The organism is Blochmannia endosymbiont of Camponotus sp. (assembly GCF_023586085.1).
Lineage (GTDB): Bacteria > Pseudomonadota > Gammaproteobacteria > Enterobacterales > Enterobacteriaceae > Blochmanniella.
On record NZ_CP097757.1, the window covers coordinates 288,356 to 403,698 of the forward strand.

Below are 115,343 nucleotides of genomic sequence, written 5' to 3' on the forward strand. Positions count from 1 at the left end.
AGTTTTAATAAGCGAAATATTTAGGTTTCATTGCTCAATTATCACTTTAAATTAATGTTTTTATAATTTTTAGAGGTGACAAATAGAGTATAAAATAAAATCAAAGGTGTTATCTTGTGTTTATGTCTTTAAGAATTTGAAAAATTAATTCAATGTTACATACTGAAATAGAGTTATTTTAGAAAATATGATGATCGAATTAGTGTACGGTATACATGCTGTAAAATCTGTTTTAGATAATAATTCAAAACAGATTTTATCTGTGTATATTATACAGAAATCTAGAGATTTGCGTTTAAAATCATTAATTGATCAATTAAAACAATGTAAAATTAATATTAAAAAATGTGATCGTCAGAAATTAGATATTAAATCGCAAGGAGGATTACATCAAGGCATTGTTGCTGAAATAGTTCAAAAGTATTGTATGAAAGAAAATGATTTGTCTAGTTTTTTAATAAAATGTAAAACTATGCCATTATTAGTGATATTAGATGGCATTACTGACCCACGTAATTTGGGTGCATGTTTACGATCTGCAGATGCAGCCGGAGCGCATATAGTTATTGCGCCCCGTAATCGATCAGCTCGTTTAAATGGGACAGTTAGAAAAGTAGCTAGTGGTTCTGTAGAGAATATACCTTTTATGCAAGTAACTAATTTGATTAGGACATTGCAATTACTTCAAGAGAATAATATTTGGATTGTTGGTACTATAATGCAATCTAAACGTCTTATTTTTAATACTGAATTAATTAAACCATTAGCTTTCGTAATGGGTTCTGAAGGAAAAGGTATTCGTCGTTTGACTCAAAAATATTGCGATGAATTAATTACTATTCCAATGTTAGGAGCTGCTACATCATTGAATGTTTCAGTGGCTACAGGAATATGTTTGTTTGAAGCGTTAAGACAACGCGGGAAGTATAAATAGTAATGGTTTAATATATATGTGTTTTAACTATATAATTATCATATGGATATATATTATTATTTAAGATATGTGGTTTTAATCATAAAAGGTTAACAATTTATATATAATTTTTGTTTATATAAAATTGCATAGAATAAAATATAACTGTCCTATTATTTTTTAAGAATGTTATTAATTAAATGAATAAAAATATTTTAGAATGGAAGGAATAAAGCATGCGTCATTATGAAATAGTTTTTATGGTTAATCCTGACTGCAGTGAACAAATATCTAGTATAATTAATAATTATACAGAAATAATTATAAATTCTAAAGGAAAAATTAATCGTATTGAAAACTGGGGACGTCGTCAATTAGCTTATCCAATTAATAAATTTAGTAAAGCTTATTATATATTACTGAATATAGAGGTATCGCAAAATATTATGAAAGAATTAAATAATGCTTTTCGTTTTAATAATCTTATCATACGCAGTATGATCATGCGAACTAAATGTGCAATATCTGATCCCTCTCCTATGATGAAGAGGAAAGAAGAAAATCAAGAGCGCCGTGTTAGTAACACGTAGTAAAGTATTAAAATATATATTTTAATACAAAAAATAAGTTAAACGTTTTATTTAAAAATATGTTAAAAATTATATTTATTTAATAAAATGTTCATGAATTTTTAGTAATCAATAACAATTAAAACTATAGAAACACGTTATTATATACTGCATTGGATAAATATAATGTTATATTAATTTAATTAAATATAGAAGAATGTATAATTAAATATGGAGTTAATTATGGGGCGATTTGTACGTCATCGTAAGTTTTGTAGGTTTACGGCAGAAAAGTGTATTAGTATTGATTATAAAGATCTTGTTACAATACAACATTCTATTATAGAAAGCGGAAAGATTATTCCAAGCAGAATTACTGGAACGAGAGCAAAATACCAAAGACAATTAGCTCGTGCCATCAAGAGAGCACGTTATTTGTCTTTGTTACCGTATACTGATCATCATTAATCATTCAGAATTCATGTAGATTAATGTGATTTTGGTATCAAAAAATTGGGATAACAATGAAAATTATTTTGATTGATGATGTTGATAAGCTTGGAACTATGGGATCAGAAATTACAGTGAAATCGGGTTATGCTCGTAATTTTTTGATACCAAAATATAAAGCAATGCCGGCTACAAAAGATAATATCGCAATATTTAAAGCAAAACAACTTGAGTTGAAAAATAAAGCAATAGAAATGCAGACTAAAGCTGAACTTTGTGCAGAAACCATTAACAAATTAAAGAGTATTACTATTACAGCTAGATCAGGGGTGGAAGGAAAATTATTTGGTTCTATAGGTTCTCGCGACATTGCTGACGCAATTACAACAGCTTCTGGGTTAAAAGTTTTTAAATCTCAGATTAGGTTGCCTAATCATAATGTATTGAGAAGTACTGGCACGTATAATATAAATATACATATTTATAATGATGTTTTTGCTAGAATAGACGTTGTTATTGTCAGTCAGATTACAAAGAATAAGTGATTATGAATGATGCAAACAAATTTTGTTATATATATATTTATTCTAAAAATATATATAACAAAATTTGTGTATCTTTTATTTTGATTAAAAATTGTTGTATGTGTAATTATTCATGATTAAACGTAGTTTCTTTCTATAAATAGATTATTAATATGTATTTATGATTTATATTATGGCGTGTATAAAAGGTTATCAGGAAATGTATTATGCTATTTCATTATGGAATGATTGAAAAAGTAAGTTATATTGCTCGTGCAGCTGGAGCAGAAATCATGAAGATTTATAATGGGAATTCAAAGTTAGATGCGTACAAAAAGTTAGATAAATCCCCTGTAACTAATGCTGATTTGCTCTCTCATAAGATTATCATGTGTTCATTACGAAGTTTGACACCTGAAATTCCAGTGTTATCTGAAGAGGATATTACTGAATGGCAAGCATGTAGAGATGGAAGTTGTTTTTGGTTGATAGATCCTTTAGATGGAACAAAAGAGTTTTTATTACGAAACGGTGCATTCACTGTGAATATAGCCTTCATAGAATACGGTCAACCTATTATGGGAGTAGTGTATGTCCCCGCGTATGATCTGCTATACGCAGCAGATAATGGAAAGGTATGGAAGATTAATTATAGAAGAGAACGTATAAATATTGCAGTTCGCACATCTAGTTATCCAATGATAGTGATGAGTCGTAATGATGTCAATTATGATCAACATCATTTATATAATTATTTAAAAAAATTTAAAAATTATAAAATTATTAATATTGGCTCATCGTTTAAATTTTGTTTAATAGCAGAAGGTAGCGTACATTTCTATCCGAGGTTTTCTTGTACTAAAATTTGGGATACAGCTGCTGGGCATGTTATCGCTAAAGCAGCTGGTGCTATAATTAATGATTGGGAAGGAAATTCTTTACATTATAGAAATATAAATCGATCTTTTTTAAATCCAGGTTTTCAAGTTTCATCATATTAATTTGTATTGTATGTCTGTATTTTTACTGTCTATATAAATTGATATAGATATATATAATGTTTGTTAGTATTTAAATTTTAATTTTTGATATTATTTAGAAGAGTTATTACTATAAAATAATAGTGATTTTCTAAGAAGAACGGAATACTGAGTTTTGCGTATTAATTATCAGCAATAATCATATGTTATAGAAAAAATAAATGAATATATATGTATGTATACTTAATAGATATAAAATGAAATAAGGTGTTTTACAAGGGTGTTTCATAAATAAAAATTATATTTGTTAACATAATATTTTATTGTTTCATCTAGAAATTTAATATATTCCAGGATTTAATACATGCTCAAGGAACTTAAAAAATATATGATGCTGAGATCATGTTTGATAGTTTATTTTTTTATACCATTGATATGTAATAGTGATATTAATATAATAATAGAAGGGCTAGATGGTGAATTAAATTACAATGTACGTAAGAAATTATCTGGTATTAATACTGACTGCAAGTATGTAGATATAGATTTTAAAAAAAAATAGACAACGCAGTTAGAGCTGGGTTACGTCCATTAGGTTATTATAATCCAACGTTGATTTTTTCTTCATTTAAATCTTACAATAAACAATCTGATCTACTAGTCATTAAAATTGAACCTGGGTCTCCAATTATGATTACTGAGGTAAATATTGTTATACATGGAGATGGTAGAAAAGATCATGATTATCAGCAAATGATAAAAGATAGCAAATCTTTTATTGGAACAAGATTAAAACATAGTGACTATGAACAATTGAAAAATAAACTTTATAATTTAGCTTTATTTAAAGGATATTTTGATGCTACATTCCAAAATAGTCAACTTATTGTTATACCTTCACTTTATCGAAGTATTTGGAACATAGATTTTTATAGTGGACAACGTTATTTTGTCGAAAAAATTAAATTTCATGGGAGTCAGATTAAAGAAGATTATTTAAAAAATATATCTAATATACATTCAGGAGAATATTATAATGCAGCGTCTGTTATGGAATTAAATCGCCGATTCTCTTCTACTAATTGGTTTGAATCAGTATCGATTTCTTCAGATTATATACGTTGTCAACAAAAAAAAAAATTAATATTAGATGTTTTGTTTTATCCTTGCTCTAAAAACAGTTTTGAAACTGGATCTGGTTACAGTATGGAAACAGGTCCACGCACTAAAATAATTTGGAAAAAACCGTGGATTAATTCATATGGACACAGTTTAGAAAATAATTTTAGTTTGTCTACTTCAGAACAAGTTATTGATTTAAGTTATAAGATTCCACTTCTTCGTAACCCATTGGAACAATATTATTTATTACAGGGAGGGTTAATACATGAAGATACACATAATATTCAGTCTAGCATTATAACTATAAATATGGCTCGTTATTGGAATTGTTCCCACAAGTGGCAACGCGCAATTAATATACATTGGTATCTTAATCATCATAATAATAATCATATTACTAAAGATATAATGTTAATTTATCCAGGAATAAGTATACATCGTATTCGTAAGCGCGGGGAAGTAATGCCGTATTGGGGGGATAGTCAGCGTTATTCAATCAATATATCTAATAATTGTTGGAAATCAGATATTAATTTTGTTGCTGTGCAGGCTCAAAATATTTGGATTCGAACAGTATTAAAAAAACATCGCATTTTAGTTCGTGGGAATCTAAGTTGGATAGATACTAATAATTTCTTATTTATTAATTCAATGTTACGTTTTTTTTCTAGTACAGATAGTGGCATTCGTGGATATAAATATTTAGATCCTTATGATAACTCTAAATGTTATACAAATGTTGCTGCTAAATTGATTACTACTACATTTGAATATCAATATAATTTGATTAGTAAATGGTGGGGAGTTATTTTTATGGATGTAGGAGAGATTACTAATAATATTAAATGGAATAATTTCAGATCTGGTATGGGTATTGGAGTACGTTGGCAATTTCCGGTAGGTCTTATAAAATTAGATCTGGCAACTCCATTAATACATAGAGGGAAAATAAATCATCAGTTTTTATATTTATATGTTAATTTAGGACCAGATTTATGATTTTTATAAAGAAAATCTATTTGATTTTCTTATTATGGATAGCAACAATATGTGGAGTTTTTATGTTTTTGTTAGGTACTAATACTGGAACATATCTAACTCTTACAGGAATTTCCTATTATATCCCCGGGTTAACATTTGATTCTGTTTCTGGTACTTGGGGTAATTTTAATATAACCCATATAGTCTATAAAACGTCGATAGGTATAATTGATATTGATCAATGTAATATTTTATTAAATCTAAAATATATATGGAATAAGCAGATATATATTGATCATCTTTTTTTGAAAAATGTTTTTATAAAAATAAAAAAAGCAGATACTGACAACCAAGAAAATGAGAGATATAAAAAAATAAAAATAGAAAATATTTTTTCTTTTCCGTTTCCTATAATACTAAAAAAAATGGTATTGAATAATATTCATATTATTTCAAATAATATTATATTTAAATTAAAAACATTGGATACTGGGTTAACATTTCAAGATAATTTATTAACGGTTTTACCCGTATGTATCAAAGGAGCAGTTTTAAATGTTTCTAATGTAAATATGTCAAATATAAAAACTAATATAATAAACATATATAAATATAGTAGCCAATTGGATGTAAAGTGTTTACTTAAATCATTATCTAGTAAATTATTAATGGAATTGTCTTCTTTTAAGATTCCTGTAAATTTAATTCTAAAAGATGTAGAAGGAGAGAATGTTTATATTTTCGATAATTATCGTAATTATTATACTATTAATCATTTTTATTTTCGGACATATTTACATGATCAGGCGGCAAATTTAAAATTAAATATTAAATTACCATATGGGTATTTTAATGCGATAGGAAATGTAATATTTAAGGAATATTATCCAATAAATATTACGGCCAATTATATTGTGTATGATGCTTCCAGCGCCAATAACTCTTCTGATAAGATAAAAAATCAGAATATAAATAAAATAAAATTAATTCTCACTGGAGAATTATACAATGACATATGTCTTCGTTGTGATTTTTTAGGTGTTGTTTCTACAGTACACGTATTATTAAAAATTAATATGATGCAATTTGGTATACCTATAGGCATATCTATAGTTGGTAGAAAAATACCGCTTTCTTTTTTAGGAATAGATGATTATTTAATAGAAGATATTAATTTATGTTTAAACGGTAAAATACAAAGTTATTGTATTCAAATAACATTACAATTAAGTAGTATCAAATTTTCAGCAGCACATATCATCATGAACGCTCGAGGAAATATTAACAGTTGTACTATTTCTAAATTAAAAGCAACAATGTCAGACGGATATTTTAATATGCAAGGAGTTATTAATTGGACTAATATGATTAGTTGGAATAGTGTATTTTTATTAAATAAAGTTAGTTTTTTTCAAAAATGGTTTAAAAATCCAATCAAATTGTCAGGAAATATCGTTACTCAAGGACGTTTACATTCCAATGCTTGGGATATTAGAGTATCTGATTTAAATCTTAAAGGAAGTATAGCAGATAGTAATATCTCATGTACAGGTGCGTTCTATAGTAACTCATTTGGTGAATGGAAAATCCCGGCATTATTAATAAAATGGGGACCTAATTCGTTAGAAATACAGGGAGACTTAAAAAAAGATTCTGTTTTAAATGCTACACTTGCAGCACCAGATTGCAATGTAGTTGCGCTTGGATTAAGTGGTAGTGTATATGGAAAATTTAAATTATATGGACCTATTAAATATCTTAGATTATTATCAAATATTGATATATTTTCTTTGAATTGGAGAGAGAAGAATCTTAATATTAATAAGATAATGATCAAGAGCGATATTTATCGTGATAATATGATGCAAAGTAAATTTTTTTTACAAACAGATAAAATGCGGTGTGGATTTTTGTCGTTACGTCAAATAATAATGCAAGGACAAGGAAATATTAAACAACATTATTTACATTTAACAGCCTGTGATGATAAGTTGTCTGGAGAAATAAAATTTTGTGGGAATCTGGATTTTTTAAATAAAACTTGGTATAGCAGAATTAATAAAACTAGCATTATGACTACAATAGGAACATGGAAATTAATGCAAGATATCGTTCTCACTTATCAACATTCAACACAAAAAATTATTTTTGATTCGCATTATTGGGAAATTATTAATTATACAATTCCTATTTCTAATGTTTTAAAAACAAATATTTTAAATAAAATAGATGGTTTGCTTAAAAGTTTTAATGTAGTTTCTTTAAAAATTTTATTGCCAGAATTAATAAATATACATACTGTTCGTATATATCTATCGAACTGTTCTTGGATAGTAGGAGAACGATTGCCTAAGGGTACAATTTTGTTTTCAGGAAAACAATGCAATATTAAATCTTCTATTGAAGATAGAGAAATAAATTCAATTAAAATAAATAAAGTCACCGTAAGAATTATATTAATGCCAGTTACTTCATATTGTACATGGTTCATAAATTTTGGTAATTACGATCAAAATTATGGATCGTTTAAAATAACCGAATTGCATAATACATCTAAAATAACGGGCAATATACAGATTAAAAATACCTCATTATTTCCTTTTTGTCGTTCATTAATTTCATTAAGGGAACCTATAGATGGATTGTTGAATTTAAATATTAATTTTTATGGATTCGCACGTCACCTAAAAATTTACGGTTCTGCTCAACTACAAAATTTTAATATTAATAAACCTGATACACCGTTTTTTGTAAAAAATGGTCAATTATTTATAAGATTTTTTGGGGATTATGCTACAGTAAATGGAACAATGAATACAGATAATGGAAGTAAGTTAAACTTAAATGGCGATATTGCTAATTTTAATTTTATTCGTAATATCCGTGCATTTTTCAGAATATGGGGAAACCAAATTAATTTTTGCATTTCTCCAAAAATAAAGATGAAAATCTCTCCTAATATTACTTGTATGATGACTACGGAAAAAATTCATTTGAGAGGAAATATAGAAATTCCTTGGGCTCATATTGAAGTTAAAGAACCCTCAAGAAATATAGTTAGAGCGTCTGCAGAAGAAATTTTATTAGATAATAATTTTGAACCTATTTTAGATAAATCTAAAAATTTATGTATTTCTATTTATTCTAATATTACTGTGTCTCTTGGTAATGATGTGAATTTTAATGGATTGGGCTTATGCACTAAATTAAAAGGTAACTTAGAAATTGGATGTAATAGAAATAATTTACTTTTAACAGGGCGTATTGATATGCTGTCTGGTTATTTTCAAGCATATGGACAAAATTTGATGATAAAAAAAGGGCACCTACTATTTTCTGGATCAATAAATCAACCATATCTTGATATTGAAGCAATCTGTAATTCATCTAATATTAGCAATAGAAATATAGTTGGTATACGAATTACTGGTATTTTTGATCAACCAAAATTAGAAGTTTTCTCTACTTCTTCGTTATTTCCTCCACAAGAAATAGTATCTTATTTATTGGGTGATAATAGAAATTTTATACTTTTTAATACGGATGCAAGTATAATAACATCTTTTTTAATTGGAGCAAGTGTCAAAAATAGTGAGCAGTTTTTTAACAAAATAGGAAAAATATTTGGTGTACAAGATTTAGCATTAAATACTCAAGATATCATTGGAACCACGCCGTTAGTTGCGATAAGTGGATATATAGCTCCTGGTTTACAAATTAAATATGGAATAAGTATTTTTGATTTATTGACGACAATAACCGTACGTTATTGTTTATGTTCACAATTGTATTTAGAAGCAGCATCTGGAAGCAATCAAGCGCTTGACTTATTATATAAATTTGATTTTTGATGATTTTAACTTATATATCCTCAAGATTTAATTAAAAATTGCATGATAGAAATATAAAAATTATGTGATCTTTTTAAAACGTTCAAAAGCCTTTAAAATTTCTGTTTTAGCAGCATTGTTGTTTTCCCAGTTTTTTATTTTAACCCATTTTCCAGAGTCTAAATCTTTGTAATTTTTGAAAAAATGATTTATTTGATTACGCAGTAAACTTGGTAAATCATTTATATCTTGTATTAATGAATACTGTTCTGATATTTTACTACGAGGTACTGCAATTATTTTAGCGTCGTTACCAGATTCATCTATCATGTTGAGCATACCTATAGGTCGGCAATGTATTACGCAACCTGATTGTAAAGGATATGGAGTAGGAACCAACACATCTACTGGATCGCCATCTAATGATAAAGTCTGATTGATGTAGCCATAATTACAAGGGTAAAACATAGGTGTTAATAAAAAACGATCAACGAATATTGTTCCTGTTTTTTTATCAATTTCATATTTAATTGGATAAGAATTAGCCGGGATTTCAATAATAACATATATATCTTCTGGAATATTTTTTCCAGCTGGGATTTGGTTTAAATACATGTACGGTTGCCTTATATCTGCAAGTGATTAATTTTAGTAAATAACAATATGTATTGTTATTTATGTTTTATTTTTAATATGTTCACCAATATTATATTGTTTTACTTATCGTAGTGATAATCATATATCATATGTTATTAAAAAACAGTATTTCACATTACTTTTGGAGAATAATTATCACTTAATATTCTTATATATCTAATTCTTGAATATTAATTATATTTGTTATTCTAAAAATAATAACTAATGAATCCGTTGAATTATATAAGTAGCTAAACTTGCTAATGCTTTTCGATAAGGAGAAATGGGTAAAATATTAAGACAAGAAATGGCTTTTTTAATTTCTATTTCAGCACATTTTCGAGTGTATTCTAATGATCCGTATTGACGCATTGTATCTAGAATTATACCTAATAAATGACGATTATTGCCTTGTTTAATGGCATGACATATAAGCGATGCTTGTTTTGGGGTACTATGATGGATAGCATGTAGTAGAGGAAGAGTAGGTTTTCCTTCATTTAAATCATTTCCAATATTTTTTCCAAATATTGTTTCTGGAGCAGAATAATCTAATAAATCATCAATTAATTGAAAAGCAGTGCCTACATATCGTCCGTAATTACGCAATGCTTTTTCTTGATAAATATCAGCATTAGCTAAAATGGCAGATGATTGAGAAGCTACTTCAAATAAACGAGCAGTTTTACTATAAACAATTTTCATATAACTATCTATGGTAATACTTGGATCATTACAATTTGTTAATTGTAATATTTCTCCTTTTGCAATTATATTAACAGCGTCTGCCATCAATGACAATATTCGTAAAGATTCTAATTCTGTCATCATTTGGAATGCTCGTGTATATATAAAATCACCTACTAACACGCTAGCAGCATTTCCAAAAATCACATTAGTAGTAATTTTACCGCGTCTCATATGTGATTTATCTACTACATCATCATGTAATAAAGTGGCAGTATGAATAAATTCTATTAATGTAGCAATAATGACATGTTGTGTTTTATTATAGTGTAAGGCTCTTGCAGTTAACAAGGTAATCATTGGTCGAATTCGTTTTCCCCCACTATTAATAATATATTGAATAAGTTCGTTGATTAAAGTAATTTCAGATGCTAATCGCACGCGAATTTCTGCATTTACATCTATCATATCTTGTTCAGTCAATTTGGATATTTGAGTGATATTCATTGATATTATTGTAACTATTAAGTGTCAAGTAATATGTATATATATATGAAGTTAACGGGTATCATATATAGATATTCCATAAATAATACATATGGTAATTTTTTATTATTATTATTAATTATTATTAATAATAATTATTTACTATTGTGGTTGAGAAACATTCTTTTTTAATGTATAAGAACATACATAGAAATAATATCAGATTATAAACGAGAGATGGATCATTATTTATGTATGCGGTTTTTCAAATTGGTAGTAAACAGTATCGTGTTACTGCAGGTCAAATAATTAATGTAGAAAAGATTGATGTTAATGTTGGTAATCAAGTTGAATTTAATCAAATATTGCTTATTAAATGTAATGATTGCCTTCAAATAGGGTATCCTTTCGTAAAAGAAGGAAAAGTGATAGCGGAAATTGTAGAGCAAAATATCGATCGAAAGATAGAGATTATTAAATTTCGTCGTCGTAAACATTTTCGTAAATTCCAAGGACATCGTCAGTGTTTTACAAAAATAAAAATAACAAGCATAAACAGTGATAATTTAAATAATCAAGAAATAAGGAATAAAAATGGCACATAAAAAAGCTGGGGGCTCTACTCGTAATGGTCGGGATTCACATAGTAAGCGTTTAGGAATTAAACGTTTTGGAGGAGAATTTGTGTCTTCAGGTACTATTATTGTACGCCAACGTGGTAATACGTTTCATCCAGGAAAACATGTAGGCTGCGGAAGAGATTATACTCTCTTTGCTTTAAAGACTGGGAAAGTTTTGTTTGAAAAAAAGGGAGTGTCTAGTCGTAGGTTTATTAGTATTATTGCTAACGAATAAAGTAGTGTGATTTTAGTGATGTTATATTTGTATTAAATTTTAATTTGATCTAAATAAATTAGTTTAGCATGAAGTTTTAGTTATATTTTATAGCTAAAGTCACAGTTGTATTAGCGCTGATGTCTCTGTAATACAGACTTTTAGATAGATTAAAATTAAAAATAATCCTAAATATAGGCATAAATTTTTATAGAAAAGTAATAATATACCATGGTATACATGATAGATATGGTGAATATTAAAATCTGTGATGTTGAATAATTTATAGTTTATAAGATTAATTAAAAATAAATTTACGTTAATATTTGATTTGGTTGTACATATATTATCGATTATATTTATTAGGATTATAGTAATTTTTGATACTTTCAGACTGTCTGTAGTGATAATTTTATTACATTGTAAAAATGGTGCATTTGCAACATATAAAATGGAAAATACTGGAAATATGATTTAACAATATGAAATAGAATTAATTATTTTATAAATTTATATTAAATTTATTGAATGAGAGGTTATATCTACATGCTTCCTAAGATTTAGGCGATATGTATAGAGGTATATTATGAGATTTATTGATATGACTGACATTACAGTTGTTGCTGGAAATGGAGGACGTGGTTGCGTTAGTTTTAAAAAAACAAGAAAGGGAGGCTCTTTTTTAAAAAAACCTAATGGTAGTAATGGAGGAGACGGAGGTAATGTTTGGTTATTAGCAGATCCTAATATAAACACTTTAAATTATTTTCATTTTCATCATATTTTTAAAGCTGGGAATGGACAATGTGGCCGTAGTCGAGGTTGTACTGGTAAAAGAGGCAAAGATATTTTTATAAAAGTTCCATGCGGAACTAGAGTGAGTGATAAAAAAACAAATAAATTATTAGGAGAAATTGACAGTCATAAAAAATGTTTAATGGTAGCTAAGGGAGGCCGTCATGGCTTTGGGAATGGACATTTTAAGTATTTTCTACGACACAAAAAACTTTGTAGCACACATGGGGAGACGGGAGAATTTCAACACTTGAATTTAGAATTACTTCTGATAGCGGACGTCGGAATACTTGGATTACCTAATTCCGGAAAATCTAGTTTTATACGTGTAGTATCATCAGCGAAACCAAAAGTAGCAGATTATCCATTTACTACATTAGTACCGTATTTAGGCGTAGTACAGATTAATGATTATGATAGATTTGTTATTGCAGATATTCCTGGTATTATTAAAGGAGCTTCTAATGGTTCAGGATTAGGAATGAGGTTTTTAAAGCATCTAGAACATTGCCAAATATTATTGCATTTTATTGATATTGCGCCTTTGGATAATTCTGATCCGTTAGAAAATATTATTACTATTAGACATGAGTTAAATAACTACAATAAAAAATTGATTTGCAAACCGTGTTGGCTAATATTTAATAAAATAGATTTATTAGAGCAATATGTAGTAGAAAAAAAGATTAAATATATCATTAGTTCTTTACAGTGGAAAGGCCGTTATTATTCTATATCTTCGACACATAATACGAATATATCATTGTTGTGCGATAGCATCATGAAGTTTATTATTTATCACGGTAAAAATTAAGAATAAATTTCTATAATATATATGTAAGATAATGCAATAAAGTAGTCGGATTAATGTGATTTTGTTTATATTTTAAAATAATAAACTGAATATACTATTGGATGTAAAATGTTTATACCATAGTATTTTATCTGTATGATGTTTCGTTATAGAGAGTGATGTTCTTTATAATATTAAATATCTGTATTAGAGAATACATTTTAATTAAATTGTATTATATGATTTATAATGTAAACATTATATACAGATAAGAATTTATTTTTTGAAAACATATGTAATATGATGAAGGTAAGCCATGAAGTATGTACCGATGACTTTACGTGGAGCTGAAAGATTGAGAAAAGAATTGGATTATTTAAAAAATATTCGTCGTCCAGAAATTATAAGAAATATTTCTGAAGCACGTGAGCATGGTGATTTAAAAGAAAATTCTGAATATAATGCTGCCCGTGAGCAACAGGGTTTTTGTGAAGGGCGCATTCAAGAAATAGAATCTAAGCTTTCTCATGCGCATATTATAGATGTCACAAAATTAATTACTAACAATAAAATAGTTTTTGGAGCTACAGTTAATATTGAAAATTTAGATACAGCACATAGACGAACATATAGTATTGTAGGGGATGATGAAGCAAACCTTAAAGAAAATACGGTTTCTATTAATTCTCCTATTGCTAGAGGTTTAATCGGTCATAAAGCAGGAGATGTTATTGAGATTGATACTCCAACAGGGAAGATAAAATACAAAATAATTCAGATTAAATATTATTGAAATAATATGCTGTAAAAATTACGTTTTTTCTAAAAAATTTTACAAAATAGTGATTTTATAATTGAAAAGTTTAAATTTTATTTATTATATAATTTATATTAATTAATATTATAGTTAAAGTATATGATGTAGTGATGTTATTGATAAGATTTATTGTTTTTAGTTTTTGTATTCTTTGGGGTATTTATTAATTTATATTTCAAGATTTATTTTGATCTGTATATTTTTGTAATGTTTAACACGGTATTTAGATTAGATATATAGTTAAAAGATTAATTAATTTTTATATAAAAATTTTAATTTTCATTTAAGTAAGATTAAAAAATATTAGTTATCCTTATTTTATCAATATTATTTATGCAAAATATTTAAGAAATAACCTAATATGGTAAATAAAAAACGTTCTGTATATTCTTCAAGGTGGTTACAAAAATATTGTAAGGATCGATATGTGATAGAAGCACGAAAACTAAAACTGCGATCACGGTCTTGGTTTAAATTAGATGCAATAAATCATATGGATATGTTAATTGCTTCCGGAATGACAGTAATAGATTTAGGGTCAGCGCCTGGCGGATGGGCGACGTATGTAAAAAATAAAATAGGTAATACAGGACGCGTTATAGCGTGTGATGTATTACCTATGCGTAAAATTTCTGGGGTAGATTTTTTACAAGGAGATTGCTCTGATCCTAATGTTTTTAAAATATTGCGTGAATGGATAGGACAGAAAAAGGTTCATGTTGTTCTATCTGATATGTCTCCCAATATAACCGGTATCTCAATAATTGATGTGAACCAATCTATATATCTTGGAAATGTAGCATTAAATATATGTCGTGATATCTTAATGTATGGAGGAGATTTTTTAGTGAAAGTTTTTCAGGGCAAGGGGTGGGATAAATACATGTATGATGTGCGCTCTTTATTTAACATAGTGAAAATCCGTAAACCAGATGCTTCTAGGTCTCATTCTCGTGAAGTCTATATTGTAGCGAAAAAACGTAAAATATAATTGACATATTATGTAACATGTCAAAACTATTCAAATTTTGTTGTAATGCAATGCGAGGTTAATCTTTTGAGTGATATGGCTAAAAACCTAGGTCTCTGGTTGGTTATTGCGATAGTTTTTATGTCTTTGTTCCAGAGTTTCGGGCCTAGCGACTCGGGTAGTCGTAAATTGGATTATTCTACTTTTATGTACGATTTAAACCAAGATCAAGTTAAAGAAGCTCGTATTAACGGTCGTGAAATTGTTGTTATAAAAAAGGATAGTAATCGCTATACCACTTATATCCCAGTAAATGATCCAAAATTGCTTGATATTCTTTTAACCAAAAAAGTAAAAGTTGTTGGAGAACCTCCAGAAGAACCTAGTTTAATTACATCTATTTTTATTTCTTGGTTTCCAATGCTATTATTAATTGGGGTATGGGTTTTCTTTATGCGTCAAATGCAAGGAGGTGGCAAGGGCGCAATGTCTTTTGGAAAAAGTAAAGCACGTATGTTAACTGAGGATCAAATTAAGACTACCTTTGCGGATGTAGCAGGATGTGATGAGGCAAAAGAAGAGGTAAAAGAATTAGTAGATTATTTGCGTGAACCTAGTAGATTTCAAAAATTAGGCGGAAAAATTCCAAAAGGAGTATTAATGGTAGGCCCTCCTGGTACTGGGAAAACGCTTTTAGCAAAAGCAATTGCTGGAGAAGCAAAAGTTCCATTTTTCACTATTTCAGGTTCTGATTTTGTAGAAATGTTTGTTGGTGTTGGAGCATCTCGTGTGCGGGACATGTTTGAACAAGCCAAGAAAGCTGCACCATGCATTATCTTCATCGATGAAATTGATGCAGTTGGTCGTCAAAGAGGAGCAGGATTAGGGGGAGGACATGATGAACGAGAACAAACTTTAAATCAGATGTTAGTAGAGATGGATGGATTTGAAGGAAATGAAGGAATTATTGTCATAGCTGCCACTAATCGTCCAGATGTACTGGACCCAGCCTTATTGAGGCCGGGTCGATTTGATCGTCAAGTAGTCGTGGGATTACCAGACATTAGAGGTAGAGAGCAAATATTAAAAGTACACATTAATCACGTACCATTATCATCGGATGTAGACATATTAGTAATTGCTAGGGGAACACCTGGATTTTCAGGGGCTGATTTAGCTAATCTTGTGAATGAAGCAGCATTATTTGCAGCTCGTGAAAATAAGAATATGGTATCAATGGCGGAATTTGAAAAAGCTAAAGACAAGATTGTAATGGGTGCTGAGCGTCGTTCTATGGTGATGACAGAAGCTCAAAAAGAATCCACAGCTTATCATGAGGCTGGCCATGCTATAATCGGCAGATTGGTTCCAGAGCATGATCCAGTGCATAAAGTTACTATAATTCCTAGGGGGCGCGCTTTAGGTGTAACATTTTTTTTACCAGAGGGTGATGCAATTAGTACAAGTCGACAAAAATTAGAGAGTCAAATTTCTACGTTATATGGAGGTAGACTTGCAGAAGAGATAATTTATGGTCCAAATAAAATATCTACTGGCGCATCTAATGATATTAAGGTCGCCACTTCTATCGCTCGGAACATGGTAACTCAATGGGGATTTTCTGAAAAACTTGGTCCGTTATTGTATGCAGAGGAAGAGGGAGAGATATTTCTTGGACGTTCAGTAGCTAAAGCAAAGCATATGTCTGATGAAACTGCTCGCATTATTGATCAGGAAATTAAATTTTTGATTGAAAAAAATTATGTTCGTGCTCACAATCTTTTAATTGAAAATGTAGACATCCTTCATTCTATGAAAGATGCATTAATAAAATATGAAACAATCAATGCGTCTCAGATAAATGATTTGATGAATAGAAAATCAATTGAACCTCCATCTGGATGGGAACATGGTTCGTCTGATACAAGTAACGATAAGAATGATTCTTCTTGTATTTCTTCAGTAAAAGTACCAAAATCAGTAAACAGAGAATCTTATAATGATAATTCTGATACTGCATTATAATAATATTGTGGTAATTTACATGAAAAAATAAATATCCGCCATTTTATAAAAAAATATTTTCTATTTTATAGAAACAAAATAATATATAGATTAATTTAAAACAATATATTAGGGATGTATGTGAATTTATGAATTTGGCTGTGAATAAATATAATTTAAATTTTTCTGAAGTTCAAATTATGGGTATTTTGAATGTTACTCCTGATTCCTTTTTTGATGGAGGAAATTATTATACTCTTTCTAAAGCGATTGATCATGCATTTCATATGATTTCTAATGGTGCCACTTTAATTGATGTGGGCGGAGAATCAACACGACCTGGAGCCGATATTATAAGTGACGAAGAAGAAGCAGAACGTGTTATACCTGTAGTACGCGCTATAGCACAACGTTTTGATACTTGTATTTCGATAAATACATCATCAGCATTAATAATACGTGAAAGTGCGGCTATTGGTGCTCATTTAATTAATGATGTACGTTCTCTCACTACCAAAGGATCTATGCAAGCTGCAGTACATTGTAAGCTATCAGTATGTTTAATGCATATGCAAGGCAAACCTAGGACAATGCAAAATTTTCCGAAATATTCTAATATCTTAGCCGAAGTAAGTGAATATTTTTCTCAACAAATATCTCGCTTTGAATCGGCTGGTATTACCAGAGATAAAATATTACTCGATCCTGGTTTTGGTTTTGGAAAGAATTTAGTACATAATTATCAACTCTTAGCTAATTTGAAATATTTTCATCGTTTTGGTTTACCTTTATTAGTTGGTATATCACGTAAATCGATGCTTAGCCTTAGTGACAATCAACGTAATCCTAAAAACAGGTTAATAGGTAGTATTGCCTGTGCAGTAATTTCAGCTATACAAGGCGCACGAATTATTCGTGTACATGATGTCAAAAAAACGGCAGAAGCATTACAAGTAGTTAAAACTATGTTTCAACATGCAAAAAAGTAAGGAAGCCTAATATGAAGCGCCTCAAATACTTTGGTACCGATGGTATTAGAGGTAGAGTTGGGAGTGCTCCAATCACTCCAAATTTTGTTTTGAAGCTTGGTTGGGCTGCAGGCAAGGTATTGAGTCGTTATAGTAAAAGTAGATCTAATCAAATTATTATTGGAAAAGATACTCGTATTTCTGGGTATATGTTAGAATCAGCATTAGAATCTGGACTAGCTGCTGCTGGTTTGTCTGCAGCATTAACTGGTCCTATGCCTACTCCAGCAATTGCATATTTAACTCGCGCTTTTAGGGCTGAGGCTGGTATTGTAATTTCTGCTTCGCATAATCCTTTTTATGATAATGGTATTAAGTTTTTTTCTATTAAGGGTACCAAATTAGATAGCGAAGTAGAGCGTTCTATAGAGATAGAATTAAATAAATCTTTAACATGCGTTGATCCAAAAGAACTAGGAAAAGCTAATCGTATTGTTGACGCAGCTGGTCGTTATATAGAATTTTGTAAAGGAACTTTTCCAGCTCATCTTAGTTTGAGAAAATTAAAAATAGTTGTAGATTGTGCTAATGGAGCTACTTACCAAATAGCTCCAAGTGTATTTCGTGAGTTAGGCGCGAAAGTGGTTACTATTGCGTGTCGTCCAAATGGAGTAAATATTAATAAAGAATGTGGTGCTACAAATATTCAGCAACTACGTGCTCAGGTATTGGCAAAAAAGGCAGATTTAGGCATCGCTTATGATGGAGATGGCGATAGAGTAATTATGGTTGATCACTTTGGAAATAAAGTAGATGGTGATCAAATGTTATATATTATCGCCCGAGAAAAATTGTATCGTAATAAGCAACTAACAGGAGGTATAGTAGGCACTCTTATGAGTAATATGGGACTCGTTTCGGCATTAAAACAGTTAAATATTCCTTTTATACGTGCTGGTATCGGTGATCGTTGTGTGCTTGCAATGTTAAAAAAAAAAGGTTGGCATATAGGAGGGGAGAATTCAGGACATATTGTACTCTTAGATAAAACTACTACAGGAGATGGTATTATTGTTGCTCTTCAAATATTGTCTGCAATGGTAAATAATTGCGTAAGTTTATATGAATTATGCAATGACATGTGTTTGTTCCCCCAAATTTTAGTTAATGTATATTGTTCTGGTACTGATAGCCCTTTAGAATCTGATTTAGTTAAAAAAGAGGCTAAAGCAGTAGCAGAGGAATTATCTGAACAAGGACGTGTGTTATTACGTAAGTCCGGCACTGAACCATATATTCGTATTATGGTGGAAGGAAAACGTTATGATAAAATATTGTATTTAGCTAATAGAATTGCCTCTGTAATAAGATCGCAAATGAAATAAATACGATGACAGTTAAATTTAACATTTGTGCTATATATCATGTACTATTAATTGTAGTAAGTTGTTTAACTTATACTACTTTATATGAAGGAAATTAATATAAGTATAAAATTAAGAGCATAGCTATTATTTAATTGTGATAATTTATGTTTATGTAAGGATAATATAACGTTATGTATCAAACTTTTTTAGTTATATTTGTAATAATAGCGGTAGCTTTAATCGTATTGATTATGTTTCAACAAAATAAAGGTAACGATTCTGGAGGAATGTTTAGTAATCGATCTTTAAATGATATGCTAAGTTCAGGAGGTTTTAGTGATGGCATAACTCGTTTAATAGTAATTTTAGCTATATTGTTTTTTGTACTTAGTTTGTTATTAGGAAACATGAATAGCAAACAAAATCAAAAACATATTCAAAATAGTGCACGAAATAGTCAATTCTAATATTAAATTAAAATTTATTTAAACATTAGTTTCATGGAAAACGCAATATATCGTAATATATCAGACAAATGTATTTATTCATGTATGGTAAAAACAAGTATATATGTAGACATGTATAATTAGTAATCAATGTAAATAATAGTGATATTAATATATTATTTTGATGATGATATTTGCATCAATACCGAGGTGGTGAAACAGGTAGACACGCTACTTTGAGGTGGTAGTTTCTCTTTTTTGAGATTGCGGGTTCGAATCCCGTCCTCGGTATTGCTTTGTAATATAAATAATTTGATTTTTTAGAGTTGTATGGTGTATAATTATATCGTTTTGGTATTGACGCGGGGTGGAGCAGTATGGTAGCTCGTCGGGCTCATAACCCGAAGGTCGTTGGTTCAAATCCGACCCCCGCAACCTCATTAAATACAGTATGCGATTCGATATAAGTATTGTATTAAAAAATAAAAAATAATGAAAATATGTTCATGTTTTTATTTAAAAGCCATCAATTGTTTAATTGGTTTGTCAGTAACCAATTAACATCTAGAAAGTCTTGATGGATTTATTCCGATACTAGTAATATTTAGTATCTAACAAGTAGATTGCTAATTATTTTATATGAAAATTTGTCAAGATTCATTAGTTTCATAATATTAAACAGAATTTTGTTATACGTGCTATAAGGTTGTCTGATATACAGCAGGAGGCTGGATTGGCGCTTGTCTACTTAATCATGATTGTTATAAAAATTTAAGTTGGTAACCGAGGTAATTTTGTGTTTTGAATAAAAATGACTAAAAGATTTTTATATTTAAAAAATTTACTTAAATCAAGTGATAACTTAGTAGTTATTAAGAATAGATTTTTGAGATAACTAAGATGAATAAAGAGATTTTGGCTGTAGTAGAAGCAGTTTCTAATGAAAAGGCTGTACCTCAGGAAAAAATTTTTGAAGCGTTAGAGATTGCATTAGCCGCTGCTACAAGAAAAAAATATGAACAAGATATTGAAGTGCGCGTTGTGATTGATCGTAAGTCAGGTCAGATAAACACGTTTAGGAGATGGGTTGTAGTAGAACAAGTTACTCAACCCACTAGGGAAATTACATTAGATGCTGCTCGGTTTGAAAATCCAAAAATTAAAATTTATGATTATATTGAAGATGTTATTGAATCTGTTAGTTTTGATCGTATTACAACACAAACTGCAAAACAGGTTATTGTCCAAAAAGTACGTGAAGCTGAACGAGCAATTATTATAGAACAGTTTTTAAGTCGTCAAGGTGACATTGTGACGGGCATAGTAAAAAAAATTAATAGAGATAGCATTAATATAGATTTAGGAAATAATGCTGAAGGAATTATTAATAAAGAAGAGATGCTGCCGCGTGAAAATTTTAGATTAGGAGATAGAATTCGTGGTATTCTGTACTTAGTAAGACCAGATTTTAAGGGTCCTCAATTGTTTATAAGTCGAACCAGAACTGAAATGTTGGTTGAATTGTTTCGCATTGAAGTACCTGAAATTGGAGAAGAATTAATTACGATTAAAACTGCCGCTCGAGATCCTGGTTCACGAGCAAAAATTGCTGTCAAAACAAATGATAAGCGTATTGATCCAATAGGCGCTTGTGTGGGTATGAGGGGAGCACGTGTTCAGGCTATTTCTAGTGAATTAGGAGGAGAACGCGTAGATGTCGTATTATGGGATGATAACCCTGTGCAGTTTGTTATTAATGCTATGTCCCCTGCTGACGTCGCATCCATTGTTATAGATGAAGATAAGCATACAATGGATATTTCAGTAGAAGAATCTAATTTAGCTCAAGCTATCGGACGAAATGGACAAAATATTCGTCTAGTATCTCAATTAAGTGGTTGGGAATTAAATATTATGACTGTAGATGAGTTAGAGAAAAAGCGTCAGATTGAAATATGTGCTGTTACCAATATTTTTGTGAACACCTTAAATATTAGTGAACAATCTGCTAAAATTTTAATTGATTCAGGATTTTCTTCACTTGAAGAATTAGCGTATGTACCTATAACAGAACTGTTATCGATAAAAAAAATTGATACTAAAACAGTGGAGGCAATTAGGAACCGTGCGAAAAATGCTTTAAAAAATTTTTCTATTACACATAACCAAGACGTTAAAGACAATAATAATACTGTTATTATTAATCCTATTATGGAATTGTTGAGATTGTCTAATATTGAATATGAATTGGCATTAAAATTAATCAAACGTGGTATCTCTACATTAGAAGATTTAGCTGAACAAGACATATCGATTCTGTCCGGCATCGAAGGGGTAACCAAAGAAAAAGTTGGAGAATTAATTATGGAAGCTCGCAATATTTGTTGGTTTAATAATGATAGTAAACATTAATGTTATTAATGTAATAATTAAGGAACGCCATGATAAATAGCACCATACAATCATTTGCTATGGAAATGAAGACGTCGGTAAATCAATTAATACAATGGTTTTCATATTTTGGCATTTTTAAAACAGAAAAAGATATTATAACTCAAATAGAAAAAGAAATTTTGTTTAAATATATGAATGATAATAAAAAAGGATTATCTAATAAATTAACATTGAAACGAAAAACACGTAGCACTTTGAGTGTATCTGGTATTGGCGGTAAAAGTAAACAAGTGCACATAGAGATACGCAAGAAACTTACATACATACAATATACTACTTTACAAGAACCAGAGTGTATTGACTTAAAAAATAAAATGGTATCTAATGTTACTCATGAGTTGGCTGATGTAACTAAAGAAAATAAATTAGTAAATAAAAAAGTAGATAATACTATAAATCCGTTTTTTTTAACGCAAAATTCTAAAAAAAATCATCGTTATTCTGAATCAGTAAGATGTAAAGAAAAAGTGATAGGAAAAGTGTATTCTCGTAAAGTTGAAGGAAAATATTTACAAGAAAAAAATACAACACAATTAATTAAAAATAAATCTGAAGATAATTGGAATGTTGAAAATGAAAAAGTAATTTGTCCTAATTTAGAAAATAATCATAACAGTGGCAAATTGTATTGTATGCCTTCATTAATAGAAAAGAATAACAATCAAAAATTAGAAAATGAACGACGTAATCGCTCTCGTACGCGTACGCGGAATCGAAGTGGAGGAAAATTAACTAAACAACAGCAACATAAAAGAAGCAACAATCATCATCTATATGCGATTATGTCTGATGAATTTGGTAAAGAAGAAGAGTTGTATGTTTCAAATCGAATAAGTAAAAATAAGCGCAAACAAAGTGTATTACTACAGAGTTTCAATAAGCCTGTTCAAGTAATTAATCGTGATATTATTATTGGAGAAACTATAAGTGTAGCTGAATTAGCTAACAAAATGTCAATAAAAAGCTCGTGTGTTATTAAAGTGATGATGCAATTGGGAATCATGGCAACTATTAACCAAATTCTTGATCAAGAAACGGCTCAATTAGTAGCGGAAGAGATGGGACATAAAGTCATTTTGCGCCATGACAACGAACTAGAAGAGTTAATTATGAATGATCGTATTAATAGTTGTGCTATGACCGAAAATAGGGCTCCGATAGTTACTGTTATGGGCCATGTAGATCATGGAAAAACTTCTCTTCTTGATTATATTCGTTCGACTAAGATAGCATCTTCTGAAATAGGAGGTATTACTCAAACTATAGGCGCATATAATGTAAATACTGATAATGGAATGATTACTTTCATCGATACTCCTGGGCATGCGGCGTTTACAGCTATGCGTGCTCGTGGCATTCAGTTAACGGACATTGTAGTTTTAGTAGTAGCTGCTGATGATGGGGTTATGCCTCAAACTATTGAAGCAATACAGCATATTCAAGCTGCTAACGTTCCCGTAGTAGTAGCAATAAATAAAATTGATAAATCAGAAGCAAATCCTGAACGAATAAAAAATGATCTAAATAATCATGGTCTTATTCCAGAAGATTGGGGGGGCGATACGCAGTTTATAAATGTTTCTGCTGTTTCAGGTGATGGAGTAGATAGTTTGTTGGATGCTATTTTATTACAGGCAGAGATATTAGAATTAAAAGCAATGCGCTGCGGTATGGCAAGTGCTACGGTTATTGAGTCTTTTTTAGATAAAGGACGTGGTCCTGTAGTTTCCGTTTTAGTTCGTGAAGGTACACTAAAATGTGGTGATATAATTTTATGTGGAACAGAGTATGGGCGTGTGCGTGCTATGCGCAACGAATTTGGTTCTGATATTACTTCAGCAGGACCATCCACCCCGGTTGAATTATTGGGTTTGTCAGGAATACCTGATGCTGGAGAAATGGTTATTGTGGTTCGGGATGAAAAAAAAGCACGAGAAGTAGCGATATATCGTCAAAGCAAATCTCGAGAAATAAAATTGGCTCGTCAAAAAGAACCTAATATAGCAAATATCTTTGCTAATATTAAGAGTACTACCAGCGGTAGTACTCCTGAATTGAATTTAATCATCAAATCTGATACACAAGGTTCTTCTGAGGCGATTCGTGAATCTGTAGCAAATTTATCAACTAATAATATAATAGTAAAGATTTTATCTTCGTCTATCGGTGGTATTACTGAAACTGATATCGCATTAGCAGTAGCTTATAATGCAGTTGTTTTGGGGTTTAATGTTAGAGCAGATCTTTCTGCAAAACGTATAATTGAATTAGATCAAATAGATGTACGTTATTATTCAGTGATTTATGATTTAATAAATGAAGTAAAACAAATGATGCACGGTATGCTGGTTCCACGATACAAACATGAGAGTATTGGTTTAGCAAAGGTACAGAATGTGTTTCGTTCTCCAAAATATGGGAATATTGCCGGTTGTATAGTTGTTGAGGGGATGATAAAATGCCACAAAAAGATTAGGATTATACGGGATAACATAGTTACTTATGAAGGCGAATTGGAGTCATTACGTCGTTTTAAAGATGACGTTCATGAAGTACGAAGTGGGGTAGAATGTGGTATTAGTATAAAAAATTATAATGATATTCATTCTGGAGATATGATTGAAGTATTTGATACTATAAAGATGCCTCATATATAACCTTAAATAGGATATACTTGATTATTGAACCCTTATTTAATTCAGAGTAAGGGGAGACTTATATTTTAACGTTAAGTGTAGTTATTTTATAAAAGGTAAAGGAAATGTATATTCAGCATCAAAATAGCTACTACCGCACTCAGCGTGTTTCTCAAGAAATACATAAAAATGTTTCTATTATTTTGCAACATAAAATCAATGATATCCGTATAGGTAGACCTACTGTTTCAGGAGTGCAAGTATCTAGAGATTTAAAAAACGCTAATATTTTCGTTACTTTTATTGATAAAGATAGTCTAGAAGAAATAAATTCTGCTATTGTAATATTACAACGTGCCTCACGTTTTATTCGTTTTTTACTGGCTAATACTATGTGTTTACGTATCACTCCCATTTTGTTATTTAAATATGATTCTTCATTAAGTGAAGGAGCAAGGGTATATGATTTAATTACTACCGTTACAAAAAAGATGGAAGTAAAGAAATTAAGTTAAATATATTAGGGTTATTAGTGAATAGATACAATAACAGATTAATTAGAGATATTAATGGTGTTCTATTGTTAGATAAGCCTAAGGGGATATCTTCTAGTTCGTTATTAAACAAAATCAATAAATTCTTTTGTGCAAATAAAATAGGACATGCTGGAACTTTAGACCCTTTGGCTACAGGAATGCTTCCTGTCTGTTTTGGAAAGGCAACTAAATTTGCTAAATATTTGTTGAATTGTGACAAAAGATATAAAGTAATAGCTCAATTGGGAGCAAGTACCAATACTTTTGATTCAGATGGAATAATTGTTCGTGTTGCATCTGTACAACTAAATAATACTAAACTAAAACAATGTTTAGAATCTTTTAAAGGAGTAAAAAATCAGATTCCTCCTATGTTTTCATCATTAAAATATCGTGGACTGCCTTTATATAAATATGCTAGAAAGGGAATAACTGTTCCTAGAAAACCTAGGATAGTGCATATATATAATCTAAGTCTTCTTAAAAAGACAGAAAATATTATCGAGTTAGATGTTAGTTGCTCTAAAGGAACTTACATTAGGAGTATGATAAATGATATTGGGGAAGCCTTAGGTTGTGGAGCACACGTCGTAGCATTGCGTCGTTTATCAGTTGGAAAATATATCTCCTCTTCTATGATAAATATAAAAACCCTGGAAACTATTTTTTATAATGATTCTTTTGACGATTTAGAAGCTTTTTGTAAGTTAGATGAATTATTAATACCAATGCATTCGATTGCGCTTGAACGCACTAAATATAGTTAATAATAAGTGAAATTATAGAGTATACGTTATTACTAAATTAAATTAAGAATACAATATGTAGAATATAATTTTAATTATTATTCCATTAGATAATACACATATAAATATTACTGTATTACTTGTACTGTGTATAAAGAAGCGGATCAGAATAATAATTTAAATCCGTAATAGTTATGTATTATGCACAAGAAGTTGTGTTTTGCTGTTATTTAATTTATTTATTTTTTAATGAGATGGGCGGTTAAAATAGAACATTGAATATTAATTCAAAGTTTTATTTGACTTCAGTTTAAAATATAATTTATCTTTATACATAGGTTTCTAAAAATAGAAGGTGTTTTGCATGTCTTGGAGTGCTAAAAGGAAAATAGAAATAATTTCTACATTTGGTCATGATCTGAAAGATACTGGTTCTACTGAGGTACAAGTTGCCTTATTAACTAAACGTATTGATTATTTGAAGAATCATTTTTTAAAACATAAGAAAGATCATCATAGTCGCCGTGGATTACTTAAAATGGTTGCTCATCGACGGAGATTGTTGAAATATTTAAAGGAAAATCACGTATTACGTTATACCAATTTAATAAAAAATTTAGGATTACGTCATTAGCATAAATTTACAAATTAAATTAACATCATAATGTATTTATATACTTACTATTTTAAAGTTAAAAAGTCAAATGAAGAGTATTTGTTAATAAATCATAGATGATTAATTCGATACATAAAAAATTATATTTTAAATATAAGGGATATTGTTTTGTTAAATCCGATTATTCATAAATTTAGATATGGAAAACATACTGTAATTTTAGACATTGGAACTGTAGCTCGTCAGGCTAATGCTGCAGTCATGGTTAGTATGAGTGATACTACAGTACTTGTTACTGTAGTTAGTTCTAATCAAGTAAAATTAGAACAAGATTTTTTTCCTCTTGTTGTAAATTATCAAGAACGCACATATGCTGCTGGAAAATTTCCAGGAGGCTTCTTTCGCAGGGAAGGCCGCCCAAGTGAAAATGAAACGTTAACATCTCGTTTGATCGATCGTCCTATTCGGCCATTATTTCCCAAAGGATTTACTAATGATGTACAAGTAGTTGCTACAGTTATGTCAGTGAATCCGCAGGTGGATCCAGATATCGTAGCCATAATAGGAGCCTCTGCTGCGTTAAGTTTATCTGATATTCCATTTTTGGGACCAATTGGAGCAGCTAGAGTTGGTTATATTAAAAATAAATACGTACTAAACCCAACAACGACGGAGTTATCTAATAGTAAGTTGGATTTGGTTATTTCAGGTACTAAATCTAATATTTTGATGGTGGAATCGGAATCATGTTTACTAAGTGAAAAAGAAATATTAGATGCTATTATATTTGGACACGAACAACAACAAACAGTGATTTACAATATTAATAAATTAGTTCAAAAATCTGGAAAATCTAAATTTTCTTGGAAAGAAAAAGAAATTAACATGCCTTTAAAAACATATGTATCTGAATTATACGAGTCTCGTTCTAAAGATATATATTGTTTTTTTGATAAACAGGAGCGTCATGCTCAAGTTGATAGCATAAAGAAAGATATAATAAAGACTGTTCTTAATAGTAGTTATAATAGTAATGTCGTTATAGATGAAAAGGAAATAATGTATCTTTTGAATTACCTAGAAACACAATCGATTCGTTATCGTATTCTGTCAAATAAATTGCGTGTGGATGGACGTTCAAAAGATGTAATTCGTGAAATAGATATAAAAACGGGTATACTACCTCGTACTCATGGATCAGCATTATTTACTAGAGGCGACACTCAAGCATTAGTAACTGTTACACTTGGTACAGAACGTGATGCACAGAATATTGATGGACTAATTGGAGCTCGTATTGATAGATTTTTATTGCATTATAATTTTCCGCCATATTGTGTTGGAGAAATAGGAATTATGAGCGCCCCAAAAAGAAGAGAAATTGGGCATGGACGATTAGCAAAGCGTGGAATGTTAGCGGTTATGCCTAATTCTAACGAATTTCCTTATACAATACGTGTAGTGTCGGAAATTACTGAATCTAATGGATCATCTTCCATGGCGTCTATTTGCGGAACATCTCTGGCATTAATGGATGCCGGAGTGCCGATTAAAGAATCAGTTGCCGGTGTTGCTATGGGATTAATTAAAGAAGGAAACGATTTTGTGGTATTATCCGATATTGTAAGTGATGAAGATCATATTGGAGACATGGATTTTAAAATATCTGGTAGTCGTCAGGGCATTACGGCATTGCAAATGGACATTAAAACAGATGGAATTACTTATGATATTATAAATATTGCATTAGAAAAAGCAAAACATGCGAGATTTCAAATACTAGATCTTATGGATAAAATTATTAAGGTTCCTAAAAAAGAAATTTCAAAATTTGCACCAAGAATATATAGTATCAAAGTTAATCCAGGTAAGATTAAAGATGTTATAGGGAAAGGAGGATCTGTTATTCGTTCATTGACTGAAGAAACTAATACTATTATTGATATTGAAGATGATGGAACCATCAGAATAGTTTCTTTAGATTATGATAAAGCAAAACAAGCTATTCGAAGAATTAACGATATTACTGCAAATGTTGAAATAGGAGCGATTTATACTGGAAAAGTTACGCATATTGTTGAATTTGGAGCGTTCGTAACGATTTTATCTGGAAAAGAAGGATTAGTACATATTTCTCAGATTTCTGAAAGAAGAATAAATAAAGTGACTGATTGTTTAAAATTAGGACAAGAAGTATTAGTAAAAGTATTAGAAATAGATCGTCAAGGGCGAATTCGTTTAAGTATGAAGGGAATAACAGCAGTGTAAATTCTCATTATAGTACAATGAGAATTGTTATTTGGTTATTGTACAATATGTATATATATTAATATGTGGTTTATAGTGATCTACGTAGATTGACGATTATTTATTTATCTGAAGCGTGTTGTATTGTGATTTATAGTAATGTAATTATATTTGAAATTGTTTGATATAAATAAAGAAATATATAGTGTAATAACATATTTATAGGAACAAAATTTATAATTATTATCAGTAAATAGAGATTCACAAATGAATAGGTACACAATGGAGAGATTTGTGCGCTACAAAGATAAATATATACATTCAAAAAAGTAAATAAAATTTGAATCCTATTAGGCTAGATTAACATACAATAATAATCTATACATTATTATTGTATGTAGGTGGTTATTTAATAATTTTTTAAGAATCGATATTTTTTCATTAAGGTAGGTTTGTATTCGTTTAATGTAGTTTTCATAAATATTATGCGGGTTTTTAATTGTAATTTGCTGAAATTCATATATATGACACAATAATATTATTCTTTGAACGATTTTAATCCATATGTACGAGTATTTCTACATTAAGAAATATTATTTTTTAAAAATTTTTATATTAAACTTATATAGTTCATTGGTTTGTTAAATGTGGAGTAATTACAGATGTCAAAAACAGCAGATTCTTTTATGGATTTAGGATTAAATCATCATATAATTAATGTCTTACATGATATTGGGTATAAAAAACCTTTACCTATTCAAACTCAGTGTATTCCATATTTATTGGCTGGATATGATGTATTAGGAATGGCGCATACAGGTAGCGGAAAAACCGCGGCATTTGTGTTGCCATTGCTACATAATATCGATATCAATGATTCTTTTTCTCAAGGATTGATTGTGACACCTACTCGAGAATTGGCAATTCAGATTGGAAGAGTGTGTTCTGATTTTACAAGATATATGAATAAAATAAATATCGTGACTTTATACGGAGGACAAAGCTATGACATTCAATTACGTGCTTTGAATAAGAAGCCTCATATTATTGTCAGTACTCCAGGTAGGTTAATAGATCATTTAAACCGTGGTACTGCTGATTTATCTAAATTAAAAACTTTAGTGATAGATGAGGCTGATGAGATGCTACGTATGGGGTTTATTGAAGATGTTGAGCGTATTATTAAAAATGTTCCGATTAAACGACAAACAGCGCTATTTTCTGCTACTTTGCCTATGGGTATTCGCCGCATAAGTTATAGATTTATGCATAACCCAAAAGAAGTGTATATTCATACTAATACAAATATGTGCGCTGATATTAAACAAAGTTATTGGTTAGTGCGTGGAATAGCTAAACATGAAGCATTAATGCGATTTTTAGAAACAGAAGATTTTGAAGCAGCCATTGTTTTTGTTCGTACTAAATGTGCAACATTGGAAATTTCTGAAATTTTAGAAAAATTTGGTTATAATAGCGCGGCTTTAAACGGAGATATGAATCAAGCAATACGACATCAAACGTTAGATCGATTAAGACACGGAAGTTTGGAAATTCTTATAGCTACTGATGTTGCTGCACGCGGATTAGATGTTCATCGTATTAGTTTAGTAATAAATTATGATATACCAATCAATTCTGATGCTTACATACATCGTATAGGAAGAACTGGTAGAGCGGGACGCGTCGGGAAATCTTTATTGTTTGTAGAATATAAAGAATATCGTCTATTACGTAATATTGAACGTAAAATAAATTTAAATATTACAGAAGTTCGACATCCTACTATTAAAGATTTACTTGCTTGCCGTTTGGCTAAATTTGCTAATAAAATAGAATGTCAATTAAATACTAATAATGATTTAGATATATATCGATCATTATTACCGCAAATAAGACCTAAGCAAGGTTTAACAATAGAAAATTTAGCAGCTGTTTTATTGAAAATAGCACAGGGAAATCGTCCGTTAGTATTACCTCCAGATCCAATTATTAAAAATAAATCAAACTATAAAATATACATAAAAAATAATTATAAAAATAACTGTCGTATTAATAATAGAGCTTTGAAAACTAGGTTAAAACCTAGGAAAATATCTTCTGAAAATATGGATATTTATCATATATCAGTAGGACGTAACGATGGAGTGAAAATCCGTCATATAATTGGAATGCTTTCAAATAAAATTGATAACATTCGTTATTATGAAATAGGTAATATTAAATTATTTCCTTTTTATTCTATTATTGAACTAAATAAAGGACTGTCTAATAATAAGATATTAACTCAGTTATCTCATGCACGAATTTTAAATAAACCAATAAATATGAAATTATTAGGAAGCACGTCTTTGCGTAATAGTACGTATCATAATCAAAATTTTTCTGAAAATGTATATGTATCCGATAAGGTGATATAAAAAATTAAATTAGTTAAATATATAATTACTGTTTTAGCGCTAATTATTTATATTAGTTATATTGATACTACTACATTTAGTATGAGTGAGTATGTGGATTAACAACGAAGATAGACAAAATAATTTTATTCTACAGCAATTAGGTATTACACTGTGGAAATTACGATATCCCGTAGTTTTAAATAATAATAATCAGATTAAATTATGCAAATGTCTTCGTTTATTATTAATATCATCAGATTCTCCAATATCATTGAATGACCTTTTTATTAAAGATGTTATACGTGCTACGCAGTTTAATCCTAAAGAAGTATATGCATTAACTAATAGTCAAATTAATCACTTGATTATTCCGTCAGGATTTTCTTGTCACTGTTGGTGGATCGGTACTGAAGTATCAAAAAATTTCCATGGCATGTGTTTAAATACTCCATCATTGCCAATATTAAAATCTAATGTTAAAGCTAAGCGTGATTTGTGGCGACAAATTAGTTGCATTAAATTTAATATTTAAATTGTTTAGAAATATTAAATTATAAACAAAAAGGAATGAATTGTATTATTATAATAATAAATATTTCTTTATATTTTGAATTTTTGAAAACGTATTTATAAATACTCTATACATTTATTTGAAGCTATTAATATAGAAATTAATTCATAACATATGAGTCAATGTAATTTATATAGACAGATAAAAGTTTATCGAACGATTGAAGCTAATTCCGAAAGGAGTGAGAAATTATTTTTAGTAGTATATCAATAGTAATTATTTAATTAATTAAATCGATATTTAATGATATAAATTATAAAATTTCAATATTTCATTTTTTGAAGTATATATAAGATTATTTATAAATATATTAGTACTTAATAAATTTTTAATCTTTACTAATTTTATTTTTTATTTTATTGACATTCATATAATAATATGAACGTCTCTCAAAATTATTTTTTAAATATAACAATATATTTTATGTTAATAAACAATATTATTTTTGTTATTGTTTTATTAGAAGATATTATTTTATCCCATATTTAATATGATAAATATTCAAGTATATGAATATATAAACATTACTCAATTTGAGTCTATTTTATAAATAATACATCTTTGATGAATATATGTATATTTATAATGGTGAAGCTATTTGTGTATATAGATTTAAAATATACATTTTAATTTTTAATTAAAACAAATCCTTTGATTTTTAGCAATGTTTATTATGCCTAAATAATAATCGGTTATTTTATCACAAAGTTTTATTATAGATAGTATTTATATTAAGTGATATAATGATATAATTGATTATAATGTGTGCTTATTCTAATTTTTAACTATTTATTATAATGATTATCCATAAAAATACGGTAAATAATATGAACAAATATTCAGGGATTTTTCATATTTAATTTTTATTAATAAAGGTTCGAGATATTAGAAATCATATTTAGGAGACAAAACATGCGAGTATTGAAATTTGGTGGAACTTCGCTTTCTAATGCAAATCAATTTATTCATGTCGCCAATATTATTGAAAAAAATGCTCAAGAAGAACAAATAGCAGTAGTATTATCAGCACCTGCAATGATTACTAATCATCTAGTATCCATTATCGATCACACATTAAATGGTAGTTCTATTTTAGAATATATTCACAATATAGAAATTATTTTTAATACTTTATTAAAAGATATAAATCAAATTCAACCAGGATTTAGTCATATAGCTCTACATGCTATATTAGAAAAAGAGTTCGTTCATTTAAAAAATTTATTACATGGAATTTCATTATTAAAATTTTGTCCAGACAATGTAAATGCTAGTATTATTTGTTTAGGAGAAAAATTATCTATTATCTTAATGGAAGGTTTATTAATAGCAAGAAAGCTCCAAATAACTGTTATTAATCCAGTGGATAATCTTGTAGCACAAGGAAGAGGATATCTTGCTTCTATGGTCAATATTGAAGAATCTGCACGACGTATTCAAAACATACCTATTTCTCATTCAAATATTATATTAATGGCTGGATTTACTGCAGGTAATGATCAAGGAGAATTAGTTGCTTTAGGTCGGAATGGTTCTGATTATTCAGCTGCAATTTTAGCGGCTTGCTTAGGAGCCAATCGTTGTGAAATTTGGACAGATGTAGATGGCATTTATACATGTGATCCGCATCAAGTACCAAATGCAAAATTATTACATTCATTATCTTATCAAGAGGCCATGGAGCTTTCTTATTTTGGGGCTAAAATTTTACATCCCCGCACTATCGTTCCAATTGCTCAATTCCATATACCTTGTTTAATAAAAAATGTTTTTAAGCCTAATGCTCCTGGAACATTAATTGGGGCAATTAATAATGATTCAACTAATATGGTCAAAGGCATTACATATCTAAATGATATGGTAATGTTAAATGTTTCTGGGCCAGGAATGAAAGGTATGATTGGTATGGCTGCTCGTGTATTTTCAGCAATGTCTAAAGCCATATGTTCAGTAGTATTAATTACTCAATCATCCTCTGAATATAGCATAAGTTTTTGTGTACCTTATCAAGAATTATCAAAAGCTTGTACTTCATTGAATGACGAGTTTAATTTGGAGTTAAAAAATGGCCTTTTAGAACCAATAGATGTAATACAAGATCTTGCGATTATTTCAGTTGTCGGCGATGGCATGCGTACTCAATTAGGTTTATCTAACAAATTATTTGGTGCATTAGCTCGTGCTAATATTAATATTATTGCAATTGCCCAAGGGTCTTCAGAGCGTTCTATTTCGGTAGTTGTAAAAAATAAGGTTACTGCTATTGGAATTAGGGTGGCTCATCAAATGTTGTTTAGTATTGATCAATTAATAGAAGTATTTATTATTGGATCTGGAGGTGTTGGTACTGCTTTAATAGAACAAATCAGACGTCAGAGACATTGGTTAAAAAATAAACACATTGATTTACGAGTATGTGGAATTACTAATTCACGAGTGATGTATATCAACATAAATGGAATTGATTTAAATCATTGGAAATTATCACTTAAAAAAGCACATGAATCTTGTGATTTGAGTAAATTAATAGATGTTATAAAAGAAAATCATTTGTTAAATCCAGTTATTGTTGATTGTACTAGCAGTGTTGATGTTGCTGATCATTATGTAAATTTTTTGTTAAATGGTTGTCATGTAATTGCTCCAAATAAGAAAGCTAATACTGGATCTATGAAACGTTATAGAACGCTGAGAAAGGCTATGATAACATCACGAAGAAAATTTTTGTACGATACTAATGTAGGGGCTGGATTACCAGTTATAGAAAATTTGCAAAAATTATTGAATGCTGGAGATGAACTAATAAGCTTTTCAGGTATTCTATCCGGATCTTTATCTTTTATTTTTGGAAAATTAGATGAGGGACTATCGTTATCTTCTGCAACTTTGTTAGCTAAGAAGAAAGGTTATACTGAACCAGATCCTAGAGATGATCTTTCTGGTATAGATGTTGCTAGAAAATTATTAATTTTAGCTCGAGAAGTTGGATATGAATTAGAGTTAGAGGATGTTCAAATTGATCCAGTAATACCACATGATTTCATGAGCGAACATAATACGGATAGTTTTTTTGAAAAATTATATTTGTTAGATGATATTTTTTTGAGCAAATCTAAGAAAGCATATGAATTAGGACATGTATTACGTTATGTTGGAAATATACAAAAAGGACAATGTCGTGTACAAATTGAGTCTATTGACAATAATCATCCATTATTTAAAGTAAAAGATGGAGAAAATGCTCTTGCATTCTTTACACGGTATTATCAACCGTTGCCATTGGTATTACGCGGGTATGGCGCAGGAAATGATGTTACGGCAGCAGGAGTATTTGCAGATTTATTACGTACTTTATCATAAAAATAGTAAGGGACATGTAGATATGGTTAGAGTTTATGCTCCAGCATCTATCGGTAATATTGGGGTAGGGTTCGATACGTTAGGTATGGCAATTACTCCGATAAATGATAGTTTATTTGGAGATTGTGTAAGTATTGAGGATTCTAATATTTTTAGTTTAAAAAATACAGGATGTTTTCATAATCAATTACCAACACAATTGGAAGAAAATATTATATTTCAATGTTGGGAGAGATTTTGTAAAACTTTAGGAGAAACATATCCTTTAAGTATTAAGTTAGAAAAAAATATTCCCGTTTCTTCTGGTTTGGGTTCTAGCGCTTGTTCTATAGTAGCTGTGTTAGTAGCAATGAATTATCATTACGGATCTCCACTTAATAAAGATCAGTTGCTTGAATTAATGGGGGAAATGGAAGGAAAAATTTCTGGTTCAATTCATTTTGATAATGTATCGCCTTGTTTTTTGGGAGGTATGCGTTTAATTTTAAAAAATTGTAACATTGTTAACCAAGAAGTTCCTAGTTTTAGTAATTGGTTATGGGTTTTAGCATATCCAGGGGTGAAAATATCCACTGCGATATCTCGATCAATATTACCAAATAAATATAATCGCGAAGATTGCGTTAATCACAGTCAGTATTTGTCTGGGTTTGTTCATGCTTGTCATACTCAACAAGAATCTTTAGCAATTGGATGCATGAAAGATATTATCGCAGAACCTTATCGATCGAGATTATTTCCAGTAAAGTTATCTTATATACGTCATAATATTATGAAAAAAGGTGCTATATCTTGTGGTATTTCAGGATCTGGTCCAACAATTTTTGTATTATGTAATACTTACGATGTAATAGAAGATATTTCTGATTGGCTATCACGGTTTTATTTGCAAAACGATTCAGGTTTTGTTCGAATTTGTTCCCTCGATAAGCGCGGAGCACGGATTATGGTAGAATAGCTAATGAAATTATATAACATTAAACAACATGACGAACAAGTCACATTTTGTCAAGCTCTTATACAAGGACTAGGAAAAGATCAAGGATTGTTTTTTCCGATAGATCTTCCAAAGTTTTCCGTACTTGAAATTAATTCTATGTTAGAAATGAATTTCATAGAACGTAGTGCGCATATTTTATCTACGTACATTGGCTCTGAGTTATCAAAAAATACTATATTAAGTTGTGTTCAGAATGCTTTTAATTTTCCAGTACCATTAGTATTTGTAAAAAACAACATTGCTATTTTAGAACTTTTTCATGGACCAACTTTAGCTTTTAAAGATTTTGGAAGTCGATTGATGGCACAAATGTTAAATAAAGTTAATCATAGATTCAATAAGCCTATGGTTATTCTTACAGCCACGTCTGGAGATACAGGAGCAGCTGTAGCTCATGCTTTTGTTAATTTGAGTAATATACACGTCATTATTTTATATCCTAAAGGGAAAATTAGTGTATTGCAAGAAAGATTATTTTGTACTTTAGGAGGTAATATTTATACTATATCAGTAGATGGAGATTTTGATTCATGTCAATTTTTAGTAAAAAAAGCTTTTGAAGATAATATATTACGACAGATTTTAGATTTAAATTCTGCTAATTCTATTAATATTAGTCGTTTATTAGCTCAACTTTGTTATTATTTTGAAGGAATATCGCAATTACCATATCAAATGCACAATAAATTAGTTATTGCAGTTCCTAGTGGGAACTTTGGAAATTTGACTGCAGGTCTATTAGCGCAATCTTGTGGGTTACCAGTGAAAAAGTTTATTGCTGCTACTAATGTTAATGATACTGTGCCCAGATTTTTGCAAAATGGTAATTGGGAGCCTCATCCTACTGTTTCAACGTTTTCTAATGCAATGGATGTAAGTTGCCCAAATAATTGGCCTAGAATAGAAGAATTATTTCGTCGAGAAAATAGATCTATTAAAGAATTAAAATATGGTTGTGTCAATGATATACTTACCGAAAAAACGGTTCAAGAAATTTCAGATTTAGGATATCTTTCTGAACCCCATACTGCTGTAGCGTATCGATTGTTGTCTGATCAATTAGATTCTGATGAATTTGGGATTTGTCTTGGTACTGCTCATCCTGTTAAATTTAAAGAGTTAGTAGAATGTTTTTTGAGAAAAAAAATACAAGTGGTATTACCTGTTTCATTAAAAGAACGTATGAGATTACCTATTTTATCATATGAAATACCTAAATGTTTTTCTTCGTTACGCAATCTAATTTTAAAAATAGTATCTTAAGTGTTAAATGTAAACTATATTTATCGTTATTAAAAATTTTTAATATATTTATATGTGCATACATTCAATTGGTGTATTCAATAACAAATACTGAATCAATTTAAGTTGAAATTATATAAATATATTTTTTATTATAGACGTATAATATATATAGATACGTAACAAGATGAAAATTTTATGAAAATAATGGATATAAATTAAATACTATTATAATAATAGTCTATATTCTGTTATTAGAATAGGTGTATTTTTGCGATTTTGTTAGTAATACATTTATAAAATAATAATTAAATTAGAATTTGTATGATGTTTTTGAAAAGTTTTGAAAACAAACTTATTTTAAGGTTGAAAAGTACAGTTTTGACCGCATATCAGGTGCATAGTGTGATTGAATTGATTTTCAGTGGAGGCATTTAGATGGGAAAAATTATTGGTATAGACTTAGGCACGACCAATTCTTGTGTTGCAATTATTGAAGGAAATAAGCCTCGTGTATTAGAAAATAGCGAAGGTGATCGTACAACTCCCTCTATTATTGCTTATACACAAGATAATGAGATTTTAGTTGGTCAGCCGGCTAAACGTCAGTCTGTTACTAATCCTAAAAATACTTTGTTTGCTATTAAGCGACTGATTGGTCGTAGATTTCAGGATAAAGAAGTTCAGCGTGATGTTAACATCATGCCGTATAAAATAATTTCTGCTGATAACGGAGATGCTTGGTTAGATGTTAAAGGGCAAAAAATGGCTCCTCCTCAGGTTTCCGCTGAAATTTTGAAAAAGATGAAAAAAACTGCAGAAGATTATCTCGGAGAGCAAATTTCAGAGGCGGTTATTACAGTACCGGCCTATTTTAATGATGCTCAACGCCAAGCTACTAAAGATGCTGGACGTATTGCTGGTCTAGAAGTTAAACGAATCATAAATGAACCAACTGCTGCGGCATTAGCTTATGGTTTAGATAAAGACACTAAGGGTAATCGTACTATTGCTGTATATGATTTAGGAGGGGGAACTTTTGATATTTCGATTATTGAAATTGACGATGTTGATGGAGAAAAAACTTTTGAAGTATTATCTACTAACGGAGATACTCATTTAGGTGGTGAAGATTTTGATAGCCTTTTAATAAATTATTTAGTAAACGAATTTAAAAAAGATCAACATATTAATTTATATAGTGATCCTTTAGCAATGCAGCGCTTAAAAGAAGCAGCAGAAAAAGCAAAAATAGAATTATCTACTTCACATCAAACTGATGTAAACTTACCGTATATTACAGCAGATAATACTGGTCCGAAGCATATGAATTTTAGAGTAACTCGTGCTAAATTAGAATCTCTTGTAGAGGATTTAGTAAATCGTACTATGGAGCCACTTAAAGTGGCGCTAAAGGATGCTAATTTATCTGTTACTAAAATAAATGATGTTATTTTAGTAGGTGGACAAACTCGTATGCCTCTTGTGCAAAAAAAGGTTTCTGAATTTTTTCAAAAAGAACCACGCAGGGACGTTAATCCTGATGAAGCAGTTGCTATTGGAGCAGCCGTACAAGGGGGAGTATTATCAGGAGACGTAAAAGATGTATTGTTGTTGGATGTAACACCATTATCTTTAGGGATTGAAACTATGGGTGGAGTCATGACTTCATTAATTTCTAAAAATACCACTATCCCTACTAAGCACAGTCAAGTTTTTTCTACAGCTGAAGATAATCAATCTGCTGTTACTATTCATGTGTTACAAGGTGAAAGAAAAAGAGCAAGTGATAATAAATCATTGGGACAGTTTAATTTAGATGGCATAGCACCGGCAATGCGCGGAACACCTCAGATTGAAGTAACATTTGATATTGATGCTGATGGTATTTTGCATGTATCTGCGAAAGATAAAAATAGTGGACGTGAACAAAAAATAACTATTAAAGCTTCTTCTGGTTTAAATGAAGAAGAAATTAAAAAGATGGTTGAAGAAGCAGAAGTTAATGCTGAATCAGACCGTAAATTTGAAGAATTGATACAAATTCGCAATCAAGCTGATCATTTGTTACATAGTACAAAAAAACAGTTAAAAGAAGTGAGTGACAGTATATCATTGGATGATAAATCTTCTATAGAAGGCGCATTAAGAGAGTTGGAATCAGTCATAAAAAATGAAGATAAAAGTGAAATTGAATCTAAAATTCAATCTTTAATTAAAGTTTCTGGAAAATTATTAGAAGCAAGTCAAAAACATCAAGAACAATCTAAATCTCAAACTTCCAATAGTACTGCTGATCCAACTGGAGAAGTAGTGGACGCAGAATTTGAAGAAATAAAAAATAAGAAGTAATTTTTGAAGATTAAATTTAGAATAGGAGAAATAATATTAAAATTATCACTCAAAAAATATTACAAAAACAAATATGTTACATACCTAATGAATAGGTATATTGAGGGACATAAAGAAAACCATGGCTAAATCAGACTATTATGAGATTTTAGGCGTTTCCAAAAATGCGGATGAGCGTGAAATCAAAAAGTCCTATAAACGCCTGGCAATGAAATTTCATCCAGACCGTAATCCAGGAAATACTGCAGCTGAAACAAAGTTTAAAGAAATTAAAGAAGCGTACGAAATATTGAGTAATGTAGAAAAACGTGCTGCTTATGATCAATATGGTCATACGGCGTTTGAACAAGGAAATATGGGGTCAGCAGCTAATTCAGGAAAAGCATCAGATTTTAGTGATATTTTTGGTGATGTGTTTGGAGATATATTTGGAGGAAGTAGACGAAGTCGTTCAGGTAGAGGTTCAGATTTACGGTATAATATAGAATTAAATTTAGAAGATGCAGTACGTGGGGTTATTAAAGAAATCCGTATACCCACTTTGTCAACGTGCGAAAAATGTCATGGTAGCGGAGCGAGGTCTAATACAGCAATAGTCACTTGTATGACGTGTCATGGTCAAGGACAAATTCAAATACGCCAGGGTTTCTTTTCTGTACAACAATCGTGTCCTGCATGTCATGGACACGGGAAAATTATTAAAGAAATATGTAATAGATGCCATGGAAATGGACGGGTAGAGCGACCCAAAACTCTTTCTGTTAAGATTCCTGCAGGTGTAAATACAGGAGATCGTATACGCTTATCAGGTGAAGGTGAATCTGGAATCAATGGTGCGCCTGCAGGAGATTTATATGTTCAAGTACAAGTTAGAAAGCATCCAATTTTTGATAGAGAAGAAAAAAATCTTTATTGTGAAGTGCCAATTAGTTTTTCTATGGCAGCTTTAGGAGGTGAAATTGAAGTACCTACTTTAGATGGTAGAGTTAAATTAAAAATTCCTCCTGAAACGCAAACTGGGAAATTGTTTCGCATGAGAGGAAAAGGTGTGAAATCAGTGCGTAGTAGTGGTAGTAATGGTGATTTATTATGCAGGGTAGTGGTAGAAACTCCAGTTAGATTAAACAATACCCAAAAACAACTGCTACAAGATTTGTCAGATAGTTTTGAAGGGCCTAATGGTAATAGAAACAGTCCCAGATCTAAAAGCTTTTTTGATGGCGTAAAAAAATTTTTCGATGATCTTACTCGTTGATTTAATTAAAATTGGAGTTATCATGATTCTAAAAAATAATGTTTTTAACTTTTATCTTATTCTGATGAACAATGCGTCATCGACTTAATACGTGCATATATTCTCGATTTATGTCTAGCAGCTTTGTTCTTATGAATAAGACCTTTACAAGCCTGCCGATCTATTATTTTTTGCATGGATAAAAATGCGGCCATAGCAGCATTTTTATTTTTAGTTGCAATTGCCATATAAACTTTTTTTATAAAAGTACGTAACATAGATCGATGACTTATGTTATGCATACGTCGGTTCCTTGATTTTATAATATTTTTTCTAGCTGATTTAGTATTAGCCAACACATTACTCCTAATAATTGCAATATGAAATATAACAATATAATATATTCATATTATATTGTTATATTTCATATTGCAATTATTATTTATGGTTTAAATATAATCGTTTTATGATTATAAGTATGCGTTTTACTTCTTAATTCTATCTTAAAAATTAAATTATTTTTAATTAATTAAATTATAGAATAATATAAATATTTTCTAATAATTTATTTAAATTTTGACATGGAATTTATTAGAGGATTACATAACATAAAATCTCATCATAAAGGCTGTATACTTACTATTGGTAATTTTGATGGATTTCATCGTGGACATCGAGCATTAATTTCAAAATTACAAAAAGAAAGAAATAATTTAAAATTACCTGTTATGGTTATGATTTTTGAACCACAACCCAGAGAATATTTATCTAATATAATAGAAATACGATTAACTAGGTTACGAGATAAAATTAATTATTTATATACTGCAGGTGTAGATGTTATTCTATGTATCACTTTTAACAAAAAATTTGCTTCAATAAAAGCATATAATTTCGTTAAGAATATATTAATCTATAAACTAGGAGTACAATTTGTCTATATCGGAGATGATTTTAGGTTCGGAGCTTTTAGGAAAGGAGATTTTTTTTTGTTGAAAAAAATAAGTAAGCATGAAGGTTTTAAAGTAATACGTACTGCTGCTTATCTTGATTCAAATGGAAAAAGAATAAGCAGCACTGCAATACGTGAAGCTTTAATAGAAAATAGAATTTTAGATGCTGAATTATTACTGGGACATTCTTATTGTATTTCTGGTAGAGTAGTACATGGAGATAGCTTAGGACGTAGGCTTGGGTTTCCTACGGCTAATGTAGCATTACAGGGTAAAAGATTACCTGTACATGGTGTATATGCAGTAGAAGTATATGGTATTTCTACTCTTCCATTACCAGGTGTAGCTAATATAGGAGTACGTCCTACAGTCACTGGTAAAAATCAACAACAATTAGAAGTACATTTGTTAAATATATCTACAAATCTATATACTTATCACATTAAAGTAGTTTTTTTAGCTAAAATACGTGATGAACAACATTTCACTTCTATGAAAACATTACAACATCAAATTAAAAAAGATATAATAAATGTACGTAGTTATTTTAATAAAAAATAATATCAACAAAATTTATAAAAATGGAATAACTTATAAATGATGAACTATAAAAATACTTTAAATTTACCACATACATCGTTTCCGATGCGTGCTAATTTGGCTATATGTGAACCTGCCATATTAAAACGTTGGTATAAAGATAATTTATATGAAGCAATTCGTCTTAAAAAAAATAAAAAAAAATTATTTTTGTTACATGATGGCCCGCCTTATGTAAACGGTAGTATTCATTTAGGGCATGCAGTCAACAAGGTACTTAAAGATATTATTCTTAAATATAAAGGTTTTATGGGATACAATGCTCCCTATATCCCAGGTTGGGATTGCCATGGATTACCTATCGAACTGCAAGTAGAACGATTAATAGGACACCCGGGGATTGACATTAGCCCAAACGAATTTCGCAATATCTGTCGTAATTACGTTTTGGATCAAATAAAAATACAAAAAAAGGATTTCATGAGGTTAGGTATTTTAGGAGACTGGGCTAGACCTTATTTAACAATGGACTTTAAAACTGAAGCGAACATTATTCGCACTTTAAGTAAAGTGATATCTTGTGGTCATTTTTACAAAGGCATTAAACCAATACATTGGTGTTTTCAATGTCATTCTGTATTAGCTGAATCAGAGGTAGAATATAATAATCATTTATCTTCTGCTATTGATGTTACTTTTTCTGCAGTAGATAGTATTCGTGTGTCTGAAATATTTAATATTAATTTGTATAAACATACCATTGAATTAGTTATTTGGACTACTACCCCTTGGACATTACCTGCTAATCAAGCTATTTCTGTACATCCTGACTATAGTTATCAATTAATTTTGATAAATGACAATAGATATATAATTATTGCAGCCAATTTGGTAGATATTGTAATGAAACGTATACAATGTTTATCTTGGAAGATTTTAGGCGAAACTTTGGGTAATTCTTTAGAATCGCTGAGATTTCATCATCCATTTATGTCTTTTGATGTTCCTATTGTATTAAGTTGTCATGTAACATTAGATGCTGGAACAGGAGCGATACATATAGCTCCAAATCATGGCATTGATGACTATATTATAGCTCAAAAATATAATTTAAAAAGAATCAATAATATAATAAACGATAAGGGATATTATATATCTGACATACATCCTACGTTAAATGGAGTGCACATTTTTCAATCAAATAATATAATAATAAATTTACTGAATCAGTCGGGTACTTTATTACATGTAAATCACAATCATAAGCACAGTTATCCATATTGTTGGCGTCATGAAATTCCTGTTATATATAAAACTACTTCACAGTGGTTCTTAAGTATAGATAAATATGACTTAAGGGATAAATTATTAAAAGCAATACATGAAGTACGCTGGATTCCAGAGAAAAGTAAATCTAGTATTGAAACAATGATTATTAATAGACCCGATTGGTGTCTTTCAAGGCAGCGTGTTTGGGGCGTACCAATACCTTTGTTCATTCATAAACAAACAGATATTTTACATCCACATACATTTGAATTAATGGAAATAGTTGCGCAACGTGTAGAACAATGCGGAATACAAGCGTGGTGGGATCTAAAAGTTGAAGATATTCTGGAAAAAGAATCGGATCAATATAAAAAAGTATTAGATACTCTTGATGTTTGGTTTGACTCTGGTTCTACTTGTGATTCAGTAATACCAGAAAGATTAAAATATCATAAACATTTACCAGATTTATATTTAGAAGGCTCAGATCAGTATCGAGGTTGGTTTATGTCGTCTTTAATTATATCAACTGTCATTAAAGGAAAAGCCCCTTATAGAGAAGTATTAAGTCATGGGTTTGCTGTAGATTCTCAAGGGCGTAAAATGTCTAAATCTCTTGGAAATGTTATTAGCCCACAGGAAATAATAAAGAATTTTGGAGCAGATATTTTGAGGCTATGGATAGCTTCTTCTGATTATTCTAAAGATATGACGATTTCTGATGCTATTTTAAAACGTACAATTGATATATACCGGCGCATTCGTAATACCGCTCGATTTTGTTTAGCTAACATTAATGATTTTAATCCAGAACAAGACTGTGTGCATCCAGAAAATATGATTGCAATAGATTGTTGGGCAATAAATTGCGCTTTGTCCGTGCAATTAGAAATAATATCAGATTATAAAAAATATAATTTTCATAATGTAATACAGCGGGTTATGCAATTTTGTTCAATAGAAATGGGTTCGTTTTATTTAGATATTATTAAAGATCGACAGTATACTACAAAAAAAAATAGTACGGCACGCCGTAGTTCTCAGACTGCATTATACCATATTATTGAATCTATGGTACGTTGGATAGCTCCAATTTTATCTTTTACTGCTGATGAAATTTGGAGATATATTCCAGGAAATCGATCAGAATATGTGTTTACTGAAGAATGGTATGATGGATTATTTAGTATAAATTCAACACAAGTCATGAGTAATAATCATTGGAATACTTTTTTAAATGTTCGAAACGAAGTAAACAAAACAGTTGAACAAGCACGTCTTAACGGAATTATTGGAGGATCCTTAGATGCTAGTGTAATTTTATATGCTATTCCAGAGTTAGCAAATAAATTGCGTATGTTAGATAATGAACTGTCTTTTGGATTGATAACATCTTCTGCTATAGTTTTAGATTATTACGAAAAATTTAATAGAATTATACATAAACAAGAAGGAATACCAGGATTGCATATCTTTTTAGAAAAAGCTAAAGGAAAGAAGTGTTTGCGTTGTTGGCATTATGGATTAGACGTTGATCAAAATAAAAATTATTCAAATATTTGCGCGCGTTGTGTTTCTAATATAGCTGGGCCAGGAGAAAATCGTAGGTTCTTTTAAATGCAGCATAAAAAGTATAATCATAAAAATTTAAAATGGTTATGGTTATCTATACTATTAATGTTATTAGATATAGAAACTAAATATTTGATAAAAACTCATTTTTTGGTTGGAGAGATATTATCAGTACTACCTGGTATTAATTTTTATTATATTCATAACTCAGGATTAGCTTTTGGGATATTTGCTAATGTTGATTTATATTATCGTTGGACATTTATATGGATCACAATATTAATCATTATAGCATTTGTTATAACTTTATATAAAATGATTGGATATTCTAAGTATTATAGTGTATCTTGTTCTATGATTATTGGAGGAGCTTTAGGAAATCTATTAGATCGAGTATTATATGGAACAGTAGTTGATTTTATTGATATATATATTAAAAGTTGGCATTGGCCAACTTTTAATATTGCAGATATGGCAATTTGTATAGGAACTATTGTTTTAATAATAAAACACTATTATGATTGTTAAGAAATTTTAATTTGAGATATTCGTATATCTTGATAAAAATATACGATGATGTCGTATTACCATATTTTGTATATAAAGGGGTGTAGATATTAAAGTTGTATTGGCTAATCCGCGTGGATTCTGTGCAGGAGTAAATCGAGCAATTAATATTGTAGAGAAAGCTATTCAAGTATATGGTACTCCGATTTATGTAAAACATGAATTAGTGCATAATGATTATGTAGTGAACCGATTATCAAAAAAAGGTATTGTTTTTATTGAACAAATAAATGATGTACCCAATGGGGCAGTTCTAATTTTTTCTGCGCATGGGGTGTCAAAAAAAATACGGAAAGAAGCGAAAATTAAAAATTTAGTAATACTCGATGCTACTTGTCCGTTAGTTACGAAAGTACATATGGAAGTTGCACGCGCTAATCGTAATGATATGGAAGTTATTTTAATAGGACATGCTGGTCATCCAGAAGTAGAAGGAACGATGGGGCAATATATTTCTAATAATTCTGGAAGAAAAATATATTTAGTTGAGTCTAGATCAGACGCTTGGTTTCTTAAGGTAAATTATCCAAATAATTTATTTCTTGTAACTCAAACAACTTTGTCAATAGATGATACCGCAGAAATTGTTACGATTTTACACAAAAGATTTCCTAATATTCTAAGTCCTAGAAAAAATGATATTTGTTATGCTACATTTAATAGGCAGAATGCCCTTAAAAATTTAGCTTTAACAGTAGATATAATATTTGTTGTAGGATCAAGGATGTCATCTAATTCTATGAGATTAATTGAACTAGCACATCGGATTGGAAAAATTGTATATTTAATTAGCCATGCTAATGATATTCAAAAAGATTGGTTGCGTGGAATGAATAATGTTGGCATTACTGCTGGAGCATCAGCTCCGGATATTTTAGTATACCAAGTCCTGGATAAGTTACGTACATTAAGTAAAGATCATCTTGTTGTTGAAGAAATGATTGGACAAGAAGAGAATATGTTTTTTAGTATACCTAAAATTTAGTATATTTAAGCAATAATGTGTTTATTAATTTAGTGCAATAGTAAAATTATAAGCTTTAAGTAAAGTACAACAGCATAAAAACTGTATGATGGTATATGTTATTTATTATATTTTAATAATTAAAATATAATAAATAATTACTGAAATTTATTGAAAATTTATATTTTATTATTTTCATATCAAGTTATAAAAATAAATTATAATTGTACATTCTTCTGTATATTATAAGTACTATTATAGGGTATATAAAATCATGAATGATGCGCTTCTTCGTATTGCCGTTACGGGAATAACCGGACGTATGGGCAAAAAAATAATACAATGTATTGTTAAGGGAGAAAAAAAATTTAGTCAAAAAATTATTTTAGGGGCCGCTATAACACGTTCAAATGCTAGTATTTGTGGTATGGATGTTGGAAAGTTAATAAAAACCAATACTTTAGGTATAACAGTGACTGATAGTCTCGAGTTAGTTAAAAATGACTTCGATGTTTTAGTAGACTTTACTGCTCCTAGTATATCTATGGAATATTTAAAATTTTGTGTTCATAATAATAAAAATATAGTTATTGGTACGACTGGGTTTAATAAGACTCATGAACATTTTATTATGAATGCATCTCGAAAAATAGGAATTGTTTTCTCTTCTAATTTTAGTATAGGTATAGCATTAATATCAAGATTGTTACATAAGATTACACATACTATAGGTGATAATTCAGACATCAGTATCGTTGAAACGCATCATAATAAAAAAAGTGATATTCCGTCTGGAACTGCTTTAATGATGCAAAACACTATTGTAAATGCATTAAGATCTACACGATCTAACAAAATTATGGATCGCAATGTTGATTATACAACATATTCATCAGAATCATCTTCTAATCGTGATATCTTAATTCATTCGATACGTGCTGGGAACATTATTGGAGAACATACTATTCTATTTATAGGACCAGAAGAACGTTTAGAAATCACACATAAAGCGTCAGATCGTACAATTTTTGCTCGTGGGGCATTACATTCTGCTATTTGGTTAGGATATGATAAAATAGGATTATTTGATATAGGAGATACTTTAGGAATAAATGCGTTATTATGATCACTTGAGATAGAGACAATAATAGTATCGTTTTGTATATTATATTGAATATTAAGAAATTTAAAAATTGACAATAAAATAAAACATGTGTAAATAATATTTACACATGTTTTATTTTATTGTACTATAATATTAATTATAATTTAATATATAACTCATCAATTTCCTTTAATAAATTAAATATAAATTATATATTTAATGATTAATTTATTCGACAAATATAGAGGTATTTTGATGAAACCAGCGTTATTGGTACTAGAAGATGGTAATCGATTTTATGGATACGCAATAGGAATTGAGGGAGAAACAGTAGGAGAGGTGGTATTTAATACATCAATGACTGGATATCAAGAAATAATTACTGATCCTTCTTATGCATATCAAATAGTAATTTTAACTTACCCTCATATTGGAAATGTTGGAACCAATGAACTTGATAATGAATCTTCTTGTATTCAGGTAAGAGGACTTATTATTCATAATTTAGCAACTACTGTTAGTAATTTTCGTCATACGTTAACTCTTTCAGATTATTTAATACAACAGAATGTTGTTGGTATTGCTGGGGTAGACACTCGTAAATTAACTCGACTAATACGAGAAAAAGGAATGCAACATGGATGCATTATTGCTCATGACGTTCCTAATGCTAATGTAGCATTACGTAGAGCTCGCGAATTTCCTGGATTACACGGGCTTAATCTTGCTCATAAAGTAAGTACTTCTCAACAATATATATGGAATCAAGGTACTTGGGATATCAAATCTGGAGTATTTGCTACTCCATTACGTTTACCTTATCGTGTAGTAGTATATGATTTCGGTATTAAACGAAACATCATGCGTATATTAGTAGATTATGGTTGTTTATTAACTGTAGTCCCAGCACATACCACAGCGCGTGAAATAATTAATATGAAACCAGATGGAATTTTTTTAGCTAATGGACCTGGAGATCCAAATGCATATGGATATGCAATTGATTCTATTCAAATTTTTTTAAATACCACTAAAATACCGTTGTTTGGAATTTGTTTAGGCCATCAATTACTAGCACTAGCTAATGGAGCAAAAATAATAAAAATGAAATTTGGTCATCATGGATCTAATCATCCAGTAAAAGATATGGAAACAAATAAGGTTATAATAACTGCTCAAAATCATAATTTTGTAGTAGATAAAAAAACTTTACCTAATACTTTAAAAATAACACATATTTCATTATTCGATGGAACATTACAAGGTATTCACCATATTAATAAACCTGCTTTTAGTTTCCAAGGTCATCCAGAAGCTAGTCCTGGGCCTCACGATGCTACATCATCATTATTCAGTCATTTTATCAAATTAATTAAAAATTACCGTAATCAATAATGTTTGGAGAATACAAACGTGCCAAAAAGAACCGATATACAAAGCATTTTGCTATTGGGGGCTGGTCCAATTATTATCGGGCAAGCCTGTGAATTTGATTACTCTGGAGCACAAGCTTGCAAAGCATTACGTGAAGAGGGATATCGTCTTATTTTAGTAAACTCTAATCCTGCTACAATTATGACAGATCCTGATATGGCTGACGCAACTTATATTGAAGCAATTCAATGGGAGATAATATCTAAAATTATTGAAAAAGAACGTCCAGATGCGCTACTTCCAACTATGGGAGGACAAACTGCTTTGAATTGCGCTTTAGATTTAGAACACCACGGAATTTTAAGAAAATTTAATATCATAACTATTGGGGCAACGATAGACTCGATTTATAAAGCAGAAGATCGCCAAAAATTTCGAGAATCTATGAAAAAAATTGGTTTAGATACAGCTCAATCTGAAATTGCGCGTGATATAAGTGAAGCTATGATAACTTTAGAAAAAATTGGACTACCTTGTGTTATTCGTCCTTCTTTTACTTTAGGAGGGAACGGGGGAGGTGTTGCTTATACTGAAGAAGAATTTAAAAAGCTTTGCAGATATGGATTAAGTTTATCTCCCAATCATGAACTTTTAATCGATGAATCTTTAATCGGTTGGAAAGAATATGAAATGGAAGTAATTCGTGATATTAAAGACAATTGTATAATCGTATGCTCCATAGAAAACGTTGATCCCATGGGTATTCATACTGGTGATTCTATTACTGTAGCGCCAGCTCAAACTTTAACTGATAAAGAATATCAGGTTATGAGAAATGCTTCAATAATGGTATTACGTGAAATTGGAGTAGAGACTGGTGGAGCTAACGTACAATTTGCAGTGAATCCAAATAATGGAAGACTTGTTGTCGTTGAAATGAATCCGAGAGTATCACGGTCATCAGCATTAGCTTCAAAAGCAACTGGATTTCCTATAGCCAAAATAGCTACTAAACTAGCAGTAGGATATACTCTAGATGAACTGTCAAATGATATTACAAATGGATGCATTCCTGCATCTTTTGAGCCATCTATAGATTATGTAGTAACTAAAATTCCACGTTTTGATTTTGAAAAATTTCCAGGGAAACGCAATAATAGATTGACAACTCAAATGAAATCAATAGGCGAAGTTATGGCGATTGGCCGTAGTCAACAAGAATCTTTACAAAAAGCAATTCGTGGACTAGAAATAGGAGTAACAGGACTGGATTCCAAAATTAATTTAGATCATCCTAAAGCATTTAATATTATTAAATATGAATTAAGAAATGCTAGTAGTAACAGAATATGGTACATTGCTGATGCTTTCCGATATGGAATATCTTTAGAACAAATTTTTTATTTAACTAATATCGATCGTTGGTTTTTAGCTCAAATTGAAGAATTAATACAATTAGAAAATGATGTAATATCTACTGGCATATCATACCTTAACAGAAATCGTTTATATTTTCTTAAGAAGAAAGGATTTTCTGACGCAAGATTAGGGAAATTGATAGGTGTATCAGAAAATAAAATTCGCGCACTAAGATTTATATATGATATACATCCTGTATATAAACATGTAGATGCTTGTGCGGCAGAATTTTCTACTGATACTTCTTATATGTATTCTACTTATGATGGTGAGTGTGAATTCCAATTCAATCAAAGTAATAAAACTATCATGATATTAGGAGGCGGGCCCAATCGTATTGGGCAAGGTATTGAATTTGATTACTGCTGTGTTCATGCAGCATTAGCATTGCGTGAAAGCGGATATAACGTAATCATGGTAAATTGTAATCCCGAGACTGTTTCTACTGACTATGATATATCAGATATGCTTTATTTTGAACCAATTACTTTAGAAGACATTTTAGAAATAGTACGCATTACTAAACCAACAGGTGTAATTGTTCAATACGGAGGACAAACTCCATTAAAATTAGCTAAAGCAATGGAGGCAGCTGGGGTATCTATTATAGGTACTAGTCCAGATGCAATTGATCAAGCAGAAAATAGAGAACGATTTCAGCGTTCAATAAAATGTTTAGAACTACAACAACCTAAAAATGTTACCGTTACATCATTAGAATCAGCTTTAAAAAATGCTAAAATTATAGGGTATCCTATGGTAGTTAGACCTTCTTATGTTTTAGGAGGTAGAGCTATGGAAATAGTATATAACAAAAAAGAATTATTATGCTATTTTAAAAATGCTGTTAAAGTATCTAATAATGCTCCAGTTTTATTAGATCATTTTTTAGAAAATGCAATTGAAGTAGATGTAGATGCTATTTGTGATGGACAACAGGTGTTTATTGGAGGAATTATGGAACATATTGAATACGCAGGAGTACATTCTGGAGATTCAGCATGTTCTTTACCAGCTTATACATTAAGTAAAAATATTCAAGATAAGATACGGCATCAAGTAAAAAAGTTAGCATTTAAATTTAATGTAAAAGGTTTAGTTAATATACAATTTGCAATACAAAAAAATGAAATTTATATAATTGAAATTAATCCAAGAGCGTCGCGCACAGTTCCTTTCGTATCTAAAGCTACTGGTATAGCATTAGCAAAAATCGGGACTCGAGTGATGATTGGTCAATCTTTATTTGATCAAGGTATTATAAAAGAAGTGATTCCTCCTTATTTCTCAGTAAAAGAAGTAGTGTTGCCGTTTAATAAATTTATTGACATAAATCCAAAATTAGGACCAGAGATGAGATCTACAGGGGAAGTAATGGGCATTGGGCGTACTTTTGAGGAAGCATTTGCCAAAGCAACGGTAAGCAGTCGATCTTATATTAAAAAACATGGTGATATATTATTATCATTAACTGAAAAAGATACAGATAAAGCGATAGATTTAGTTACTAAATTTATTAAAAATGGTTTTATGTTAGATGTTTCATATGAAACAGCAAAGATGTTAGAAAGTGTTGGCATTATTTCTCAAATGATTAGGCCAGTGCATATAGCTAATACATATATTCATAAAAAAATTAAGAATGGTGAATATAGTTATATTGTAGATACTACTGCAACAAATGGAGTTAACGGTAATCATGCTGCATCGCTATGTCGTATCGCACTGCAAAATAATATTCATTATGGTACTACAATAAATGGAAGTTTTGCCGCAGCTATATCATTAGCTGTTGATACTACGGAACACGTTATATCAATTCAAGATATGCATTCTGAAATAGAACATTAGTTATAATTAATCACATATAAATAGATGTAATTGTAAAATGACGTATATCATACTTAATGAAGTATGCTGCTGGCATGATTAGATGAGTGTTGCTTAAAAATATTTTGTTTAATTTAATACACATTAAAATTTTTCTTATATATGATTATTAGCTTAATTGTTGCATTGACCACTAATCATGTAATTGGAAAGCAAAATGTTATTCCCTGGTGTTTTCCTATAGATATTAAGTGGTTTAAGTATCATACTTTGCATAAGCCAATTATTATGGGACGTAAAACATTTGAATCCATAGGAAAAAAACCACTGCTAAATAGATTGAACATTGTTTTAAGTCGCAATGCAATAAATAATTGCAATGATGTTTTTATGGTAAATAATCCAGGTTGTGCTTTATCTTTGGTAAAGGATACACACGAAGTTATGGTGATTGGAGGAAGCACAATATACAATATTTTTTTACCTTATGCGCAACGTTTATATTTAACATATGTTAACAGTATTATCGATATTGATGGTGATGCTTGGTTTCCCGATTATGATATAAAAGAATGGAAATCTGTTTTCAATAGTTTTTATAAAGTAAACGATGATTTTTTCTATTGTTTAAATTTTAAAATTTTAGAACGTCTTTAATAAAACTATTATGGCTAATTATAAAAGCATTTTGTGTTGATAGAATCAATTATATATTTGAGCTTAATAAGTTCTCTTTTTTAAAGAGAACGACGGATCGAACAGAATTGTTAATCTATTTTAGTTTATATGAAATATTTATAATAAAATTTTCAAAATTTTAATTCTTATTTTTAAGCATTAAGCAGGTGGATTACAAGGTATACATATAGTTTCTTTGTTTTCCCATCGCAATAAGGTAAGTGCACCACCCCAACAACAGCCGGAATCTAAGCCATAAATTCCAGAGGGAATTTGTATGTTTTTTAATGCTGCCCAATGGCCGAAAATTATGTTATATGTAGGATCGATCAATTTTTTTAAAGAAAACCATGGATAAATATTCTTTGGAGCATTCTTGGGTATTCCTTTATATTTAAGATCCAATTGCCCGTTTAAATAAACATAACGCATTCGGGTAAATACATTAATATATTCTTGTATCTGTTCTAATTTTTTTTTATTTATCTGAATCTGATGTAAATCAGCAGATACATCTTTATATATATTTTTGAAAATTAAATAAGGATAGTCGCTCACTAGGATTTTTTCTATTTCTTGGGCATTTTTTTTAGCAGCACAAATATTCCAATTAGGACTAATGCCCGCATGTGTCATTATTATTTTCTTATTTTCATCTATGTATAGAATAGGTTGATGGCGCAGCCAATACATTAATTCTTCTAAATCGGGAGCATTTAATATTTTATTGAAGTAATCTTTATGATTTTTATGATCCATTCCAAAATATGTTTTTAATAAATGTAACTCATGATTACCTAATACTAGGCGAGCACTTGAATTAAAATTGTGGATTAGACGTAACACCTCTAATGAACTAGGACCCCTTGCTATTATATCTCCAGTTAAATGTAAAGTATCAACATTAGGATCAAAACACACTCGATCCAACATAGTTCTTAAGTTTTTATAACATCCATGTACATCTCCAATGAAATAAGTAGACATTTTTGATTATAAATTTTTTTATTAAAAAATCGTTAATATATATATTATTATAAGTTTTATACTTTATATGAAGATACGAATCTTCTTAAGAAAAATATTTAATTTACAAGATGAATTTATTAATAAAAATAATAAAAACATATTTTCTTGTTAAAGAAGCCATTAATTATAAGGTGACTATCTTTATGTGAGCCATTTAGTTACTGAGATCTTCTGCTAAAAGATCTCAGTAACTAAAATATAATCAACATAAATAAAATTATATCACTCGATTAGCTAAAACACAATCATTCATGATTGTGTTTTAGCTAATCGAGTGATATAATTTTAGATTAAGTTTATTTGTTATTTAGTATAGTTGCCAATATACAATATTGGTTAATGGTGATATTTTCTGCTCGTAATGTTGGATTAATTCCTTGTCGTATTATTTCTGTTTGGTTAAAAAATATAGATAAGCTGTTACGCAGAGTTTTGCGTCTTTGTCTAAACGCTAGCTCAGTAAGTAAAGATAGTTTTTTTATGTCAACTATAGGATAAGGAGTATTCGTATGTGGAATGAAGCGTATCATTAAAGATTCTACTTTTGGAATAGGAATAAAAGAAGTTGCCGGTATTTTAAATAATGGAATAATTTTGTAATGATACTGTGTTATTATACTTAATCTTCCGTATTCCTTATTATTAGGGTCGGCGCAAATTCGTCTGCCTACTTCTTTTTGAAACATAAAATGCATATCATCAATTACATTAACATACTTGAATAAATATATGATTAATTTTGTAGCTATATTATAAGGTAAATTTCCTATTAATCGTAGTTTTTGTCCTATTTGGTTAGATAAATCAAAAAAATTTATTGTCATTACATCTTGATTAAAAATCTTTATTTTTTTATTAAATATTTGAATTAATCGATTAACTAAATTGGGATCGCGTTCTATTAATATCAAGAAATCAATATCTATAGTATTTAAAATTTGTTTGGTTAATGCGCCTAATCCAGGTCCAATTTCTACTATTTTTTGATATTTTTTAGGATTAATAGATTTAACAATAGCATTAATAATGTTTTGATCACTAAGAAAGATTTGACTCCATTTTTTTTGTATAAAATGATTTTTATAGTATATTTTTTTCATGAAGCTTATTTGCCATACTGATCGCAACTGTAATAGCCATAATCATACTATTGGGGAACGCTGATCCTGTACCAGATAGCTCAAGAGCAGTTCCGTGATCTACAGAAGTTCTAATAAAAGGTAATCCAAAAGTAATGTTTACTGATTGACCAAATCCAGAATACTTTAATACAGGTAATCCTTGATCATGATACATAGCTAATATTACGTCTGCATGTTGTATATATTTTGATTGAAATATTGTATCAGCTGATAAAGGTCCTATTATTTCACAATTGGTGTTTTTTTTTAAAATATTTAGAGCAGGTATAATAGTTTCAATTTCTTCTTGTCCCATATACCCAGATTCTCCAGCATGAGGATTTAAACCACATACATAAATCTTAGGACATAAAATACCAAAGTATTGGTTTAATCCTTCAGAGAGAATAGTGATGGTATCACAAAGAGATTTTTGAGTAATTACTTTTGGAACAGATAATATAGGTATGTGAGTAGTTGCCAATGCAATACGTAATTTACTATTACTTAACATCATGACAGTTTTTTTACATTTGTTTATGTGAGATAAAAATTCAGTATGCCCACAAAATGCTATATTTCCTTTATTCAGGATAGCTTTATGTACAGGACCAGTAACTAATGCTGAAAATTCTTTACTTAAACATCCTTGTGATGCTCTTTTTAAAGTATTAATAACATAATCGTTATTATCAACATCTAATTGACCAGGCACAGATTTTTTTGGAAGTAATATTTTTAATATAGATAATTCTCCAGGCATACAAGGAGACGCTGTCTTTTTAGCATGATAAGCACGTAATTTTAAAGGCAAATTTATTTGATTTGCTCTATCTAATAGCAAATGAGGATCTGCACATACAACTAACTCTACAGGCCATTTTTTTTGTGCACTCATGATTATTATATCAGGACCGATCCCAGCGGGTTCTCCGGTAGTAATGATAATTCGTTGGAATTGTTTGTTTGTTTTGATCATTTTAATTAAGGATCTTAATGTATGATGAAGATCGTAATTCTTGAATCCAATATTTCATAATTTCATTGAATTTTTTACTTAACAAATATAAATAAGCACGTTCATGTATTATCGCGGTGTAATCTAATATGGAAAAATCCATTAACTGAACCAAATACCATCCATCATAAATATGCATTGGCATACTGATTTCATTATTTTTTAAAGTAATTAAAGCTCTTCGTATGGATGGTTCAAAATCATCTAAATCTTTATATATTATATTTTCTTCATAATTATCGAAACCCATACTTTTTAATTTTTCTTTAGTAATTATATCAAATGTAGTATTGTTTTTTTCAATAAGTTCTTTAATCTGTAACAGTTGTTTTACTATATTTACATTTTTACATGAATCTTTTACACCAAATATTTTTGCTTTAATTTTAGTAATAGGCAACATCAGTTGTTTATAACGTATATCTTGTACTTCTGCAATATGTATTCCATCATGAGATAAAATGGGACCAATAAGATCACCCTTTTTTATTTTTTTCAAATGTTGATCAAAAATAATTGGCATATCCTTCCACGAAACCCATTCTGTTTCTTGTACTTTAATTATTTGCAGAATATATTTATTAGAATAAAGACGTATTAACTTTTTAATACTATTGTTTTTATTAAATTCTTTTTTTTTAATTAACAATCTTGCAAAACATTCTATTGTGTTTATTTGGTTTTGCGTTGGTTGTATTGGCAACGAAAATGTGATATGTCTTAGCTTAAATTGCTTATTAAAATCAATCATTTCTAATTTATTAACAACTTTATTTATTTCATTAGTGAGTATACTAGCACGATGATAAGTGACACGGTCACATATGTTGATTTTAAGCATATCTTGATATTGTTGTGTACAATATTTTTCATAGTTTAGACCAGTATTGTATAAGTATGCACGAAACTGGTCTAGTGTCATATCATATAGATTTGAAATACGACAAATCACCTGATTGAGTTGAGTATAATTATTTGTAATCTCTTGTTGAGTAGCTGCCTGAAAAATGAGTTTATCTGTAATTAATTGATCTAATATTTGTTGATAATATACTACATGTTGTAACGCATTGTTATCAACATTAAAAATATTATCTAGAATCATATACATACTGTTTCGAACATCGCTATCTAGTATAATATGATGATTTACTAATGCTACAATTTTATCTGTTGTTTTTATTTCTCCAAAAACAATGCTTGTGTTTATTATAAATATTAAAATTAACGTTTTCCAAAATTTCATAAATAATTTAATAATATTGTGAGTATAAATTCTAAATCCCTCCGGGATACCCAAGATTAGGAGATATATTGATATGGTAAAATACCGATATTTAACATCTTATGAAGATGTTGTTGAAAATCTGATACAGAATTATATATTTTAATATCTAATCGTATTTTACTATCGTATATATGATGATTCGATTGATTGATCCAATCAATAATTTTTCGTTCATAAGATATATTAACCCCCCAACATGGAGTATGATATTGTATCCCTATTGTTTGATCAATAAGTTGATTAGTTTTTATGTTATGGTAATGCGAACAACTTATTCTCCAATTATTAAATAATGGATAACAAGTAAGAATACCTAATTGAGAAATCGTTTTATAATAAGTTGATTCATTAATCTTTGGTAATGTTTTTTCAAGATATTGTTCGTTGACATATCGATAATGTGTTTGTAGCACTTGATTGTCTTTTCCTATATATTCCAATATCATAGTTCCAAAAGATAAGGTATGGTTCCGCATATCATATTGTATTTCAGTGCTTGTGTTCCAATAATTATTAATATTCCAACGACTTGTTCCCGAAAATAATTTGATATTGGGAAGATGATATCTATATTTGGTTGTTTTTGGATATTTAGTATTAAATTGTGCCAAATTTAATATTTGGCCTATAGACGCATAAAAAAATTCGTTTTTTTTCTTAAAACATCGTATTGCTATATCTCCAGTAATTTGATTAGCAGGAAAAATACGATCTAATCCACTGTAGATAGAATCATGAAATAAATTTTTATGATCTATATGAATCATATTGGTATCATATATACCAATGTTTTCTTGAAAACGATACGGTATATATAAATATTGAAGTTTTGACTCCAAGAAATGTCTATATTTGTTAGAAACATATGTTTTTTTTTTAAGAATCATTTTTCCATTGATTTTAAATTGTGGGATAAGGCGATTGACTGTATTTTGCAAAGAATACTTCATACATTGTGTTTTGTTATAGTAATTAATATTTTTTTGCCGATAATTCGTAATTCTCAATTTTGCTTCAGTATTAAATCTGCCCCAACAGTTATGTATTGGTAAGCTTAAAGTTGGTTCTATATGTATTCTGATCGTTTTGGGTAAATTATAATTTACAGGTATAAATTGAGTTAATTGACTGAATAATTTTAAATTAAATGGTTTATCTTTGATATTACTATAGTAGGTATTTAATTCTAATTGAGGAGCTGCGCTATAGTTATAATTATTTTGGCTAATCTTTGTTTTAATATTTGTAGTACCAAAGTAAGCGAAACTAGTATTCCAATTTTTATCACTATAATTGCATAAAATTTTTTGATTTATACAATCATTATTAGAGTATATACATGCCGGTACATTAGTATTATCAATATAATTATTAAAACCTGTAGTCAAGACATAATCAGAATAAAAATGCCATTTTTTATTCATGATACCATTATGTTTCCAATATAGTTGCCAATTACTATTACAATAATCGTTATAAAATTTTTCATTATATATTTTATCATTTTCTATGATATCTAAAATTAATAATCCAGTTCCTGGTTTAACTAAATAACGTATTTCTGTTTCTAATTTTGCCCCTAAGTTAGATGTGTAACATGGAGCAATACTTCCTGAATAATATTTTGAGCAATTAATAGGACAAGGTATCTTAAATTCTAATCCTTGTTTATTACTGTATTTAATACTAGGTATATAGTGTCCTAAAGTATTATTTTGTCGTAAAGATAATGATAAATAAGGGATATAAAACATTGGTATTTTTTTAATTTTAAGACATGCATTCCAAATATCTATATTGTGTTTATGATGATCATATATCATTTCTGATCCTGTTATATTCCAATAATTCTTACTTAACATGCAAGAAGTACACTTTCCCTGTTTAACAATAGTGTAACGATTTTTGCCTCGTTGCATAATAGAATTTGCTATGCCATAAATATGTGGTTCTGATATATAATATGTGCCCTTATGAACGTCTATATCTTTATTATAAAAATTCATCCAAGCATGAGTTCCTGTTAACTTAACATAATTGCTGTAATACTTTACATGACCATAAGCGTATAAAGTATTATGTACTAATTCATTTTTCTCATCACGTGAGATCACTAATTTATCAGACATTAAAATATGATTATCTTGTTTAATATTAACATGTCCAGAAAAGAGAATTTTTTTAGGATAATAGACATCTAATTCGTCAGATTGAATATAGATAGGCTGATCAACAGAGAAAAAACTTCTGATCATAGGAATTTGTATACAATCAGACGCATGAGTTGAAAAATAAAATTGAGTATAGAATATAAAAACAATAAAATTAACGAAAATGTTTTTTAAAAAAAACCTAATTCTATCGATCAAGCTATTTTGATGCATGTTTTATCAAAAAAGACAAAAATTTCGATTGAGTCAAAAAATTTATATGTATTACTTAGCTATTATTAGATACACACTTCGTATTAATTTCATAACTTTATGGAAATATTTTATTACAAATTTGACGAGTAATATATACTATATATAATAATTCTTAAATTTAAAACCATAATGTTTATTTACATATTCAAATATTACTTTTATGTTTCATATTCTATAAAAATGTATTGTCTTTTTTCATATAACAAAAAATATTAACACGTGTCTATCAGGATAACACGAAATTATAGTAGTTATTTTTAAGTTTTTTGATTATGTATATTAAATAACGTGTTTTCAATCCTGTTTATTTTCAATAATAGATCCATCATGTCTGCTATATATTCAGATAAATTAATTATTAATTAGACAATATATAAAATAAATAAATCATAATAATCGAGGATTATATATTTTAGATGGTTTTTAACTTTTTATTTCCATTTTAAATTTATATAAACAAATGCTATATAATGTATTTTATATTTTTAAGGTGTTTATTTTAAATATTCTGGCTGATTGTCTTCATATTTCTTAATAGCAGCGTCATACTGTAAAGTTAAGTTAATATCATCTATATTATTAAGCATACAATTTCTATAAAAATCATTTATTTTAAATAAATATCTTTTTTTATTATCATATGTATAAATAATTTGTTCATATAAATTTACAGTTAAGGACATACCTTTTTTTTGTATTGAAATTTCTTTAAATAAATCGTTTACTTGTAGTTCTGGTAAAGTTACGAGTAATAAGCGGTTGTTAAAACTATTTTTATGAAAGATATCTGCAAAACTTGGCGCTATGATGACTCTAAATCCATAATCTATAAGCGCCCATACTGCATGTTCACGAGATGATCCACATCCAAAATTTCTTTGACTTAATAAAATGCTAGCATTTTTATAATATGGTTTATTTAGTATAAAACTTGGGTTCAAAATTTCAGGTGTATTTCCAAGAAAGCGCCAATTAAAGAATAAGTACAATCCAAAATTGACACGAGTAATAGTTTGTAAAAATTGTTTTGGAATTATATTGTCAGTGTCGACATCGGCAATGTCTAGCGGTAAAACTACACCAGTATGCTGAATAAACTGAGACATATATACATATCCTTATATTGTTTTATTTTCGGATATCTACAAAATGCCCGGCAATGGCTGCAGCTGCAGCCATTGCCGGGCTTACTAAATGAGTGCGACTCCCACGACCTTGACGACCTTCAAAATTACGGTTACTGGTAGAAGCACAACGCTCACCTGCATTAAGCCTATCATTATTCATAGCCAAACACATAGAACAACCAGGTAACCGCCACTCAAATCCTGCTTGTATAAAGATCTTATCCAATCCTTCTTCTTCCGCCTGTTTTTTCACGAATTTAGACCCAGGTACTACTATTGCTTGTGTACCATTGGAAATGCGACGTCCCTCAACGATTTGCGCTGCTGCACGCAAATCTTCAATACGTGAATTAGTGCATGATCCTATAAATACTTTATCAATATAAATATCTGTTAAATAAGTATTCGGTTGGAGTTTCATGTAAGTTAAGGCTCGTTCAGCAGAATTGCGTTCTATAGGATTTACAAAAGATTCTAAAGACGGAATCGGTTGATCAATAGAGATTACTTGACTAGGATTGGTTCCCCAAGTTATTTGCGGTTTAACACTAGATACATCAAAATTAAATGTTTTATCAAAATGGGCATCATGATCGGAATATAATGTTTTCCAATGTAACAATGCTTGTTCCCAGTTTTTCCCAGTTGGCGAGAATTTACGATTTCTTAAATAATCATAAGTAATTTTATCTGGTGCTATTAAAGCAGAAGTTGCACCCATTTCTATGGCCATATTGCAAAGAGTCATACGTTCTTCCATGCTTAAATAACTGATAACAGATCCACAAAATTCTACTACATGACCGGATCCTCCCCCATGTCCGATTTTCCCAATAATTGCTAGAATTATATCTTTAGCTGCAACCTGAGGAGCAATAACACCCAATAAGTTCACTTGCATAGATTTGTATCGAATTTGTTTTAAAGTTTGCGTCGCTAATACATGTTCTATTTCTGAGGTTCCTATTCCAAATGCTAAAGCACCAAAAGCTCCATGAGTAGCAGTATGCGAATCTCCACATACAATAGTCATACCAGGTAATGTAATGCCTTGCTCTGGGGCTAATACATGAACTATTCCTTGATAAGGATGATCCAAATCAAATAATTGAATTCCAAAATCTTTGCAGTTTTTAGTTAATCTGTCTAATTGTGCTTTAGCCATATTTCCAGAAATATTGATATTTGTTGTTGTAGTAGGAACATTATGATCCATAGTAGCAAATGTTTTATTTGGTTGTCTAACTGTACGTTTTTTTAAACGCAATGCTTCAAAAGCTTGTGGAGATGTGACTTCATGTAATAAATGCCGATCAATATATAATACTGGAATGTCATCTTTATTTTCATATACGACATGCATATCATATATTTTTTGGTATAAGGATTTTCCCATATTATTTTTCTCTTTTATTTTGAATTAAAGAAGCTATGATATCGCCCATTTCATTAGTGCTTATACTTTTGTCGCATCCTGATGCTATATCAAACGTTCGATATCCCAATGTTAGTGCTTGAGACACTGCTTTTTCGATTGCAATTGCGATATGAGTTAGTTTTAAACTATATCTGAATAATAATGCAGCGGAAAGAATATGCGCAATAGGATTGGCAATATTTTTACCTGCAATATCTGGAGCAGATCCTCCAGCGGGTTCATATAAACCAAAGTCACATTCATTAATACTAGCAGAAGGTAGTGTACCAATCGATCCACTTATCATAGCGCATTCATCAGACAAAATATCACCAAATAAATTTGAACATAGAATAATATCAAACTTAGATGGATTTTTGATTAATTGCATACTAGCGTTATCGACATATAAATGTTCTAATTCAACATCCGGATAATTTTTTGCAACCTGTGATACCACTTCTCTCCATAGTACAGAAGTATAGAGCACATTCGCTTTATCTACAGAAGACACATGCTTACGTCTTATTTGAGCTAATTTAAAAGCAATATTAGCAATGCGTTCTATTTCAAATCGATGATAAATGGCAGTATCAAAAGCATATTCATGTGAACCTACACCTGAACGTCCTTGCGGTTTTCCAAAATAAATACCCCCAATTAATTCACGTACACATATAATATCAATTCCATCTGGAATTATTTTTATATTTAAAGGAGATAACTCCTTTAATGTGTCAGAAAGATATATAGGTCTTAAATTGGCAAATAAATTAAAATGTTTTCGTAAAGCTAATAAAGCGCCTTGTTCTGGTCTATTTGGTCCTTTCAAATGAGCCCACTGTGGCCCTCCTACCGCTCCTAGCAGGATAGCATCTGATTGTTCACAATGTTTTAAAGTGCTATTAGGTAAGGGGGTGCCTTCACTATCAATTGCATCTCCTCCTACTTTGTGTTCTGTAGTAATAATATTGATTTTAAATTTTTTCCTTATTACATTTAAAACCTTATAAACTTGTTTTGTGATTTCTGGCCCAATACCATCCCCTGGCAACATTGCAATTCGATAACTAATGTTCATAAATATTTAGGTTTTTCAACTTATTAGTGATTATCTTTTTGTAAGTATTTTCGTTGGATTATTACTTGTTTTGCGCGCCAAATGTTATTTAAAACATGGATCATAGCCTTAACTGAAGATTCTATTACATCTGTATCTAATCCAACTCCATGAAAATTACGACCTTCATATGACACAACAATATCTACTTGCCCCAATGCATTGCGACCATGCCCTTTTGCATTAAGTTGGTATTTTTCTAAATTTATAGACAATTTTGTAATATGTGTTAATGCTTCATAAATAGCATCTATCGGGCCATTTCCAGTTGCCGAATAAGCGCAGATGTTTTCTCCACAATATAATTTGACTAAAGCAGTAGCGATTCCAGAAGAACTAGAATGTACATTAAAACACTTTAACCTAAAGAATTCTGATTGTTCTTGTTGATTATTAATAAATGCTAAAGCTTCTAGATCATAATCAAACACCTGTCCCTTCTTATCTGCAAGTTCTAAAAAAACATCATATAACTTATCCATGTCATAATCACTTTCTTGATAACCCATTGCTTGCATATGATATTTTACTGCCGCTCTCCCAGATCGAGATGTAAGATTTAATTTAATATCTTTTAAACCAATACTTTCTGGAGTCATAATTTCATAATTTCTTCTATTTTTTAATATACCGTCCTGATGAATACCTGAAGAATGAGAAAAAGCATTTGATCCAACTATTGCTTTATTGGCTGGAATAGGCATATTGCATAATTGACTAATTACTTGACTAGTTCTATAAATTTCTTGACTACGAATATTAGTGTGCACATTTAATAAATCCTCTCGTACTTTGATAGCCATAATTACTTCTTCTAGTGCAGTATTTCCTGCTCGTTCACCAATACCATTTATAGTACCTTCAATTTGCCTAGCTCCGGCTTGTATGGCTGAAATGGCATTACCTACTGCCATACCTAGATCATCATGACAATGCACTGAAATAATAGCTTTATCAATGATAGGAACACGATTATATAGAGAAGCAATAATTTGGCCAAATTGACTTGGAGTGGTATAACCTACTGTGTCAGGAATATTAATTGTATTTGCTCCGGATTGAATCGCAATTTCAACAATACGACACAAATTGTCTATAGTAGTACGTCCGGCATCTTCGCAAGAAAATTCTATATCATCAGTGTATTTTCTTGCGTAATGTATTGCATGAACGGTCATTTCTATAATTTGATTAAAGTTTTTATTCAATTTAGATTGAATATGTACAGATGAGGTAGGTAAAAATATATGAATCCGAAAGTTTTTAGCAACTCTTAATGCTTCTGCCGCAATATCAATATCTTTGTCAACACATCTAGCTAAAGCACATACTAAACTATTTTTTATTTGTTTTGCTATTGCGCGTACTGACTCAAAATCTCCCGGAGAAGATATCGGGAATCCAACCTCCATAATATCTACTCCTAATCGTTCTAAAGCAAAAGCAATTTGTAACTTTTCCTTTACGTTCAAACTTGCCTGTAAAGATTGTTCACCATCGCGTAAAGTTGTATCAAAAATAATGACTTGTTGACTCATAGATTATCCATGTCTCATGAATGTTAAAAACAAATATATACATAATGTTTTATAATCATGTATAAACGATAATTAACAACATCAGATTCAAATAATAATTTATTACATTAAACTTATTTTAAATCTATTAAATATTACTTGTCAACCACTAATACTATGGAAGTAGAGTATTATAATAGTAACATTATAGTGTTTTAGAGTTAATTTTCGTATTGTTTTATTTATTATAATAATAACGTGTTCTGCGCATTTTAAAATAATTATAATATATACTTATACCTTAATGTACGGATATAAGTATATATTATAATTATTAAATATTTTTATAGACACTAAATATAATGCAGCATAGAATATTATATATTTGATAGTTTATTATGATCAGATACTTTATATTTATTAAAAATTTGAATATACGTGTGTGACGTGTTTATACTTTGATTGTTATGTGCATATTTTATACCAACTGCGATCATACGAGTGTCTTGTTGGAAGAGGCAATACAAGCATTGAATATTAATTCAGCAGGAGTATATGTTGATGGAACATTTGGTGCAGGAGGACATTCTAAGTTAATTTTATCTAAATTAACTCAACAAGGCCGTCTACTAGCAATTGATAGAGATTGGTTAGCTATAAAAATTGGGAAAATAATAGCTGAACAAGATAGTAGATTCACAATCATACACAGTACATTTTCTAAAATAAACAAACATATTAAAAGTATGGGCCTTACTGGGTCAGTAGATGGTATTCTATTGGATTTAGGAGTGAGTGCATTTCAATTGAATGATGATAATAGAGGATTTTCGTTTATGAGAGACGGTCCTTTAGATATGCGTATGGATATTAGCGGTGGACAATCTGCTGCTGAGTGGTTATCGAAAGCTTCATTGGAAAACATTGCTTGGGTATTGAAAACTTTCGGAGAAGAAAGGTTCGCTAAAATTATTGCTAAAGTTGTTGTATCTACAAGACGATATAAACCTATTACACGTTCTACTGTTTTGTCTAAATTAATTTGCGATATTGTTCCTTATCGTAACAAGCATAAGCATCCTGCTACTAAAAGTTTTTTAGCAATGAGAATGTATATTAATAATGAATTAGAAGAAATAATACAGGTATTAGAAGATTCATTGGTGATGTTATCTCCACTAGGAAGATTAGTAGTAATCAGTTTTAATTCTTTAGAAGATCGCTTAGTAAAACATTTTATTCGTAATCATAGTTGTGTCTTACCTATACCTCCTAAAATTCCATTAACAGATTGTCAAATATTCAGTAAATATAAAAGTAAATATAAGCTAAAAGATATGGGAAAATTAATGCCTTCAAAACAAGAAATTAAAAGGAATACATGTGCTCGTAGCGCAATATTACGTTGTGCTGAAAAATTAATTATTTAAGTATGATGAAAAAAAAACAATATAATCTTATTAATATTATTTATAATGATCTATTTTTTTATGGTAAACAGCAATTACTTTTATTGTTGTTAGTGTTAATGTCAGCAATGCTAGTGATTTTAGTAACTTATCATACTAGATCCATGATTATGGATCGCGAAAAACTTTTTTTAGAAAGAGATACTTTGGATACTGAATGGAGAAATTTGATCCTTGAAGAAAAAATATTATCTGATCATAGTCGTATTGAACGTATCGCTGTAAATAAATTACAAATGCATTATGTAGATCCAACCCAAAATAAAATGTTCCACTGACTTAATAAATGTATGTTGATATATAAAAATTACTATTCAACATCATATATCATCATACGACGACCTAATATATGTTGTATGAAGTTTAAACCTTATAATTTCCAAATAATTTTAAGCAACAAGCGTTTTAACTTATTATATAGTTGTATTTTTTTTATATTAGTTATTTTGCTATTAAGATTGACTTATTTACAAGTTATTTATTCTAATAAGTTAATTAATGAAGGCAACATGCGTTCGTTACGTGTGCAACATATCTCATTTCCTCGGGGTATTATTACTGATAGATTGGGTCAATTGCTAGCAATTAGTATACCGGCTGATTCTGTTTGGATAGATCCTTATAAAATTAATAGAAATGGTGGCATTTCCTCTGAGATTTGTCGTTGGAGAGCGTTATCTAAAATATTAAATATACCATTCGATAAATTATCATCTCTTGTTAGTAATCACGCTACAGGGCGATTTATTTATTTAGCGCGACAAATAAATCCTTCTGTTTCTCAGAGTATTAGTCAACTTAAATTACCGGGAGTATATTTACAACAAGAATCAAAACGGTATTATCCTGCTGGGCGTACAACTGCTCATTTAATAGGAATAACAGATATAGATAGTCAAGGTATCGAAGGTATAGAAAAAAGCTTCAATACTTGGTTATCTGGTCAACGCGGAACAAAAGTGATACGAAAAGATAGATTTGGTAGAACAATTGAGGAAACTACTGTAGAAGATGGACAATCTTCTCAAAATATTGTTTTAAGTATTGATGAACGTCTACAATATTTAGCATATCATGAATTAAATAATGCTGTACGTATAAATAAGGCAGAATCCGGTAGCATAGTGTTAATAGATATTAATACCGGAGAAATTTTGGCTATGACTAATTATCCATCATATAATCCAAATAATTTATCTATTACTAACAAATCTGTCATGCGTAATCGCGCTATTACTGATGCATTTGAGCCAGGGTCAACAGTGAAACCTATTGTGATTATGGCTGCATTAAAACACAACATAATAACAACAGGTACTATTGTAAATACATCTCCTTATACGATTGATGGACATCAAATCAAGGATGTAATTTATCGTGACAAATTAACTGTTGGAGAAATATTGAAAAAATCTAGTAATGTTGGTGTTTCTAAATTAGCGCTATCCATGCCTGCAACAACTCTAGTAAATACATATTTAAATTTTGGAATGGGTAAGGCGACTAATATAGGATTAATAGGAGAAAGTAGCGGAATATACCCATACGATAAATGTTGGTCGGATATAGAACGAGCCACATTTTCTTATGGATATGGTTTAATGATTACCCCATTACAATTGGCTAAAGTTTATGCTACCATCGGTGGAATGGGAGTATCTAAACCACTTTCTATTATACGAGTTGAATCTCCTTTAACATCAGGACATCGAGTTTTTCCAAGACCATTAGTACGTGCTGTTTTAGATATGATGGAAAGCGTATCGTTATCGGGTAGTAATTATCAGGAAACGATTAAAGGATATCGGATTGCAGTCAAAACTGGTACTGTCAAGACAGTAGGATCACATGGAAAATATATTAATAAGTATATTGCATGTGCTGCTGGAGTAGCCCCAGCGAGTAATCCTAGATTAGCTTTAGCAGTAGTCATAAATGATCCTAAAAATGGTCATTATTATGGAAGTATGGTATCTGCGCCAGTGTTTCGTACAGTTATGGGTAATACGTTAAAAATAATGAATATTGTGCCAGATTTTTTACAATAATTAAAAAATACTATAATCTTTTTAATAAAAAATTACATGCATGAATTACATAATTTATATAAATTTCTTCTACCATGTGTTGCTAATAATTCTGCTTGCCCTATATTAACAGGGTTACAATTGGATAGTCGAGATGTTGTATTAGGAAATTTGTTTATAGCAGTCAAAGGTTGTAGGACTGACGGAAGACTATATATCAATTATGCAATTAAAAAAGGAGCTGCTGCAGTTCTGTCAGAATCTTGGAATAATACAACAATATTTAAAAAATACAGTTATAATACAAATGAAATACCTGTAGTTTGTATAAATCATTTATCACAGCATTTATCTGATATAGCAGGGATCTTTTATAATCATCCATCTCGTTTTTTGAACTTAATTGGTGTAACTGGAACTAATGGGAAAACTACTGTTACACATTTATTAGCTAGTTGGGTTCAATTGTTAGGAGAAAAAAGTGCTGTGATGGGTACATTAGGTAACGGGATGTTAGATAATTTGTACGTATCTGACAATACAACTTGTTCTGCTATTGATACTCAAAAAATATTAGATCAATTTATTAAAGATAAAATCGTATTTGTTGCTATGGAAATATCATCACATGGATTATCTCAATATCGTGTAGATGCCTTACATTTTAAAGTTGCTGTATTTACTAATTTAAGTCACGACCATTTAGATTATCACGGCAGTATGGAACAATATTTAATGTCTAAATGGCGATTATTTAATGAATTACATGTAGAGAAATATGTTATAAATGCTGATGATCTTATTGGTTATCGATGGTTGTATTATTTACCACAAGCAGTTGCAGTAACCATAACAGGAAATTTACCGATTTTTTGGAAAGGTAAATGGATATCTGTGATTAAAGTAAATTATTACTTACACTGTACAGACATTTTTTTTGATTCAAGTTGGGGAGGTGGGGTAATTCACAGTCAATTATTAGGAGAATTTAATGTTAATAATTTATTATTAGCTTTAGGTACATTATTGGTATTGGGATATCCTTTGTCGTTATTAGTTCATACATCATCTCAATTACGACCTATAATTGGAAGAATGGAGGTATTTAGTTACTATGGGCGGCCTACAATTATCGTAGATTATGCACATACTCCTGATGCATTAAAAAAAGTGCTGATTTCAATTAGGCGGCATTGTTATGGCCAATTGTGGTGTGTTTTTGGTTGCGGAGGCGATAGAGATCCAAGTAAACGTGCTTTAATGGGTTATATTGCAAAACAATATGCTGATCAGATTATCATTACTAATGATAATCCACGTACTGAAGAACCACAATCAATTGTAAATGATATTATGTATGGTATAGGCCTAAAAAATTTAAAAAAAAATATTAAAATTATTAAAAATCGTTATAGTGCAATACAAACTGTTATTTCCCAAGCGTGTTCAGAAGATATCATATTAATTTCTGGAAAAGGTCATGAAAAATACCAAATTATAGGAAATAATTGCATATGTCATTCTGATCAAAACGTAATAAAAAAAATTTTAAAAAACGATTTATCATGATTCCGTTTAGTCTTCATGAAATAGCGCCAATTTTAAACGCAAAACATATTGGCATAGATTTGATTATTGATTCAATTACTATTAATTCGAATACTATTTATAAACAATGTATGTTCGTAGCATTGATAGGTAAATGTTTTGATGGTCATGATTTTGCTGCCCAAGCAATTGCTTCTGGCGCTAAAGCATTATTAGTAAATAATTATATGTTTTTAGATGTTCCTCAATTAATTGTACCTAATACTCGTTATGCTTTACTAATGTTAGCGCGTTGGGTACGCCAACAAGTATCAGCAAAGGTTGTTGCTATAACTGGGTCCAGTGGTAAAACATCAGTAAAAGAAATGACCGCGTCTATACTAAAGAATTGTGGGGATACAGTAGCAACACAAGGTAACTTTAATAATACAGTTGGGGTTCCAATTACTTTATTACGTTTAACTAAACGAAACAATTTTGCAATTATTGAATTAGGCTCGAGTCGTCCAGGAGAACTGATGCAATTAAGCAAGATCGTTTCTGCTAATTCAGCTTTAGTAAATAATATTTACCCATCACATTTATTAGGGTTTGGATCGTTAACTAAAATAAAAAAAGAGAAAGGGAAGATTTTTTTTGAATTAGATTCACATGGAAAAGGTATTATAAATGCAGATAGTCATGCTTTGCATTTGTGGCGCAAAATATTGCGAGGAAAATCTATATGGAATTTTTCTTTGTATACTAGTGTTGGTGTAGATTTTTTTGCAAGTAATATTATTTTTGAAAAAAAGGGAATGCGGTTTTTTTTGCATAGCCCATATGGAACCTCTCCAGTATTCCTACCAATGTTGGGTAGGCATAATGTATCTAATGCTTTAGCTGCTAGCGCTCTTGCATTTTCTGTAGGAGCAGGGTTATCGGAAGTAATTACTGGACTGGAAAACGTAAAACCGTTACCTGGCAGGTTATTTCCAATTATTTTAGGTAAAAGCAAGTTATTATTAGATGATACTTATAATTCTAATGTTGGTTCTATGATATCTGCAATTCACGTATTGAGCACAATGCCAGGTTATCGCATATTGGTAGTTAGTGATATGTCAGAATTAGGAAAATATAAAGAAATCAAATATCATTCTTATATTGGTAAATTAATCGCAACAACAAATATCAATAAAATTCTTACTATAGGCAGCGCCAGTTATTTTATTTCCAAAATGTGTAGGAGGGGAGAACATTTTAGAAATCAACGTAAATTAATTATTTATATCAAACAAATTCTATCCAGTTATACATCAGTTAGCATGTTAGTAAAAGGATCTCGTGTTTTTGAAATGGAAAAAATAATTAATGCTATCAAGGATGAAAAAAAATGTTCTTTTGGTTAATAAAGCATATATTAGTATTATATTCATCTAATTCTAATATTATTTGTCATTTAACTTTTAGGGTTATTGCTAGTTTTTTGTTAGCATTATTTGTTTCTTTAGGGATAGGTTCTTATATAATTAAACGATTTCATAATTTACGTTTTTTTCAAATAGTACGTGAGGATGGGCCAGAAGTACATATTCAAAAACAAGATACGCCTACTATGGGTGGAATTATAATACTTCTATCTATTTTTATATCGGTAATGATGTGGGCTGATTTATCTAATTTATATGTATGGTATGTATCATTTATATTAATAACATATGGAATATTAGGATTAATTGATGATCTTTTAAAAATAAAAAGAAAAAATACTGCTGGTTTAAGTGCATTACACAAATATTTTTGGCAATCATTAATTGCATTAACGTTGATTATTACTATGTTTGCTTTAGATCACAATATTGTATCTACACAATTAGTAGTACCATTTTTTAAAAATTTTATGCCACAATTAGGTGTTTGGTACATTTTATTAGCGTATTTTGTCGTTGTTGGAACAAGTAATTCAGTTAATTTATCTGATGGATTAGATGGATTAGCTATCATGCCTGTAGTATTAATTGCGGCTGGGTTAGCTTTAGTCGCGTCTATAACTAGTGATATATATTTTTCTTATTGTTTACATATTCCTTACCTTAATCTTTCTGGAGAATTAATAATTATATGCGCTGCCATTATTGGGGCTGGTATTGGATTTTTGTGGTTCAATGCGTACCCAGCTCAAATATTTATGGGTGATGTAGGTTCTTTATCACTTGGAGGTGCGCTTGGAATAATTGCAGTATTATTACGTCAAGAGTGTTTATTATTAATTATGGGCGGTGTATTTGTAATAGAAACTATATCTGTGATCTTGCAAATAAGTTATTTTAAATTGTTTGGAAAACGAATATTCAAAATGACACCGATTCATCATCATTTTGAATTAAAAGGTTGTCCAGAACCTCGGCTTATTGTGCGATTTTGGATTATATCATTAATATTGGTTTTATTTGGGTTAATTACTTTGAAGATACGGCAATAAAAAATATGAGTAATTATCGAGGATCACAAGTTGTGATTATCGGTTTAGGAATTACGGGTTTATCTTGTGTTAATTTTTTTTTAGCTCGCGGTGTAATACCAAAGGTAATAGATACTCGTACACATCCTCCAGGAATAAATCAATTACCACATATTGTAAAGTATTATTTAGGTTCGTTTAACGATACATGGTTATTAAGTGCTACGTTAATCGTAGTTAGTCCTGGAGTACGATTAGATCATCCTATTTTAATTGAAGCGTTAAAATCAGGAATAGAAATTATTGGTGATATTGAATTATTTGCTCGAGAAGTAACTGCTCCGATAATAGCTATTACTGGATCTAACGGGAAAAGCACAGTAACCCAACTGATTTATAGGATAGCTAAAAGTGTTGGTTGGTATGTTGGTGTTGCAGGAAACATAGGTGTACCTGTTCTTTCTTTATTAAATAAATCATATCAATTGTATATATTGGAGATTTCAAGTTTTCAATTAGATACAACTTATAGTTTATGCGCTAAAGCGGCGATAATTTTGAACATTAGCGAAGACCACATGGATCGTTATCCTGGTGGATTAAGGCAATATTATCTCTCTAAGCAAAGGATTTATAAAAATGCTACAGTTTGCGTAATGAATGCTTTAGATCCTTTAACAGAACCCATATACGATGGTTATGATCATTGTGTGAGTTTCGGTATAAATGAAGATTCTGCAAATTATCATTTGAAATATTATAAAGGACATAACTGGATCGTTGCATATAACGAATATGTGCTTAATTGTTCCTTAATGAAAATTAATAGTCGCATTCATTATATCAATGCATTATCTGTTTTAGCATTATCAGATATTTTCAATATTCCTCGTTCTATTTCTTTAAAGGTATTGTGTCAATTTTCTGGATTAACGCATCGTTGTCAATTGATTTATAAAAATCATGGAGTTAGTTGGATTAATGATTCTAAAGCTACTAATGTTAATGCAACTATGGAAGCTATTAATAACTTAACATTATCTGGGACACTACATTTGATGCTGGGAGGTGATGGTAAATTAGCTAATTTTTCTGCGTTGAAACATTTAATTAAACAATATGAAATACACCTTTATTGCTTCGGAAAAGATGGATTATTATTGACAGAATTAGGCTTTAGCAATGTTATTCTCACAAATACAATGATACAAGCAATGCGAATTATTAGTCGTTGTACAAAAGAAAAAGACATAGTTTTATTATCTCCGGCTTGCTCTAGTTTAGATCAATTTAAATCATTTGAAACGCGTGGACATATGTTTGCCTATTTTGCACGAGAATTTGGATAATGAGAGTATTAAGAGCAAAAATTACTAATCACCTATTAAAATCACATAAAAAAAAATCATCACATATTGACGTGTTATATGATCGTTTGTTCTTTTGGTCTGTATTAGGATTAATTTGTATTGGTTTTATTATCATTAGTTCAGGATCAATTCCTATTGGAATACGATTGATGAATGATCCATACTATTTTATAAAGCGTGTAATTATTTATTATAGTATCACGTTCTTATTATCTGTGGTTACTTTAAGAATACCAATAAGAATTTGGCAGAATTATAATTTCATAATGTTGTTGTATAGTTGTACAACATTAATAATAGCATTAATATTAAATAATTCCACTAATGGAGCGTCACGTTGGATAATGTTGGGTTCGTTATGTATTCAACCTGCAGAATTATCAAAGTTATTTTTTATTTGCTATCTTTCTAATTATTTGACACGTAAATCAAAAGAAATACGTACTCATTTTTGGGATATATCTAAACCCATAATAATAATGATACTATTAGCTATATTATTATTAGCGCAACCTGATTTTGGTAGCATTATTATTCTATTTATTACTACTTTGTCTATATTATTTCTTTTTGGAGCTAAATTATGGCAGTTAACATTGATTTTTGTGTCCAATATATTTTTAATTGCATTATTGATTGTAATTAAACCGTATCGTATACAACGTATACTTACCTTTTGGGATCCATGGAAAGATCCGTTTGGCAATGGTTATCAATTAACTCAATCATTGATGGCGTTTGGTCGAGGGAAATGTTTTGGAGAAGGATTGGGAAATTCTATACTTAAATTAGAATATTTACCTGAAGCTCACACTGACTTTATTTTTTCTATCCTTGCAGAAGAATTAGGATATTTTGGAGCAATTTTAGTATTGTTTATGTTGTTTATAATTGTGTTCCGCGCCATGACTATTGGCTATAGTGCTTTGAATATTAATCATAGATTTTCTGGTATTTTAGCTTGTTCTATCAGTATTTGGTTTGGATCACAAATATTTATCAATATAGGAACTGTTAGCGGAATATTGCCCACTAAAGGGTTAACATTACCGTTTATTAGCTATGGAGGGTCTAGTTTTTTAGCTACAGTAATAGCAAGCATGCTGTTATTAAGAATAGATTTTGAAACACGTTTATCTAAAGATCAAGCTTTTTTGAAGAGCACGAAAAAATGAATCAAAAAAAAAGAATTTTGATAGTAGCAGGTGGTAGCGGAGGACATGTATTTCCAGGATTGTCAGTAGCTCATTACTTGATTGATAATGGATATCAAGTTGTTTGGTTGGGTACTGCAGATCGTATTGAAGCTAAACTAGTTCCCAAATATGGTATTGATATTAAATTTATTCATATTAAAAGATGGCACGGCGAAAAATTATACATCAAGTGTATAATGCCATTGTATATTTGCTTAGCAGTATATCAAGCACGGAAAATTATAAAATATTGGAAACCTGACATAGTCTTAGGAATGGGTGGATATGTCTCTGGACCTAGTGGATTAGCAGCATGGACGTGTGGCATTCCGTTAATAATACACGAACAAAATAGAATTATTGGTCTAACTAATCGGTATTTATCAATGTTTGCTGCAAAAGTATTACAAGGATTTCCTAATACCTTTCCTAATGCTAAAATAGTAGGAAACCCAATACGACGAACAATATTAGCAATTCCAAATCCAGTTAAACGATGGCAAGGCCGTGTTGGCCCTATTCGTGTTTTAGTTATTGGAGGGAGTCAAGGAGCTCATATATTAAATAAAATTATTCCAAATATGGCAGAAAAATTATCTAATAAACTGATCATATGGCATCAAGTTGGAGAACAAGATTTTAAAAAAGTAAAATGGGCTTACCAAAAAATAAAGCAAAGCTGTCATAAAATCGTAAAGTTTATTGATGATATAGCTCAAGCATATTCTTGGGCAGATATATTGATTTCTCGTGCTGGGGCGCTAACAGTAAGCGAAGTGTCGGTCGTAGGATTGCCGGCAATATTTGTACCTTTTATACATCATAAAGATCGTCAACAATATTGGAATGCTATGTCTTTAGTACAAGTAGGAGCAGCAAAAATTATTGAACAGCAAAACTTTACAAGTGATTACGTTAGTACAGTGCTAGAATCTTGGGATAGAAAAACGTTATGTAGTATGGCTCAACGTGCTAGAGATGTGGCTATGCCTAATGCAACTCAACAAGTTTCGCAAATAATAATTGAATATCTAAAAAAATAAATATACTAATAATTTAAATTTTTGATATATAGAAAATATTGAAAATATATTGAATAGATACGCTTATAATACCATTCTTTAAATCAAGAGATATTATGTTAATGATGAATCATGTCAAAAAAATACACTTTGTTGGCATAGGTGGAACTGGTATGTGCGGCATCGCGGAAGTATTAATGTGTGAAGGTTATGATATTACTGGTTCTGATATTGTACATAATAATGCAACCCATCACTTACTTGAGATAGGAGTAAAAATTTATCTTGGTCATAAATATAGTAATATAAATAATGCTAATGTTGTCGTCATATCTAGCGCTATTACCCCAAATAATCCGGAGATTTTAGCTGCTAAGCAAGCTCGCATTCCTATTATTAAACGTACAGAAATGTTATCTGAACTCATGAGGTTTAAATATGGAATAGCTGTCTCTGGAACACATGGGAAAACTACTACTACAACAATGATAGCTAATATTTATACTGAATCAGGGTTGAATCCAACTTTTATAAACGGGGGTCTAATAAAATCAGAAGGTGTACATGCTCGCCTTGGATGTGGTCGTTATTTAATCGCAGAGGCAGACGAAAGTGATGGTTCATTTTTGCATTTACATCCCATAGTAGAAGTAATTACTAATATTGATACTGACCATATAAATGCATATCAAGGGAATATTAAATGTCTTAAAAGAGCATTTATTAGTTTTTTACATAATCTACCATTTTATGGACATGCTGTAGTCTGCATTGATGATCCCATAATTTGTGAGATCTTACCCAAGATTAATAGAAAAGTTATTACTTATGGTTTTAATAAAAATGCTGATTTACATATTTTTGATTATCATCAAAATATAGAAAAAAGCAGTTTTACTGTATTACGTCCAAACAAATCAAAATTAAAGGTAACTTTAAATGCTCCCGGTTGTCATAATGCACTCAACGCTACGGCTGCTATTGCTGTAGCAACTGAAGAAGGAATTAGTGATGAATATATTCTTAAAACTATGTTCCATTTCCAAGGAACACAACGACGTTTTGAAAATCTAGGTCATTATCCTTTAAATAAAATAAATAGTCAAACAGGAGAATTTATATTAATAGATGATTATGGACATCATCCTGCTGAGTTATATGCTACTATTACAACGGCTCGAATTGGATGGCCTGGCAGGCGATTAATTATGGTATTTCAACCTCATAGATATACACGTATAAAAGAATTATATAATGATTTTGTTAATGTACTTTCTAGTGTAGATATTCTTTTAATACTAGATGTTTATTCTGCTGGCGAAGCACCTATTTTAGGAGCAGATAGTCAATCTCTGTGTCGTACCATTCGTAAACATGGTAAAATTAATCCAATATTTATATCAAATACGAAGATATTATCAGATATACTAGCTCAATTCTTGAAAAATAATGATTTGCTCTTAATTCAAGGAGCAGGTACAGTTAGTGAGATTGTGCGAAAATTAATCATTAAAAAATAACAATATACATATAAAATTATCATGACAAACAGTATAAAGTATAAAATATAAGTATGTATAGAATAACAATAAATTTTTATAACAATAAAATCATGAAAATAAATAGATTACCAAAACACTTTAGGCAGTGTTGAACGCACGTAAAAACACAATAATTAAATATGGTCTGAAACCAATCAAGTATTATCAATTCCGTCATCCATTATCAGATTGGATAGTATTATTTATCGCTGTAATTGGTGTTGTCTGGATTTTTTATTGTATAAAAACATGGATTTATAATTTTTGTTGTTATCCTCTGTCTTATATAATAGTGACTGGGAATCGTTATTATACTACTAACACAGATATTAATCAGACAATAATAAAATTAGGTGCATTGGGTACATTTATAACACAAGATATTAATATTATTCAAAAAGAAATTGAATGTTTACCATGGATTCAGCAAGTGAGTATAAGGAAACAATGGCCAGATACATTAAAGCTCCACATAATAGAGCATGTTCCATTAGCGTATTGGAATAATTCGCAGATCATCAGTGTAACAGGAACTATTTTTAGTATACCTGAAGAATACCAAAATCAAGATAACGACGCAAAAATCCCATATTTATATGGACCAAAAGGCAGTGAAAAAGCAGTACTAACTAATTATCACATATTTAATGCAATACTAAAATCTAACAAATTTCAAATAAAATCAATAAAAATGGATATACGTTATTCATGGCAATTGACTTTACAAGATAATGTTCATCTAAAATTAGGTAGAAATAATATAATTGAACGATTATATTGTTTCATTAAAATTTATCCTATTCTTCTTCAAGAAATTAAAAAAAATAATAAATATATTGATTATATAGATTTACGTTATCAATCAGGATTTGCTGTAAGATGGATTTCTAGTTCGATTACTCCCGTACTTTATAACAAATAAAGAAAAAATAAATAAAGGCAAATACAAACATGATCAAAACTTCAGATAAAAAATTATTAGTAGGATTAGAAATTGGCACAGCTAAGGTTGCCACGATGATAGGTGAAGTTTTGCCCGATGGAATAATAAATATTGTTGGATTGGGGTATTGTCCGTCGCGTGGTATGGATAAAGGAGGAGTAAATAATTTAGAATCAGTAATAAAATGTGTACAATATTCTATTAATCAAGCAGAATTAATGGCAGGCTGTCAAATTTCATCTGTTTATCTTTCTTTATCTGGAAAACATATTAGTTGTAAAAATGAAATAGGTATGGTCCCTATTTCAGAAGAAGAAGTAACGCAATCAGATGTAGATAATGTAGTACATATAGCTAAATCAGTTAAAATACGTGATGAACATCGAATATTACACGTCATTCCACAGAATTATGCTATTGATTATCAAGAAGGGATAAAAAATCCAGTTGGATTATCTGGGGTTAGAATGCAAGCTAAAGTCCATTTGATTACTTGCCATAATGATATGGCTAAGAACATTGTTAAAGCAGTAGAACAATGTGGATTACAGGTAGACCAACTGATATTTTCTGGATTGGCATCTAGTTATGCTGTGTTAACAGAAGATGAGCGTGAGTTAGGTGTCTGTGTTGTAGATCTTGGTGGTGGTACAATGGATGTAGCAATATATACTGCTGGAGCTTTACGTCATACTAAGGTTATTCCATATGCTGGAAATGTAGTTACTAGTGATATTGCCTATGCTTTTGGAACGCCGTTGTCTGATGCAGAAGTAATTAAGATACGGTATGGTTGTGCTTTAGAATCTTTAATTAGTAAAGGAGAAAATATAGAAGTTCCAAGTGTTGGAGGTAGACCTCCTCGTATTTTACAACGTCATATGTTAGCAGAAATAATCGAACCTCGATATATTGAGTTGATGATGTTGGTTAACCAAGAAATATTACAATTACAATTACAACTTCGCCAAATCAATATTAAACATCATCTTGCAGCAGGTGTTGTATTAACTGGTGGAGCATCTCTTATAGATGGGTTGTCAGCCTGTGCTCAAAAAGTATTTCATACCCAAGTTCGCATTGCGTCTTCCATAAATACGAGTGGAATAATAGATGATGTCAAAAATCCACAGTACTCTACTGTTATTGGATTATTACATTATGGAAAAGAATCTCATTTGAATAATGAGATAGACATAGAAAAAGGAATAACAATTAAAGGTTGGATAAAAAAAATGAATAATTGGTTAAAAAAAGAATTTTAAAATTTTTATAAATATAAAATATGCTAAATCCGTTAAAAAATTTATTTTTAAAATAACTGAAGTAATATGGAGAAAACTATGTTTGAACCAATGGAATTAACTAGTGATGCAGTAATTAAAGTTGTAGGTATTGGCGGAGGCGGCAGTAATGCAGTTGAGCATATGTTGCGTGAACGTATTGAAGGCGTAGATTTTTTTGCTGTTAATACTGATGCTCAAGCCTTAAGAAAAATGACAATAGGCCAAACCATTCAAATTGGTAGTTCTATTACTAAAGGATTAGGGGCAGGTGCTAATCCAGAAATTGGTCGTAACTCTGCAGAAGAAGATCGTGATGTATTAAAAGCCACTATAGAAGGCGCAGACATGGTTTTTATCGCCGCAGGGATGGGTGGAGGAACGGGAACAGGAGCGGCTCCGATAGTAGCCGAAGTAGCTAAAGATTTAGGGATTTTAACTGTAGCTGTAGTTACTAAACCTTTTAATTTTGAAGGAAAAAAACGTATGGTGTTTGCTGAACAAGGAATTTCTGAGCTATCTAAATATGTTGATTCACTAATAACGATTCCAAACGATAAATTATTAAAAGTTTTAGGACGAGGCATATCATTATTAGATGCGTTTAGCGCCGCCAATGATGTATTAAAGGGAGCAGTTCAAGGTATTGCGGAATTAATTACTCGACCAGGTTTAATGAATGTAGATTTTGCAGATGTGCGCACAGTAATGTCAGAAATGGGATACGCCATGATGGGGGCTGGAGTAGGATGTGGAGACGATAGAGCAGAAGAAGCATCTGAATTAGCTATTGCTAGTCCTTTATTAGAAGATATTGATTTGTCTGGCGCTCGCGGTGTTTTAGTAAATATTACTTCTGGTTTAGATCTACGGCTAGATGAATTTGAAACTGTGGGTAATACTATACGTTCTTTTGCTTCTGATAATGCAACAGTAGTAATAGGTACTGCTTTAGATCCAGATATAAATAACGAATTACGCGTTACTGTGGTTGCAACAGGAATCGGTATTGATAAGCGTTCAGATGCCATCCGATCAAATATTAAAGAAGAAAAAAAAATAGTACGAGATAATCATTATCATAATCGTTCTTCTCAAAGAGTATCTACCTTTTTCAAGGAATCTAGACATACATCATCTGCTACAGTTAATCAGCAGAATACAACCCTGGATAAAGATACAGATTATTTAGATATTCCTGCTTTTCTAAGAAAACAAGAAGACTAAATTAAAGATAATATCGATAAAAAATTCTCACGAAAATGCAAATATGTGTCTATATAATTTTTTGATGTAGTGATAGTAATAAAAATTGCATGAGATAATATCATGATAAAACAACGAACATTAAAGCGCGTTGTACAAGTCACTGGAGTAGGGTTGCATACTGGTAAAAAAGTTACATTAACTCTGCGTCCTAATAAAGCAAATACTGGTATCATTTATCGTCGTACTGATTTATATCCTCCTGTAGATTTTCAAGTTAATATTAAATCAGTAGGAAGCACTGCATTGTGTACATGTTTGATTAATGAATACGGTGCGCAAATTTTTACTGTTGAACATTTAAGTGCTGCTCAAGCAGGATTAGGTATTGATAATATTATTATAGAATTGAATGCCCCTGAAGTGCCAATAATGGATGGCAGTGCTAATCCTTTTGTACGTTTATTATTAGATGCTGGCATAGAAGAACTTAATAGTGCCAAAAAATTTATCCGATTAAAACAAACTGTACGTGTTGAAGATGGTGATAAATGGGCTGAACTAAGACCATTTGATGGGTTTACGCTTGATTTTACTATTGATTTTGATCATCCAGCTATTAACGTTAATACGCAGCATTGTTTTTTTAATTTTTCTTCAGAATCTTTTGTTCATAACATTAGTCGAGCACGTACTTTCGGTTTTATGCGCGATATAAAAGATTTACAATCTCGTGGATTTGCTTTAGGAGGAAGCTTTAATTCGGCTATAATAATTGATGATAACCGTGTGCTCAATGAAGATGGATTGCGTTTTGACGATGAATTTGTTCGACACAAAATGCTTGATGCGATTGGTGATCTATTTATGTGCGGACACAATCTTATCGGTTCTTTTATTGCTTTTAAATCTGGGCATACCCTAAATAATAAATTGTTAAAAGCCGTTTTATCATGCCAAGAATCATGGGAAATCGCTACCTTTTCTAAGGAATCTGATTTACCTTTAGTATTTTAGATATCCATTTATATTTTTAGATATGAAGTATAACAATATCATCATAGATTTTAATATATAAATTTATCTAACTTATTTAAGATAATTCCGTTATTATTGTTTAATTCTATAAAAATTTCACATATTACTATATGTGCAGCTATGCTAACTGCCATATGTTTCTAATTTTATAAATAAAAAGCGCAAAAAAATTAATTAAAATTTGTCTATAATAAACGTTTTTATCTTATAAAACAGACAATATATACATCTGAGCATGGCATATTTAACTTATAAATTCATTTCATTATGAAAATCAGAGATAAACAAATATTTTTTGATATTTTATTTATTCTTATTCCTATATATATGAACTTTTCATATTATCAAATTAATATATATTTCTATATATAAAATGTATTTTCATATTCGTATATGATAAATTTGATAGTTATTAGTAACTATTTGAAAAATTTTTAAACTTTATTTAAATAGCTTCACATTCAGAATATCAAATATATTAATCAAAATCATTACTCATATGTCGCGCTATATAATATGTTTAGAATGTATACACAACACATAAATTTATGTAAATAAAAACTTATATGCTTATTCATGTACTTTTACTGTTTAAATATTTTTATAGAAAATATTTATTTTAATCAACATGATTCATAGCCTTGTACATACATTTTATTCAATTTATTCACATCTATTTTAATAGATTGTAAAATAATATAAATTAATCACTGTTATTAGGACGGCTAAATATATATGTATATACAACATATATCTTCAATAAGAATATATATTGTCACGTTATTATTTGTATAATACGCCGTTATTGTAATGAGACATAAATTATTATGATAACACCATTTAAATTACTTACCAAAATTTTTAAAAATAGAAATGAGCGCACACTACATCGTATGAAAAAAGTGGTGGATATTATAAATTGTATGGAAAAAGACATAGAAAAGTTAAATGATAAGCAACTTGCATCTAAAACTAATGAATTTCGTATATCTATTAAGTCAGGTGTAAAATGTGAAGAATTATTACCACAAACATTTGCTGTAGTGCGTGAAGCTATCAAGAGGATATTTAATATACGTCTTTTTGATTCCCAATTATTAGGCGGAATAGTTTTAAACAATCGTTGTATCGCAGAAATGAAAACCGGAGAGGGAAAAACTCTAACCGCTACTTTGCCCGCTTACTTAAACGCATTAAGCGGCAAAGGAGTACATATCGTTACAGTTAATAATTATTTAGCACATAGAGATGCAGTAAATAATAGACCATTATTTGAGTTTTTAGGATTAACTGTTGGAGTTAATTTACCGGAACAATCAGCATCTGTGAAACGTGCTGCGTATGCAGCAGATATTACTTATGGAACAAATAATGAATATGGCTTTGATTATTTGCGTGATAATATGGTTTTTGTTCCAGAAGAACGGGTACAACGAGGATTATATTATGCATTAGTAGATGAAGTAGATTCTATTTTGATTGATGAGGCTCGTACTCCGTTGGTCATTTCTGGTCCATCAGATGATACTTCTTTATTGTATTTAAAAATAAACGAATTAGTCTTTAGTATAATTCAACAAAATACAAAAAATATAAATGATTTACAAAAAGAAGAATATTTCACAGTTGATGAAAAATCTAGACAAGTTATATTAACTGAACAAGGATTAGTACTCATCGAACAATTGTTAACTAAATCTGGTATCATGAGTCAAGGTGAGTCATTATATTCATCAGATAATATTATATTGATGCACCATGTTAATGCAGCGTTTCGTGCACATATTTTATTTACGTGCGAAGTGGATTATCTTGTTAAAAATGGTGAAATACTGATTATCGATGAACATACAGGACGTGTTATGCCTGGTCGTCGATGGTCAGATGGGTTACACCAAGCGATAGAAGCTAAAGAACGAGTAACGGTTCAAAATGAGAATCAAACACTAGCTTCAATTACATTTCAAAATTATTTTCGTTTATATGAAAAGTTATCTGGTATGACTGGGACTGCTCATACTGAAGCATTTGAATTTCAATCTATCTATAAATTAGATACTATTATTATACCGACTAATCGTCCTATGATTCGTAACGATTTACCAGATGTAATTTATATGACGGAACACGAAAAAATTAATGCTATTATTAATGATGTTAAAGATTGTGTTAAACGTAACCAGCCAGTTTTAGTAGGAACCATATCGATTGATAAATCTGAAATTATTTCTCGTGCTTTAAAGCAAGCTGGAATTATTCATAAAGTTTTAAATGCTAAATTTCATTCCGCAGAAGCAGATATTATAGCTCAAGCAGGATACCCTGGCGCAGTAACTATTGCTACAAATATGGCTGGCCGTGGAACTGACATTATGTTAGGAGGAAATTACCGCGCAGAAATTGCTGCATTAAATACAACAAATGTATGTAAAATTTCAAAAATTAAATCCGCTTGGAAAAAACGTCATGATATAGTATTAAAATCTGGAGGGTTACATGTCATTGGTACTGAACGACATGAATCTCGTCGTATTGATAATCAACTGCGCGGACGATCCGGACGACAAGGAGATATAGGTTCTTCTAGATTTTACTTATCAATGGAAGATTCGTTAATACGAATTTTTGCTTCTGATAGACTAGTAAATATGATGAAAAAATTAGGTATGAAATCTGGAGAAGCAATTGAACATCCATGGATCACTAAAGCTATTGCTCATGCTCAAAAAAAAGTAGAAAATCGCAATTTTGATATTAGAAAACAATTGTTAGAATATGATGATGTAGCCAACGATCAACGTCGAGTTATTTATGAGCAACGCGATAAATTATTAGACATGTCAAATATTGACGACATTATAAGTAATATTCGTTGCGATGTTATCAACAAATTATTTAATATTTATATTCCTTTACAAATCATAGAGGATAAAAGTGATTTAATCAAATTAGAGGAATGTTTGAGAACTGATTTTTATCTAACATTACCTCTTGTAGAATGGATAGATCTAGATCCTTCATTATATGAAGAAAAAGAAAAATTACGTCAGCGTATATTGGACAGTATGATGCAACAATATGAGCACGCTAAGAAAATAATAGGAGTGAATGTTGTACGTTCTTTTGAAAAAGGAGTTATGTTAAGAACATTTGATATCTTATGGAAAGAACACTTATCATCAATGGATTACTTACGTCAAGGAATTCATTTAAGGGGGTATGCACAAAGAGATCCTAAACAAGAATATAAAAGAGAATCATTTGCCATGTTTATTAAAATGCTGGATCATTTAAAATATGAAGTGATAAGCGAAATTAGTAAACTAGTGATGGAATCTTTTAATAAAAAAGAACCTATTTTTTCAGAAAATAACAAATATAATGAGATATACTCCATTAATTCACAAGCAATTAATAGTAAATTATTGTCTATAAATTATTTTTTAAATATGAATATACCAATTAACAATAAAGTGATAGGTCGTAATGATTCTTGTCCTTGTGGATCTAATAAGAAATTTAAAGAATGTCATGGAAAAATTACGTGTAAATATCATTAATATAAATAAACTATTTGAAATTATTTTAAGTTAATTACCGCAACAGACAATGAAGTTCGATGTTTTATCTAAAAATAAAAGGTAATATTTATAAATTATAAATAATGAATGTTCATAATTATATATAAAATATAAAATAATTGCTTTATCTTTAATTTGTTTCTATCAAGTTAGATAAATTAATATTTTTAGATATTCACGATTTTTATCGTCGTGTCATGATGCTAATTAATCTGAGATTATTTATTTTTGAATTTTAATAATGGGTGGTTTTATTGTTTATGTGTATGCAGTGCAGGTATGAAAATAATTATAAAGTTTATAAAAGCAATTAATGCAAATTTTTTATTATAATAGTAAAATTTGCTATACCGTAATATAATGAACAAAACATAATTTTGAAATTTTTATTAATAAAAATAGTAGTTTTAGTGATTATTTTTTTTTATATTCATATAATATTCATGTAAGATTGAGATATCTGCAGAGATTTTATCTGAATTATTGTTGTTTTCAATAATATCATCGGCAAATTCGAGTCTGCGTTGACGAGATACTTGCGAAAATAAAATATTCTTAGCGTATTGTTGACTAATCTTGTCTCTGTTAATGATCCGGTTTAATTGAATATCGGCACGAACATCTACTACTAATATTCGATCAGCAAATTTTTGTAAGTTATTTTCTATTAATAATGGGACGACCCATAATACATAATACGATCTATTAAGTAATAGATTTATAGTTTTTTGAGTTTCTTTTCTGATAATTGGATATAATAATTTTTCAAGCCATACTTTATCTTTAAGATTAAAAAAAATTATTTTTTTTAACATGGATCTATTTAATGAACCGTTGGGAAATAACACACCTGATCCAAAATATTTAGTTATCATATGTAAAGCAATACTTCCAGGTTGTGTGACTTTTCTAGCAATAAAATCCGAATCTATTACAGCTACTTTTTCTGATAAATCAGAAAATTTTTTAGCAACAACACTTTTACCAGAACAAATCCCCCCGGTCAACGCAATAATATAAGACATAACGTATTTTTCATTAAATTAAAATTTTGTTTCTATAAAAGTATACTTTTTAAAAATTATTATCATAATTTTCTTGTGCAAATATCTAATGTATTATATACAATTTTTTAAACAGTTGTATATACTTATTGCTGCCATCATAAGCAACAATAAGTATATACAAACCAATTATAATATTTTATTAAAATATTATAATTGGTTTGTATATATGTTGATGTGATTCTATAATCATGCGTGCGTTTTAAAAGTAATGAAGTGTCATAATAAGACAAAAAGATCATTTAATAAAGTCTATTATATTTTATTAAATGAAATATTATTTCATTTAATTTTTTTATTCGTTATATGTTTGTAATATTAGTAAATGTTATTTAAATAATTAAATTTTATAGCATATTGATGTGAGTGTATTTATATATAAAATCAGGAGTAAATATATGCCGATAAAGTCATCAAACCATAGTAACAAGCATTCTTCTTTAAATGTATTAATAATTGCTGGGGTGACACCATACCAACGCAGGCCTAATGAAGAATATATGAGTTATAATCAATTATTACATTTTAAACGTATTCTTGAAACGTGGAGAAATCAACTTAAATATGATTTAGGGCATGCTACATTATGCGTACAAAATCAAGAATCTGTCAATTTTCCAGATCCAGTAGATAGAGCTGCACAAGAAGAAGAGTTTAATATTAAATTACGTAATCGAGATAGAGAACGTAAACTTATTAAAAAAATTGAAAAAACTTTAAAAAAAATAGATACAAATGAATTTGGATTTTGTGCCTCATGTGATGTAGAAATCGGAATTCGAAGATTGGAAGCTCGACCAACAGCTGATTTATGTATTGATTGCAAAACTTTAGAAGAAATTAAAGAGAAACAAATGACTGGATAAATTATCATAGTAACAATCAATCTTTATTAGTATCATATTATTACATGAAGATATCATTAGAAATTAATTTTTTAATGATTAATATATAATTTTATTATAATAATTAATTCAATAAATATTTTTGATTGTATTTTACATACAGAAATGTATTTATATAAAAATTTTATGTAATATTTGAATATTGATGATATTTAAATTTTTTATAAAAATAAAAAGATTGACGATTTTATAGTCAATCAGGATATATAATTAAATGGAACGTGTCTGGATAGGATTAGGCAGCAATATGTCAAATCCCAAAAAACAAGCTGATGAAGCTGTGTGGTCTCTTTCTAAACTCCCAATGACTAAACTTATAGCTTTTTCATCTTATTATCGTAGTCGACCATTAGGGCAGAAAAATCAGCCTGATTTTCTGAATGCAATAATAATATTAGATACCAATCTTTCCCCTAAATCATTGTTAAGTCACATTCAATATATTGAAAAAAAACAAGGTCGTGTCCGACTACAAAATTCTCTTTTATGGCAGTCACGCACGTTAGATTTAGATATTTTATTATTTGGAAAGCATAATATATATACCTCTGAATTAACAATACCGCATTATGATATATGTAATCGAGAATTTATAATTTATCCATTAATTGAATTAGATAATTATTTAATTTTTCCTAATGGAAAAATTATAACAGATATTGCTAAAACTGTTCCTAAAAATAGTTTAGATTTTTGGAAAAAATAAAATTTTTAGATTATTGTTATCTGCAATAACTTTATAGTATAGAGGATTACTATGTGTTCTAAAAAATAAATTGCACGTACATATATAACTATTGTCTACAGTAAAATTAAAAATATTGATGTATATTTGATTATTTATTTAATATTATAAATATATTGGCCTAAACCATCAAAAAATTTTGTCTATAATAAATTCTCTATTATTTTATTTTTTATTATCTTAATTAAAATTATATACCAAAATTATTCTGTTGTATTTAATAATTATTTAATAGTTGTTATAATTTGTAACGATTTCTACAAATGAAATAAATTTCAGATACTGTTGTTCTCAAAAAAATTAATAAAGATTTGTAATTAAAGATGCAAACAATGAATTAATATTATTAATAACACGGATTCATCACATCTATATAGAAATATTTACACATTTCTATATAGATGTGATGACATATTTTTTATTTATTAAGATATTTATTTTTATTGTAACAAATATAATGGTATATCCCGATATATATAAAACAAGGGGTATTATTAATTTATGCAGTAAATATCTTTCCTAAATATTTTATTTATAACTATAAAATAGATCTTAAATATAGTTAATATTTATATTGCATTGAAAATACATTTAATTATTCTAAATTAGATGGAGTGACTAAAACATATATGAAATTTAGATCTGTAAAATTCTTTAATTTATTTCTCCCATAATAGGAGATTGGCAGTATTTTTGGCGTTTTTGTTATTATTAAAAGTTTTTTATGTATATACAAAACAATTTTTTTAGATTAATTTTTTAATTACATACTTATAATCACATCACCGGGCTTTATATTAGAATATAAATTCTTATTTTTATTGTTTAAAATATTTAATTTTTAATTCTAATTAATTAATAGTCACAAATTAATCATATCCTAAATAATTAATGATACATTTTAATATAAATACACTTAACATTAATAACGACTGTAATTATGTATTAGTATATATACTACTAGCCTTATACACTTCGCAAATCAACATAAACTATAAAATCAATGTATAGCATTATCTTGTAAATTAATTTATTAAAAGTTTTATAGCTATATAAAATTTATTGTTTTCGTATTTTTATATTAGGCAAATCAGTAACCGATCCATCATAAATAGATGCTGCTAATGCAATTGATTCATACAAAGTTGGATGAGCATGAATAGTTAAAATAATATCTTCCGCATCACATCCCATTTCAATAGCTAACGCAACCTCCCCCAATATTTCACTAGCGTGCGTACCTAAAATCGATCCTCCAATAATTCTGTTTGTTTTTTTATCAAAAATCAATTTAGTCATACCTTCTTTGCAATCTTCAGTAATTGCTCGGCCTGACGCTATCCAAGGAAAAATAGTGACTTTATAATCTATATTTTTTGCTCGAGCATCTTTTTCAGTATAACCAACCCATGCTATTTCTGGATCAGTATATATAATAGACGGAATTATTATTGGATCAAAATAACGTTTCTTACCAGCAATAACTTCTGCTGCTACACGTCCTTCATGAATACTTTTGTGCGCTAACATTGGATGTCCGATAATATCGCCAATAGCAAAAATATGTTTTATATTAGTACGCATTTGTTGATCTACAGGAATAAAACCATATTTATCTACATTTACCCCTGCGTTTTCAATGTGCAATGTATTGCCATTTGGAGCACGCCCAACTGCTACTAACAATACATCATAACGTTTAACATTTTTTAATGAAGTTTGGTTATCTTCCATAGTAACATAAATACCATCTTTTTTAGCTTCTATTATTTTTACTGTAGTATTTAAAATCAAATTAATATTCTTGCTTATTATTTTAGAAAAAAGATTCATAATATCTTCATCCAAAATCGGTACAATTTGATTGTATACTTCTACTATATCAATTTCTGATCCAAACGCATGATATATTGTTGCCATTTCTAATCCTATAGCCCCAGAACCTATGATTAGTAAACGCTTAGGTATTGATTTTAAAGATAAAGCATCAGTTGAGTTCCAAATACGATTATCATTAGGAACAAATGGCAAGGATATAGCATGAGACCCTGCTGCTATAATAGCATAATTAAATGTTATTTCTAAAGTTATTTGATTGTTTTCAACTTGAATAGTATTCTTGTCAAGAAATTTACCAATTCCATTAATTACTTTGACATTTCGTGCTTTTGCCATAGCACTTAAGTTGCTTGATAGCTGAGTGATGATTTTATTTTTCCAAGAACGTGTTTTTTCAATGTCAATATCTGTTTCTGCTGACGCAAGAATACCATATTTATCTAAATGTTTTTTTGTTTCAATTAACTTAGCAATATGTAACAACGTTTTAGAAGGAATACAACCAACATTAAGACAGACTCCGCCTAAAATGGGGTAACGTTCTACTATAGTAGTATCCATTCCTAAATCAGCGCTGCGAAAAGCCGCAGAATAACCTCCTGGCCCTGCGCCCAAAACAAGAGTTTGAGTTTTTAGTTGCATATGCATAGATCTCTTCTTTTACCCCTCAGATTTTAATTAAAATTATAAACTAGTATATCTAATTTAATTAGATATACATTTATTTATTATGTTAATTTATATCTGACAATAATATATACGCTCACATTTTTATGTGACAATATTGTCGTAATTTATATCATCATCAATTTACATAGATAATAATCGAATATCAGAAATTATTCTATTAATAAGTGTTATAAATCGAGCACTATCTGCGCCATTAATAACACGATGATCATATGATAATGATAAGGGCAAAATTAAACGTGGAATGAACTTTTTACCACCCCAAACTGGTTTTATAAAAGATTTAGACATACCTAAAATAGCTACTTCTGGAACATTAATAATAGGAGTAAAAGTTGTACCTCCTATACCTCCTAAGTTAGATATAGTAAAACTTCCTCCCTGCATATCAGCAGGAATCAATTGATTTTCAGAACGCGCTCTCCTTGAGAGTTCTGCTAACTCTTGTGATAATGAAATAATACCTTTTTTATTTACATCACGCAAAACAGGTACTAACAATCCTTTAGAAGTATCTACTGCTATACCAATATGAATATATTTTTTTAAAATTAGCGACTGATTGTCTTGAGATAAAGAACTATTAAATTGTGGTAATTCCTCCAATGCTTTTGAAACTGCTTTCATAACAAAAACTAGCAGTGTAATTTTACAATTTATTTTTTTCTTTTCAATTTCAAGATTTTGTTGCTTTCGAAAATTCTCTAAATCAGTAATATCAACTTCATCGAATTGTGTTACATGAGGAACCGTTATCCAATTTCTTTGTAAATTTGCACCAGAAATTTTCTGTATTTTACTTAATGCTACAGTTAACGTATTGCCAAATTTATTGAAATCTATTTTTGGCCAAGATGGTATAGATAATAATTGATTAGATTGCATAGATGGTATACAGTTTATATGATGCACTGATATATTGTTCATATAATCTTGAATATCTTCCTTTAAGATACGTCCTTTACGGCCACTACCCTTTATTTTTGATAAATCTATGCCGCACATACGAGCTATATGACGTACTAATGGAGTAGCATGTATTGTGATATTGAATTTAGAACAGATACTTCGATTTGTCGTATTACTGTGTATAACTCTTTTTTTTGTATCATTAGTTTCTGAAAAACAAGAAGAAGAGCTAATATTTTTTTGATCATTAAAAGACGATGCATTAGTATCATTTTGTGTATCAAGTAATAAAATTAAAGATCCTGTATGTACTTTATCTCCAACACGGGTATGAATTATAGTAACAATACCAGAACAAGGAGCTGGTATTTCCATAGAAGATTTGTCGCTTTCTATTATAATAAGGGGTTGGTTAATATTAATTTTGTCTCCAATTTTGACCATTACTTCTGTAACTTCTAATTTATCATCACCAATATTTGGTACACTAACTTCAACTGCCGTCATGCTACCTCCTATATTAGACGTGGATTAATTTTATCAGGATCAATATCAAATATTTTGATAGCATTTAAAACAACGTTGGCATGAATACGACCGTTTTTTACTAATTGGGCTAATGCGGCTGTAACTACATAACCTGTATCTACTTCAAAATGATGTCTTAAATTTTCTCGACTATCAGAACGACCGAACCCATCTGTACCTAAAACAAAAAAATGATTACTTGGAACAAAACATCGAATTTGTTCTGCAAATAACTTCATATAATCAGTAGCTGCTATAGTAGGAAAATCATTTAACACGGTAGTAATATATGGTATTTTGGGTATAGCCATGGGATGCAACATATTCCAGCGTTCACAATCTTGTCCATCTCGCGCTAATTCAGTAAAAGAAGTAACGCTGTATACATCAGAGCTTACATTATATTCTTGAGACAAAATTTGAGCTGCTTCACGAACAAGACGTAAGATAGCACCAGATCCCATTAATTGAATTTTTCCATTTTCTCCAGATAAGGATTCTAATTTATAAATTCCTTTTCGAATACCTTCTTCAACCCCTGTTGGCATTGCTGGCATATGATATTTTTCATTTAATGTAGTGATATAATAATATATATTTTCTGGATTATTTCCATACATGCGCGTCAAACCATCTTGTATGATCACAGCAATTTCGTACGCATATGCTGGATCATAAGAAATACAATTAGGAATTGTTAATGACTGAATATGACTATGGCCGTCAGCATGCTGTAGTCCTTCGCCGTTTAAGGTAGTACGACCAGATGTGCCCCCAATTAAAAATCCTCGCGCTTGTTGATCAGCAGCGGCCCAGAAAAAATCTCCAATTCTTTGAAAACCAAACATTGAATAATAAATATAAAATGGCACCATAGGAAAATCATTAGTACTATATGAAGTAGCAGCAGCTAACCAAGAGGCTGCCGCACCCAATTCGTTAATACCCTCTTGTAAAATTTGCCCTTGTTTATCTTCACGATAGTAAGCAAGTACATCATGGTCTTGAGGGGTATATTGTTGCCCCATAGAACTATAAATACCGATTTGGCGAAATAATCCTTCCATCCCAAAGGTTCGAGCCTCATCAGCAATAATAGGTACTAACCTATGTTTAATTGGTGTATATTGTAATAGTATATTGAAAACACGCACAAATGCAAGAGTGGTAGAAATATCTCTGTTTTGTTGTGTTAATAAAGGGTAAAAATGTTTTAATGTCGGCAGTTCTAATGAATAAGTAGAATGTTGTAATCTGTTTGGAACATATCCAAATAATTTTTTGCGTTGTTCATGTAAGTATATGTATTCCTTAGAGCCCTCTTTAAATGTTAAATAAGGCAAAGATTCAATTTGATCATCTTTGATAAAATTAAGGTTAAATTTATCTCTAAAATGACGTATTCCTTTTATATTAATTTTTTTAATTTGATGTGCAATATTCATTCCTTCAGCACTGGAACCCATTCCATAACCTTTAATAGTATGCGCTAATATTACGACAGGTTTTCCAAAGCTATTCTTAGCTTTTTCTAAAGCAGCAAATACTTTTTTAGGATCATGCCCACCGCGATCTAATGCCCAAATTTCAGAATCACTCATATCATTTACCAATGCATTAGTTTCCGGATATCTACCAAAAAAATGTTTACGTACATATGCACCATCTTTGGATTTAAATGTTTGATAGTCTCCATCAACAGTTTCATTCATAAGTTTAATGAGCTTACCACTAGTATCCTTATGTAATAAAGTATCCCATTTACTTCCCCAAATAACTTTAATTACCTCCCAACCTGATCCTTTAAATATATTTTCTAAATCATTGATAATTTTTCCATTTCCTACTACTGGACCATCTAATCGCTGTAAATTGCAATTAATAATAAAAATCAAATTATCTAATTTTTCTCTAGCGGCAATATTAAGAACTCCTTTAGATTCAGGCTCATCCATTTCTCCATCCCCTAAAAAAGCATATACTGTTTGTAAAGTAGTATCTTTTAAATTTCTATTTTTTAAGTATTTTAAGAATTTTGCTTGATAGATTGCGCTAATTGGAGCAAGACCCATAGAGACTGTAGGAAATTGCCAAAATTCTGGCATTAATTTTGGATGGGGATACGAAGGAAGCCCCAGGTTTTTTACTTCTTGACGAAAATTATTTATTTGATCCTCATGTAATCGTCCTTCAAGAAAAGCACGAGCATATATCCCAGGTGAAATATGACCTTGAAAATATACTAAATCACCCCCATCATGCTTATTACGCCCACGAAAAAAATGATTAAAACACACTTCGTACAATGTAGCTGAAGATTGAAACGAGGCAATATGCCCCCCTAAATCTAAGTTTTTTTTTGATGCATGCAATACCATCATAATAGCATTCCAACGAATAACAGCGCATATATGTTGTTCTATTTCTAAATTTCCAGGATATTTTGGCTCATCTTGAACTGGAATAGTGTTTATATAATCATTTGTTATTATTTCATTACTAGAAGTAATAACACCATTGCTACGGGCTGCATGTACAATTTGATTTATTAAAAACTGAGCTCGTTTAACACCTTCTTTTTGAATAACTGAAGAAATAGATTGTAACCAATCTTGTGTTTCTATTGGATCCACATCATTAGATAAACATTCTAACATTATAGCGTTTCCTTAATGTGTTGAAATATGTGTATATTGCTTATGTTAATAATTATAAATATTTTACATGATATAAATATAAATTATTTATATACGATTATGTTCATGATGAACAAAATTATTTTTAAAATATATTAATTTCATTGTTGTAAAAATAAAATTTTTGGCACAAACCGATAATTCAGTAACTCAGGTGATTACAGAATATCTTAGCAATATTCTGTAATCACCTCATTAAGAGCAACAAATAATAAATCAGATAAGTAACTATAATATATAAAATATTATTTATTGCTTTTTTAGTACTAATTCTTATAATATATCATTTATTTCAATAATTATGATAAGATCTATAATAGATTTATTTTTATACTAATTCTCAGAATTATGTGCATATTTTGTATATGAAAAAATAATGTTTTTATTAGATAATTTTATGACTATTTCATCATAAAATTAAATTATATTTCATATTTTTTATAATGATAAACTAAAATAAATATTAATTTTTCATCTTATTATTTGTTAATCGTAATATAATTTATATATCAAAGCAATTTGTTGTTTATGAAATTTATATATAACAAAAGATTGATTTAATACTTAAATATTTTCTAATGCTAAATTAGATTTTACAAAATTATTATATTTATATTGATGTTTAATTTTTACATAATGTCAAATTAACAATAAGAGAATGGATCTACTTTCATATCATGAATTTGTATTATTTAAAACTATATAATTATTATATAATATTTTTTATTTAGTATTTGACTGTACTCAAATTATTATTATAAGTACAGCATATATTCAATAATATAGAAAATAAATTAAAATATAAGTATAAATATTTTTAAATTTTATATGTAAAACTGAATATTTATATATAGAAAAAATATGGATTGAAATTATTTTCAATATTAACCAAAATGTGGATATGTAAAGTCATAAGTTTCTTATGAATATAAGAAATAATCCAAAAATATATTTATATTAGTATATTTACATTACACATAAATTGTGTATTTATGTATATAAAACTTCATCAGGTTTATAATTATGAAAAATTTATAATTCTAAACACTAAATTTACTTAATAATTAAGGTGAGTTAATTGTATAAATCTATATAAAATTTAATTATTTAAATAAATAGTATATTAAAAATAGTAACTTTACATGTAACTATAATAAAAATATTTAAATATTTTTCCAAAAATTAAATATAAACATAAATAACTTTCATATTTTTATGATAATTTACTTTATTTTATTTTTTAATAAAAAATATTATTTAATTATATTACATATAAAATCTAATCTAATATCCAATTTAATCGAAATATTTGAATTAATGTTTAAATTTCATTCATCCCTAACACATGTATCAGATCTATTTTAGTTTATTAAAGATATTTATCTATATATTTTATTCCATAGAAATATAAAAACAATTATATTATTTAAAAATTATTTAATATTTTTGATTAAAAGCTTTTCACCATACAAAATACACGGAGTATATTTACATTTAAAAAAATTAATTGATGATTATACTAGGACATAAATAATATTTATATATTAAATTTATAAATACTACATAGTTTCAATTTATTGCAGTATAAATACAATTATCATTATATCTGTTTTAGTATATTTAAATCTTATTGAAACTGATTTAATTAAAATTATTTATAATTTATCAGAGATGTATCTATGTACAAAAATATAATTTTAAAAATTATTGTATAAATATAAATTAAAATTATAACAATATTATTATTATTTGGATTTTTAAAACATTCAAGAATTAATTATTATTTCATATAACCTGTTTATAGTTATCATGTTACGTTCCATATGGCTATTTCTATTCATTAATTACTAAAAATTAATAATCAAATACACAAATTTTTATTTAAAAGATATGTAAATTACTGTAAATTAATTATATTATTTTAAATGCTGTTACTTAAACATAGTAGTATATATAAATATTATATGATGATTATCATATATAATAACAAAGAAGTATCAAAACGATCATTGATGATTAATTTACCTGAGTATCATAATGTGTATTAAGAACTACAATTTTTATGGATCAATTACCATATAAGTGTCATTTAATCATTGTGCAACGAACTTTACATTTTTTATACATCATAATATGCATTTGTGTGATTATTATCATCCTGATTGCAGGATATGGAACATTTTTAGATAAGACAATTCAAAGTCGGATTAACGGAAAAGTCTGGAAATTACCTACTGTTATTTATAGTCGTATGATCAATGTAGAACCCAATATGTCATACAATAAAAATGATATAATTCATTTGTTGGAATCACTACAATACCGTCAAGTATCTAAAATTACTCATTCAGGCGAATTTGTCGTACATAATAATGAAATTGAGTTATTTCGCAGACCTTTTAACTTTCCAAGCGGAGAAGAAAGAGAAATACATGCATCCTTTTTTTTTAATCAAGAAAAATTATTACGCATTTATAATCAAGACACAAAAAATAATTTTGGATTATTTAGGCTTGATCCCAAAATCATCTCTATTATATATGCCCCTAATGGACAACAAAGATTACTTTTGCCGAGATCTGAATTTCCAGACATATTAATAGATATGTTATTGGCCATTGAAGATCGTTATTTTTATCGGCATGATGGCATCAAAATATCTTCTATTGGTCGCGCTTTTTTAGCCAATATTACTTCTGGGCGCACTGTACAAGGAGGGAGTACTTTAACCCAACAACTAGTAAAAAATTTATTTTTGAATAATACCCGATCATTATGGCGTAAATTTAACGAAGCCTATATGGCTTTAATTGTTGATCATCGGTATAGCAAAGACCACATTCTTGAATTATACTTAAATGAAATATATTTTGGTCAAAATAGAAATGATCAGATTCGTGGATTTCCTTTAGCCAGTTTTTATTATTTTGGTAGACCAGTAAATGAATTAAGTCTGGATCAACAAGCAATGTTAGTTGGAATGATAAAAGGGGCATCTTTATATAATCCTTGGAAAAATCCACAGACAACATTAGAACGCCGCAATTTAATACTAAAATTATTGGCACATAGAAATATTATTGACGAAAAGTTATATACTATTCTTATCGCGCGTCCCCTAGGAATACAATCAAAAGATGAAGTATTAATATTACGTCCTGCTTTTACACAAATGGTAGACGAAGAAATACAAAATATTGATCAAATTAACGATTTTTCTGGAATAAAGATATTTACGACATTAGATCCTATTTCTCAAAAATCAGCAGAAAAAGCAATGGAATCAGGTATCCATAATCTAAGATGTTTTTACAAGATAAAAGATTTAGAAGGAGCCATAGTTGTAGTAGATCGATTTAGTGGGGAGATACGTGCCATGGTAGGCGGATCTGAACCACATTTTTATGGATTTAATCGCGCCATGTATGCTCGTCGTTCTATTGGTTCATTAGCAAAACCAGCAACTTATTTAGCAGCGTTGAGTAATCCTAATAAATATCATCTTAATACATGGATTGCTGATGAACCTATTACTTTAAAACAACCAAATGGAGTAATTTGGTCCCCTAAGAATTATGATCGAAAATTTAGGGGAAAAGTTACTCTTATTGATGCATTTATTAAATCTCTCAATATACCTACCGTCAATTTAGGAATGACAATAGGATTAGACGCTGTTTCTGATATTTTAATAAAATTGGGTATTTCACCTGATTTTATTTCTCCTTTCCCATCTATCCTTTTAGGATCTATCAGTTTAACACCTATAGAAGTTGCACAAGAATTTCAAACCATTGCTAATGGTGGCCAATATTCTTCCTTATCGTCTGTTCGTTATGTTATGAATGAAGAAAATACGATATTGTATCAATATTTTCCTAAAACAGAACGTGTTATTTTTCCTCAAGCAGCTTATTTAATATTATATGCAATGCAACAAGTAGTAGCGCAAGGAACTTCTTATGTGTTATCTGTAAAATTTCCTTATTCACAGTTAGCAGCTAAAACTGGCACTACTAATGATCTTCGCGATAGTTGGTTTGTTGGAATTGATGGAAAGGAAGTAACTGTAATTTGGATAGGACGAGACAACAACGGAGAGACTAAATTAACAGGAACAAATGGAGCACTAACTCTATATAGTCTTTATTTAGAACACCAAAAACCTACCCCTTTATGCTTAATACAGCCTAATGGTATTAAAAACGTGCCTGTAGATAATTGTGGTAATTTTATCTTACATGATAGTAAAAACACCTGCTATCAGGTATTACCAGTATGGATAACCGATCAGAAATTATCATATCGATCACCTAATCAAACAAACATAATTTCATACGATTCCGAAATCAATAAATAACACTATCAAAAATTGAGCTATTCATAATGTAATCGAATAAATTAAATAATTTTATTCATGAATAAAACATTACTTATTGTTTATTCTATATTAGTATTAACATACCAATAGTAACTTAATTATGTAAATTTTAATTTAAATAATTTTTCTGCTATATTTCGAATATATACTGTTAATTTAAATGTTTTCAATAAAAATAAAACAAAAATTTTATACATTTGATTAACTTGCTACTAAAAAATTTATTATAGCATTATGTATGGTACAAAAGGCTGATAATTATGAACGATAATGCAACGTTTCCTATACAATTAACTGATTTTGCAGCTAAAAAAGTAAGGCTTTTAATTAAAAATAAAACAACGAATAATTCAAATTTAAAATTACGCGTGTATATTGTAGGAGGAGGTTGTAGTGGATTTCAATACGGCTTTACTTTAGATGAAAAAAAGTTTAGTGATGATTATATTATAAAAAACAATGGTGTTACTTTAATAATAGATCCTATAAGCTTGCAATATTTATTTGGAGGTACTATAGACTATTATGAAGGACTAGAAGGATCCCGATTTGTTGTAATTAATCCAAACGCTAAGACTACTTGCAGCTGTGGCTCATCCTTTAGTATATGAAATTAATGACATAAGTAAACAATATATTTTATAAATGATAAAAATAGGATGTTTTCTATAAAAATTGTTGTGCAATACTAATTACAGTAATTATATTATGTATATATCATGTTTTGTATGGGGTAAGTTCTAAGTAATATAAAAGTCAATGCTATAGTATATAGTACAACTATATAACATTATTATATTATTAAAATAAATATATACAAGCATTGTGCTGATAATATTGGTAGATGATTTACAATGAAATATCGATCAATATTTAATCATTCACTATTACAATTCGAATAATATTCGAGAATAATTATAATTTGTATTTCAGAAATACATATAAATATCTCAAAAAATAATATTTAACTAAATAATCCACTATAATTTATAATAAAATCTAAATCATAGAAATTACATATATAATTTGGGTTAATATGTGAAAATTAATTATATTTTTGTCACTGGAGGAGTGGTATCATCTTTAGGTAAAGGTATTGCGACAGCGTCGTTAGCTGCGGTTTTAGAGGCACGTGGCCTTCGTGTAACTATAATGAAATTAGATCCTTACATTAATGTAGATCCTGGCACGATTAGTCCTGTGCAACATGGCGAAGTATTTATTACTGAAGATGGGGCAGAGACTGATTTAGATTTAGGACATTATGAGCGATTTATCCGTACTAAAATGAGACATCATAATAATTTTACTGCCGGTAAAATTTATGCTGACGTTTTGCGAAAAGAACGTCGTGGTGATTACCTAGGAGCTACTATACAGATTATTCCTCATGTTACTGATACCATAAAAAAATGGATTATAGCAGGTGCTTCTGGTTACGATGTGTTATTGGTAGAAATAGGGGGAACAGTAGGTGATATTGAATCATTACCCTTTTTAGAAGCTATTAGGCAAATGGTAATAGAAGTAAATAAAGAAAAAATTTTATATATACATCTAACATTAGTACCTTTTATTACAGCATCTGGAGAACTAAAAACGAAGCCTACGCAACATTCAGTAAAAGAATTGCTTTCTATAGGTATTCAACCTGATATTCTAATTTGTAGATCTGATAGAGTAATCAGAAACAGCGAACGAAAAAAAATTTCTTTGTTTTGTAATGTACCTAAACAAGCAATCATTTCTCTTCAAGATGTAGATTCAATTTATAAAATACCTGCTTTACTAAAATCACAAGGATTAGATGATTATATTTGTAAACGTTTTAATTTAAGTTGTCCTGCAGCAAATCTATCAGATTGGGAAGAAGTAATTTATTATCAAGAACATCCAATAGGAGAAGTTACTGTCGGAATAGTAGGTAAATACATTGAATTAGTAGATGCTTACAAGTCAATCACAGAAGCATTAACACACGCTGGAATAAAAAATCGTTTTATTGTTAATATTCGTCTTATTAACTCCCAGGAGGTAGAAAGGTTAGGTATAGAAAAAACCCTGAAAGGATTAGATGCCATTCTAGTTCCGGGAGGATTCGGTTATCGTGGAGTTGAAGGAAAAATTTTATCCGTACAACATGCTAGAGAAAATAATATCCCATACTTCGGAATTTGTTTAGGTATGCAAGTAGCATTAATTGAATTTGCCCGACATGTTGCTGGAATGCCGGACGCTAACTCTACAGAATTTATAACTAATTGTAAATATCCAGTAATAGCCTTAATAAGCGAATGCAAAGATGAAAATGGTACTACGATGACGTATAATACTAGTTTAGGTGGTACTATGCGTTTAGGCAATCAAGTCTGTTACTTAATTAAAGGAAGTTTAACATATCAAATATATGGAAAAAGCACTATATTAGAACGTCATAGACATCGTTATGAAGTAAATAATATGTTTTTAAAAAATATAAAACACGCTGGATTAACTTGTGTTGGATTTTCTGAAAATAATCATTTGGTAGAAGTAATTGAATATTCAAAACATCCATGGTTTATAGGTAGTCAATTTCATCCTGAATTCAATTCTACACCTCGTGAAGGACACCCATTATTTATAGATTTTATAAGAGCTGCAATAGAATATCAACATCGTCATAATAAATTAATTTAGTGTGTATGAATCAATGTTTATGGTACTATATTTCTAGTTTGTAATTAAAAAATATAAATTAATTTATGAAGGAAAGCATGTATGCCTAAAATTTTAAACATTGTTGGACGTGAAGTTATTGATTCTCGTGGTAATCCAACAGTGGAAGCCGAAGTATATATCAAAGGTGTTTCTAGATTAGCATCAGTACCATCTGGAGCATCTGTTGGTTCCCAAGAAGCTGTAGAGCTGCGGGATAATGATAAAAATCGATTCTTTGGGAAAGGAGTAACAAAAGCGGTTAATGCTATAAATGGACCTATTAATAAAATATTAAAAGGTATAGATGTAACACAACAACATGTTATTGATAACACCATGATTGATCTGGATGGCACTAATAATAAATCAAAATTTGGTGCTAATGCTATCTTAGGGGTTTCTTTAGCAATCGCAAAAACAGCTGCAGTATTTAAAAACATTCCGTTATATCAGCACATTGCTGATATATATAATCAGCCAACAGATAAATTTTCTATACCACTTCCCATGATGAATATCATTAATGGCGGTAAGCACGCTGACAATAATTTAGATATTCAAGAATTTATGATAATTCCAGTTGGAGCGAAAACAATTAAAGAAGCAGTTCAGATGGGGTCTGAAATATCACATGTTTTAGGGACAATACTAAAGAGTAAAGGTATATCTGCGCAATTGGGAGATGAAGGCGGGTATGCTCCTAATATCAATTCTCATACTACCGCTCTAGAATTGATAAAAGAATCTATTGAACAATCCAATTATATCTTAGGAAAAGATATTGTATTAGCAATAGATTGTGCTGCATCTGAATTATTCGATAGAGTAACTGCCAAATATAATATAAAAAGTGAAAAAAAATTCTTTACTTCTAAAGAATTTACTCATTATTTATCATTGTTATCGCAAAAATACTCAATAGTTTCTATTGAAGATGGACAAAGTGAACATGATTGGGATGGATTTTCTTATCAAACTAAAATTCTTGGGGGCAAAATTCAATTAGTAGGAGATGACTTATTTGCAACTAATGTAAATCTATTACAAGTAGGTATTAACCAAAATGTTGCAAATTCTATTTTAATTAAGTGTAATCAAATAGGATCGTTAACCGAAACACTACATGCCATTAGAATGGCTAAAAACGCTGGGTACAGTACCATTATTTCGCACCGTTCTGGAGAAACTGAAGATACTAGTATTGCTGACATAGCAGTAGGTACTGACGCAGGGCAAATAAAAACTGGACCTATTCGTTGCTCTGAACGTGTAGCTAAGTATAATCAACTTATTCGTATAGAAGAAATTTTAAATAAAAAAGGAATGCTACGTGGGTTTAATAACATAAAATGTGTATCATTTTCTGATATATAACTAAATGCATCTGAAAATTCATAATACTTAATCAAGTTATATTTTATATAATATAAAAATTAAATAACGAAAATATAATTTTATTACCTAATAATAGAATATTAAGTTTAAAAAATAGCTGATTTTAATCATACTGATCATATCCAATAAATGATACGTAATATCACATACAGGTATATGTAGTATTAGTAGCAGTGGTATTATTTTTTTAATATATATTTATAGTAAATAAATATATAAACTATTTTAAAAGTATTACTTATTAGATTATTATAGCAATAACAATGATGTAATATATGGCTTATATTATCTTTGACTTATAATGTTTTGAAAAATCACAACAAATAATTTTAAAAAAGTATTTATTGATTAGATTAAAAATCTGGATAAATTATGTTCATGTATATAGCTTACTATATCCATTTTATCTAAAAAAAATAAAAAACTAAATTATTTAGATATATATTGATAATAATAAATAATCTTTGATTTTTATAAGCTTAAAATTAAGTTTTTGATTTAATGATGAAAAAAATTATACATAACGAGATAACACCATTAACTTCAGAACAATTAAATGATATTCAATCAATTTTTGCCACTTTGTCTAATTCTCAATTAATTTGGGTATCTGGATACCTGTGGGGCTTAATAAATGCTATACAAACTGATAAGATAACCAATGTTTCTGAAAAAAATAAAATTATAAATTTTGTTCCCAATAAAAAAATTACTCTTATATCTGCTTCTCAAACTGGTAATGCACGTCAATTAGCCGAACAATTACGTGATGATATTAATGCTATTAATTTAGATGTTATATTATTTAATGCTAGAGACTATAAATTCAAAAAAATTGCTGAAGAAGCATTATTAATTATTATTACTTCTACATATGGAGAAGGAGAACCTCCAGAAGAAGCAATTGCGTTGCACAAATATTTATTTTCTAATAAAGCAGTCAAAATGGAAAATACTTATTTTGCTGTGTTTAGTTTTGGCGATCGATCATATGAATATTTTGCTAAAGCTGGAAAAGATTTTGACCATCGCTTAGAAGAACTTGGAGCACATCGATTATGTGATCGGGTCGACGTCGATATCGATTTCAAAGAAGAAGCTAATATATGGAGAAAAAAAATAGTCCTTTTATTAAAGAAAAAGATAACGAATACTTCTGTATTCGATCAAATTAATAAAGTTCATAAAACTACACAAGTAAATCACATTCTTTATAACAGAGCACACCCATTCGTTGCTTATTTATCAACACGACAAAAAGTTACTAGTCGTAATTCACTTAAAGATGTTCACCATTTAGAAATAGATATTACTGATTCTAATATATCTTACCAGCCAGGAGATTCATTAGGAGTATGGTATGAAAATGACCCTAATCTTATTGATGAGTTATTGGAATTATTAGGTTTAAAAGGGACTGAAGAAATACAAATTAAAGGCAAGTTAACATCTCTTAATGAAGCATTAAAAAACCACTATGAATTGACACATAATTCTACAATTGTTGTAAAAAATATGGCTAATATCACTCAAAACAAAATATTACGAGATTTATGTAGTGATCAAGAAAAATTAAATACATTTATTTTAACTACGCCTATTATTGAAATGATGCATCATATGTCAGTGAAAATAAATGCTCAAGAATTATTACAAATATTACGACCCATGCAACCTCGATTTTATTCTATTTCTTCTGCTCAATCAGAAGTGGGAGAAGAAGTGCATATCACAGTAAGCGCAATACGCTATAAAATAAATGAACGCTTTAGAACAGGTGGTGCCAGCAGTTATTTAGTAGATCGTATAAAAGAAAATGATAAAATCCGTATTTTTATTGAACCTAATGATAATTTTAGATTACCAAAAGATTCTAATGTTCCAATAATTATGATTGGGGCAGGGACGGGCATTGCTCCGTTTCGTGCTTTTATGCAACAACGAGCCACAGATGGGGCATTAGGAAAAAACTGGTTGTTTTTTGGAAATTTGAGATTTATTGATGATTTTATTTACCAAGTTGAGTGGCAACATTATTTCAAAAACGGTGTATTGACTAAAATTGATACAGCCTGGTCTAGAGATCAAAATTATAAAATCTATGTACAAAATAAATTATTAAAAAATAGCGCTGAAGTTTGGTCATGGATCCAAGAAGGAGCTCATATATATGTGTGTGGTGACGCCAAATATATGGCTAAAGATGTAGATAAAACTTTAATTATGTTAACATCTCAACATGGAAGTATGAATTTGGATAAAGCAAATGAATTTTGGGATGAAATGCGAATAAAACAGCGTTATCAAAGAGATATTTACTGATGAATACAAAACATAATAATAATAATACAATACTACCATTATCCGATAATGAGCGAATAAAGCAAGCAAGTAATTTCCTGAGAGGCACTATTGCTCAAAATTTAGATAACAGCTTAACCGGAGGTTTTAACGCAGAAAATGCGCAATTAATTAAATTTCATGGAATGTATCAACAAGATGATCGTGATGTGCGTATAGAACGAGAAAATCAAAAATTAGAACCATTAATTAATATGATGCTACGTTGTCGTTTACCGGGTGGTGTCATTACTCCAGCACAATGGCTAGCTATCGACAATTTTTCAAAAAAATACACTTTGTATGGAACAATCCGTCTTACTACTAGACAAACTTTTCAACTGCATGGTTTGTTGAAACCAAACTTAAAAAGTTTACATAATTTATTAAATAAATTAGGATTAGATTCTATAGCTACTGCAGGGGATGTAAATCGTAATGTAATATGTACAGCTAATCCAATGGAATCAACATTGCACTATCAGGTATGGGAATTAGCAAAAAGTATTTCTACGTATTTATTACCAAAATCTCGAGCGTATGCAGAAATTTGGTTAGATGGAAAAAAAACAGAATCTACAGATTTTGAACCAATTTTGAGCGCTACTTATTTACCTCGTAAATTTAAAATAGCAATTGCGATACCGCCAATGAACGATGTGGATGTTCATGCTAATGATCTTAGTTTTATTGCTATTAAAAATAATAACACTAATAAAGTAATTGGTTTTAATGTGTTAGTTGGCGGCGGATTAGCGATGACTTACGGAGATATGACTACATATCCTCGTAAAGCTACTGAATTTGGGTACATTGCTATAAAAGATATTTTAAAGATTACAGAAGCAGTAGTTACAACACAAAGAGACTGGGGAGATAGATCGGATCGAAAACATGCAAAAACAAAATATACTTTAGCTAGAGTTGGAATAGCTGTGTTTAAATCAGAAGTCGAACGTCGTTCTGGAATAAAATTTCACGCAATTCATCCTTATATATTTACAAATAGAGGAGACCGATTTGGATGGGTACGAGGGATCGACGGCGATTGGCATCTTACTTTATTTATAGAAAACGGAAGAATATTAAATAATGGTCCTAAAAAATTATTAAAACACGGAATCTCAGAAGTTGCACGGGTACATTCCGGCTCTTTTAGATTAACTGCAAATCAAAATTTAATTATTTCCGAGATATCTAAAGATAATAAATTACTGATTGAAAATATATTGAAAAAATATGGTATAACAAATGATGATATTACGCCACAACGACAGGCATCTATGGCATGTGTAGCGCTTCCTACTTGCCCTTTAGCGATGGCAGAAGCAGAACGATTTTTACCCGAATTCATTACTAAAATAGAAAATATTATGTCAAAATATAAGCTAGAAAAAGATGCTATTATTTTGAGAGTGACAGGTTGTCCAAACAGTTGCGCTCGTGCAATGTTATCAGAAATCGGATTAACGGGTAGATCAATCGGACGCTATAATCTTTACCTAGGAGGTAATCATATTGGTACTCGTATTCCTCGATTGTATAAAGAAAATATCACAGAAATAGATATCTTAAATATACTTGATATGACTATTGAACGTTGGGCAAAAGAAAGAATTAATCAAGAATCTTATGGAGATTATGTAGTAAGAACCGGAATAGTCAATGCCGTTGTAAATTCTGAAAAAGATTTTTATGAATAAATTATTAAATATTATTAACCATTATTGGACTTTTACAAAACTTAATTCATTCAGTATAAATGAACAAAAATTAATATTAAGTAAAATAAATAAACATCTAGAATCTTTAACGACGGAAGACAGGTGTAAATGGGCTGTAGAATATTTACCTAACCAAGCAATATTATCCTCAAGTTTTGGTATTCAATCATCAGTCAGTTTACATTTAATTACTTATTATTATCCTAATATCCCGATTATTTTGATTGATACCGGTTATCTATTTCCAGAAACATATCGATTTGTTGATCAACTAACAAAAAAAATGAAATTAAATTTACATGTATTTTCTCCAAAGCAATCTGCAGCATGGCAAGAAGCACGATATGGTAAATTATGGGAACAAGGTATAAATGGTATTAAACAATACAATAATATTAATAAAATCGAACCAATGCATCGTGCCCTAAAAACACTTAAAGTAAAAACATGGTTTGCAGGTTTACGACGTGATCAATCAAGCAGTCGTAAAGAGTTACCAATAGTCACTATTCAGAATGGAATTTTTAAATTTTTACCTATCATTGACTGGGATACTTCTCAAATTTATAGATATATGAAAAAACATTCTTTGGAATATCATCCATTATGGAAACAAGGATATGTATCAATAGGAGATGTGCACACTAGTATAAAATGGAAGCCTGGCATGAAAGAAGAAGAGACAAGGTTCTTTGGATTGCAGCGTGAATGTGGTTTACATATTATTGATTGAAATTTATTTTCACATAAATTATTTATATGATACGCTTTGGTTTTCACCGTATGGTAAGTATTTAAATAATAAAGTATATTGTCGCTAATAATAGTTATTTATAAAAGAATGAATGGCTATATTTTAGTGCTTATAAAGATGTGTTAGTTATGTATTATTTATAAATATTAAGGGTTAACTTCAAAATAGAATATACTGTATATGAAAAATATTATACATATATAAAATATTTCCATATTTATAATTTATATTAGTCTTTAATATAAGAAAATACGTAATATTAAAAATTTATTAATAATTTGTTATCTCTGAGTATAAATATAATTCTGTGGAGTATTTACCATTATTTATCAATCTCAAAAATAGGCCAGTTTTGGTTATTGGAGGGGGAATTGTCGCTGTACGAAAAATACAACTCTTACAAAGAGTTGGCGCTATTATTACAATAATAGCGCCAACTCTTTGTCCGGAATTAAAAAAAATTTTATTCACTCACAATATCCATTGGATTAGCAAAAATTTTAATCCTACCATGTTAAACAAAGTAATTTTAGTAATTGTGGCAACCAATGACGCTAAATTAAATGCTTTAATATACCAAAATGCTGAAGAACGACGTATATTAATAAATACTGTAGACGATAAAAATAAATGTTCATGTATTTTTCCTGCTATTATCGATCGGAATCCTATTTTAATAGGAATTTCTTCCTGTGGAACAGCACCTATATTAGTACGTATTTTACGTGAAAAACTTGAATCGTTATTACCAAAGTCTCTTGGTTTCATAGCAAAATTAGCTGGAGCATGGCGTAATCAAGTAAAACAACATATTGTCGATACAGTATGTAGGCGTCGGTTCTGGGAAAAAATATTTTATAATGGTCACATTGCTAACTTAATTGAACAAAATCACTTCGAAGAAGCCAATAAAGCTTTTAAATTTGCTCTTACAAATACTGGAAATAACAATAAAGAAGGTAGTGTAACATTGGTAGGTGCAGGGCCTGGAGACGTAGGATTGTTAACTATTAAAGGGTTGCAAGTAATGCAGCAGGCAGATGTAGTACTATATGATCACTTGGTAAGTTCAGATGTATTAGATTTGGTGCGTCGAGATGCTGATAAAATTTATGTTGGGAAACGTGCTGGAGATCATTCAATTTCTCAAAAAAAACTTAATCAAGTTATGGTGAAATTGGCACAAAAAGGCAATAAAGTTGTTAGACTTAAAGGAGGGGATCCACTTATTTTTGGTCGGGGAGGAGAAGAATTACAAATAGTATCAGAAGCAGGTATTCCTTTTCAAGTAGTCCCTGGCATCACAGCAGGTATTGGTGCTCCAGCTTATGCTGGTATTCCATTAACTCATAGAAAATATGCTCACAGTGTTATCTTTATTACAGGTCATAATATAAATGACAATAATCAATTTAACTGGAATATTTTATCAAATAACAAACAGACATTAGTTATTTATATGGGTAAAATTAATGCGATAAATATTAGTAATAATTTAATCACTCATGGGCGAAATACACATACTCCAGTAGCCGTAATTAGTCGAGGGACATATAGAGATCAAAAAATTTTAATTGGCACCTTAATTGAATTAGAAAAATTAGCAAAAATGGCTGACCATCCTGCTTTATTGGTTATTGGCAATGTTGTATCATTACATAGTAAAATAAATTGGTTTGGAAGAAAAACGCTGCATGTCTATCCGTTTAATTCAATTATTAATTTGATGTAAATTAAAAGGATAATTATGATACAAAACAGAAAATATATTACTTATTTGAATAAATTAGAGTCAGAAAGTATCTATATTATTCGCGAAGTAGTAGCCGAATTCCATAAACCAGTCATGTTGTATTCCATCGGTAAAGATTCTTCAGTAATGTTACATTTAGCAAGAAAAGCATTTTACCCTAGTAAATTACCTTTTCCTTTATTGCACATAGATACTGGTTGGAAATTTCATGAAATGTATATATTTCGTGATAATACTGTTAAATCTTATGGATTTGAACTGTTAGTTCATAAAAATTTAAAAGGTATATCTATGGGGATGAATCCATTTATTCATGGCAGTGCTAAATATACAGATATTATGAAAACAGAAGGACTTAAACAAGCATTAAATAAATATGGGTTTGACGCAGCTTTTGGTGGTGCTCGTCGTGATGAAGAAAAGATTAGAGCTAAAGAACGAATTTATTCGTTTAGAGATAAATTTCATTGCTGGAATCCTAGGAATCAACGTCCAGAACTATGGTATAACTATAATGGGAAAATTAATAAAGGAGAAAGTATTCGGGCATTTCCATTGTCTAATTGGACAGAATTAGATATCTGGCAATATATTTTTTTGGAAAAGATCGAAATAGTACCATTGTACTTAGCTAAAAATCGCCCTGTAATATGCAGAGATGGGAATTTAATTATGGTAAATGACGAACGTATTAACCTGAAGCCTGGGGAAATTATAGAAGAACGCATGATACGATTTCGTACATTAGGGTGTTGGCCATTAACTGGAGCAATAGAATCTAACGCAGAAACGTTACCTAAGATAATCGAAGAAATGTTAATATCTAAAAACAGTGAGCGACAAGGACGTATCATTGATTTTGATCAATCTGGATCTATGGAAATTAAAAAACGTCAAGGTTATTTCTAAGGAACCATTATGATTAACACCATAGAACAAGAAATTGCTAATTATGGAGGAATTGAAAATTATTTACATGCGCAACAATATAAAATATTGTTGCGCTTTCTCACATGCGGTAACGTAGACGATGGGAAAAGTACTTTGATAGGACGATTACTATATGATTCATATCAAATTTATGACGATCAATTGTCTGTTCTACATATGGATAGCAAAAGGATTGGTACTCAAAAAAATAAATTAGATTTAGCGTTGTTGGTAGATGGATTACAATCAGAACGTGCGCAAGGTATTACCATAGATGTTGCTTACCGTTATTTCTTTACTAAAAAACGTAAATTTATAATCGCTGATACTCCAGGGCATGCGGAATATACAAAAAATATGGTTACTGGCGCCTCTACTAGTGAATTGGCTATTTTATTAGTTGATGCACGTAAAGGAATACAAGGACAAACTAAAAGGCATTGGTTTATAAGCGTACTTTTAGGTATCCGACATATAATAGTTGCAATTAATAAAATGGATTTAATAGATTATAATCAAGAAACATTTCAAAAAATTAGTAAAGAATATTTAGAATTTTCTAAACAATTATCTACTGATATAACTACTAAATTTATTCCAATATCTGCTTTAGATGGAGATAATATTACAACATTATCAAAAAACATGAAGTGGTATAAAGGCTCTACTTTATTGGAGATATTAGAAGAAATTGATATTAACAGTTCTTCTCGCTTCGAAAAACAAGAATTACGTTTCCCAATACAATATATAAATCGTCATTTAGATTTTAGAGGTTACTCTGGTACTATTGCTTCTGGCAGTATGCATACTGGGCAACATATTAATATTTTTCCATCAAATACTACTTCTAGTATTAAACGCATTATTACTTTTAACAAGGATCAAAAATATGCTCAAACTGGAGAAGCGGTTACTCTAACTTTAGAAGATGACCTTGACATTAGCAGAGGAGATATGATAATTGATGCTCATACTACTATTACCCCTGTATGGTCTGCATTAGTAGATGTAGTATGGATGAAAAAGGAAGAATTGCAAAAAAACCAATATTTTAATATTAAGATTGCTACTAAAATTATAAAAGCACAAATAAGAGATATAGAATATCAAGTAGATGTACATACTTTACAATTCCAAAAAACGGAGTCAATACCACTCAATGGTATCGGGTTAGTGAAGTTATTATTTGATGAACCATTATTATTAGATCAATATTCTTATTATCCAACAACTGGGAGTATGATATTTATTGATTTATTGACTAACGAAACCGTAGGGGCCGGAATGGTCCGGGTCCCCATAAAATATCACAAATATAAAGATAAAAATAATTATAGCGAGTTTGAATTAGCATTACATGCATTAATTCGTCTTCATTTTCCTCATTGGAATATTAGAGATTTACCATGATCATACTTATATTATGACTAATAAAAATATCAATTATTTTTCTGATAAAAATATTTTTTGGAACACATTTTATATAAAACGACAAGATCGTGAATTTCTACATAAACATCGTGCTATATTATTATGGTTTACAGGATTGTCAGGATCTGGTAAATCAATTTTAGCGAATGTTTTAGAAAAAAAATTATATGATAAAAATATCAGTACATACATATTAGATGGAGATAATACGCGACATGGATTATGTCGCGATTTAGGATTTAGTGATTATGATCGACATGAAAATATACGTCGAGTAGGAGAAACAGCGCGATTAATGGTTGATGCTGGAATAGTAGTATTAGCTACTTTTATTTCTCCTTATCATTATGATCGTCAAATAATACGTAATATGTTTCCTGTCAATCATTTTGTTGAGATATTTGTTGACACTCCTTTACATGTTTGCGAAGAACGTGATCCAAAAGGTCTATATAAAAAAGCTAGATCTGGAGAAATAGAAAATTTTACTGGCATAAGTGCTCCATATGAAAGACCAAAAAAACCACATATATATTTAAACGGGCAAAAATCTATAGTAGAATTAATGAATCAAATATTACAATCATCATTCCTCGAATCTTTATTTAAAACAGATCACCATTTTAAATGATACAGAACACAAATTCATATTACTTAATAATTTTATAACAATTAAATTTCTATAATAAAGAAAGTAAGTATATCAAAAAATATTATTTATTTTAATAGGAATTGTTTTCTTAATTAAATAAAAATTAATTTTTCCAGAAAATATTTATAATAATAAATGCAAATAATTCTCAATAATTTTTGAATTAGTTCGTTTTAATGTGTATCATGTGCGATACATATGATTATATATTATACATTTAACAGAAATTATAATTACCTACTGCAGAAATTTTCATTTATTATCAAAAATAAATAAGTTGAGTATACGATTATTACAATCGATTCTGATTAGAAAAGTATAGTAAATTGGTAAGTGTCATAAACATGAACAAATTAAGTTGTATATTATTGACCTTGCTTGCTTGGCTACAATATTCGCTGTGGTTAGGTAAAAATGGAATCTATGATTTCATCAATATTTATAACACCACTAAGCTATATGAAAACATTAATGATATTACCCAAATGAGATTTCGTAATAATCAACTATTATATGAAATTTATGATTTGCTTCATGGATACGAAGCTGTTGAAGAGCGATCAAGATACAATCTTGGCATGATCAAGATTGATGAGACTTTTTATCAAATAAAGTTATAACTACAATAATATTAATTTCAATAAACATTGATAATAGTTTAACGAAATTGGTGCATATGATTCGCTTTATTAAACACGTTAGAAAGAAATTTCCAGATATTACAGCTATTCTTCCAGCAGCAGGCACTGGGGAACGTATGAACAGTATACTGCCAAAACAATATTGTACAATAGGCGATAAAACTTTACTTGAGCATTCAATTAGTACTTTGTTATGTCAATCGTGCATTCGTCGTTGCATAGTGGTGGTTAACGCTCGAGATCGTTGGTTTAAAAAATTATCTATTGCTTGTGATCCTAGGATCAGTGTAGTTGTTGGAGGAAAAACACGAGCTGATTCAGTGATGGCTGGCCTGAAACATGTAAAAAAATCAGTTTGGGTGATGGTACATGATGCAGTACGACCTTGCTTACATCCTGAAGATCTACTACGACTATTTGAAGTTACAAAATTTTCTCAAGTAGGTGGAATTTTAGCAATACCAATCTGTAATACTATTAAACAAACTTATTATGGAACCAATTTTGTCAGATATACTTTAGATCGTAATAATCTATGGCATGCTTTAACTCCACAGTTATTTAATTGTAATCTTTTAAAAAGTTGTCTTAAAAAGGCTTTAAAAAATAGAATTACTATTACTGATGAAGCATCAGCTATAGAATATTGTGGATATACATCTATTTTAATACAAGGTCGTTCGGATAATATCAA

At 29.5% G+C, this 115,343-nt stretch carries 84 protein-coding genes and 2 tRNA genes (1 of these 86 cut by a window edge); 70 read left to right on the forward strand and 16 right to left on the reverse strand.

The window, feature by feature from the left end:
• Positions 1–190 precede the first annotated feature (190 nt).
• From rlmB to tamB, 8 genes are all read left to right on the forward strand, one after another.
• A complete protein-coding gene (rlmB, locus tag M9400_RS01190; protein WP_250232684.1) occupies positions 191–934 on the forward strand; it encodes a 23S rRNA (guanosine(2251)-2'-O)-methyltransferase RlmB in 744 nt (247 codons plus the stop codon).
• 215 nt (positions 935–1,149) lie between these two features.
• Positions 1,150–1,503, forward strand: a complete 354-nt coding sequence (gene rpsF / locus M9400_RS01195) for a 30S ribosomal protein S6 (RefSeq protein ID WP_250232609.1) — start codon at positions 1,150–1,152, stop codon at positions 1,501–1,503.
• A gap of 222 nt (positions 1,504–1,725) precedes the next feature.
• Positions 1,726–1,950, forward strand: a complete 225-nt coding sequence (gene rpsR / locus M9400_RS01200) for a 30S ribosomal protein S18 (protein ID WP_250232685.1) — start codon at positions 1,726–1,728, stop codon at positions 1,948–1,950.
• Between the two features lie 56 nt (positions 1,951–2,006).
• Positions 2,007–2,477, forward strand: a complete 471-nt coding sequence (rplI, locus tag M9400_RS01205; RefSeq protein ID WP_250232610.1) for a 50S ribosomal protein L9 — start codon at positions 2,007–2,009, stop codon at positions 2,475–2,477.
• Between the two features lie 224 nt (positions 2,478–2,701).
• On the forward strand, positions 2,702–3,457 hold the full coding sequence (cysQ, locus tag M9400_RS01210; RefSeq protein ID WP_250232686.1) for a 3'(2'),5'-bisphosphate nucleotidase CysQ: 756 nt from the start codon (positions 2,702–2,704) through the stop codon (positions 3,455–3,457).
• Positions 3,458–3,824: 367 nt separating this feature from the next.
• Positions 3,825–3,998 carry a hypothetical protein gene (locus M9400_RS01215; protein WP_250232611.1) on the forward strand — a complete coding sequence of 58 codons (174 nt, stop codon included), beginning with the start codon at positions 3,825–3,827 and terminating at the stop codon, positions 3,996–3,998.
• 50 nt (positions 3,999–4,048) lie between these two features.
• Positions 4,049–5,557: an autotransporter assembly complex protein TamA gene (locus M9400_RS01220; protein WP_250232612.1), complete on the forward strand. Its 1,509-nt coding sequence runs from the start codon at positions 4,049–4,051 to the stop codon at positions 5,555–5,557.
• A complete protein-coding gene (gene tamB / locus M9400_RS01225; RefSeq protein WP_250232613.1) occupies positions 5,554–9,390 on the forward strand; it encodes an autotransporter assembly complex protein TamB in 3,837 nt (1,278 codons plus the stop codon). The genes M9400_RS01220 and tamB overlap by 4 nt, the downstream gene beginning before the upstream one ends.
• A 60-nt stretch (positions 9,391–9,450) precedes the next feature.
• Here tamB and ppa read toward each other — a convergent pair whose 3' ends face one another.
• A complete protein-coding gene (ppa, locus tag M9400_RS01230) occupies positions 9,451–9,984 on the reverse strand; it encodes an inorganic diphosphatase (RefSeq protein ID WP_250232614.1) in 534 nt (177 codons plus the stop codon).
• A gap of 243 nt (positions 9,985–10,227) precedes the next feature.
• The gene (ispB, locus tag M9400_RS01235; RefSeq protein ID WP_250232615.1) at positions 10,228–11,199 is read right to left on the reverse strand and encodes an octaprenyl diphosphate synthase; all 972 of its coding nucleotides are present in this window, start codon (positions 11,197–11,199) and stop codon (positions 10,228–10,230) included.
• Positions 11,200–11,429: 230 nt separating this feature from the next.
• Here ispB and rplU point away from each other — a divergent pair, with 230 nt between their 5' ends.
• The 24 genes from rplU (at position 11,430) to dnaJ (ending at position 41,589) form a co-directional block, all read left to right on the forward strand.
• Complete coding sequence (gene rplU / locus M9400_RS01240) at positions 11,430–11,783, forward strand: 50S ribosomal protein L21 (protein WP_250232616.1); 354 nt, start codon at positions 11,430–11,432, stop codon at positions 11,781–11,783.
• On the forward strand, positions 11,773–12,033 hold the full coding sequence (rpmA, locus tag M9400_RS01245; protein ID WP_250232617.1) for a 50S ribosomal protein L27: 261 nt from the start codon (positions 11,773–11,775) through the stop codon (positions 12,031–12,033). Before rplU ends, rpmA begins: the two co-directional genes overlap by 11 nt.
• A gap of 580 nt (positions 12,034–12,613) precedes the next feature.
• On the forward strand, positions 12,614–13,621 hold the full coding sequence (cgtA, locus tag M9400_RS01250; RefSeq protein ID WP_250232618.1) for an Obg family GTPase CgtA: 1,008 nt from the start codon (positions 12,614–12,616) through the stop codon (positions 13,619–13,621).
• A 295-nt stretch (positions 13,622–13,916) separates the two neighbouring features.
• Positions 13,917–14,393 (forward strand): transcription elongation factor GreA, encoded by a 477-nt coding sequence (gene greA / locus M9400_RS01255; RefSeq protein ID WP_250232619.1) that lies wholly within the window; start codon positions 13,917–13,919, stop codon positions 14,391–14,393.
• 385 nt (positions 14,394–14,778) lie between these two features.
• Positions 14,779–15,408, forward strand: a complete 630-nt coding sequence (gene rlmE / locus M9400_RS01260) for a 23S rRNA (uridine(2552)-2'-O)-methyltransferase RlmE (RefSeq protein WP_250232620.1) — start codon at positions 14,779–14,781, stop codon at positions 15,406–15,408.
• A gap of 66 nt (positions 15,409–15,474) precedes the next feature.
• On the forward strand, positions 15,475–17,412 hold the full coding sequence (ftsH, locus tag M9400_RS01265) for an ATP-dependent zinc metalloprotease FtsH (protein WP_250232687.1): 1,938 nt from the start codon (positions 15,475–15,477) through the stop codon (positions 17,410–17,412).
• A gap of 128 nt (positions 17,413–17,540) precedes the next feature.
• Complete coding sequence (gene folP, locus M9400_RS01270) at positions 17,541–18,380, forward strand: dihydropteroate synthase (RefSeq protein ID WP_250232621.1); 840 nt, start codon at positions 17,541–17,543, stop codon at positions 18,378–18,380.
• 11 nt (positions 18,381–18,391) lie between these two features.
• Positions 18,392–19,744: a phosphoglucosamine mutase gene (gene glmM, locus M9400_RS01275; protein WP_250232622.1), complete on the forward strand. Its 1,353-nt coding sequence runs from the start codon at positions 18,392–18,394 to the stop codon at positions 19,742–19,744.
• A 173-nt stretch (positions 19,745–19,917) separates the two neighbouring features.
• Positions 19,918–20,193 carry a preprotein translocase subunit SecG gene (gene secG, locus M9400_RS01280; protein WP_250232623.1) on the forward strand — a complete coding sequence of 92 codons (276 nt, stop codon included), beginning with the start codon at positions 19,918–19,920 and terminating at the stop codon, positions 20,191–20,193.
• A gap of 183 nt (positions 20,194–20,376) precedes the next feature.
• Positions 20,377–20,463: transfer RNA gene (locus M9400_RS01285), tRNA-Leu, on the forward strand.
• A gap of 70 nt (positions 20,464–20,533) precedes the next feature.
• Positions 20,534–20,607 (forward strand) — tRNA-Met (locus M9400_RS01290).
• 465 nt (positions 20,608–21,072) lie between these two features.
• Entirely contained in the window at positions 21,073–22,584 is a 1,512-nt protein-coding gene (gene nusA, locus M9400_RS01295) for a transcription termination factor NusA (protein WP_250232624.1), read from the forward strand.
• A 29-nt stretch (positions 22,585–22,613) separates the two neighbouring features.
• On the forward strand, positions 22,614–25,283 hold the full coding sequence (infB, locus tag M9400_RS01300) for a translation initiation factor IF-2 (protein ID WP_250232625.1): 2,670 nt from the start codon (positions 22,614–22,616) through the stop codon (positions 25,281–25,283).
• A gap of 104 nt (positions 25,284–25,387) precedes the next feature.
• Positions 25,388–25,777: a 30S ribosome-binding factor RbfA gene (rbfA, locus tag M9400_RS01305; RefSeq protein ID WP_250232626.1), complete on the forward strand. Its 390-nt coding sequence runs from the start codon at positions 25,388–25,390 to the stop codon at positions 25,775–25,777.
• A 17-nt stretch (positions 25,778–25,794) separates the two neighbouring features.
• Entirely contained in the window at positions 25,795–26,565 is a 771-nt protein-coding gene (truB, locus tag M9400_RS01310; protein WP_250232627.1) for a tRNA pseudouridine(55) synthase TruB, read from the forward strand.
• 343 nt (positions 26,566–26,908) lie between these two features.
• Positions 26,909–27,178: a 30S ribosomal protein S15 gene (gene rpsO / locus M9400_RS01315; RefSeq protein WP_250232628.1), complete on the forward strand. Its 270-nt coding sequence runs from the start codon at positions 26,909–26,911 to the stop codon at positions 27,176–27,178.
• 150 nt (positions 27,179–27,328) lie between these two features.
• The gene (gene pnp, locus M9400_RS01320) at positions 27,329–29,428 is read left to right on the forward strand and encodes a polyribonucleotide nucleotidyltransferase (RefSeq protein WP_250232629.1); all 2,100 of its coding nucleotides are present in this window, start codon (positions 27,329–27,331) and stop codon (positions 29,426–29,428) included.
• 641 nt (positions 29,429–30,069) lie between these two features.
• Entirely contained in the window at positions 30,070–31,827 is a 1,758-nt protein-coding gene (locus tag M9400_RS01325) for a DEAD/DEAH box helicase (protein WP_250232630.1), read from the forward strand.
• A 91-nt stretch (positions 31,828–31,918) separates the two neighbouring features.
• The gene (locus M9400_RS01330) at positions 31,919–32,341 is read left to right on the forward strand and encodes a DNA polymerase III subunit psi (protein ID WP_250232631.1); all 423 of its coding nucleotides are present in this window, start codon (positions 31,919–31,921) and stop codon (positions 32,339–32,341) included.
• 951 nt (positions 32,342–33,292) lie between these two features.
• Positions 33,293–35,740 carry a bifunctional aspartate kinase/homoserine dehydrogenase I gene (gene thrA, locus M9400_RS01335; RefSeq protein WP_250232632.1) on the forward strand — a complete coding sequence of 816 codons (2,448 nt, stop codon included), beginning with the start codon at positions 33,293–33,295 and terminating at the stop codon, positions 35,738–35,740.
• 22 nt (positions 35,741–35,762) lie between these two features.
• Positions 35,763–36,698, forward strand: coding sequence for a homoserine kinase (gene thrB, locus M9400_RS01340; protein ID WP_250232688.1), 936 nt, complete (start codon positions 35,763–35,765; stop codon positions 36,696–36,698).
• Between the two features lie 3 nt (positions 36,699–36,701).
• Positions 36,702–38,003 carry a threonine synthase gene (thrC, locus tag M9400_RS01345; protein ID WP_250232633.1) on the forward strand — a complete coding sequence of 434 codons (1,302 nt, stop codon included), beginning with the start codon at positions 36,702–36,704 and terminating at the stop codon, positions 38,001–38,003.
• A 417-nt stretch (positions 38,004–38,420) separates the two neighbouring features.
• Positions 38,421–40,334, forward strand: a complete 1,914-nt coding sequence (dnaK, locus tag M9400_RS01350) for a molecular chaperone DnaK (protein ID WP_250232634.1) — start codon at positions 38,421–38,423, stop codon at positions 40,332–40,334.
• A 121-nt stretch (positions 40,335–40,455) separates the two neighbouring features.
• Positions 40,456–41,589 carry a molecular chaperone DnaJ gene (dnaJ, locus tag M9400_RS01355; RefSeq protein ID WP_250232689.1) on the forward strand — a complete coding sequence of 378 codons (1,134 nt, stop codon included), beginning with the start codon at positions 40,456–40,458 and terminating at the stop codon, positions 41,587–41,589.
• A gap of 56 nt (positions 41,590–41,645) precedes the next feature.
• Here dnaJ and rpsT read toward each other — a convergent pair whose 3' ends face one another.
• Entirely contained in the window at positions 41,646–41,924 is a 279-nt protein-coding gene (rpsT, locus tag M9400_RS01360; RefSeq protein ID WP_250232690.1) for a 30S ribosomal protein S20, read from the reverse strand.
• Positions 41,925–42,149: 225 nt separating this feature from the next.
• On the opposite strand from rpsT, the gene ribF reads away from it, so the two are divergent.
• The 8 genes from ribF (at position 42,150) to M9400_RS01400 (ending at position 53,818) form a co-directional block, all read left to right on the forward strand.
• The gene (ribF, locus tag M9400_RS01365) at positions 42,150–43,082 is read left to right on the forward strand and encodes a bifunctional riboflavin kinase/FAD synthetase (protein ID WP_250232635.1); all 933 of its coding nucleotides are present in this window, start codon (positions 42,150–42,152) and stop codon (positions 43,080–43,082) included.
• 36 nt (positions 43,083–43,118) lie between these two features.
• Positions 43,119–45,947, forward strand: coding sequence for an isoleucine--tRNA ligase (ileS, locus tag M9400_RS01370; RefSeq protein ID WP_250232636.1), 2,829 nt, complete (start codon positions 43,119–43,121; stop codon positions 45,945–45,947).
• A complete protein-coding gene (gene lspA, locus M9400_RS01375) occupies positions 45,948–46,430 on the forward strand; it encodes a signal peptidase II (RefSeq protein WP_250232637.1) in 483 nt (160 codons plus the stop codon). It abuts the gene before it with no gap.
• 88 nt (positions 46,431–46,518) lie between these two features.
• Positions 46,519–47,454 (forward strand): 4-hydroxy-3-methylbut-2-enyl diphosphate reductase, encoded by a 936-nt coding sequence (gene ispH, locus M9400_RS01380; RefSeq protein WP_250232691.1) that lies wholly within the window; start codon positions 46,519–46,521, stop codon positions 47,452–47,454.
• 253 nt (positions 47,455–47,707) lie between these two features.
• The gene (gene dapB, locus M9400_RS01385) at positions 47,708–48,559 is read left to right on the forward strand and encodes a 4-hydroxy-tetrahydrodipicolinate reductase (RefSeq protein ID WP_250232638.1); all 852 of its coding nucleotides are present in this window, start codon (positions 47,708–47,710) and stop codon (positions 48,557–48,559) included.
• Between the two features lie 231 nt (positions 48,560–48,790).
• Positions 48,791–49,933, forward strand: coding sequence for a glutamine-hydrolyzing carbamoyl-phosphate synthase small subunit (gene carA, locus M9400_RS01390; RefSeq protein ID WP_250232692.1), 1,143 nt, complete (start codon positions 48,791–48,793; stop codon positions 49,931–49,933).
• An 18-nt stretch (positions 49,934–49,951) separates the two neighbouring features.
• The gene (carB, locus tag M9400_RS01395) at positions 49,952–53,182 is read left to right on the forward strand and encodes a carbamoyl-phosphate synthase large subunit (RefSeq protein ID WP_250232639.1); all 3,231 of its coding nucleotides are present in this window, start codon (positions 49,952–49,954) and stop codon (positions 53,180–53,182) included.
• 141 nt (positions 53,183–53,323) lie between these two features.
• Positions 53,324–53,818 (forward strand): dihydrofolate reductase, encoded by a 495-nt coding sequence (locus tag M9400_RS01400; RefSeq protein WP_250232640.1) that lies wholly within the window; start codon positions 53,324–53,326, stop codon positions 53,816–53,818.
• A gap of 180 nt (positions 53,819–53,998) precedes the next feature.
• On the opposite strand, the gene M9400_RS01405 is transcribed toward M9400_RS01400, so the two are convergent.
• The 9 genes from M9400_RS01405 to leuA all read right to left on the reverse strand — a co-directional run bounded on the left by M9400_RS01405 (position 53,999) and on the right by leuA (position 65,923).
• Positions 53,999–54,826: a symmetrical bis(5'-nucleosyl)-tetraphosphatase gene (locus M9400_RS01405; protein ID WP_250232641.1), complete on the reverse strand. Its 828-nt coding sequence runs from the start codon at positions 54,824–54,826 to the stop codon at positions 53,999–54,001.
• A gap of 338 nt (positions 54,827–55,164) precedes the next feature.
• Complete coding sequence (rsmA, locus tag M9400_RS01410; protein WP_250232642.1) at positions 55,165–55,968, reverse strand: 16S rRNA (adenine(1518)-N(6)/adenine(1519)-N(6))-dimethyltransferase RsmA; 804 nt, start codon at positions 55,966–55,968, stop codon at positions 55,165–55,167.
• Positions 55,949–56,968, reverse strand: coding sequence for a 4-hydroxythreonine-4-phosphate dehydrogenase PdxA (gene pdxA, locus M9400_RS01415; protein WP_250232643.1), 1,020 nt, complete (start codon positions 56,966–56,968; stop codon positions 55,949–55,951). The genes rsmA and pdxA overlap by 20 nt, the downstream gene beginning before the upstream one ends.
• Position 56,969: 1 nt before the next feature.
• On the reverse strand, positions 56,970–58,253 hold the full coding sequence (locus M9400_RS01420; protein ID WP_250232644.1) for a SurA N-terminal domain-containing protein: 1,284 nt from the start codon (positions 58,251–58,253) through the stop codon (positions 56,970–56,972).
• Between the two features lie 56 nt (positions 58,254–58,309).
• Positions 58,310–60,550, reverse strand: coding sequence for an LPS assembly protein LptD (lptD, locus tag M9400_RS01425; protein WP_250232645.1), 2,241 nt, complete (start codon positions 60,548–60,550; stop codon positions 58,310–58,312).
• A gap of 665 nt (positions 60,551–61,215) precedes the next feature.
• The gene (leuD, locus tag M9400_RS01430; RefSeq protein ID WP_250232646.1) at positions 61,216–61,827 is read right to left on the reverse strand and encodes a 3-isopropylmalate dehydratase small subunit; all 612 of its coding nucleotides are present in this window, start codon (positions 61,825–61,827) and stop codon (positions 61,216–61,218) included.
• Positions 61,828–61,849: 22 nt separating this feature from the next.
• Positions 61,850–63,244 carry a 3-isopropylmalate dehydratase large subunit gene (leuC, locus tag M9400_RS01435; protein WP_250232647.1) on the reverse strand — a complete coding sequence of 465 codons (1,395 nt, stop codon included), beginning with the start codon at positions 63,242–63,244 and terminating at the stop codon, positions 61,850–61,852.
• A 1-nt stretch (position 63,245) separates the two neighbouring features.
• On the reverse strand, positions 63,246–64,346 hold the full coding sequence (gene leuB, locus M9400_RS01440) for a 3-isopropylmalate dehydrogenase (protein WP_250232648.1): 1,101 nt from the start codon (positions 64,344–64,346) through the stop codon (positions 63,246–63,248).
• Positions 64,347–64,369: 23 nt separating this feature from the next.
• Positions 64,370–65,923 (reverse strand): 2-isopropylmalate synthase, encoded by a 1,554-nt coding sequence (gene leuA, locus M9400_RS01445; RefSeq protein WP_250232649.1) that lies wholly within the window; start codon positions 65,921–65,923, stop codon positions 64,370–64,372.
• 446 nt (positions 65,924–66,369) lie between these two features.
• Between leuA and rsmH the strand changes: the two genes are divergently transcribed.
• From rsmH to secA, 15 genes are all read left to right on the forward strand, one after another.
• A complete protein-coding gene (gene rsmH / locus M9400_RS01450; RefSeq protein ID WP_420022273.1) occupies positions 66,370–67,332 on the forward strand; it encodes a 16S rRNA (cytosine(1402)-N(4))-methyltransferase RsmH in 963 nt (320 codons plus the stop codon).
• A 2-nt stretch (positions 67,333–67,334) separates the two neighbouring features.
• Positions 67,335–67,649, forward strand: coding sequence for a cell division protein FtsL (gene ftsL, locus M9400_RS01455; RefSeq protein ID WP_250232650.1), 315 nt, complete (start codon positions 67,335–67,337; stop codon positions 67,647–67,649).
• Between the two features lie 78 nt (positions 67,650–67,727).
• Positions 67,728–69,419: a peptidoglycan glycosyltransferase FtsI gene (gene ftsI, locus M9400_RS01460; protein ID WP_250232651.1), complete on the forward strand. Its 1,692-nt coding sequence runs from the start codon at positions 67,728–67,730 to the stop codon at positions 69,417–69,419.
• 36 nt (positions 69,420–69,455) lie between these two features.
• Entirely contained in the window at positions 69,456–70,967 is a 1,512-nt protein-coding gene (gene murE, locus M9400_RS01465; RefSeq protein WP_250232652.1) for a UDP-N-acetylmuramoyl-L-alanyl-D-glutamate--2,6-diaminopimelate ligase, read from the forward strand.
• Positions 70,964–72,337, forward strand: coding sequence for a UDP-N-acetylmuramoyl-tripeptide--D-alanyl-D-alanine ligase (gene murF, locus M9400_RS01470; RefSeq protein ID WP_250232653.1), 1,374 nt, complete (start codon positions 70,964–70,966; stop codon positions 72,335–72,337). The genes murE and murF overlap by 4 nt, the downstream gene beginning before the upstream one ends.
• Entirely contained in the window at positions 72,322–73,410 is a 1,089-nt protein-coding gene (mraY, locus tag M9400_RS01475; RefSeq protein ID WP_250232654.1) for a phospho-N-acetylmuramoyl-pentapeptide-transferase, read from the forward strand. The genes murF and mraY overlap by 16 nt, the downstream gene beginning before the upstream one ends.
• Positions 73,411–73,415: 5 nt before the next feature.
• Positions 73,416–74,738, forward strand: a complete 1,323-nt coding sequence (gene murD / locus M9400_RS01480) for a UDP-N-acetylmuramoyl-L-alanine--D-glutamate ligase (protein ID WP_250232655.1) — start codon at positions 73,416–73,418, stop codon at positions 74,736–74,738.
• Positions 74,738–75,934: a cell division protein FtsW gene (gene ftsW, locus M9400_RS01485; protein WP_250232656.1), complete on the forward strand. Its 1,197-nt coding sequence runs from the start codon at positions 74,738–74,740 to the stop codon at positions 75,932–75,934. Before murD ends, ftsW begins: the two co-directional genes overlap by 1 nt.
• Positions 75,931–76,998: an undecaprenyldiphospho-muramoylpentapeptide beta-N-acetylglucosaminyltransferase gene (murG, locus tag M9400_RS01490; protein ID WP_250232657.1), complete on the forward strand. Its 1,068-nt coding sequence runs from the start codon at positions 75,931–75,933 to the stop codon at positions 76,996–76,998. The genes ftsW and murG overlap by 4 nt, the downstream gene beginning before the upstream one ends.
• 95 nt (positions 76,999–77,093) lie before the next feature.
• On the forward strand, positions 77,094–78,497 hold the full coding sequence (gene murC, locus M9400_RS01495) for a UDP-N-acetylmuramate--L-alanine ligase (RefSeq protein WP_420022274.1): 1,404 nt from the start codon (positions 77,094–77,096) through the stop codon (positions 78,495–78,497).
• A gap of 127 nt (positions 78,498–78,624) precedes the next feature.
• Entirely contained in the window at positions 78,625–79,440 is an 816-nt protein-coding gene (locus M9400_RS01500) for a cell division protein FtsQ/DivIB (protein WP_250232659.1), read from the forward strand.
• Positions 79,441–79,469: 29 nt separating this feature from the next.
• Positions 79,470–80,726: a cell division protein FtsA gene (ftsA, locus tag M9400_RS01505; RefSeq protein ID WP_250232660.1), complete on the forward strand. Its 1,257-nt coding sequence runs from the start codon at positions 79,470–79,472 to the stop codon at positions 80,724–80,726.
• A gap of 78 nt (positions 80,727–80,804) precedes the next feature.
• Positions 80,805–81,971 (forward strand): cell division protein FtsZ, encoded by a 1,167-nt coding sequence (ftsZ, locus tag M9400_RS01510; RefSeq protein ID WP_250232661.1) that lies wholly within the window; start codon positions 80,805–80,807, stop codon positions 81,969–81,971.
• A 102-nt stretch (positions 81,972–82,073) separates the two neighbouring features.
• Positions 82,074–82,967, forward strand: a complete 894-nt coding sequence (gene lpxC, locus M9400_RS01515; RefSeq protein ID WP_250232662.1) for a UDP-3-O-acyl-N-acetylglucosamine deacetylase — start codon at positions 82,074–82,076, stop codon at positions 82,965–82,967.
• A gap of 848 nt (positions 82,968–83,815) precedes the next feature.
• Positions 83,816–86,548 (forward strand): preprotein translocase subunit SecA, encoded by a 2,733-nt coding sequence (gene secA, locus M9400_RS01520; protein WP_250232663.1) that lies wholly within the window; start codon positions 83,816–83,818, stop codon positions 86,546–86,548.
• Between the two features lie 428 nt (positions 86,549–86,976).
• Here the strand turns inward: secA and coaE are convergent, their stop codons facing one another.
• Complete coding sequence (coaE, locus tag M9400_RS01525) at positions 86,977–87,594, reverse strand: dephospho-CoA kinase (RefSeq protein WP_250232664.1); 618 nt, start codon at positions 87,592–87,594, stop codon at positions 86,977–86,979.
• A gap of 437 nt (positions 87,595–88,031) precedes the next feature.
• On the opposite strand from coaE, the gene dksA reads away from it, so the two are divergent.
• Together dksA and folK are read left to right on the forward strand one after the other, a co-directional pair.
• Entirely contained in the window at positions 88,032–88,499 is a 468-nt protein-coding gene (dksA, locus tag M9400_RS01530; protein WP_250232665.1) for an RNA polymerase-binding protein DksA, read from the forward strand.
• Between the two features lie 253 nt (positions 88,500–88,752).
• Complete coding sequence (gene folK, locus M9400_RS01535) at positions 88,753–89,244, forward strand: 2-amino-4-hydroxy-6-hydroxymethyldihydropteridine diphosphokinase (protein ID WP_250232666.1); 492 nt, start codon at positions 88,753–88,755, stop codon at positions 89,242–89,244.
• 1,098 nt (positions 89,245–90,342) lie between these two features.
• Here the strand turns inward: folK and lpdA are convergent.
• From lpdA to aceE, 3 genes are all read right to left on the reverse strand, one after another.
• Positions 90,343–91,770 carry a dihydrolipoyl dehydrogenase gene (gene lpdA, locus M9400_RS01540; protein WP_250232667.1) on the reverse strand — a complete coding sequence of 476 codons (1,428 nt, stop codon included), beginning with the start codon at positions 91,768–91,770 and terminating at the stop codon, positions 90,343–90,345.
• A 162-nt stretch (positions 91,771–91,932) separates the two neighbouring features.
• Positions 91,933–93,228 (reverse strand): dihydrolipoyllysine-residue acetyltransferase, encoded by a 1,296-nt coding sequence (aceF, locus tag M9400_RS01545; protein ID WP_250232668.1) that lies wholly within the window; start codon positions 93,226–93,228, stop codon positions 91,933–91,935.
• Positions 93,229–93,236: 8 nt separating this feature from the next.
• On the reverse strand, positions 93,237–95,906 hold the full coding sequence (gene aceE, locus M9400_RS01550) for a pyruvate dehydrogenase (acetyl-transferring), homodimeric type (protein WP_250232669.1): 2,670 nt from the start codon (positions 95,904–95,906) through the stop codon (positions 93,237–93,239).
• Between the two features lie 2,101 nt (positions 95,907–98,007).
• Here aceE and mrcB point away from each other — a divergent pair.
• The 13 genes from mrcB to ispD form a co-directional block, all read left to right on the forward strand.
• On the forward strand, positions 98,008–100,305 hold the full coding sequence (gene mrcB / locus M9400_RS01555; RefSeq protein ID WP_250232670.1) for a bifunctional glycosyl transferase/transpeptidase: 2,298 nt from the start codon (positions 98,008–98,010) through the stop codon (positions 100,303–100,305).
• 281 nt (positions 100,306–100,586) lie between these two features.
• Positions 100,587–100,937 (forward strand): iron-sulfur cluster insertion protein ErpA, encoded by a 351-nt coding sequence (gene erpA / locus M9400_RS01560; RefSeq protein ID WP_250232671.1) that lies wholly within the window; start codon positions 100,587–100,589, stop codon positions 100,935–100,937.
• 427 nt (positions 100,938–101,364) lie between these two features.
• Complete coding sequence (locus M9400_RS01565; RefSeq protein WP_250232672.1) at positions 101,365–103,005, forward strand: CTP synthase; 1,641 nt, start codon at positions 101,365–101,367, stop codon at positions 103,003–103,005.
• Positions 103,006–103,086: 81 nt separating this feature from the next.
• Positions 103,087–104,400: a phosphopyruvate hydratase gene (gene eno, locus M9400_RS01570; RefSeq protein WP_250232055.1), complete on the forward strand. Its 1,314-nt coding sequence runs from the start codon at positions 103,087–103,089 to the stop codon at positions 104,398–104,400.
• Between the two features lie 522 nt (positions 104,401–104,922).
• Positions 104,923–106,743 (forward strand): NADPH-dependent assimilatory sulfite reductase flavoprotein subunit, encoded by a 1,821-nt coding sequence (gene cysJ, locus M9400_RS01575; protein WP_250232057.1) that lies wholly within the window; start codon positions 104,923–104,925, stop codon positions 106,741–106,743.
• Positions 106,743–108,464 (forward strand): assimilatory sulfite reductase (NADPH) hemoprotein subunit, encoded by a 1,722-nt coding sequence (gene cysI / locus M9400_RS01580; RefSeq protein ID WP_250232059.1) that lies wholly within the window; start codon positions 106,743–106,745, stop codon positions 108,462–108,464. Before cysJ ends, cysI begins: the two co-directional genes overlap by 1 nt.
• Positions 108,457–109,218: a phosphoadenylyl-sulfate reductase gene (locus tag M9400_RS01585; protein ID WP_250232061.1), complete on the forward strand. Its 762-nt coding sequence runs from the start codon at positions 108,457–108,459 to the stop codon at positions 109,216–109,218. Before cysI ends, M9400_RS01585 begins: the two co-directional genes overlap by 8 nt.
• A 328-nt stretch (positions 109,219–109,546) precedes the next feature.
• Positions 109,547–110,971 carry a siroheme synthase CysG gene (gene cysG, locus M9400_RS01590; RefSeq protein WP_250232063.1) on the forward strand — a complete coding sequence of 475 codons (1,425 nt, stop codon included), beginning with the start codon at positions 109,547–109,549 and terminating at the stop codon, positions 110,969–110,971.
• A 15-nt stretch (positions 110,972–110,986) separates the two neighbouring features.
• On the forward strand, positions 110,987–111,901 hold the full coding sequence (gene cysD, locus M9400_RS01595) for a sulfate adenylyltransferase subunit CysD (protein ID WP_250232065.1): 915 nt from the start codon (positions 110,987–110,989) through the stop codon (positions 111,899–111,901).
• 9 nt (positions 111,902–111,910) lie between these two features.
• Entirely contained in the window at positions 111,911–113,335 is a 1,425-nt protein-coding gene (gene cysN, locus M9400_RS01600) for a sulfate adenylyltransferase subunit CysN (protein ID WP_250232067.1), read from the forward strand.
• Between the two features lie 13 nt (positions 113,336–113,348).
• Complete coding sequence (gene cysC / locus M9400_RS01605) at positions 113,349–113,987, forward strand: adenylyl-sulfate kinase (protein WP_250232069.1); 639 nt, start codon at positions 113,349–113,351, stop codon at positions 113,985–113,987.
• A gap of 365 nt (positions 113,988–114,352) precedes the next feature.
• Positions 114,353–114,628 (forward strand): septum formation initiator family protein, encoded by a 276-nt coding sequence (locus tag M9400_RS01610; protein WP_250232072.1) that lies wholly within the window; start codon positions 114,353–114,355, stop codon positions 114,626–114,628.
• Positions 114,629–114,684: 56 nt separating this feature from the next.
• Positions 114,685–115,343 carry the 5' portion of a 2-C-methyl-D-erythritol 4-phosphate cytidylyltransferase gene (ispD, locus tag M9400_RS01615; protein ID WP_250232074.1) on the forward strand. Its footprint extends 67 nt past the window's final position, so the window shows 659 of its 726 coding nt (coding positions 1–659); it begins with the start codon at positions 114,685–114,687; its stop codon lies beyond the right edge, outside the window.

What these genes read in the sequence shown, in the direction of transcription:
- rplU (WP_250232616.1), top strand. Translation starts at nt 11,430, where the DNA reads ATGTATGCGGTTTTTCAAATTGGTAGTAAACAGTATCGTGTTACTGCA.
- nusA (WP_250232624.1), top strand. Translation starts at nt 21,073, where the DNA reads ATGAATAAAGAGATTTTGGCTGTAGTAGAAGCAGTTTCTAATGAAAAG.
- rpsR (WP_250232685.1), top strand. Translation starts at nt 1,726, where the DNA reads ATGGGGCGATTTGTACGTCATCGTAAGTTTTGTAGGTTTACGGCAGAA.
- ileS (WP_250232636.1), top strand. Translation starts at nt 43,119, where the DNA reads ATGATGAACTATAAAAATACTTTAAATTTACCACATACATCGTTTCCG.
- ftsW (WP_250232656.1), top strand. Translation starts at nt 74,738, where the DNA reads ATGAGAGTATTAAGAGCAAAAATTACTAATCACCTATTAAAATCACAT.
- lspA (WP_250232637.1), top strand. Translation starts at nt 45,948, where the DNA reads ATGCAGCATAAAAAGTATAATCATAAAAATTTAAAATGGTTATGGTTA.
- rsmA (WP_250232642.1), bottom strand. Translation starts at nt 55,968, where the DNA reads ATGAAAAAAATATACTATAAAAATCATTTTATACAAAAAAAATGGAGT.
- cysQ (WP_250232686.1), top strand. Translation starts at nt 2,702, where the DNA reads ATGATTGAAAAAGTAAGTTATATTGCTCGTGCAGCTGGAGCAGAAATC.
- greA (WP_250232619.1), top strand. Translation starts at nt 13,917, where the DNA reads ATGAAGTATGTACCGATGACTTTACGTGGAGCTGAAAGATTGAGAAAA.
- folP (WP_250232621.1), top strand. Translation starts at nt 17,541, where the DNA reads ATGAATTTGGCTGTGAATAAATATAATTTAAATTTTTCTGAAGTTCAA.
- M9400_RS01330 (WP_250232631.1), top strand. Translation starts at nt 31,919, where the DNA reads ATGTGGATTAACAACGAAGATAGACAAAATAATTTTATTCTACAGCAA.
- rpmA (WP_250232617.1), top strand. Translation starts at nt 11,773, where the DNA reads ATGGCACATAAAAAAGCTGGGGGCTCTACTCGTAATGGTCGGGATTCA.
- coaE (WP_250232664.1), bottom strand. Translation starts at nt 87,594, where the DNA reads ATGTCTTATATTATTGCGTTGACCGGGGGGATTTGTTCTGGTAAAAGT.
- murG (WP_250232657.1), top strand. Translation starts at nt 75,931, where the DNA reads ATGAATCAAAAAAAAAGAATTTTGATAGTAGCAGGTGGTAGCGGAGGA.
- thrB (WP_250232688.1), top strand. Translation starts at nt 35,763, where the DNA reads ATGGTTAGAGTTTATGCTCCAGCATCTATCGGTAATATTGGGGTAGGG.
- glmM (WP_250232622.1), top strand. Translation starts at nt 18,392, where the DNA reads ATGAAGCGCCTCAAATACTTTGGTACCGATGGTATTAGAGGTAGAGTT.
- murD (WP_250232655.1), top strand. Translation starts at nt 73,416, where the DNA reads ATGAGTAATTATCGAGGATCACAAGTTGTGATTATCGGTTTAGGAATT.
- mrcB (WP_250232670.1), top strand. Translation starts at nt 98,008, where the DNA reads ATGGATCAATTACCATATAAGTGTCATTTAATCATTGTGCAACGAACT.
- M9400_RS01405 (WP_250232641.1), bottom strand. Translation starts at nt 54,826, where the DNA reads ATGTCTACTTATTTCATTGGAGATGTACATGGATGTTATAAAAACTTA.
- thrC (WP_250232633.1), top strand. Translation starts at nt 36,702, where the DNA reads ATGAAATTATATAACATTAAACAACATGACGAACAAGTCACATTTTGT.
- erpA (WP_250232671.1), top strand. Translation starts at nt 100,587, where the DNA reads ATGAACGATAATGCAACGTTTCCTATACAATTAACTGATTTTGCAGCT.
- cysN (WP_250232067.1), top strand. Translation starts at nt 111,911, where the DNA reads ATGATTAACACCATAGAACAAGAAATTGCTAATTATGGAGGAATTGAA.
- ftsA (WP_250232660.1), top strand. Translation starts at nt 79,470, where the DNA reads ATGATCAAAACTTCAGATAAAAAATTATTAGTAGGATTAGAAATTGGC.
- dksA (WP_250232665.1), top strand. Translation starts at nt 88,032, where the DNA reads ATGCCGATAAAGTCATCAAACCATAGTAACAAGCATTCTTCTTTAAAT.
- pdxA (WP_250232643.1), bottom strand. Translation starts at nt 56,968, where the DNA reads ATGATCAAAACAAACAAACAATTCCAACGAATTATCATTACTACCGGA.
- M9400_RS01420 (WP_250232644.1), bottom strand. Translation starts at nt 58,253, where the DNA reads ATGAAATTTTGGAAAACGTTAATTTTAATATTTATAATAAACACAAGC.
- cysD (WP_250232065.1), top strand. Translation starts at nt 110,987, where the DNA reads ATGATACAAAACAGAAAATATATTACTTATTTGAATAAATTAGAGTCA.
- rlmB (WP_250232684.1), top strand. Translation starts at nt 191, where the DNA reads ATGATCGAATTAGTGTACGGTATACATGCTGTAAAATCTGTTTTAGAT.
- aceF (WP_250232668.1), bottom strand. Translation starts at nt 93,228, where the DNA reads ATGACGGCAGTTGAAGTTAGTGTACCAAATATTGGTGATGATAAATTA.
- M9400_RS01325 (WP_250232630.1), top strand. Translation starts at nt 30,070, where the DNA reads ATGTCAAAAACAGCAGATTCTTTTATGGATTTAGGATTAAATCATCAT.
- murE (WP_250232652.1), top strand. Translation starts at nt 69,456, where the DNA reads ATGCATGAATTACATAATTTATATAAATTTCTTCTACCATGTGTTGCT.
- aceE (WP_250232669.1), bottom strand. Translation starts at nt 95,906, where the DNA reads ATGTTAGAATGTTTATCTAATGATGTGGATCCAATAGAAACACAAGAT.
- folK (WP_250232666.1), top strand. Translation starts at nt 88,753, where the DNA reads ATGGAACGTGTCTGGATAGGATTAGGCAGCAATATGTCAAATCCCAAA.
- ftsZ (WP_250232661.1), top strand. Translation starts at nt 80,805, where the DNA reads ATGTTTGAACCAATGGAATTAACTAGTGATGCAGTAATTAAAGTTGTA.
- lpxC (WP_250232662.1), top strand. Translation starts at nt 82,074, where the DNA reads ATGATAAAACAACGAACATTAAAGCGCGTTGTACAAGTCACTGGAGTA.
- dnaK (WP_250232634.1), top strand. Translation starts at nt 38,421, where the DNA reads ATGGGAAAAATTATTGGTATAGACTTAGGCACGACCAATTCTTGTGTT.
- murC (WP_420022274.1), top strand. Translation starts at nt 77,094, where the DNA reads ATGTTAATGATGAATCATGTCAAAAAAATACACTTTGTTGGCATAGGT.
- lptD (WP_250232645.1), bottom strand. Translation starts at nt 60,550, where the DNA reads ATGATCAGAAGTTTTTTCTCTGTTGATCAGCCTATCTATATTCAATCT.
- cysI (WP_250232059.1), top strand. Translation starts at nt 106,743, where the DNA reads ATGAATACAAAACATAATAATAATAATACAATACTACCATTATCCGAT.
- ftsI (WP_250232651.1), top strand. Translation starts at nt 67,728, where the DNA reads ATGAAGTTTAAACCTTATAATTTCCAAATAATTTTAAGCAACAAGCGT.
- ispB (WP_250232615.1), bottom strand. Translation starts at nt 11,199, where the DNA reads ATGAATATCACTCAAATATCCAAATTGACTGAACAAGATATGATAGAT.
- M9400_RS01610 (WP_250232072.1), top strand. Translation starts at nt 114,353, where the DNA reads ATGAACAAATTAAGTTGTATATTATTGACCTTGCTTGCTTGGCTACAA.
- secG (WP_250232623.1), top strand. Translation starts at nt 19,918, where the DNA reads ATGTATCAAACTTTTTTAGTTATATTTGTAATAATAGCGGTAGCTTTA.
- eno (WP_250232055.1), top strand. Translation starts at nt 103,087, where the DNA reads ATGCCTAAAATTTTAAACATTGTTGGACGTGAAGTTATTGATTCTCGT.
- leuC (WP_250232647.1), bottom strand. Translation starts at nt 63,244, where the DNA reads ATGGGAAAATCCTTATACCAAAAAATATATGATATGCATGTCGTATAT.
- leuB (WP_250232648.1), bottom strand. Translation starts at nt 64,346, where the DNA reads ATGAACATTAGTTATCGAATTGCAATGTTGCCAGGGGATGGTATTGGG.
- secA (WP_250232663.1), top strand. Translation starts at nt 83,816, where the DNA reads ATGATAACACCATTTAAATTACTTACCAAAATTTTTAAAAATAGAAAT.
- rpsO (WP_250232628.1), top strand. Translation starts at nt 26,909, where the DNA reads ATGTCTTGGAGTGCTAAAAGGAAAATAGAAATAATTTCTACATTTGGT.
- murF (WP_250232653.1), top strand. Translation starts at nt 70,964, where the DNA reads ATGATTCCGTTTAGTCTTCATGAAATAGCGCCAATTTTAAACGCAAAA.
- rsmH (WP_420022273.1), top strand. Translation starts at nt 66,370, where the DNA reads ATGTGCATATTTTATACCAACTGCGATCATACGAGTGTCTTGTTGGAA.
- rbfA (WP_250232626.1), top strand. Translation starts at nt 25,388, where the DNA reads ATGTATATTCAGCATCAAAATAGCTACTACCGCACTCAGCGTGTTTCT.
- M9400_RS01400 (WP_250232640.1), top strand. Translation starts at nt 53,324, where the DNA reads ATGATTATTAGCTTAATTGTTGCATTGACCACTAATCATGTAATTGGA.
- cysC (WP_250232069.1), top strand. Translation starts at nt 113,349, where the DNA reads ATGACTAATAAAAATATCAATTATTTTTCTGATAAAAATATTTTTTGG.
- ftsL (WP_250232650.1), top strand. Translation starts at nt 67,335, where the DNA reads ATGATGAAAAAAAAACAATATAATCTTATTAATATTATTTATAATGAT.
- thrA (WP_250232632.1), top strand. Translation starts at nt 33,293, where the DNA reads ATGCGAGTATTGAAATTTGGTGGAACTTCGCTTTCTAATGCAAATCAA.
- tamB (WP_250232613.1), top strand. Translation starts at nt 5,554, where the DNA reads ATGATTTTTATAAAGAAAATCTATTTGATTTTCTTATTATGGATAGCA.
- cgtA (WP_250232618.1), top strand. Translation starts at nt 12,614, where the DNA reads ATGACTGACATTACAGTTGTTGCTGGAAATGGAGGACGTGGTTGCGTT.
- leuA (WP_250232649.1), bottom strand. Translation starts at nt 65,923, where the DNA reads ATGAGTCAACAAGTCATTATTTTTGATACAACTTTACGCGATGGTGAA.
- rplI (WP_250232610.1), top strand. Translation starts at nt 2,007, where the DNA reads ATGAAAATTATTTTGATTGATGATGTTGATAAGCTTGGAACTATGGGA.
- dnaJ (WP_250232689.1), top strand. Translation starts at nt 40,456, where the DNA reads ATGGCTAAATCAGACTATTATGAGATTTTAGGCGTTTCCAAAAATGCG.
- rlmE (WP_250232620.1), top strand. Translation starts at nt 14,779, where the DNA reads ATGGTAAATAAAAAACGTTCTGTATATTCTTCAAGGTGGTTACAAAAA.
- ppa (WP_250232614.1), bottom strand. Translation starts at nt 9,984, where the DNA reads ATGTATTTAAACCAAATCCCAGCTGGAAAAAATATTCCAGAAGATATA.
- M9400_RS01585 (WP_250232061.1), top strand. Translation starts at nt 108,457, where the DNA reads ATGAATAAATTATTAAATATTATTAACCATTATTGGACTTTTACAAAA.
- M9400_RS01215 (WP_250232611.1), top strand. Translation starts at nt 3,825, where the DNA reads ATGATGCTGAGATCATGTTTGATAGTTTATTTTTTTATACCATTGATA.
- mraY (WP_250232654.1), top strand. Translation starts at nt 72,322, where the DNA reads ATGTTCTTTTGGTTAATAAAGCATATATTAGTATTATATTCATCTAAT.
- infB (WP_250232625.1), top strand. Translation starts at nt 22,614, where the DNA reads ATGATAAATAGCACCATACAATCATTTGCTATGGAAATGAAGACGTCG.
- leuD (WP_250232646.1), bottom strand. Translation starts at nt 61,827, where the DNA reads ATGTCTCAGTTTATTCAGCATACTGGTGTAGTTTTACCGCTAGACATT.
- lpdA (WP_250232667.1), bottom strand. Translation starts at nt 91,770, where the DNA reads ATGCATATGCAACTAAAAACTCAAACTCTTGTTTTGGGCGCAGGGCCA.
- ribF (WP_250232635.1), top strand. Translation starts at nt 42,150, where the DNA reads ATGGAATTTATTAGAGGATTACATAACATAAAATCTCATCATAAAGGC.
- dapB (WP_250232638.1), top strand. Translation starts at nt 47,708, where the DNA reads ATGAATGATGCGCTTCTTCGTATTGCCGTTACGGGAATAACCGGACGT.
- rpsF (WP_250232609.1), top strand. Translation starts at nt 1,150, where the DNA reads ATGCGTCATTATGAAATAGTTTTTATGGTTAATCCTGACTGCAGTGAA.
- cysJ (WP_250232057.1), top strand. Translation starts at nt 104,923, where the DNA reads ATGATGAAAAAAATTATACATAACGAGATAACACCATTAACTTCAGAA.